This window comes from Ruegeria sp. E1, from assembly GCF_056534225.1.
Window position 1 is genome coordinate 56,381 of record NZ_JBQFPE010000007.1, and the last position, 110,182, is coordinate 166,562.

At 59.0% G+C, this 110,182-nt stretch carries 114 protein-coding genes, 1 tRNA gene and 1 other RNA gene (2 of these 116 cut by a window edge); 54 read left to right on the forward strand and 62 right to left on the reverse strand.

Annotation, left to right across the window (positions count from 1 at the left end):
- Positions 1–84, reverse strand: the start of a protein-coding gene (locus ACR0FG_RS10385; protein ID WP_480892713.1) for a TraB/GumN family protein. 897 nt of this gene lie to the left of the window's left edge; the window shows 84 of its 981 coding nt (coding positions 1–84); the start codon lies at positions 82–84; the stop codon falls past the left edge of the window.
- Positions 85–212: 128 nt separating this feature from the next.
- On the opposite strand from ACR0FG_RS10385, the gene ACR0FG_RS10390 reads away from it, so the two are divergent.
- The gene (locus ACR0FG_RS10390) at positions 213–887 is read left to right on the forward strand and encodes a DUF2161 domain-containing phosphodiesterase (protein WP_480892716.1); all 675 of its coding nucleotides are present in this window, start codon (positions 213–215) and stop codon (positions 885–887) included.
- 21 nt (positions 888–908) lie between these two features.
- Here the strand turns inward: ACR0FG_RS10390 and bla are convergent, their stop codons facing one another.
- A complete protein-coding gene (bla, locus tag ACR0FG_RS10395) occupies positions 909–1,772 on the reverse strand; it encodes a class A beta-lactamase (RefSeq protein WP_480892719.1) in 864 nt (287 codons plus the stop codon).
- Positions 1,773–2,020: 248 nt separating this feature from the next.
- Between bla and groES the strand changes: the two genes are divergently transcribed.
- The 6 genes from groES (at position 2,021) to ACR0FG_RS10425 (ending at position 7,517) form a co-directional block, all read left to right on the forward strand.
- Entirely contained in the window at positions 2,021–2,308 is a 288-nt protein-coding gene (gene groES / locus ACR0FG_RS10400) for a co-chaperone GroES (protein ID WP_170423103.1), read from the forward strand.
- A 54-nt stretch (positions 2,309–2,362) separates the two neighbouring features.
- Positions 2,363–4,006: a chaperonin GroEL gene (groL, locus tag ACR0FG_RS10405; protein WP_170710532.1), complete on the forward strand. Its 1,644-nt coding sequence runs from the start codon at positions 2,363–2,365 to the stop codon at positions 4,004–4,006.
- 123 nt (positions 4,007–4,129) lie between these two features.
- Entirely contained in the window at positions 4,130–4,678 is a 549-nt protein-coding gene (locus ACR0FG_RS10410) for a GNAT family N-acetyltransferase (protein ID WP_480892723.1), read from the forward strand.
- A gap of 36 nt (positions 4,679–4,714) precedes the next feature.
- Complete coding sequence (locus tag ACR0FG_RS10415; RefSeq protein WP_480892726.1) at positions 4,715–5,575, forward strand: DMT family transporter; 861 nt, start codon at positions 4,715–4,717, stop codon at positions 5,573–5,575.
- A gap of 20 nt (positions 5,576–5,595) precedes the next feature.
- Positions 5,596–6,369, forward strand: coding sequence for an alpha/beta fold hydrolase (locus tag ACR0FG_RS10420; protein ID WP_480892729.1), 774 nt, complete (start codon positions 5,596–5,598; stop codon positions 6,367–6,369).
- A complete protein-coding gene (locus tag ACR0FG_RS10425) occupies positions 6,366–7,517 on the forward strand; it encodes an alpha-D-ribose 1-methylphosphonate 5-triphosphate diphosphatase (RefSeq protein ID WP_480892731.1) in 1,152 nt (383 codons plus the stop codon). The genes ACR0FG_RS10420 and ACR0FG_RS10425 overlap by 4 nt, the downstream gene beginning before the upstream one ends.
- A gap of 63 nt (positions 7,518–7,580) precedes the next feature.
- Here the strand turns inward: ACR0FG_RS10425 and ACR0FG_RS10430 are convergent, their stop codons facing one another.
- From ACR0FG_RS10430 to ACR0FG_RS10445, 4 genes are all read right to left on the reverse strand, one after another.
- Positions 7,581–8,648 (reverse strand): 5-(carboxyamino)imidazole ribonucleotide synthase, encoded by a 1,068-nt coding sequence (locus ACR0FG_RS10430; protein ID WP_480892734.1) that lies wholly within the window; start codon positions 8,646–8,648, stop codon positions 7,581–7,583.
- 2 nt (positions 8,649–8,650) lie between these two features.
- Positions 8,651–9,406 (reverse strand): NAD(P)-binding domain-containing protein, encoded by a 756-nt coding sequence (locus ACR0FG_RS10435; protein ID WP_480892737.1) that lies wholly within the window; start codon positions 9,404–9,406, stop codon positions 8,651–8,653.
- Positions 9,403–9,888, reverse strand: coding sequence for a 5-(carboxyamino)imidazole ribonucleotide mutase (gene purE / locus ACR0FG_RS10440; RefSeq protein WP_480892740.1), 486 nt, complete (start codon positions 9,886–9,888; stop codon positions 9,403–9,405). The genes ACR0FG_RS10435 and purE overlap by 4 nt, the downstream gene beginning before the upstream one ends.
- A gap of 64 nt (positions 9,889–9,952) precedes the next feature.
- A complete protein-coding gene (locus ACR0FG_RS10445) occupies positions 9,953–10,177 on the reverse strand; it encodes a YdcH family protein (RefSeq protein WP_058275529.1) in 225 nt (74 codons plus the stop codon).
- A 165-nt stretch (positions 10,178–10,342) separates the two neighbouring features.
- On the opposite strand from ACR0FG_RS10445, the gene ACR0FG_RS10450 reads away from it, so the two are divergent.
- The 3 genes from ACR0FG_RS10450 to ACR0FG_RS10460 all read left to right on the forward strand — a co-directional run bounded on the left by ACR0FG_RS10450 (position 10,343) and on the right by ACR0FG_RS10460 (position 11,948).
- Positions 10,343–10,756 (forward strand): Hsp20 family protein, encoded by a 414-nt coding sequence (locus tag ACR0FG_RS10450; protein WP_058275530.1) that lies wholly within the window; start codon positions 10,343–10,345, stop codon positions 10,754–10,756.
- A gap of 5 nt (positions 10,757–10,761) precedes the next feature.
- Complete coding sequence (locus tag ACR0FG_RS10455) at positions 10,762–10,986, forward strand: DUF1150 family protein (RefSeq protein ID WP_170710524.1); 225 nt, start codon at positions 10,762–10,764, stop codon at positions 10,984–10,986.
- An 83-nt stretch (positions 10,987–11,069) separates the two neighbouring features.
- The gene (locus ACR0FG_RS10460; RefSeq protein WP_480892743.1) at positions 11,070–11,948 is read left to right on the forward strand and encodes a PhzF family phenazine biosynthesis protein; all 879 of its coding nucleotides are present in this window, start codon (positions 11,070–11,072) and stop codon (positions 11,946–11,948) included.
- 5 nt (positions 11,949–11,953) lie between these two features.
- Here ACR0FG_RS10460 and ACR0FG_RS10465 read toward each other — a convergent pair whose 3' ends face one another.
- From ACR0FG_RS10465 to trxB, 4 genes are all read right to left on the reverse strand, one after another.
- Positions 11,954–12,802 (reverse strand): hypothetical protein, encoded by an 849-nt coding sequence (locus ACR0FG_RS10465; protein ID WP_480892746.1) that lies wholly within the window; start codon positions 12,800–12,802, stop codon positions 11,954–11,956.
- 89 nt (positions 12,803–12,891) lie between these two features.
- A complete protein-coding gene (locus ACR0FG_RS10470; protein WP_480892748.1) occupies positions 12,892–14,607 on the reverse strand; it encodes a bifunctional sulfate adenylyltransferase/adenylylsulfate kinase in 1,716 nt (571 codons plus the stop codon).
- A 199-nt stretch (positions 14,608–14,806) separates the two neighbouring features.
- Entirely contained in the window at positions 14,807–16,492 is a 1,686-nt protein-coding gene (locus ACR0FG_RS10475; protein ID WP_480892751.1) for an adenylate/guanylate cyclase domain-containing protein, read from the reverse strand.
- A 106-nt stretch (positions 16,493–16,598) separates the two neighbouring features.
- Entirely contained in the window at positions 16,599–17,540 is a 942-nt protein-coding gene (trxB, locus tag ACR0FG_RS10480; protein WP_480892754.1) for a thioredoxin-disulfide reductase, read from the reverse strand.
- Between the two features lie 256 nt (positions 17,541–17,796).
- Here trxB and ACR0FG_RS10485 point away from each other — a divergent pair, with 256 nt between their 5' ends.
- Positions 17,797–18,297 carry an Lrp/AsnC family transcriptional regulator gene (locus ACR0FG_RS10485; protein ID WP_170710514.1) on the forward strand — a complete coding sequence of 167 codons (501 nt, stop codon included), beginning with the start codon at positions 17,797–17,799 and terminating at the stop codon, positions 18,295–18,297.
- A 118-nt stretch (positions 18,298–18,415) separates the two neighbouring features.
- On the opposite strand, the gene ACR0FG_RS10490 is transcribed toward ACR0FG_RS10485, so the two are convergent.
- The 5 genes from ACR0FG_RS10490 to lgt all read right to left on the reverse strand — a co-directional run bounded on the left by ACR0FG_RS10490 (position 18,416) and on the right by lgt (position 22,631).
- The gene (locus ACR0FG_RS10490) at positions 18,416–19,198 is read right to left on the reverse strand and encodes a Hint domain-containing protein (protein ID WP_170710512.1); all 783 of its coding nucleotides are present in this window, start codon (positions 19,196–19,198) and stop codon (positions 18,416–18,418) included.
- Between the two features lie 328 nt (positions 19,199–19,526).
- Positions 19,527–19,655: a hypothetical protein gene (locus ACR0FG_RS10495; protein ID WP_480892758.1), complete on the reverse strand. Its 129-nt coding sequence runs from the start codon at positions 19,653–19,655 to the stop codon at positions 19,527–19,529.
- Between the two features lie 269 nt (positions 19,656–19,924).
- Entirely contained in the window at positions 19,925–20,683 is a 759-nt protein-coding gene (pgeF, locus tag ACR0FG_RS10500) for a peptidoglycan editing factor PgeF (RefSeq protein WP_480892762.1), read from the reverse strand.
- Positions 20,680–21,747 carry a class I SAM-dependent methyltransferase gene (locus ACR0FG_RS10505; protein WP_480892764.1) on the reverse strand — a complete coding sequence of 356 codons (1,068 nt, stop codon included), beginning with the start codon at positions 21,745–21,747 and terminating at the stop codon, positions 20,680–20,682. The genes pgeF and ACR0FG_RS10505 overlap by 4 nt, the downstream gene beginning before the upstream one ends.
- Positions 21,744–22,631 carry a prolipoprotein diacylglyceryl transferase gene (lgt, locus tag ACR0FG_RS10510; protein WP_480892767.1) on the reverse strand — a complete coding sequence of 296 codons (888 nt, stop codon included), beginning with the start codon at positions 22,629–22,631 and terminating at the stop codon, positions 21,744–21,746. The genes ACR0FG_RS10505 and lgt overlap by 4 nt, the downstream gene beginning before the upstream one ends.
- Positions 22,632–22,729: 98 nt before the next feature.
- Between lgt and ACR0FG_RS10515 the strand changes: the two genes are divergently transcribed.
- Complete coding sequence (locus ACR0FG_RS10515) at positions 22,730–22,978, forward strand: accessory factor UbiK family protein (RefSeq protein WP_480893053.1); 249 nt, start codon at positions 22,730–22,732, stop codon at positions 22,976–22,978.
- Between the two features lie 163 nt (positions 22,979–23,141).
- Here the strand turns inward: ACR0FG_RS10515 and ACR0FG_RS10520 are convergent, their stop codons facing one another.
- Positions 23,142–23,699, reverse strand: coding sequence for a P-loop NTPase family protein (locus ACR0FG_RS10520; RefSeq protein ID WP_480892769.1), 558 nt, complete (start codon positions 23,697–23,699; stop codon positions 23,142–23,144).
- A gap of 505 nt (positions 23,700–24,204) precedes the next feature.
- On the opposite strand from ACR0FG_RS10520, the gene ACR0FG_RS10525 reads away from it, so the two are divergent.
- Genes ACR0FG_RS10525 through ACR0FG_RS10540 form a run of 4 tightly spaced genes read left to right on the forward strand, consistent with a single transcriptional unit; the run spans position 24,205 to position 26,837 of the window.
- Entirely contained in the window at positions 24,205–24,705 is a 501-nt protein-coding gene (locus ACR0FG_RS10525; protein WP_170710498.1) for a YbjN domain-containing protein, read from the forward strand.
- A 35-nt stretch (positions 24,706–24,740) separates the two neighbouring features.
- A complete protein-coding gene (gene proC, locus ACR0FG_RS10530) occupies positions 24,741–25,556 on the forward strand; it encodes a pyrroline-5-carboxylate reductase (protein ID WP_480892772.1) in 816 nt (271 codons plus the stop codon).
- The gene (locus ACR0FG_RS10535) at positions 25,549–25,887 is read left to right on the forward strand and encodes a tRNA-binding protein (RefSeq protein ID WP_480892775.1); all 339 of its coding nucleotides are present in this window, start codon (positions 25,549–25,551) and stop codon (positions 25,885–25,887) included. Before proC ends, ACR0FG_RS10535 begins: the two co-directional genes overlap by 8 nt.
- Positions 25,887–26,837: a 2-hydroxyacid dehydrogenase gene (locus ACR0FG_RS10540; RefSeq protein WP_480892777.1), complete on the forward strand. Its 951-nt coding sequence runs from the start codon at positions 25,887–25,889 to the stop codon at positions 26,835–26,837. Before ACR0FG_RS10535 ends, ACR0FG_RS10540 begins: the two co-directional genes overlap by 1 nt.
- Here ACR0FG_RS10540 and ACR0FG_RS10545 read toward each other — a convergent pair.
- The gene (locus tag ACR0FG_RS10545) at positions 26,834–27,412 is read right to left on the reverse strand and encodes a thymidine kinase (protein WP_480892780.1); all 579 of its coding nucleotides are present in this window, start codon (positions 27,410–27,412) and stop codon (positions 26,834–26,836) included. The genes ACR0FG_RS10540 and ACR0FG_RS10545 overlap by 4 nt on opposite strands.
- Before the next feature lie 355 nt (positions 27,413–27,767).
- Between ACR0FG_RS10545 and ACR0FG_RS10550 the strand changes: the two genes are divergently transcribed.
- Positions 27,768–28,229, forward strand: a complete 462-nt coding sequence (locus ACR0FG_RS10550) for a hypothetical protein (RefSeq protein WP_480892782.1) — start codon at positions 27,768–27,770, stop codon at positions 28,227–28,229.
- A 37-nt stretch (positions 28,230–28,266) separates the two neighbouring features.
- Here ACR0FG_RS10550 and ACR0FG_RS10555 read toward each other — a convergent pair whose 3' ends face one another.
- On the reverse strand, positions 28,267–29,391 hold the full coding sequence (locus ACR0FG_RS10555) for a beta-ketoacyl-ACP synthase III (RefSeq protein ID WP_480892784.1): 1,125 nt from the start codon (positions 29,389–29,391) through the stop codon (positions 28,267–28,269).
- 154 nt (positions 29,392–29,545) lie between these two features.
- On the opposite strand from ACR0FG_RS10555, the gene ACR0FG_RS10560 reads away from it, so the two are divergent.
- The 4 genes from ACR0FG_RS10560 to ACR0FG_RS10575 all read left to right on the forward strand — a co-directional run bounded on the left by ACR0FG_RS10560 (position 29,546) and on the right by ACR0FG_RS10575 (position 34,982).
- On the forward strand, positions 29,546–30,013 hold the full coding sequence (locus tag ACR0FG_RS10560) for a MarR family transcriptional regulator (protein WP_170710485.1): 468 nt from the start codon (positions 29,546–29,548) through the stop codon (positions 30,011–30,013).
- Positions 30,010–31,047 carry an efflux RND transporter periplasmic adaptor subunit gene (locus ACR0FG_RS10565; RefSeq protein ID WP_170710483.1) on the forward strand — a complete coding sequence of 346 codons (1,038 nt, stop codon included), beginning with the start codon at positions 30,010–30,012 and terminating at the stop codon, positions 31,045–31,047. The genes ACR0FG_RS10560 and ACR0FG_RS10565 overlap by 4 nt, the downstream gene beginning before the upstream one ends.
- A gap of 11 nt (positions 31,048–31,058) precedes the next feature.
- Positions 31,059–34,106, forward strand: coding sequence for an efflux RND transporter permease subunit (locus tag ACR0FG_RS10570; protein WP_480892788.1), 3,048 nt, complete (start codon positions 31,059–31,061; stop codon positions 34,104–34,106).
- A 258-nt stretch (positions 34,107–34,364) separates the two neighbouring features.
- Positions 34,365–34,982 carry a hypothetical protein gene (locus ACR0FG_RS10575; protein ID WP_480892790.1) on the forward strand — a complete coding sequence of 206 codons (618 nt, stop codon included), beginning with the start codon at positions 34,365–34,367 and terminating at the stop codon, positions 34,980–34,982.
- Positions 34,983–35,036: 54 nt separating this feature from the next.
- On the opposite strand, the gene carB is transcribed toward ACR0FG_RS10575, so the two are convergent.
- Entirely contained in the window at positions 35,037–38,381 is a 3,345-nt protein-coding gene (carB, locus tag ACR0FG_RS10580) for a carbamoyl-phosphate synthase large subunit (RefSeq protein WP_480892793.1), read from the reverse strand.
- 183 nt (positions 38,382–38,564) lie between these two features.
- On the opposite strand from carB, the gene ACR0FG_RS10585 reads away from it, so the two are divergent.
- The 3 genes from ACR0FG_RS10585 (at position 38,565) to aspS (ending at position 42,149) form a co-directional block, all read left to right on the forward strand.
- Positions 38,565–39,686: an aminodeoxychorismate synthase component I gene (locus ACR0FG_RS10585; RefSeq protein ID WP_480892796.1), complete on the forward strand. Its 1,122-nt coding sequence runs from the start codon at positions 38,565–38,567 to the stop codon at positions 39,684–39,686.
- The gene (locus ACR0FG_RS10590; protein ID WP_480892798.1) at positions 39,641–40,282 is read left to right on the forward strand and encodes an aminotransferase class IV family protein; all 642 of its coding nucleotides are present in this window, start codon (positions 39,641–39,643) and stop codon (positions 40,280–40,282) included. The genes ACR0FG_RS10585 and ACR0FG_RS10590 overlap by 46 nt, the downstream gene beginning before the upstream one ends.
- 91 nt (positions 40,283–40,373) lie before the next feature.
- Positions 40,374–42,149 (forward strand): aspartate--tRNA ligase, encoded by a 1,776-nt coding sequence (gene aspS, locus ACR0FG_RS10595; RefSeq protein ID WP_480892802.1) that lies wholly within the window; start codon positions 40,374–40,376, stop codon positions 42,147–42,149.
- Between the two features lie 197 nt (positions 42,150–42,346).
- Here aspS and ACR0FG_RS10600 read toward each other — a convergent pair whose 3' ends face one another.
- Entirely contained in the window at positions 42,347–43,063 is a 717-nt protein-coding gene (locus ACR0FG_RS10600; protein ID WP_480892804.1) for a response regulator, read from the reverse strand.
- 134 nt (positions 43,064–43,197) lie between these two features.
- Here ACR0FG_RS10600 and mce point away from each other — a divergent pair, with 134 nt between their 5' ends.
- Positions 43,198–43,602 carry a methylmalonyl-CoA epimerase gene (gene mce / locus ACR0FG_RS10605; protein WP_170710467.1) on the forward strand — a complete coding sequence of 135 codons (405 nt, stop codon included), beginning with the start codon at positions 43,198–43,200 and terminating at the stop codon, positions 43,600–43,602.
- Positions 43,603–43,606: 4 nt separating this feature from the next.
- On the forward strand, positions 43,607–43,882 hold the full coding sequence (locus ACR0FG_RS10610; protein ID WP_170710465.1) for a DUF1467 family protein: 276 nt from the start codon (positions 43,607–43,609) through the stop codon (positions 43,880–43,882).
- A 3-nt stretch (positions 43,883–43,885) separates the two neighbouring features.
- Here the strand turns inward: ACR0FG_RS10610 and ACR0FG_RS10615 are convergent, their stop codons facing one another.
- The 3 genes from ACR0FG_RS10615 to ACR0FG_RS10625 all read right to left on the reverse strand — a co-directional run bounded on the left by ACR0FG_RS10615 (position 43,886) and on the right by ACR0FG_RS10625 (position 45,534).
- Positions 43,886–44,584: an EI24 domain-containing protein gene (locus tag ACR0FG_RS10615; protein WP_480892808.1), complete on the reverse strand. Its 699-nt coding sequence runs from the start codon at positions 44,582–44,584 to the stop codon at positions 43,886–43,888.
- Positions 44,581–45,159 (reverse strand): nitroreductase family protein, encoded by a 579-nt coding sequence (locus ACR0FG_RS10620; protein WP_480892811.1) that lies wholly within the window; start codon positions 45,157–45,159, stop codon positions 44,581–44,583. The genes ACR0FG_RS10615 and ACR0FG_RS10620 overlap by 4 nt, the downstream gene beginning before the upstream one ends.
- 126 nt (positions 45,160–45,285) lie before the next feature.
- Positions 45,286–45,534 carry a hypothetical protein gene (locus ACR0FG_RS10625; protein WP_480892813.1) on the reverse strand — a complete coding sequence of 83 codons (249 nt, stop codon included), beginning with the start codon at positions 45,532–45,534 and terminating at the stop codon, positions 45,286–45,288.
- A gap of 121 nt (positions 45,535–45,655) precedes the next feature.
- Here ACR0FG_RS10625 and ACR0FG_RS10630 point away from each other — a divergent pair, with 121 nt between their 5' ends.
- The 3 genes from ACR0FG_RS10630 (at position 45,656) to ACR0FG_RS10640 (ending at position 47,046) form a co-directional block, all read left to right on the forward strand.
- Positions 45,656–46,360 carry a M48 family metallopeptidase gene (locus tag ACR0FG_RS10630; RefSeq protein WP_480892816.1) on the forward strand — a complete coding sequence of 235 codons (705 nt, stop codon included), beginning with the start codon at positions 45,656–45,658 and terminating at the stop codon, positions 46,358–46,360.
- A complete protein-coding gene (locus ACR0FG_RS10635) occupies positions 46,357–46,725 on the forward strand; it encodes a YigZ family protein (RefSeq protein WP_480892819.1) in 369 nt (122 codons plus the stop codon). The genes ACR0FG_RS10630 and ACR0FG_RS10635 overlap by 4 nt, the downstream gene beginning before the upstream one ends.
- Before the next feature lie 69 nt (positions 46,726–46,794).
- A complete protein-coding gene (locus ACR0FG_RS10640) occupies positions 46,795–47,046 on the forward strand; it encodes a DUF6455 family protein (RefSeq protein ID WP_480892822.1) in 252 nt (83 codons plus the stop codon).
- Positions 47,047–47,122: 76 nt separating this feature from the next.
- Here ACR0FG_RS10640 and ACR0FG_RS10645 read toward each other — a convergent pair whose 3' ends face one another.
- A complete protein-coding gene (locus tag ACR0FG_RS10645) occupies positions 47,123–47,365 on the reverse strand; it encodes a CDGSH iron-sulfur domain-containing protein (protein ID WP_170710451.1) in 243 nt (80 codons plus the stop codon).
- Positions 47,366–47,593: 228 nt separating this feature from the next.
- Between ACR0FG_RS10645 and ACR0FG_RS10650 the strand changes: the two genes are divergently transcribed.
- Positions 47,594–47,782, forward strand: a complete 189-nt coding sequence (locus ACR0FG_RS10650; protein ID WP_170710449.1) for a hypothetical protein — start codon at positions 47,594–47,596, stop codon at positions 47,780–47,782.
- Positions 47,783–47,907: 125 nt separating this feature from the next.
- Positions 47,908–48,264: a diacylglycerol kinase gene (locus ACR0FG_RS10655; RefSeq protein ID WP_480892824.1), complete on the forward strand. Its 357-nt coding sequence runs from the start codon at positions 47,908–47,910 to the stop codon at positions 48,262–48,264.
- Between the two features lie 9 nt (positions 48,265–48,273).
- Here ACR0FG_RS10655 and rimO read toward each other — a convergent pair whose 3' ends face one another.
- Positions 48,274–49,668 carry a 30S ribosomal protein S12 methylthiotransferase RimO gene (rimO, locus tag ACR0FG_RS10660; RefSeq protein WP_480892826.1) on the reverse strand — a complete coding sequence of 465 codons (1,395 nt, stop codon included), beginning with the start codon at positions 49,666–49,668 and terminating at the stop codon, positions 48,274–48,276.
- A gap of 98 nt (positions 49,669–49,766) precedes the next feature.
- Here rimO and ACR0FG_RS10665 point away from each other — a divergent pair, with 98 nt between their 5' ends.
- Positions 49,767–51,725 carry an AsmA family protein gene (locus ACR0FG_RS10665; RefSeq protein ID WP_480892829.1) on the forward strand — a complete coding sequence of 653 codons (1,959 nt, stop codon included), beginning with the start codon at positions 49,767–49,769 and terminating at the stop codon, positions 51,723–51,725.
- Positions 51,726–51,758: 33 nt separating this feature from the next.
- On the opposite strand, the gene ACR0FG_RS10670 is transcribed toward ACR0FG_RS10665, so the two are convergent.
- The 4 genes from ACR0FG_RS10670 to ACR0FG_RS10685 are packed head-to-tail and all read right to left on the reverse strand — an operon-like array spanning position 51,759 to position 56,315.
- Positions 51,759–53,255, reverse strand: a complete 1,497-nt coding sequence (locus ACR0FG_RS10670) for a phosphomannomutase/phosphoglucomutase (RefSeq protein WP_480892832.1) — start codon at positions 53,253–53,255, stop codon at positions 51,759–51,761.
- Between the two features lie 15 nt (positions 53,256–53,270).
- Complete coding sequence (kdsA, locus tag ACR0FG_RS10675; protein WP_480892835.1) at positions 53,271–54,104, reverse strand: 3-deoxy-8-phosphooctulonate synthase; 834 nt, start codon at positions 54,102–54,104, stop codon at positions 53,271–53,273.
- Between the two features lie 5 nt (positions 54,105–54,109).
- The gene (locus ACR0FG_RS10680) at positions 54,110–55,678 is read right to left on the reverse strand and encodes a KpsE/RkpR family capsule polysaccharide export protein (protein WP_480892838.1); all 1,569 of its coding nucleotides are present in this window, start codon (positions 55,676–55,678) and stop codon (positions 54,110–54,112) included.
- A complete protein-coding gene (locus ACR0FG_RS10685; RefSeq protein ID WP_170710436.1) occupies positions 55,656–56,315 on the reverse strand; it encodes an ATP-binding cassette domain-containing protein in 660 nt (219 codons plus the stop codon). The genes ACR0FG_RS10680 and ACR0FG_RS10685 overlap by 23 nt, the downstream gene beginning before the upstream one ends.
- Before the next feature lie 215 nt (positions 56,316–56,530).
- Here ACR0FG_RS10685 and ACR0FG_RS10690 point away from each other — a divergent pair, with 215 nt between their 5' ends.
- Together ACR0FG_RS10690 and ACR0FG_RS10695 are read left to right on the forward strand one after the other, a co-directional pair.
- Positions 56,531–57,118 carry a uracil-DNA glycosylase family protein gene (locus ACR0FG_RS10690; RefSeq protein ID WP_480892842.1) on the forward strand — a complete coding sequence of 196 codons (588 nt, stop codon included), beginning with the start codon at positions 56,531–56,533 and terminating at the stop codon, positions 57,116–57,118.
- On the forward strand, positions 57,111–57,899 hold the full coding sequence (locus ACR0FG_RS10695) for an SseB family protein (protein ID WP_480892843.1): 789 nt from the start codon (positions 57,111–57,113) through the stop codon (positions 57,897–57,899). The genes ACR0FG_RS10690 and ACR0FG_RS10695 overlap by 8 nt, the downstream gene beginning before the upstream one ends.
- 6 nt (positions 57,900–57,905) lie before the next feature.
- Here ACR0FG_RS10695 and yghU read toward each other — a convergent pair whose 3' ends face one another.
- Positions 57,906–58,781, reverse strand: a complete 876-nt coding sequence (gene yghU / locus ACR0FG_RS10700) for a glutathione-dependent disulfide-bond oxidoreductase (RefSeq protein WP_480892846.1) — start codon at positions 58,779–58,781, stop codon at positions 57,906–57,908.
- Between the two features lie 229 nt (positions 58,782–59,010).
- Here yghU and ACR0FG_RS10705 point away from each other — a divergent pair, with 229 nt between their 5' ends.
- Entirely contained in the window at positions 59,011–59,529 is a 519-nt protein-coding gene (locus ACR0FG_RS10705) for a YHS domain-containing (seleno)protein (RefSeq protein ID WP_480892848.1), read from the forward strand.
- A gap of 54 nt (positions 59,530–59,583) precedes the next feature.
- Here ACR0FG_RS10705 and ACR0FG_RS10710 read toward each other — a convergent pair whose 3' ends face one another.
- Complete coding sequence (locus ACR0FG_RS10710; RefSeq protein WP_480892850.1) at positions 59,584–60,240, reverse strand: J domain-containing protein; 657 nt, start codon at positions 60,238–60,240, stop codon at positions 59,584–59,586.
- Positions 60,241–60,433: 193 nt separating this feature from the next.
- Positions 60,434–61,300, reverse strand: coding sequence for a methylenetetrahydrofolate reductase [NAD(P)H] (metF, locus tag ACR0FG_RS10715; protein ID WP_480892853.1), 867 nt, complete (start codon positions 61,298–61,300; stop codon positions 60,434–60,436).
- Positions 61,301–61,395: 95 nt separating this feature from the next.
- Between metF and ACR0FG_RS10720 the strand changes: the two genes are divergently transcribed.
- Entirely contained in the window at positions 61,396–62,301 is a 906-nt protein-coding gene (locus ACR0FG_RS10720) for a LysR family transcriptional regulator (protein ID WP_480892856.1), read from the forward strand.
- A gap of 96 nt (positions 62,302–62,397) precedes the next feature.
- Positions 62,398–63,183, forward strand: coding sequence for an inositol monophosphatase family protein (locus ACR0FG_RS10725; protein WP_480892858.1), 786 nt, complete (start codon positions 62,398–62,400; stop codon positions 63,181–63,183).
- A 58-nt stretch (positions 63,184–63,241) separates the two neighbouring features.
- Here the strand turns inward: ACR0FG_RS10725 and bhcD are convergent, their stop codons facing one another.
- The 4 genes from bhcD to bhcA all read right to left on the reverse strand — a co-directional run bounded on the left by bhcD (position 63,242) and on the right by bhcA (position 67,642).
- On the reverse strand, positions 63,242–64,207 hold the full coding sequence (bhcD, locus tag ACR0FG_RS10730; protein ID WP_480892861.1) for an iminosuccinate reductase BhcD: 966 nt from the start codon (positions 64,205–64,207) through the stop codon (positions 63,242–63,244).
- Positions 64,208–64,293: 86 nt separating this feature from the next.
- Positions 64,294–65,457, reverse strand: a complete 1,164-nt coding sequence (bhcC, locus tag ACR0FG_RS10735) for a 3-hydroxy-D-aspartate aldolase BhcC (protein ID WP_480892864.1) — start codon at positions 65,455–65,457, stop codon at positions 64,294–64,296.
- 11 nt (positions 65,458–65,468) lie between these two features.
- Positions 65,469–66,440 carry a beta-hydroxyaspartate dehydratase BhcB gene (bhcB, locus tag ACR0FG_RS10740; RefSeq protein ID WP_480892867.1) on the reverse strand — a complete coding sequence of 324 codons (972 nt, stop codon included), beginning with the start codon at positions 66,438–66,440 and terminating at the stop codon, positions 65,469–65,471.
- An 11-nt stretch (positions 66,441–66,451) separates the two neighbouring features.
- Positions 66,452–67,642 (reverse strand): L-aspartate--glyoxylate aminotransferase BhcA, encoded by a 1,191-nt coding sequence (bhcA, locus tag ACR0FG_RS10745; protein ID WP_480892870.1) that lies wholly within the window; start codon positions 67,640–67,642, stop codon positions 66,452–66,454.
- Positions 67,643–67,844: 202 nt separating this feature from the next.
- On the opposite strand from bhcA, the gene ACR0FG_RS10750 reads away from it, so the two are divergent.
- Entirely contained in the window at positions 67,845–68,663 is an 819-nt protein-coding gene (locus ACR0FG_RS10750) for an IclR family transcriptional regulator (RefSeq protein WP_480892873.1), read from the forward strand.
- 14 nt (positions 68,664–68,677) lie between these two features.
- Here the strand turns inward: ACR0FG_RS10750 and ACR0FG_RS10755 are convergent, their stop codons facing one another.
- Positions 68,678–69,421, reverse strand: a complete 744-nt coding sequence (locus ACR0FG_RS10755) for a rhomboid family intramembrane serine protease (RefSeq protein WP_480892876.1) — start codon at positions 69,419–69,421, stop codon at positions 68,678–68,680.
- A 42-nt stretch (positions 69,422–69,463) separates the two neighbouring features.
- Positions 69,464–72,865: a bifunctional proline dehydrogenase/L-glutamate gamma-semialdehyde dehydrogenase PutA gene (putA, locus tag ACR0FG_RS10760; RefSeq protein ID WP_480892879.1), complete on the reverse strand. Its 3,402-nt coding sequence runs from the start codon at positions 72,863–72,865 to the stop codon at positions 69,464–69,466.
- Between the two features lie 102 nt (positions 72,866–72,967).
- On the opposite strand from putA, the gene ACR0FG_RS10765 reads away from it, so the two are divergent.
- On the forward strand, positions 72,968–73,456 hold the full coding sequence (locus ACR0FG_RS10765; RefSeq protein ID WP_170710399.1) for an Lrp/AsnC family transcriptional regulator: 489 nt from the start codon (positions 72,968–72,970) through the stop codon (positions 73,454–73,456).
- A 103-nt stretch (positions 73,457–73,559) separates the two neighbouring features.
- Positions 73,560–74,054 carry a tetratricopeptide repeat protein gene (locus tag ACR0FG_RS10770; protein WP_480893055.1) on the forward strand — a complete coding sequence of 165 codons (495 nt, stop codon included), beginning with the start codon at positions 73,560–73,562 and terminating at the stop codon, positions 74,052–74,054.
- 57 nt (positions 74,055–74,111) lie between these two features.
- On the opposite strand, the gene ACR0FG_RS10775 is transcribed toward ACR0FG_RS10770, so the two are convergent.
- Positions 74,112–76,001 carry a PhoX family protein gene (locus ACR0FG_RS10775; protein WP_480892883.1) on the reverse strand — a complete coding sequence of 630 codons (1,890 nt, stop codon included), beginning with the start codon at positions 75,999–76,001 and terminating at the stop codon, positions 74,112–74,114.
- A gap of 157 nt (positions 76,002–76,158) precedes the next feature.
- Between ACR0FG_RS10775 and ACR0FG_RS10780 the strand changes: the two genes are divergently transcribed.
- From ACR0FG_RS10780 to ACR0FG_RS10795, 4 genes are all read left to right on the forward strand, one after another.
- Positions 76,159–76,232: transfer RNA gene (locus ACR0FG_RS10780), tRNA-Gly, on the forward strand.
- A 161-nt stretch (positions 76,233–76,393) separates the two neighbouring features.
- Positions 76,394–78,214 carry an ABC transporter transmembrane domain-containing protein gene (locus ACR0FG_RS10785; RefSeq protein WP_480892886.1) on the forward strand — a complete coding sequence of 607 codons (1,821 nt, stop codon included), beginning with the start codon at positions 76,394–76,396 and terminating at the stop codon, positions 78,212–78,214.
- A gap of 156 nt (positions 78,215–78,370) precedes the next feature.
- Entirely contained in the window at positions 78,371–80,260 is a 1,890-nt protein-coding gene (locus tag ACR0FG_RS10790; protein ID WP_480892888.1) for an acyl-CoA synthetase, read from the forward strand.
- Between the two features lie 12 nt (positions 80,261–80,272).
- Positions 80,273–81,196, forward strand: a complete 924-nt coding sequence (locus ACR0FG_RS10795; protein ID WP_480892890.1) for an alpha/beta hydrolase — start codon at positions 80,273–80,275, stop codon at positions 81,194–81,196.
- A 96-nt stretch (positions 81,197–81,292) separates the two neighbouring features.
- Here ACR0FG_RS10795 and pyrE read toward each other — a convergent pair whose 3' ends face one another.
- The 15 genes from pyrE to ACR0FG_RS10870 form a co-directional block, all read right to left on the reverse strand.
- Entirely contained in the window at positions 81,293–81,841 is a 549-nt protein-coding gene (pyrE, locus tag ACR0FG_RS10800) for an orotate phosphoribosyltransferase (protein ID WP_480892892.1), read from the reverse strand.
- A 176-nt stretch (positions 81,842–82,017) separates the two neighbouring features.
- Positions 82,018–82,854 carry an alkaline phosphatase family protein gene (locus ACR0FG_RS10805; RefSeq protein ID WP_480892894.1) on the reverse strand — a complete coding sequence of 279 codons (837 nt, stop codon included), beginning with the start codon at positions 82,852–82,854 and terminating at the stop codon, positions 82,018–82,020.
- A 141-nt stretch (positions 82,855–82,995) separates the two neighbouring features.
- On the reverse strand, positions 82,996–84,633 hold the full coding sequence (locus ACR0FG_RS10810) for an ABC transporter ATP-binding protein (protein ID WP_480892896.1): 1,638 nt from the start codon (positions 84,631–84,633) through the stop codon (positions 82,996–82,998).
- A complete protein-coding gene (locus ACR0FG_RS10815; RefSeq protein ID WP_170710384.1) occupies positions 84,630–85,487 on the reverse strand; it encodes an ABC transporter permease in 858 nt (285 codons plus the stop codon). Before ACR0FG_RS10815 ends, ACR0FG_RS10810 begins: the two co-directional genes overlap by 4 nt.
- On the reverse strand, positions 85,484–86,440 hold the full coding sequence (locus ACR0FG_RS10820; protein ID WP_170710382.1) for an ABC transporter permease: 957 nt from the start codon (positions 86,438–86,440) through the stop codon (positions 85,484–85,486). The genes ACR0FG_RS10815 and ACR0FG_RS10820 overlap by 4 nt, the downstream gene beginning before the upstream one ends.
- 1 nt (position 86,441) lies before the next feature.
- Complete coding sequence (locus ACR0FG_RS10825; protein ID WP_480892899.1) at positions 86,442–88,028, reverse strand: ABC transporter substrate-binding protein; 1,587 nt, start codon at positions 88,026–88,028, stop codon at positions 86,442–86,444.
- Positions 88,029–88,147: 119 nt separating this feature from the next.
- The gene (locus tag ACR0FG_RS10830; protein ID WP_480892901.1) at positions 88,148–90,142 is read right to left on the reverse strand and encodes a CocE/NonD family hydrolase; all 1,995 of its coding nucleotides are present in this window, start codon (positions 90,140–90,142) and stop codon (positions 88,148–88,150) included.
- Positions 90,143–90,146: 4 nt separating this feature from the next.
- Positions 90,147–90,584: a D-aminoacyl-tRNA deacylase gene (gene dtd, locus ACR0FG_RS10835; protein WP_480892903.1), complete on the reverse strand. Its 438-nt coding sequence runs from the start codon at positions 90,582–90,584 to the stop codon at positions 90,147–90,149.
- A 25-nt stretch (positions 90,585–90,609) separates the two neighbouring features.
- Positions 90,610–91,278: a nitroreductase gene (locus tag ACR0FG_RS10840; protein WP_480892905.1), complete on the reverse strand. Its 669-nt coding sequence runs from the start codon at positions 91,276–91,278 to the stop codon at positions 90,610–90,612.
- A 63-nt stretch (positions 91,279–91,341) separates the two neighbouring features.
- Entirely contained in the window at positions 91,342–92,433 is a 1,092-nt protein-coding gene (locus tag ACR0FG_RS10845; protein WP_480892907.1) for a TFIIB-type zinc finger domain-containing protein, read from the reverse strand.
- 39 nt (positions 92,434–92,472) lie between these two features.
- On the reverse strand, positions 92,473–93,621 hold the full coding sequence (locus ACR0FG_RS10850; RefSeq protein WP_480892909.1) for an SPFH domain-containing protein: 1,149 nt from the start codon (positions 93,619–93,621) through the stop codon (positions 92,473–92,475).
- A 22-nt stretch (positions 93,622–93,643) separates the two neighbouring features.
- On the reverse strand, positions 93,644–94,600 hold the full coding sequence (locus ACR0FG_RS10855; RefSeq protein WP_480892911.1) for a DUF2927 domain-containing protein: 957 nt from the start codon (positions 94,598–94,600) through the stop codon (positions 93,644–93,646).
- 10 nt (positions 94,601–94,610) lie between these two features.
- The gene (locus ACR0FG_RS10860; RefSeq protein ID WP_480892913.1) at positions 94,611–95,801 is read right to left on the reverse strand and encodes a toxic anion resistance protein; all 1,191 of its coding nucleotides are present in this window, start codon (positions 95,799–95,801) and stop codon (positions 94,611–94,613) included.
- Positions 95,802–95,830: 29 nt separating this feature from the next.
- Positions 95,831–96,742 carry a 5-bromo-4-chloroindolyl phosphate hydrolysis family protein gene (locus ACR0FG_RS10865; RefSeq protein ID WP_480892915.1) on the reverse strand — a complete coding sequence of 304 codons (912 nt, stop codon included), beginning with the start codon at positions 96,740–96,742 and terminating at the stop codon, positions 95,831–95,833.
- A gap of 176 nt (positions 96,743–96,918) precedes the next feature.
- Positions 96,919–97,797 carry a pseudouridine synthase gene (locus tag ACR0FG_RS10870; RefSeq protein WP_480892917.1) on the reverse strand — a complete coding sequence of 293 codons (879 nt, stop codon included), beginning with the start codon at positions 97,795–97,797 and terminating at the stop codon, positions 96,919–96,921.
- Here ACR0FG_RS10870 and ACR0FG_RS10875 point away from each other — a divergent pair.
- Complete coding sequence (locus ACR0FG_RS10875; RefSeq protein ID WP_480892919.1) at positions 97,796–98,242, forward strand: nucleoside deaminase; 447 nt, start codon at positions 97,796–97,798, stop codon at positions 98,240–98,242. The genes ACR0FG_RS10870 and ACR0FG_RS10875 overlap by 2 nt on opposite strands.
- Positions 98,243–98,246: 4 nt before the next feature.
- Here the strand turns inward: ACR0FG_RS10875 and ACR0FG_RS10880 are convergent, their stop codons facing one another.
- From ACR0FG_RS10880 to ACR0FG_RS10890, 3 genes are read right to left on the reverse strand one after another with little or no spacing between them, the layout of a single operon-like run.
- Entirely contained in the window at positions 98,247–99,215 is a 969-nt protein-coding gene (locus tag ACR0FG_RS10880; protein ID WP_480892921.1) for a nuclear transport factor 2 family protein, read from the reverse strand.
- Positions 99,212–100,387 carry a M24 family metallopeptidase gene (locus ACR0FG_RS10885; protein ID WP_480892923.1) on the reverse strand — a complete coding sequence of 392 codons (1,176 nt, stop codon included), beginning with the start codon at positions 100,385–100,387 and terminating at the stop codon, positions 99,212–99,214. The genes ACR0FG_RS10880 and ACR0FG_RS10885 overlap by 4 nt, the downstream gene beginning before the upstream one ends.
- On the reverse strand, positions 100,387–101,079 hold the full coding sequence (locus ACR0FG_RS10890) for a metal-dependent hydrolase (RefSeq protein ID WP_480892925.1): 693 nt from the start codon (positions 101,077–101,079) through the stop codon (positions 100,387–100,389). Before ACR0FG_RS10890 ends, ACR0FG_RS10885 begins: the two co-directional genes overlap by 1 nt.
- A 57-nt stretch (positions 101,080–101,136) precedes the next feature.
- Here ACR0FG_RS10890 and ACR0FG_RS10895 point away from each other — a divergent pair, with 57 nt between their 5' ends.
- Positions 101,137–101,796 (forward strand): ceramidase domain-containing protein, encoded by a 660-nt coding sequence (locus ACR0FG_RS10895; protein WP_480892927.1) that lies wholly within the window; start codon positions 101,137–101,139, stop codon positions 101,794–101,796.
- A gap of 72 nt (positions 101,797–101,868) precedes the next feature.
- On the opposite strand, the gene ACR0FG_RS10900 is transcribed toward ACR0FG_RS10895, so the two are convergent.
- Together ACR0FG_RS10900 and ACR0FG_RS10905 are read right to left on the reverse strand one after the other, a co-directional pair.
- Positions 101,869–102,432 carry a DUF4202 domain-containing protein gene (locus ACR0FG_RS10900; protein WP_480892929.1) on the reverse strand — a complete coding sequence of 188 codons (564 nt, stop codon included), beginning with the start codon at positions 102,430–102,432 and terminating at the stop codon, positions 101,869–101,871.
- Between the two features lie 147 nt (positions 102,433–102,579).
- A complete protein-coding gene (locus ACR0FG_RS10905; protein WP_170710353.1) occupies positions 102,580–102,744 on the reverse strand; it encodes a hypothetical protein in 165 nt (54 codons plus the stop codon).
- 244 nt (positions 102,745–102,988) lie between these two features.
- Here ACR0FG_RS10905 and gatC point away from each other — a divergent pair, with 244 nt between their 5' ends.
- From gatC to rnpB, 5 genes are all read left to right on the forward strand, one after another.
- Positions 102,989–103,276, forward strand: coding sequence for an Asp-tRNA(Asn)/Glu-tRNA(Gln) amidotransferase subunit GatC (gatC, locus tag ACR0FG_RS10910; RefSeq protein ID WP_170710351.1), 288 nt, complete (start codon positions 102,989–102,991; stop codon positions 103,274–103,276).
- A 3-nt stretch (positions 103,277–103,279) separates the two neighbouring features.
- On the forward strand, positions 103,280–104,767 hold the full coding sequence (gene gatA, locus ACR0FG_RS10915; RefSeq protein WP_480892931.1) for an Asp-tRNA(Asn)/Glu-tRNA(Gln) amidotransferase subunit GatA: 1,488 nt from the start codon (positions 103,280–103,282) through the stop codon (positions 104,765–104,767).
- Positions 104,768–104,808: 41 nt separating this feature from the next.
- Positions 104,809–105,489: a hypothetical protein gene (locus tag ACR0FG_RS10920; protein ID WP_480892933.1), complete on the forward strand. Its 681-nt coding sequence runs from the start codon at positions 104,809–104,811 to the stop codon at positions 105,487–105,489.
- Entirely contained in the window at positions 105,473–106,126 is a 654-nt protein-coding gene (locus ACR0FG_RS10925; protein WP_480892934.1) for an N-acetylmuramoyl-L-alanine amidase, read from the forward strand. The genes ACR0FG_RS10920 and ACR0FG_RS10925 overlap by 17 nt, the downstream gene beginning before the upstream one ends.
- A gap of 125 nt (positions 106,127–106,251) precedes the next feature.
- Positions 106,252–106,651: RNase P RNA component class A (gene rnpB / locus ACR0FG_RS10930), an RNA gene on the forward strand.
- Between the two features lie 8 nt (positions 106,652–106,659).
- Here the strand turns inward: rnpB and ACR0FG_RS10935 are convergent.
- Complete coding sequence (locus tag ACR0FG_RS10935) at positions 106,660–106,992, reverse strand: GYD domain-containing protein (RefSeq protein WP_480892936.1); 333 nt, start codon at positions 106,990–106,992, stop codon at positions 106,660–106,662.
- Between the two features lie 305 nt (positions 106,993–107,297).
- On the opposite strand from ACR0FG_RS10935, the gene ACR0FG_RS10940 reads away from it, so the two are divergent.
- The 3 genes from ACR0FG_RS10940 (at position 107,298) to ACR0FG_RS10950 (ending at position 109,023) form a co-directional block, all read left to right on the forward strand.
- Positions 107,298–108,002 carry a DUF533 domain-containing protein gene (locus tag ACR0FG_RS10940; protein WP_480892938.1) on the forward strand — a complete coding sequence of 235 codons (705 nt, stop codon included), beginning with the start codon at positions 107,298–107,300 and terminating at the stop codon, positions 108,000–108,002.
- A 127-nt stretch (positions 108,003–108,129) separates the two neighbouring features.
- Entirely contained in the window at positions 108,130–108,297 is a 168-nt protein-coding gene (rpmG, locus tag ACR0FG_RS10945; RefSeq protein ID WP_010441901.1) for a 50S ribosomal protein L33, read from the forward strand.
- 219 nt (positions 108,298–108,516) lie between these two features.
- Complete coding sequence (locus ACR0FG_RS10950; RefSeq protein WP_170710338.1) at positions 108,517–109,023, forward strand: membrane lipoprotein lipid attachment site-containing protein; 507 nt, start codon at positions 108,517–108,519, stop codon at positions 109,021–109,023.
- 79 nt (positions 109,024–109,102) lie between these two features.
- Here ACR0FG_RS10950 and ACR0FG_RS10955 read toward each other — a convergent pair whose 3' ends face one another.
- Positions 109,103–109,582, reverse strand: coding sequence for an N-acetyltransferase family protein (locus ACR0FG_RS10955; protein WP_480892940.1), 480 nt, complete (start codon positions 109,580–109,582; stop codon positions 109,103–109,105).
- A gap of 69 nt (positions 109,583–109,651) precedes the next feature.
- A protein-coding gene (locus ACR0FG_RS10960; RefSeq protein WP_480892941.1) for a Bax inhibitor-1/YccA family protein crosses the window boundary here: on the reverse strand, positions 109,652–110,182 show its 3' portion. The gene runs 207 nt beyond the window's last position; 531 of the gene's 738 nt are visible here — the last part of the coding sequence; its start codon lies beyond the right edge, outside the window; its stop codon occupies positions 109,652–109,654.

A 110,182-nucleotide genomic window follows, 5' to 3' on the forward strand; every position in this document is an offset into this window, starting at 1 on the left:
ATCCAGTCGCAGATCACGGCCCTCGCAGGCCGCATGGGCCGAGATTGGCAAAAGCAGGAAAACGAGCAGGCTCAGCAGGCGCATGGGTCAGGTCTCGGCTGGGTTGGTTGCGATCATGTTGCAAGACATAGCGTTGCCTGTTTGACGCGCGCAAGGCGATAACTTTGCGCGCCGCATCTGGCAATCCGCCGCAATCTGCCTAGCATGGGCGCATGGACCGCGAACAGGATCTCTATCCCCCCGTCAAAGCCTTGTTGGAACGTCAGGGGTATACCGTCAAGGGCGAGGTCGGGGCTGCCGATATCGTCGCGGTGCGGGGTGACGAACCACCGGTGATTGTCGAGTTGAAGCTGAGGTTTTCGCTGGCGCTGTTTCATCAGGCCATTGCGCGACTGAAGGTGACTGATCAGGTTTATGTGGCCGTCTGCAAGCCAAAGGGGCGGACCGCGCGACGCGCGTTGCGTGACAATCTGGCCTTGTGTCGCCGGTTGGGGTTGGGGCTGATCACGATAAAACCTGATGGACGGGTCGAGGTACAATGCGACCCCGGGCCTTATGCACCGCGCAAGAACAAGGTCAGAGCTGCGCGTTTGTTGCGCGAATTTGACCGGCTGCAGGGCGATCCGAATGCGGGTGGGGCAACGCGGCATGGGATCGTAACCGCCTATCGGCAGGACGCGTTGAAATGCGCGTCTCATCTGGCCGAACACGGTGCGGCCAAAGGGGCAGAGGTCGCCAAAGCGACCGGCGTGACCGAGGCCACGCGGCTGATGCGCATCAACCACTATGGCTGGTTCGACAAGGTCGAAAAGGGCGTCTATTCCCTGAATGAGGCGGGTTTTGAAGGTCTCAAGCACTGGGCCTATAGCTGGGAAGACGCCGACTAGCCGCGCCGCACCCCTCTTTGCTCATCCGTCCGGGCGGGCCAGGATTTCCGAGATCATGGCACGGCCAATGTCCGACAGGACTGCGTTGCGCTCGGGGAAGGGCGCAGTGCTTTCGGTCAGGTAAATCGCGGCCAGATAAGTGCGGGACTCAGCCGTTTGCAAAAAGGCGATAATGGCGCGGCTGCCATACCCTCCGGCCCCGGTTTTATCTCCGATCTGCCATCCATCAGGCAGATGCGCGCGGATAAGCTCGTCTGCCACTTGATCCTCGATCATCCACTGCCTGAGCCGAGCTGCTGATGCGGCAGACAAGACGTCGCCAAACAGCAATCTGTCCAGCGTTGTCAGAATTGCCCGGGGCGTTGTCGTGTCGCGTGGGTCGCCCGGCGTGGCTTCGTTCAGGGCTGTTTCCCAGCGATCCAGTCGGGTTATGTCGTCGCCGGATGCGCGAATGAACTCAGTCAACCCAGCGGGCCCGCCCAAGCGGCGCAGCAGTAGATTGGCCGCCGCGTTGTCGCTGATTGTCATGGTTGCTTCACACAGCGCACCTACGGTCATCCCTGTCTCGACCTGTGCGCTGGTGACCGGAGCGTAATCGACCAGATCAGCCGACTGATAGGTAACATGATCCGACAGGTCTTGGGTGCCCGCATCAACCCCTGCCAGAATTGCGCCGCACAACAGCGGCTTGAAGGTGCTGGACATCGGAAACAGCTCATCTGCGCGATGCGAAACCTCCCATTCACCACTGGTTTCGTACAAAAGCACCCCGATGCGCGCATCAAGGCGACGCTCCCAGGCCTCGACGGTTTGGGAAAGGGTCTGGGCCTGCGCTGACCCAGAAGGTCCAGACAATATCGCAATTAAAAACAAAGCTCTAAACATGACGAGCCAACGCATTCGCATCGCATTTACCTTTGTCAGAATTGATACAGCCACGTTAATTTCCCGCTGCTAATTGTAAACCGGACAATTCGCTGGTTTATGCAGCGAAAAATATTCCAACACCTTGTTGACTCGACCTGTACAACTCCCTAGCTATGCGTCGTTATCACTCACACACCACGAGTGCTAACGCCCCGCCTTTCGGCGAGGGGAGGATTAACAAACTTTGAGCCCAAGGAGCTGCAAAGATGGCATTGAAACCGCTTCATGACCGTGTGCTGGTTCGTCGCGTAGAAAGCGAAGAGAAAACCGCAGGCGGCCTGATCATTCCCGACAGCGCAAAAGAAAAGCCCAGCGAAGGCGAAGTCGTCGCAACCGGCGAAGGCGCACGCAAGGACAGCGGCGAACTGATCGCAATGGCTGTTAAAGCTGGCGACAAGATCCTGTTCGGCAAATGGTCGGGCACCGAGGTTCAGGTCGACGGCGAAGAGCTGCTGATGATGAAAGAAAGCGACATCATGGGGATCATCGAGTAAGCCACGCGCTTTCTCTGATCTTCATTCCAATACATTTTCTCAAGGAGAGACAATATGGCTGCTAAGGACGTCAAGTTCGACACCGATGCCCGTAATCGTATGCTGTCAGGTGTGAACATCCTGGCCGACGCTGTCAAAGTGACCCTGGGCCCCAAAGGCCGCAACGTGGTTCTGGACAAATCCTTCGGCGCGCCGCGCATCACCAAAGACGGTGTTTCGGTTGCCAAGGAAATCGAACTGGAAGACAAGTTCGAAAACATGGGCGCGCAGATGGTGAAAGAAGTCGCCAGCCGCACCAATGACGAAGCCGGCGACGGCACCACCACCGCAACCGTTCTGGCGCAAGCCATCGTTCGCGAAGGTCTCAAGCAGGTTGCAGCTGGCCTGAACCCGATGGATCTGAAGCGCGGCATCGACCTGGCAACTGCCAAGGTTGTCGAAGGCATCAAGTCGGCTTCGCGCGAAGTGAAAGACTCGGCAGAAGTTGCTCAGGTTGGCACCATCTCGGCCAACGGCGAAGCCGAAATCGGTCAGCAGATCGCAGACGCGATGCAGAAGGTTGGCAACGAAGGCGTTATCACCGTCGAAGAAAACAAAGGTCTGGAAACCGAGACCGACGTTGTCGAAGGTATGCAGTTCGACCGTGGCTACCTGTCGCCTTACTTCGTCACCAATGCAGACAAGATGATCGCAGAGCTCGACGACTGCATGATCCTGCTGCACGAAAAGAAACTGTCCTCGCTGCAGCCGATGGTTCCGCTGCTCGAGCAGGTGATCCAGTCGCAAAAGCCGCTGCTGATCATCGCAGAAGACGTTGAAGGCGAAGCGCTGGCGACTTTGGTTGTGAACAAACTGCGCGGCGGCCTGAAAATTGCTGCTGTCAAAGCACCGGGCTTCGGCGATCGCCGCAAAGCCATGCTGCAGGACATCGCAATTCTGACCGGCGGTCAGGTCATCAGCGAAGATCTGGGCATGAAGCTCGAGTCCGTGACCATGGACATGCTGGGCACCGCCAAGAAGATCGAAATCACCAAAGACGAGACCACCATCGTCGACGGTGCTGGCGAGAAAGCCGAGATCGAAGCACGTGTTGCCCAGATCCGCACTCAGATCGAGGAAACCTCGTCGGATTACGACCGTGAGAAGCTGCAAGAGCGCGTTGCCAAACTGGCAGGTGGTGTTGCTGTTATCCGCGTCGGCGGCATGACCGAAGTGGAAGTGAAAGAGCGTAAGGACCGTGTGGACGATGCTCTGAACGCGACCCGCGCTGCTGTGCAGGAAGGCGTTGTTGTAGGCGGTGGTGTTGCGCTGGTTCAGGCCGGTAAAGCACTGGACGCTCTGGAAGGTGCAAACCCCGACCAGAACGCAGGTATCAACATCGTTCGCAAGGCAATCGAAGCGCCGCTGCGCCAGATCGCTGAAAACGCAGGTGTTGACGGTGCGGTTGTTGCGGGCAAAGTCCGTGAATCGTCCGACGCAGCATTCGGTTTCAACGCGCAGACCGAAGAATATGGCGACATGTTCTCGTTCGGCGTGATCGACCCGGCCAAAGTTGTCCGTACCGCTCTGGAAGATGCGGCATCGGTTGCTGGCCTGCTGGTCACCACCGAAGCCATGGTTGCCGACAAGCCCGCCAAAGAAGGCGCGGCACCTGCCGGCGGTATGCCCGACATGGGCGGCATGGGCGGCATGATGTAATCTGCCCAAGTCATGTGATACTGGAACGGGGTCGCCTTCGGGCGGCCCCGTTTCGTTTGAAATGCCCGCTGCGCGGTCATGCCTCCGGCGGGAGTATTCTTGAAAAGATGAAGCGGAGGGCGCATGGTCTCGGGGCCAGAATCCAGTCAGGAAATGAAGCTGTGGCAGGCAGCCGAGGTTGACGCGTTGCTGAAGGCGTCCTTTGAAGGTGATGAAGAAGTGCAGCTAGTGCACAGGTTGCGGCAAGATGGCGACATGGCGCTGGAGATGGTTCTGCCAGTGGAAGGCCGCATCGCCGGATATGCGGCCCTGTCGCGGATGCGTCAGCCAGAGGGCTGGTTATGTCTTGCACCCGTCGCCGTTTGGCCAGAGTTTCAGCGGGGCGCGGCGGCACCTGCGGGACAGGGCAAGAAGGACTGGCAGATCGGGCGGCGTCTTGTCAGCGACCTCGTGGCGGCAACAAAACATCCAGAATTCGGAGGAAATCCGGCGATCGTTGTTCTGGGCCAGCCTGAGTTCTATGAAAAATGCGGGTTTTCCCGCGCGCGGGCGGCGCGGCTTAAAACACCCTATCCGGTGGAATACACCCTGCTTGCAGCACCCGGCAGCGACGTGCCCGCAGAAACTCTGGTTTACCCCGCTGCCTTTGATGCCGACCCTGCAGATAAGTGAGTGTCCAAGCGCGCCAATCTTGGCTATGCAACTGGCATGAGACTGTCGCTGCTTACCTTTCTGACCATGTGCGCCTTTGCGGCCAATTCGATCCTGAATCGCCTTGCCATCGACAGCGGTTCCAGTGATCCCGCAGGCTTTGCTGTCATTCGCGTGTTGTCGGGGGCGTTGGTTCTGGCGGCTTTGGTTTTGGGCAAGGGCAGCGCGTTGCCATTGCTCAACCGGCGGCGTGTGATCGGGGCGGGATCCTTGTCGCTTTATATGATCGGGTTCTCGCTGGCCTATTTGACGCTGGATGCAGGGCTGGGTGCGCTGATCCTGTTTGGCGTGGTGCAGATCACCATGTTTGCAATCACCGCCCTGTCCGGTGCGGCACCCACGGCCCGGCAATTGGCAGGGGCGGGCATCGCGCTGGCGGGCCTGGCCTACGTGCTCTGGCCATCCGGCGCGGTCGAGGTTGACCCAAAGGGTGCAGCCCTGATGACTGCGGCGGGGGTAGGCTGGGCGGCGTATTCCCTTGCTGGCCGGTCCGAGCCGGATGCATTGTCCGGCACGGCTGCAAACTTCATCATGGCTTTGCCCGTGACCGCCATCGCCCTGCTGGCCCTGGGATCTGACTGGCAGATGAGCGGTTCGGGCTATCTGCTGGCCGCCCTGTCCGGAGGCGTCACATCGGGGCTGGGATATGCACTGTGGTACCGCGTTCTGCCGCAGCTCGCGCCCACTGCCGCCGCCGTCGTTCAACTCAGCGTTCCGGTCATCGCCATTGCGGCTGGGGTTCTGCTTCTGGGCGAACAAGCATCTCTGGGCCTGATTCTGGGGGCGGCCTTGGTGCTGGGCGGTATCGCGCTGGCTGTGATGCGCTTGCCGGGGCGGCAGGGCTTCCATCGGCGCTGAATAGCCCTTAACTAGCGGACATGAAGTTCTTTCTTGTCCTGCTTCTCAGCCTTGCTCCGCTTGCTGTCAGCGCGAAATGCGTTGTGCTGTTGCATGGGCTGGCCCGGACCGAGGCCTCGTTTTCCGTGATGGAGCAGTTGTTCAAGGCGCACGGCTATACCGTTGTGCGACCGGGCTATCCCTCGACTGACCTTCCGATCGAGGAACTGGCGAACCAGACGCTGCCTGCCGCCTTGGCGGGGTGTGGCGAGGATACGGCAAATGTCGTCGCCCATTCGATGGGTGGTATTCTGCTGCGCTATTGGTTGCAGGACAACGATCCAGCGAACCTTGGCCGCGTCGTCATGTTGGGGCCGCCGAACCAAGGCAGCCAACTGGTCGATGAACTAAGCGCTTACGAGGTGTTCGGGTATCTGAACGGCCCCGCCGGGCTTGCGCTGGGCACCGGCCCCGACGGCATACCGCGCCGACTGCCGCCGGTTAATTTCGAATTGGGCGTCATCGCAGGGGAAAACTCGCTGAACCCGTTGTTTTCATCGCTGATCGACGGGGTGGACGATGGCAAAGTGTCGGTTGAAAGCACCAAAGTGGACGGCATGGCGGATCATATCGTCCTGCCCGTGACCCATACGTTCATGATGAACAATCCCCGCGTGATGGCCCAGGCATTGCATTTTATCGAGTTCGGCCAATTCGATCCGCAGATTACATGGCTGGACGGCGTGATGGATATCATCGACGAAATCTGCATCGGACAGGATTGCGCCGAACCGGCATCGGAGCCCACCAGATGACATCCCTTTGCCTGACGTTTTCCGGCGCAGACGTTTTGCTGCCGGGGCGCGGTGTCACACGTGCCGATCTGAGCATCGCCGAAGGGGTCGTGCAGAAAAACCCGGAAGGACGCCGGATCGACCTGTCCGGATATATCATCCTGCCGGGTATCATCGATCTGCATGGCGATGGCTTTGAACGCCACATCGCCCCGCGCCGTGGTGCAATGAAGCAGATGGCCGAAGGCATCCTCTCGGTCGAAGCCGAGCTGGCCGCAAACGGAATTACCACGGCCGTTCTGGCCCAGTTCTACAGTTGGGAAGGCGGCGTGCGTGGCCCGGACTTCGCGGCGCAGGTCTTTGAGGCGATTGCCTCGGTCCGCGACAGTGCGGTCACGGATTTGATCCCGCAGCTGCGGTTCGAAACCCACATGCTGGATGACTACGCCGATCTGCCAAAGCGCATTGCTGAATGGCAGGTGCCCTATGTTGTGTTCAACGATCACCTGCCACATGACCGTCTGGCCGAAGGGCGCAAACCGCCGCGCCTGACAGGTCAGGCGCTCAAGGCCGGGCGCAATCCGGACACCCATTTCGAACTGCTGCTGAACATGCATGCCCGCAAAGCCGAGGTTCCGGCCGTACTGGATGCGCTTTGCACGACGCTGACCGAACAGGGGGTTCGTCTGGGCAGCCATGATGACGCAACGGCTTCCACCCGAGCGGAATGGCGCCAGCGCGGCGCGCGGATCGCCGAGTTTCCCGAAACGCTTATTGCAGCCGAGGCAGCACGGGCCGCAGATGACCACATTATTCTGGGTTCACCCAATGTGGTGCGCGGCGGATCGCATAAGGGCAACGCCAGTGCAGTGGACCTGATCGCTATGGGCCTGTGTGACGCGCTGGCCTCGGACTATCATTATCCCAGCCCGCGACGCGCAGCGCTGATGCTGGCCAAATCCGGCCTGCTGGATCTGGCAGGGGCGTGGGATCTGGTCTCATCCGGTCCGGCGCGCGTGCTGGGGCTGAAAGATCGCGGCCAGTTATCCCCTGAAAAGCGCGCCGATCTGGTCATTCTCGACGCCACTACGCACCGCGTCGCGCTGACCATGTCCGCAGGTCGCATCAGCTATCTCAGCGGCGCTATCGCCAACCGTCTTTTTCGCTGATCCGCGCTTCATCTTTTCAAAAATACTCCCGCCGGAGGCATCGTGCCGCAGGTGCGATTTCCCTCAGCGCACGATCCGGTTGAAATGCGCCATCTTCCGACCGGGCTTGACCTCGGCCTTGCCATAAAGATGCAGCGCCACGTCCCGTTCGCGTGCCAGATCGGGCACCCGCTCCATATCGGCGCCGATCAGGTTCTCCATCACCACATCCGAATGCCGCTGTCCATCGCCCAAAGGCCACCCGGCCACGGCACGGATGTGTTGTTCGAACTGGTCTACTGCGCATCCGTTCTGGGTCCAGTGACCCGAATTATGCACACGCGGCGCGATTTCATTGACGATCAGGCCCTCGGGAGTGACAAACAACTCAACCCCAATGACGCCCACATAATCCAGCGCGTTCAAGATATTGGCTGCCAGCAACAATGCGTCTGTCCGTTGCGCAGGGGCCAGTCGCGCAGGAACGGTCGTTGTGTGCAAGATCCCGTCGCGATGCACGTTCTCACCCGGATCAAAACAGGCGACCTGCCCGTCCAGGCCCCGGGCCGCGATGACCGATACCTCGTGCGAGAAATCGATGAAACCTTCCAGAATGGCAGGGGCGCCCGCCATATCGGCCAGCGCCGCCTCTGCGTTCTCCGGTGCTTTCAATCGTGCCTGCCCTTTGCCGTCATAGCCAAAGCGGCGGGTTTTCAGGATGGCGGGCGTTCCGATCTGATCCACCGCTGCGCGCAGGCTGTCCAGATCGGTGACATCCGCAAATGGCGCGGTTTTCAGGCCAAGTCTCTGCAGAAATTCCTTCTCGGTCAGGCGATCCTGACTGACCCGCAGCGCCTCGCGCCCGGGGCGGATCGGGCGGTGGGATTCCAGCAGGTCCAGCGCCTCGGTCGGGATATTCTCGAACTCATAGGTGATTACATCGACCGACCCGGCAAACGCCGCCAGTGCTTCGGCATCGTCATAAGCCGCCGTCGTGACCCGATCCGCAACCTGCCCGGCCGGAGGGTTCGCCCCCGGCTCGTAGATATGGGTCACAAACCCCAGCCGCGCAGCGGCAACCGACAGCATCCGGCCCAACTGGCCGCCGCCCAAAATTCCAATCGTTGCGCCGGGGGGCAGCATCTGCGCCATATTCAACTCTCCAAACGTTTGCCAATTGCCTTCAGGGCGGTGCGCAGCGCGTCATGCGCGCCATGTTCGCGAAGGGTCTGTGTCATCTGCTGGCTCAGCGTGCCGTCGGTCGCCAATGCGTCCCGCTCGGACGCCAATCGCCCCGCGGCACCCTTTTCCATGGTTGACAGAAACCCTGACACCAGCTGCGTTGTATAAAACTCGGCCCCAGCCGCGTCCCCGGTTTGCGTTGCCAGCCAATCTGCCCCCGATGTCATCAGATCCAGCAGGCCCGGCACCATCGCGCAAATCGCAAAATGCGCGTTCAGGGCGGCTTCGTCGGCGATTTTCACAACCGGATTTTCTGGTTCAAAAAGCCCGGCCAGCAAACGGTCATTTCCCAGCGCCGCCAACGGGCAGCCGCCGGATTGCAGAAACCCCAGCGGGATGGTCTGAACGAAATCTGTCACCGGCGCGCACAGCATCCGAAGCTGATCGGTTGAGACAGCCGCCATGACTGAGACAATCTGCTGTTCTGCGCGAAAGTTCAGAGGGGTCAGAACGCCGGCCGCAACCTGCGGGCGCAGGCACAGAAACACGATATCCGCGGCATCAATCACCGCCTGCGGGGATGCAACGGCAACGCCCAGCTCAGCCTTCAATTCCGCCGACACCTGCGCATTGCGTTCTGAAACGGTGATTTCATGCCCTTTCGCGGCCATCAACCGAACCATCGGGGCCGCGATGTGCCCGGTTCCGATAAAGCCGATGCGGCTCATCCCTGCGGCTCTTCCGGGATCGAGGCGGACAGCGCGTCGCGCCACGCATCCAGCCGGTCCGCAAGTGCCGTGTCCTGCAAGGCAAGGATCCCCGCCGCCATCAACCCCGCATTGGCCGCACCCGCCGACCCGATGGCCATGGTTGCAACGGGGAACCCTTTGGGCATCTGAACGATGGAATAAAGCGAATCAACGCCGGACAGAGCCCGCGTCTGAACCGGAACGCCGATCACCGGCACCCGTGTTTTCGACGCCATCATACCCGGCAGATGCGCCGCGCCGCCCGCGCCTGCAATGATCACCTGCAATCCGCGCCCAACAGCAGTCTTGCCATAGTCCCACAACCGGTCCGGGGTCCGATGCGCAGAGACGATGCGCGCCTCGTAGGCCACGCCCAACTCGTTCAGAATGTCAGCGGCTTCTTTCATGGTTGGCCAATCCGATTGGCTGCCCATGATGATGCCCACTTTGATCTCGCTCATCCGCCTTGTCCCTGCCGCCTGAAAGAGCGCGCACTATAGCTAAATCCGCCTTTCTGGCAATGTGTCAGGCGATGATATCGGGGGTCAGGCGATCCTCGATCAGCCGGATAATGTCTTTAAGGCGCAGTTTCTGCTTTTTCAGACGCTTGATCGTCAACTGATCCGACGTACCGGTGGCTTGCAACGCCTCAATCGCTTCGTCCAGATCGCGGTGCTGACGGCGAAACACCTCAAGCTCGACTCGCAGGACTTCGTCGGTTTTCATCGAAATGTCGGTGGGCGCATTCATGGGCGACTCAGTGTTTCAAGTGGTGCTTTTGACACAAGATAGTGTGTCAGGGTTTATCCGGCCAGACCTTGTGGACTTCCCCGTATCTTCCCATATTCTATAGCACGCGGTTGCCGATAACGGGGCCGCCCAATGCGTCGCTTTAACACTGAAGGACGAAACTACGTGTCGAAACTTACCTTGGGCTCATACCCGCATCTTTTGGGGTTCGAGCAATTGGAACGCCTTCTGGAACGGTCTGCAAAGGCCGGAAATGAAGGATACCCGCCCTATAATATCGAACAGACCTCGGATTTTTCCTATCGGATTACCCTGGCTGTGGCCGGCTTCGCGGAAGAGGATCTGTCGATCACAATCGAGGATCGCCAACTGGTGATCCGGGGCCGTCAACGCGACGACAGCGAGGGGCGCATATTCCTGCACCGTGGCATCGCTGCGCGTCAGTTCCAGCGCATGTTCGTGCTGGCTGATGGTGTCGAGGTGGGCGAGGCGATCATGGAAAACGGTCTGCTGCATGTGGATCTGACCCGCGCCGTGCCCGAAACCGTGGTGCAAACGATCAATATCAGAAAGGGGTAAGAGCAATGAATACACCGATTGAACTTAACGCCGAAGGGGATCGCATCGTTTACGTCAAAGCCGTCGATGTGGCCGACCTGCCTTCTGATGTGCGTGAACAGGCGGGTGATCTGGATCAGCTTTATGCCGTCCACGACTCGGATGGCCAGCAACTGGCGCTTGTTGCCGACCGCAAACTGGCCTTTGTGCTGGCACGCGAACATGACCTGTCCCCGGTGGCCGTACACTAGGCCACCCCAAACCCAGCTAAAATAACGTGACATTTCCTGCCTCTGCGGTGATCGTGCCGCAGAGTTGCAAGCAGGAGTGCGCGATGAGCTGGTATGACTTCGATTGGGTGGACGCATTTAGTGACAGGGCCTTTGGCGGCAATGGCTGCGCCGTGGTGCATGGCGGGGCCGGGTTGCCGGATGACGTCTGCATGGCCTATGTGCGCGAGACCTCATTGGTCGAATGCACATTTACCGGTCCCTCCGACATAGCCGATTTCCGGGTTCGCTATTTCCTTGCCAGCCGCGAAATTCCATTTGCCGGACATCCGACCATTGCCACGGTTGCGGCGATGCGTTCTCGCGGGCTGTTTCAGGGCGATGCCCTGACACTCGAAACCGGGGCGGGGATCGTGACGATCCAACTGAACGGCGACGAGATCGAAATGACGCAGGTCGCCCCGCAGTTTGACGATTATGTGCCAGCCGATCTGGTCGCCAGGGCCATCGGATTGTCGCCGGACGCGATAATCTCGCCCCCGCAATTCGTATCAACCGGCCTGCCTTTTTGCATCACCGTCCTGCGCGATCACGCAGCGCTGCGCGCGGCAAAACTGGACACCTCGGTGCTGGGCAAGATCTCTGAAAAGGCAGGTTTTTCGGGCAATGACATGGCAGAACCGTTTCTGGTTACGCTTCAGGGCGCAACGGTAACAGGCGACACGTTCTCACGCTTGCTGCTGGCCCCACCCAGCCCGCCCGAGGATCCATTCACCGGGTCGGCCACGGGTGCGATGGCGGCTTACCTTTGGAAACACGGCCTGATGGACAAACAGACCTTCATCGCAGAACAAGGCCATGACATGGGTCGGCCCGGACAAGCGCGGGTCACACGCGTCGGACCGGCAGATGCGATGACCGGGATCAAGGTCGCAGGGCAGGGCCATGTCCTGATGCGCGGGCAGGTGGATTTGCCGGACTGACCCGTTCAGGTCTTCGGCCTCATCCATTCAAGCCGCTGAATGGGGTTTAAGGCCGGATCAACCGCGTGACGCTGGCAAAGCCGCTCCAGATACGAGCCGGGCAGCGGCAGCCCGGCCCGCTGCGTGGCCAGCCACTTTTTCTGATGCCCGTAGATATGGACCGAATAGACGCCCGCCTGTTCGATCTCGTCCATGCGGATTCTCGTATCGTGTAACTTCCCCAAATCCTCGACCGCAAGCGGATACAGCGCGTGGGACGGCAGGGCGTGCCGGTCCTCTCGAGTCTTTCGCAGAAAATGGCTCAGCGCCTTGGGGCCTGAACAGGCCCAGGGCAGGGCTTCGATCCCCCAGGTTTCCCCGTTGCGAACGCGCTTGCGATTGATCCGATGCAGCCGTGACCCGCGCCACGGCTGGGTTGGGTTTTCCGAGGTGATGAACGCCAGCATCTGCGTCAGCGTTGCCGAGTCAGACGGCAACCTCAGCACGCCGTTTGGATACGACCCGTCGCCCGTTGGGGCGAAAACATAGGGGCTGTCGAAATCAAACGGTCGGACGCAATAGGCATCCAGATCGACCCAGATGAAATCTGTCTGCTGGCACAGTTTCAGCCGGAAAATGTCCGAAAACACCGCAACGCGCTGCCTGTCATTGTCCGCAAGATCAAAGGGCGGCGGCCAGTAAACCCCGGACGCCGGGCGAATATCCGTGCCCTCAGGCACGCCATCCACCGGATGCGCAACATACAGAACAAAGCGGTGCCCGTTGTCCAGAAAGGACCGGATGCACAATGCCTCAAGCCAGGACAGGTCCGAGCCGTACCAAAACCCGGCGATCGTTGGCAGAGTGTTCGTCATCCCTCGAACCTAGCCGAACCCACGCGCAGAACCATAGGGCGAAACGCAAAGGCCCCCGCATTTTGCAGGGGCATAAGGAAACAAGCGCCTTATCCGGCAATCAGCCCCATGCTTTCAAGCTTCAGCAGGACCTGATGCGCGCAATTGTCGACCTCGACATTCTCGGTCTCGACGCGCAGTTCCGGGTCTGAAGGCACGTCATAAGGGTCGGAAATCCCGGTAAATTCCTTGATCTTGCCCTCGCGCGCCAGCTTATACAGGCCCTTGCGGTCGCGCCGTTCGCATTCTTCGATGCTGGTCGAAACATGCACCTCGCAGAAGGCGCCAAACTGCTCAATCTCTTCGCGGACGGCGCGGCGAGTCGTTTCATAGGGCGCAATCGGGGCGCAGATGGCGATACCACCATTCTTGGTGATCTCGCTGGCGACATAGCCGATCCGGCGAATGTTCAGGTCGCGGTGCTCTTTCGAAAAGCCCAGCTCGGAGGACAGGTTTTTGCGCACGATGTCCCCATCCAGCAGTGTCACCGGACGGTCCCCGGTCTCCATCAGCTTGACCATCAACGCATTCGCAATGGTCGACTTGCCCGAACCCGAAAAACCGGTGAAGAACACCGTAAAACCCTGTTGCGAGCGCGGCGGAAAGCGATTGCGCAATTCCTGTACCACTTCAGGGAACGAGAACCATTCCGGGATCTCCAGCCCTTCGCGCAGACGGCGGCGCAGTTCGGTGCCGCTGATGTTCAGGATCGTGACGTTGTCTTTGTCCAGAATCTCGTCATTCGGCTCATATTGGGCGCGTTCCTGCACATAGACCATGTGTTTGAAATCGACCATCTCGACACCGATCTCGTCCTGAAATTTGCGGAACAGATCCTGCGCATCGTAAGGCCCATAGAAATCCTCACCGGCCGAGTTCTTGCCCGGTCCGGCATGGTCACGACCAACGATGAAATGGGTACAGCCATGGTTGGCGCGGATCAGCCCGTGCCAGACCGCCTCGCGCGGGCCTGCCATGCGCATGGCAAGGTTCAGCAACGACATCGAGGTGGTGGAGGCGGGATATTTGTCCAGCACCGCCTCGTAACAACGTACGCGGGTGAAATGATCGACGTCGCCCGGCTTGGTCATGCCGACAACCGGGTGGATCAGCAGGTTCGCCTCGGCCTCGCGGGCGGCGCGGAACGTCAGTTCCTGATGGGCGCGGTGCAGCGGGTTGCGGGTCTGGAAGGCCACGATGCGGCGCCAGCCCAGCTTGCGGAAATAGGCGCGCAGTTCATTGGGCGTGTCGCGCCGCGCCTTAAAGTCGTAATGCACAGGTTGCTGAATGCCGGTCACGGGGCCACCCAGATACACCTTGCCCGCCACATTATGCAGGTAGTTCACCGCCGGGTGCGCCTGATCATCGGCCCCAAAGACCCTTTCAGCCTCTCGCACTTTGTCCGGCGTCCAGCGGTCGGTGACAGTCATCGTGCCCAGGATCACACCTTCGAGGTCGCGCAGCGCGATATCCTGACCCAGTTCGATTCCTTCAGCGAACTCTTCGCTGACGTCCAGCGTGATTGGCATCGGCCACAGCGTGCCATCGGCAAGGCGCATGTTTTCTACGACATTGTCGTAGTCGGCTTCGCTCAGAAAGCCCTTCAGCGGGCTAAAACCACCATTCATCAGCAGTTCCAGATCACAGATCTGACGCGCGGACAGATCCCAGCTGGTCAGGTCCGCAGCTTCGGCTTTCAGTTTCTGGGCCGAGTCATACGAAACATACAGTTCAGGGATCGGAGCCAGGTTGCTTAACATGGTCATGGGAATACTCTTGTCGGCGATTAATTGACGTGGGTTCAGAGGTTTCGGCGCAGGATGTGCCCCGGTCATTCGGCAAAGTCCAGAGAGGCCCGGCAACTAAGGATGAAATGCACGCTTTTTGCCAGTATTGGAAGATTTTTCCAAAGCCAAAAGGTCAGCGCGATCAATATTCCTGTGATTCCCGCGCCAAGCGCTGAATTCAGGCGATCTGTTCTTTCAGGCCAAGGCGCTGATCCAGCTCTGCGGCCTGCGTCACAGGCAGCGCCGAAACGGGTTCGGATACGCCGCGCAGTTCGAAATCCTGCAATTCCTCGGGTCGAATATCGACGCCAGCCGCCACCAGAACCGATTGCGAGGCCAAAAGCTCAACCCCCAGCGCCTTGGTTTCCCCTTCGAGACGGCTGGCCACATTGACCGCGTCACCGATGATAGTACGGGGGGCGTGTTTCGCTGCGCCGATCTCTCCCAGAACCAGATCGCCCAGATGCAGCCCCATGCCGATACGGATTGCGGTGCTGCCCTCGGCCTTAAGTTGCTGGTTAAACTGCTCCAACGCGCGCCCGACGCCTGCCGCGGCGGCCAGACCGGCGCGGGCCGAGCTTTGGGCATCGCGGGTTTCGAACATCGCCAGCAGACCGTCGCCCATATATTTGTCGACCTGCCCGCCCTGTGCGGTGATGGCCGGAACAATTGCGTCGAAAAACCGGTTCAGAAGAAACACGATGTCATAGGGCAATTGCCCGGTCGTCCGCGCCGTAAAGCCGCGCATGTCCAGAAACAGCACGGCCAGTTGCCGTTCCTGCCCCTGACTGGCATGGGCCCGGTCGCGTCCGCCATCGGGGCGGAACACGCGGAAAACGGTCAGTGGACCCGAAGGGCGCATCTGGCAGGCCAGCCGTGTGCCCGCAGGTGCGCCCACCGCTCCCAGGCTGCGCGCCTCGGCCTCGCTGGGCGGGGCAAGCTGCTCGGCCCCTTTCTCGACGATCACGCGGCAGGTTGTACAGCGCCCCTTGCCACCGCACAGCGCGGTGTGCGGAATACCATTGGCCTGAGACATTTCAAGCAAGGTCATCCCCTTTTCCGACGTCACCTCGGGACCGTTGACATATCGCACGCGGACGGAATGTCGCCTGCGCCACAGTTTGCGTCCCAGATAGATCAGCCCGGTCAGGACCAGCGCCGTCCAGAACCCGGTCAGCGTCGTGTTGGTGACACCAAACAGCGCCTCGAACGCGTCGGGCGAGGGCCAGTTGTAATGTTCGATATATTGCTCGCGCAGGAACGGATCAGCGAAATCCGCCCACAAACGCCGCCCCTCGGTCAGCACTCCGGCCAGTGCAAAGCCGGGAACGAACACGGCGACGCCGATCAGATAAGGCACCGTCGCGCGCCACCACGCGGTCAACCGCAGCCACATGTGCAGACCGATGCAGCCATGCACCCAGACCAGCAGGACCAGCAGGCTTTGCATCCAGATCGCCGAACCGGGCCACATCAGCAGGATGATGTATCCCATCTCATCATTGACGCCATAAATCTCGTGGGCATATCGGGTCTGCACGATGTGCGAGATCAGCTGAATCGGGATCAGCAGCCCCAGCACGGCTTGCAAAGCGATGCTGAATGGCATCCGCAGTGTCCGGCGTTTGGCCAGCGACCACAATGCCAGTCCCGCATGAATGATCAGCGCGACGTAAAGAACCGCACTGATCGCATCGTGCCGGGTGACGAATTTGCGACCGTCCTGCATCCCATGCAGCAGATCGGTGTGAAACAACCCAAGCCCGATATTGATGAAATGAAAAAACGCAAAGACAAACAGGACCAGACCGCTTGCGATTCTGAGCCGCGTCTCCCATCCGCCGCGCCAAAGTGCGTTATCCAAGGACATCATCCATATCGTGCCTGACTGCGCCTGAGTCTGATACGACGACGGGCAGGGGTCAATAGACCCCGCCCGGTTCCGAAAGCTTGGTTCTTGGGATTGGACCCTATTCGTGCTCGGCCAGGAAACGCTCGGCATCCAGCGCGGCCATGCAGCCCATTCCGGCGCTGGTGACGGCCTGACGATAAATGTGGTCGGTCAGATCGCCCGCTGCAAACACGCCGGGAACCGATGTCTCGGTCGAACCCGGTTTGGTCACGACATAGCCGCCCATATGGGTTTCCAGCGTATCCTTGACCAGTTCATTTGCAGGCGCATGACCGATGGCCACAAACACGCCTTTGCATGGAATTTCACTGATCTCGCCCGTCTTGACGTTTTTCACACGCACGCCTTCGACGCCCAACGGGGCATCGGTGCCAACAACCTCTTCCAGTTCGTGGAACCAAAGCGGCTCGATCTTTTCATGCTTCAGCAGCCGGTCCTGCAGGATCTTCTCGGCCCGTAGTTCGTCACGGCGGTGGATCAGTGTCACTTTGCTGGCGAAATTCGTCAGGAACAGCGCCTCTTCCACGGCGGTGTTGCCGCCGCCGATGACGACGATTTCCTGCCCGCGGTAAAAGAAACCGTCGCAGGTGGCGCAGGCGGAAACGCCAAAGCCCTTGAATTTCTCTTCCGACGGCAGGCCGAGCCATTTGGCGCGCGCGCCGGTCGCCAGAATCACGGCGTCCGCCGTATAGATCGTGCCGCTGTCGCCCTTGGCGGTGAACGGACGCTTGGAAAGGTCCAGATCGCTGATGATGTCACCAATGACCTCACACCCCATCGCCTTGGCATGGTCCTGCATCCGAACCATCAGGTCGGGGCCCTGCACCTCGGTGTCACCGGGCCAGTTTTCAACCTCGGTGGTGGTGGTCAGCTGGCCGCCGGGTTCGATGCCCTGTACCAGAATGGGTTCCAGCATCGCACGGCTGGCGTAAACGCCCGCTGTATATCCGGCCGGTCCCGACCCGATGATCAGAACCTTGGTGTGACGTGTCTCGGCCATGGTACCCCCAACTCGATATGCCTGCGTCGGGCCATAGGCCCGCCTCGATGACGTGGGCTCCGGCCCCGCTGAGGTTGCATATAGCGATGGGGGCAGGGGGCTTAAACCCCTTTTGACAGCGATCGCCGTCATACTTTGCCGTGATGGCACGGCACTGGAATTTCGGCCTGAATGCCAAATGTTGCGCAGATGCGAAAGATTATTGCGCATTCCGGGGGCGCTGATATAAGAACTGGAAAATTTTCAGGAGTCATCAATGGTCACGACCCGGCTGGATGAGATCGACCGCAAAATTCTGGCGGAATTGCAGGCCGATGGCCGCATGACAAATGTCGAACTTGCAAAACGTGTGGGAATCTCGGCCCCTCCATGCCTCAGGCGGGTCAGAACACTTGAGGATGCGGGCTATATCCGGGGCTACCATGCCGATGTGAACGCGCGCGAACTTGGGTTCGAAGTTCAGGTCTTTGCTATGGTCGGGTTGGAAAGCCAGGCCGAGGCCGAGCTCAGCGCGTTCGAAGAACGCTGCCGCGAATGGCCTTTGGTGCGTGAATGTCACATGCTGAACGGCGAGGTGGACTTTATCCTGAAATGCGTCGCACCCGATCTCAGCAGCTTTCAGCAGTTTCTGACGGGCGAATTGCTGACCACGCCGAACGTGGCCAGCGTCAAGACATCGCTTGTCATCCGAGGCGCAAAAGACGAGCCAGGCGTACCATTTGACGTTCTGGAAGACCGGATGAACCGGACGGCCTGACGGCGATCCGGGTATCGTTTGCATTGATAGGCGGAAGCATAGCGACCACCGCTAGGTAAACTACCCAACCAAATAAAATCTGCATCATGCCCCCACACTAGCAGTACTGTTTAACATCTTACGCGGTTATCGCGTCGATCTCGCCATCTCCGGCGCGCGGCATCAGCAACGGGCCGAAATCACTCAGCGATTCTATGTGATAAAATAGGTTGAGATAGACAGAACGCAAGGAATGACTGATCATCCGCACCGCATTGGTGCCTGGATGATAGGTTTCGAACTGCAACCCGTCGACGCGGATCACGGAATGCTTGCGCAGGCAGATGTGAAACAGCTCGACCGGCGTTGGCGGCAGCGTTTCAACCACGCTCATTCCGTCCTGAAATTCGGATACCGGGGTCAGCATCGTCTGACCACCGTAGAGGTGCCGCAGATGCGACGGCGTGCCCAGCAGACGGGCAGCGGGGCCGGTAATGACACCTGACATCGGTTTTTGCATTCCGAATGTATCGGCCATGATCCGCGTCAGCGGCCGCATCCGGCCACGGCTGTCCTCGCGCCCCGGTATCAGCGTGACCGAGCCTTTCCACAATACGGTCTCGGATGCGCCGTCCTGCGTCAGGACCGCGTCGCCCGGCAGCAGGTCCTCGATGGCCATGGGCCCCTGCGGCGTTTCCACCAGCGACCCGCGTGTAAAGGCGCAAAAGGCGTCCTCGAACATCGGCAGGGCCGGTGCAATATGGCGCGTTTGCGAAACATCCCCGTTCTTCAGCAACGTGCTGACCTCATAGCGCCGCAGCTGCGCCTTTGGTTTTGTTGTCGGTCGCGACGCCTCGCGTAGCAGAGCTGATGTCTCGACCGCGTTTCTGGCCGCGCGGGCCAGTGAATTTGGAATAGTCATATATTCCGTCCCCTCTCAATTTCCGAGCCGGCGGGGCGAACCCCCGTGCATTCCCGCCAGACGGTCTTGTTCTTTGCCTTTGGATAACAGGGCAGACGCAGGGCGGTTCTTGCGAAGAAACCGCGCCGCGAAGGAAATCGCAGTGTTTTGGCCAATAGTATGACCCCCCAGACAAACTCTTACAAAGCAGGCAGAAATTGCCTGCCGACACACGCCCCGGAAACATGCGCCGCAAACCCATCTGCGACGCCATACCCCGGACCGGAGCCCATCCAGGGTATGTCTTGCCCATCGGAACCGGCAGCTTGGTTCCCTGGGAGTTCTGATGTCAGGACCGTTCGGCCAGACGGCGAACGACTCTGACGGAATGACTGGAAACCCGCTTCCATGGCATTTCCGGTTCGTGGGCTTTGACGGCCGCGACGATGGCGTTCAGAAAGCGTGATTTCGGCTTCATTTTTTTGTCCTGCTCTGTTTGGGGCAAACGCCCGGTTTCCGTGATGCAGTCGAATCTGACGCTGGTTTGCGGCAGGGATAAGGCCCATCCGGGATGAATTGAGGACAAATTGAAGGTTTCGGGCACCTCTTTGTTAACTTAATCAGAACAATCGGCGGTAAAACCGGGGTAACGTCCTGATCACTCGTGAAAAATTGAACGATTCTGAATCTGATAAACAAAATAAATGTGGCGGAAACTTGGCGGGTTTGCCTTAATTCAGCCCAAAATCACAGCGTGATGGCCGAAATCAGACGCCCGTAATCGGCCTCATTCGCGTGGGTCGCGCGGCGGTAAGAGAAAAACCGGTCCGGGTCGGAATAGGTGCAATGGCGTGTCCATTCGGATTGCCCGACACCGGCCTGCCGCAGCCTGTGCAATCCATAGGCGGGCAGGTCGAATTGCAGCCGATCGCCCTGTCCATTTGCAAAGAAACGCGCGTTGTCTGGTGACTCCGCGATGAAATCATCCATGAACTCGGGACCAACCTCATAAGCACGCTGCGAGATCGACGGGCCAATCACAGCAACCGTGTTGGCACGGCGCGCGCCCAAAGCCTCCATGGCATCCAGAGTCGCCTCCAGAACGCCGTCCAGCGCCCCGCGCCAGCCCGCATGGGCCGCGCCGATTACATGTGCGTCAGGATCAGCAAACAGAACCGGCTGGCAGTCTGCGGTCAACACCGTCAGGGCCAGCCCCGGCGTTGCCGTGACCACCGCATCAGCCTTGGGTTTGTCCCCTTCAATCGGGGAGTCGACGGTCAGAACGGTGGGCGAATGCACCTGATGCACGCCAATCAGCGCTTCGGGGGCGACCTGCATCGCCTCGGCGACACGGCGCCGGTTCAGGGCCACCGCGTCAGATAGGTCAGACGAGCCATAGCCGCAATTCAACCCCGCAAAGATGCCCGAGGACGCCCCGCCGCGTCGGCTGAAGAATCCGTGCCTTACCGGAGAAAGCAAATCCGAGGTCAGAATTTCCAGTGTCATGGCAGCAATCCCGGTGGCGGAGTGACATGGGCCGGATAAATCCCCAGCACCTTGAACAGGTTTCCCATTTCCTCGGGATGCGTCAACCGTCGATGCGCCGCAATCAGCGAATCCAGCGCCTTGCCGCTTTGTGACGTCGCCAGAGTTTGCGCCCGCGCCGTAATGCCCAGCCGTTCCAGAAACACGCCTTGGGTCGTCAGGCGGCTATGGGCGCCGCCCGCCGCCTGCGCCGCTTTCGCCAGCGGCTCAAAGTCAACATGCGCCGTCAAATCGGCCTGCCCCGGCGCGGCAAGGGGATCGGCGCGCTCATGCGCTTGCAGCGCCTGCAACGTGTCGCCCAGCGAATGCCAGTCGCCATAATCGAGGATCAACGCCGCACCACCATGGCCGGCAATCCGCGCGGAAACCTCAGACACAATCGGCAGCGCCGCAGGGCAAAGCTCGACCAGATCGCCTTCGGCGGTGTCGGCCAGCCGGTCCTGCAGGGAAGGTTGCGGCGCTTGCGGGCCCAGACCAAAGCGCAACGTCTCACCATCGACGCCGATCAACCGCTCACGCCAGCCATCGACATCCCGCAGGAACTGCCGAATCGGCAGGGCATCGAAAAACTCGTTGGCAATGAGGAACAGGGGCTGTTCCGGCAGGTCGGCAATCGTATCGATCCATTCCGGTGCATAGCCCTGCAACCTCTCACACTGAGCAGCGCGCAAGGTCGGTGACGCCTCAAGCAGCACAACCTGTGCGGCGTCGTGGAACCCCGGAACCTGCCGCGTCGCGCGCAGCATATCCGCCATCAACGTCCCGCGCCCCGGCCCCAGTTCAGCCAGCGTAAACGGTGACGGGTGGCCCTGATCCATCCAGCTTTGCGCCAGACACAGGCCAATCAACTCTCCGAACATCTGGCTGATCTCCGGCGCTGTGATGAAATCGCCCTCTGTCCCCAGCGGATCGCGCGTGGTGTAATACCCAAGCTCGGGGTGCAGCAGGCATTCGGTCATGTACTCTGCAACGCTCATCGGGCCGTTCGCCTGCACCCGGGCGATCAGCAGATCCAGCAGCGTCATGCCACCCGCCGGGCGCGCAAGACAAACCAAAAGCCAAGCGCGATCATCGGCAGCGACAGCAACTGCCCCATGGTCAGCCCATACCCGCCCAAATGCCACGCCAGCCCCAACGGGTTGCCCGCAGACACGAACTGCGCATCCGGCTGGCGGAAAAACTCGACCACAAACCGCGACGCGCCGTAACCGGCCAGAAACACGCCCATGACAAACCCCGGCGCACGAAACGCCCCGCGCCGGTAGACCAGCCACAGCAGCAGCGCACCCAGCAACACGCCCTCCAAGGCGGCCTCATACAACTGAGACGGATGCCGGGCGCACATCCCGGCGATCACGCCGGGGCAATCCTGCGCGGCTGCTCCCGGAAAGACTACGGCCCAAGGCAACTCGCTTGGCCGCCCCCAAAGCTCGGCATTGGTGAAATTCGCCAGCCGCCCCAGCAGCAGGCCGGGCGGCACCGTATGGGCCACCAGATCGGCCAGCGACAGAACCGGCACATTGTTCCGTCGCGCATAGAGATAAGTCGCGATCACAACCCCCAGCAACCCGCCGTGAAAGGCCATGCCGCCCTGCCAGACCTTCACGATCTCCAGCGGGTGCGACAGATAATACCCGGGCTGGTAAAACAGAACGAACCCCAGCCGCCCGCCAAGGATCACGCCCAGAATGATCCAGGTCATCAGATCCTCAAGCTGCTCTGGCTTCATCGGCGCGGCCTGATCGGGCCACAGCGCGGGTCGGCGCAACGCGACCGACGCCATGCGCCACGCGATCAGAATGCCCGCGATATAGGCCAGCGCGTACCACCGCAGCGCCAGTTCCATCCCAAAGATCGAGATCGAAAACAGTTCGGGGGACAGATCGGGGAAATTCAGTACAGCCTGCATATGCGTCTCATTGCCCGGGGTTTGTGGCGCAAGTCAACCTTGAGCCCGGCGCATTCTTTACCCATATAGAAGGCAACCGCCATACCGGAGTGAACAACATGCAGACCCGCAACAAAATTCTGGACGATATGTCCCAGTTGATGACCAATGCGATGGGCGTGGCCCAAGGCGCGCGGGAAGAGGCCGAGACCGCGATGAAGTCGATGATCGACCGCTGGCTGGCCGACCGCGATTTCGTCACGCGCGAGGAATTCGACGCCGTCCGCGCCATGGCGCAAAAGGCACGCGAAGAAAACGCGGCGCTCGAGGCGCGGATCGCAGCGCTTGAGGCGAAGCTGGACAAGTAGCGTCTGCTTTTCGGGCAAATGCGCTTTGAGTGGATCGTTTCAGAGTCCCGGCTTCTGGGCGTGAAGATTTGTGAATCAATTTAGCGTTCCGCTTTCCGTGTTGTTTGCTCAAACGCCAAGTTTTTCGGATTCAATGACAATTGCCGGGAACTTTGCTTGTCATTTATGAAAGTGCCATCACTCGATCAATCACGGTCTGAACTAATGCTTCTGGTTCACATTCTGAATTGACCTTGAGAATGGGTTTGTTCTGTTTCGCAAGCCACCGTTCATGCATTCCGATGTTGCGACCACTGAAATTCGGATCGTCATAACGCTTTGCCCATTCCATAAAGTCCAAGTGAATTTGGAACATGTCTCCACCTTCTTCGATCCGATTGCCGAACCGCGCCTTTTCGCGTGATCGAAGGCGTTCCATCCGAAGGTGAGCCGCAAGACTTGTGAACACGATTAAATTAGCTTGTTCAACGAGTTCTCCTCCCCACTCGTTGCAGGCACCTGACAAAACCCAGCCATCGTTTCGGAGCGCATCTTTCATCGAATGAACTCGCTCTTGCGGAGTATTCTTGACAGAAAAAGGAGGGTCGATAGCGGCCCAATAATGGTCATCGGTGTCGACATGCACCAATCCCAGTGCTTCAGAAAGGCTTCGCCCAAGTGTCGTTGAAACGGTCCCAGATGCACCAAAGACGTAGATTTTCGGTTGACCTGCTATTGTCATGAGTAGTTACCAAATCGTTTCTAAAGAAACTTATTTCGCGCTTGCGGTATCGGTCAGATTGGGTTCATTGCTGAAACTTTCTGCTTCACGTCGCCATCAAACCCGCAATTATATAATCATCTTCTTGCAAAAGGAAATTTGCGGCTCGGTACGCCATCTGATGTTAAGCGCTCAAACCATCCTGATCGCCCCATAACGGCCGAGCCAGCTTCGCGTGACACTCAACTCTCCGCGCGATCCCGTAGTCAATTACGCGGTGCCGCGCATCCTGACGCGCCTTGGCGAATAATCAAGGCAAAGCTGCCAAAGGCGCCAATATTTTGACAGGCGTTGCCAACTGTCCACAACTTATTGTCGTTATCCCCAATAAATAGGGTTGCCAGATCACCGCTCGCGGCGCACCATATTTGGTACAAGCCCATGGGGGAAGCCCGGTTTGTAGAGCAGGCAACTAGCGCTGGGGCGCTGCCAGCCCCAAAATGCTAGAGAAGAGTGAGGTGGCATTATGGCCCTTTCCGAGCAGTTTCTCGAAGAAGACCTTCATCCAATTGATATTGTTGAACATCTGGCCGAACATCACGACTGGGATTTTGACCGGATCGGGGATGATCAGATCGCCATGGCTGTCGAGGGCCAGTGGCGCACATATTCGATCACTTTGGCCTGGTCGAACTATGACGAAACTCTGCGCATGGTGTGTTCCTTCGAAATGGAACCGCCGTCCGAGCGTGAGACCGAGCTTTACGAGCTGCTCAACAAGATGAATGATCAATGCTGGGCCGGGGCGTTTACCTACTGGGCCAATCAAAAGCTGATGGTTTATCGCTATGGTCTTGTGCTGGCGGGTGGTCAGACGGCCAGCCCCGAACAGATCGACACGATGATCAACGCCGCCGTGCTGAGCGCCGAGCGGTACTACCCCGCGATCCAATTGGTCACATGGGGCAACCGCACCCCCGAAGATGCGATGCAAGTCGCCATTGCCGAGGCCTACGGACGCGCGTAAAGCTTTGCCCCGAACCAAAGCGGAGAGGGGCAATCATGAACATGTCACAGGTCGCGGAACGGGGGCTGGTTCTTCTGGGATGCGGCAAAATGGGATCGGCCATGCTCGCCGGGTGGTTGGAGCATGGCCTTTCGCCGTCTTCGGTCTGGGTGATTGACCCGTACCCCTCGGACTGGCTGAAGGCGCAAGGGGTCCATATCAACACCGATTTGCCCAACGCGCCCGCCGTCGTGCTGGTGGCCGTCAAGCCGCAGATGATGGGCGAGGCCCTGCCCGCCATTCAGGCGCTGGGCGGTGGGGGCAGCCTGTTTGTTTCTGTCGCTGCTGGCACCTCGCTGGCGACATTCGAGCAAGTCCTGGGCGCAGGTACCCCCATCGTGCGCGCCATGCCCAACACGCCCGCCGCGATCCGTCAGGGAATCACGGCGCTGATCGGCAACGCCAACGCCTCGGATGCTGACGTGGCGCTGGCCGAAAGCCTGCTGTCGGCCATTGGCGAAACCGTCCGGCTAGAGGATGAGGGTCAGATGGATGCCGTCACCGGCCTCAGTGGATCGGGGCCAGCCTATGTGTTCCACCTGATCGAAACGCTGGCCGCCGCCGGTCAGGCGCAGGGGTTGCCGCATGAACTGGCGATGAAGCTGGCGAAATCCACTGTCGCAGGGGCCGGGGCGTTGGCGATGGCTGCCGACGAAGACCCTGCGCAGTTGCGCATCAACGTGACCTCGCCCAACGGCACCACCCAGGCCGCTTTGGAGGTACTTATGCACGAAGAGCAGGGCTTCCCCGACCTGCTGCACCGGGCCGTCAAGGCCGCAACCGACCGATCGAAGGAGCTGTCGCGTGAGTGAAATTACGTTCGACGATTTTCTCAAGGTGGATATCCGCGTCGGCCAAGTGACCCGCGCCGAGCCATACCCCGAAGCCCGCAAACCCGCGATCAAGATGTGGATCGATTTCGGCGATGAGATTGGCGAGCGCAAGACATCGGCCCAGGTGACAGCGCATTACGACCCGGCAGCACTGGTGGGCAAACAGGTGATGGCTGTCGTCAATTTCCCCCCGCGTCAGATCGGCCGTTTCATGTCCGAGGTTCTGGTACTGGGCTTGCCCGATAAAAACGGAGAGATCGTCCTGATCGGCCCGGATGACACCGTGCCCGTCGGCGGGAGGATGCATTGATGAAGCTCTTGATCACACGCCCGATGACCGACGCGGTGATGGCACGTGCGCGGGCCGAATTCGACGTCGAAATCCGCCAACAGACCTCTCCGCTTACACAGGATGAAATGTGCCACGCTCTGACCGAGTTTGATGTGGTGATGCCCACACTGGGCGATCTCTTCTCGGCACAGGTCTTTGCCGATGTACCTGATCCGCGCTGCAGGCTGCTGGCCAATTTCGGCGTTGGCTACAACCATATCGACGTTCACGCGGCCCAAGCGGCTGGCGTCGCCGTGACCAACACGCCCGGCGCGGTCACGGATGCCACCGCCGACATCGCCATGACGCTGCTGCTGTCCACGGCCCGCCGCGTAGGCGAAGGCGAGCGTGTCGTTCGTGCGGGCGACTGGCATGGCTGGCACCCTGCGCAGATGCTGGGTCACCATGTCACTGGCAAACGGGTGGGGATCGTCGGAATGGGCCGCATTGGGCAGGCGATTGCCAAACGCTGCCATTACGGGTTTTCGATGCAAGTGGCCTATCAGTCGCGCAGTGCGAAAACGCTGGATTTCCCCGCTGAATTCATCCCCGACCTGCCTGCATTGGCGTCATCGGTCGATTTTCTGGTGCTGGCCGTCCCCGGAGGAGCCGAAACCCGTCACCTGATCAACGCGCGGGTGCTTGAGGCGATGAACCCCAACGCCCTGCTGATCAACATCGCGCGTGGCGAGGTCGTGGACGAGGCCGCGCTGATCACGGCGCTGCAAACGGGGCAGATCGCCGGGGCAGGGCTGGATGTCTATGAATTCGAACCCAAGGTGCCGCAGGCGCTGATCGATATGGAAAACGTGACCCTCTGCCCGCATCTGGGCACCGCGACCGAAGAGGTGCGCACCGATATGGGATATATGGCACTGGACAATGTTGCGGCGTTCGTGGCGGGTCGGCCTCTGCCCAACCCGGTTTAAGCCCCCACAGCCTCGCGCCAGTGTTTACGGCAGAGCGAGACATAGGTCTCGTTTCCGCCGATCTGCACCTGTGCGCCTTCGGTGATGGTCTGGCCGGTCTCGTCCTGCCGGATCACCATCGTCGCTTTGCGTCCGCATTCGCAGATCGTGCGCACCTCGCGCATCTCATCGGCCAGCGCCAGCAGGGCAGCTGATCCGGGAAACAGCTTGCCCTGAAAATCGACCCGCAGACCATAAGCCAGCACTGGTACGTTCAGATCGTCCACCGCGCGGGCCAGTTGCCAGACCTGATCCTCGGTCAGAAACTGCGCCTCATCCACGAATACGCAGGCCACAGGGCCGGTGTTCAGGCGCGTTTCGATCATCGCGAACACGTCGTCATCGGTGCGAAACGTATCGGCTTGTTCCGAAATGCCGATCCGCGACGCGATCCGGCCATTCCCGGCGCGCCCATCAATCGCGGCGGTCAGCAAATAGGTCTGCATCCCCCGTTCGCGATAGTTATGGGATGCCTGCAGCAACACGGTCGATTTGCCCGCGTTCATCGTCGAATAGTTAAAGTAAAGCTTGGCCATGGGCCGGGTCTAATCCGCCCGGTCAAGTTCGACAAGATGGCAGTTTAAGGGAAAAGTGCGACGCCGCAATTTCAGTTGCAGGGCCGAGCCGAGGCTCTTGGGGATGGAAAACCCTGCTTCTGCCAAAGCAGCGTCGCTGGCCAACATCAGGCCTCAACGGAGCAGGGCGAAAATCGTGCCCTGCAATTACTCATTACCGGCACGAACGGCCGCCACTCACTCACAAAATCCCTGCATATCTGAGGGATAGTTAATTTATGCCATTTCAATTGTGAGACAAATATGGGAAATTTACACACCCTTTCCCCGACACGGACAGGTCTGGGGCAGGTGGCAGGTAGCAAAAGGATCCTAAATGGCAGATATCGGGGCCTATCTCAAAAAACATACAGAAGCGTTGGTAAAGGATGTTGGAATCGAGGCCGCGTGCGAAATCACCGGCAAATCCAAGGCCACGCTGGGGCGGTACTATTCCGACAACGCTGAACATGCAGACCGATTTATGCCGGTCGATGCGGTTGCCCGGCTTGAGTCAGTGGCAACCTATCCGCATGTCACGTCGGCGCTTGCGGATCTGCAGAACATCACCTTGTCATACAGCGGGCGCAACTCGGACAACCCGCGCACTGGCGGGGTCAACGCGGATGTTATCGCGCTGAGCCAGCGGTTTGCGATGCTGATGACGGAATATCAGTCAGCGATCGAGGACGGTATCATCACCGTGAACGAGGCCAAGCGACTTTTGAAGGAAACCAGCCTGTTACAGCAGGTTCTGATCGAGATGAAGCTACATCTTGAGGAAGAAAGCGTCAGCTGATCTGCACCCGGGTGCAGGGTACTTGCAAGTGGCTGGCTCAGTCTCGTCGCTTCACGATCACTGACCCAACCGAATACCCCGCGCCGAATGAACAGATCAGGCCGATATCGCCGTCCTGCAAATCATCAGAGTATTTGGAAAATGCGATGATTGATCCGGCGGATGAGGTGTTGGCATAATCCTGCAGGATGTTTGGCTGCTCGCCATTTTCCGGTTCGCGCCCCAGAACCTTTTTACCGATGAAATCGTTCATCGTCTTGTTGGCCTGATGCAGCCACAGGCGTTTCAGATCACCATTGTCGACCCCTTCGGCATCCATATGATCGGCGATGTGGCGGCTGACCATTGGCAGCACTTCCTTGAACACCTTGCGGCCGTTTTGCATGAACTGCATATCGCGCCGGTCGACCACGCCATCCGGGCGCGAGCGGCGCAGGAAGCCATTATTGTTGCGAATATTATTGGAAAACTGCGTGGCGCAGCGGGTCGACAGGATCTCGAAATGCGGGCCTGTGGCGTCCTCGATCCTTTCGACCAGAGTCGCGGTTGCCACATCACCAAAGATGAAATGACAATCCCGGTCCCGCCACTCCAGATGGCCCGAGCAAATCTCGGGGTTCACAACCAAAGCCGCCCGGACCGAGCCTGACCGCACCATATCCGCCGCCGCCTGAATGCCGAAGGTAGCGGACGAGCAGGCGACGTTCATGTCAAAACCAAAGCCACCCGTTCCCAGCGCCTGTTGGATTTCGATGGCAATCGCGGGATAGGCGCGTTCGTGGTTCGATGCGGCACAGATCACCAGATCCACGTCCTCGGGCGTGCGACCGGCTTGCGCCAGCGCCTTTTTACACGCATCCACCGCCATTTCGGTCATGATACCCGGTTCATCATCTGCCCGCTGGCGCAGGGACGGGTGCATGATTTCCGGGTCCAGAACGCCGGTCTTGTCCATCACATAGCGGTTGTTGATGCCTGATGCCTTGACGATGAATTCCTCTGACGAATGCTGCATCGGCTCGACCTCACCGGCGGCGATGGCCTCGGCGTTCCGGGCGTTCTGCTTGTCGGCATAGGCGTTGAACGCTGCCACAAGCTCGGCATTGGTTATGACGTTCTGAGGTGTGAAAACACCGGTACCGGTGATGGCGGGCGTATACATGGCGCGTCCTGAAGGTTTCGGATCAGCACAAAATGCAGTCGCCGAGGGGTTTGATCAAGGGCAAGTGACCCAAGGGAATGCACCTTGATCTGCAATTTCATATCTTGAATAGTTCAGAAATTGAAATATATAGCCCCACAACACGGAGCGCCCCATGTCAGATGATATCAGTAACCGTCTCAGCCGCCTCAGCCCTGAAATTCAGGCGATGATGGGGGTCTATGCGCTATACTGGAAGCTGGAAGAGAGCTTTGACTGCATCGAAACCGACCTGAGTCATCAGGAATGTCACATGCTGATCAAGCTGGATCAGCCCAAGCGCATGGGGGTGCTGGCCACCGATATGCTCAGCGTTCCGTCCACCATCACGGCCACCGCTGATGCGCTGGAAACCGCAGGCTACCTGACCCGCAAGCGTGACCCGCAGGACCGGCGCGCCTGGCTGCTGGTTCTGACCGATCAGGGCGAAGAGGCCCGCAACATGCTGGTCACAACCGCCGGAGAGCTGTTTCACCGCGCCTCTGGTCTGAATGACGAAGAAACCGCTCAATTCGCGCGTCTGGCGTGCAAAATTCGCGACAACATCCTGAAAACAGGTATTCCCGAGGGATTGACGAAATGAAACTCCTGACATCTTTGGGCCTCGCCCTGACCCTCCTGGCAACGCCGCTTGCTGCACAGGACACTGCCAAACCGGTCAAACTGTTGCAGGTGCGCGAAACCGCCCCCGGTTTCTCGCGCCAATTCTTCGGACGGGTTGCGGCGCGGCAGACCGTTGATCTGGCGTTTCAGGTGGCTGGGCAGATTGTGGAAATGCCCGTGACCGAAGGGTTTGTCATCTCCAAGGACGGGCTGATCGCCCGTCTGGATCAGGAACCGTTCGAACTGCAACTCGACCGCGCGCGCTTGCAAAAGGAACAGGCCGACCGGACTGTTGCCCGCCTGTCGCGCCTGCGCGGCACAACCGCCAGTCAGGTGGCTGTGGACGACGCCGAAACCGCGGCACAACTGGCTGCAATTGCCCTGCGCGACGCGGAATATGAGCTTGAGCACGCAACCCTGACCGCCCCCTTCGACGCGCTGGTCTCAAGCCGCGCGGTCGAGGCGTTCACCACCGTTTCCGCCGGAACTCCCATCGTGCGCATCCACGATATGTCCGAACTGCGAATCGAGGTCGACGTGCCCGAAATCCTGTTCCAGCGCTCGGGCCAGCAGGACGACATCACCATCACCGCCAAATTCCCGGTTAGTGACGAAATATTCCCGCTGGAGATTCGTGAGTTCGACGCCGAAACCTCCAGCGTTGGCCAGACCTTCCGCATCCAGTTCGGCCTGACTCCGCCTGAGGGTCTGCAAATCCTGCCTGGCTCGTCCGTGACGGTGAATGTGCAGGTGCAAGACCAGCAAACCGGCATCGTGGTGCCGCCCACAGCCATCGTGGCCGACGCGCAGGGCGATCTGGGCGTGATGGTGTTCTCTCCGACCGGCGCAGACGAAGGCACGGTGCAGCGCGTGGCGGTTCAGATCGAGCCAACGCAAACCGGCGGCATTCGCGTGCTCGAAGGACTGTCCGACGGGGATGAGATCGTCGTGGCCGGGGGCGCGGCCCTTGCCGATGGCCAAGCCGTGCGCCGCTTTGCCGGCTTCTCGAACTGAGGGGCGGGCAGATGAATATCGCACGCGCCTCAATCGACCGTCCGCTTTACACATGGCTGATCATCCTGATCGCCCTCTTTGGCGGCATCTGGGGATTTACGTCGCTGGGGCGGCTTGAGGATCCCGCCTTTACCATCAAAAACGCGGTCATCATCACGCAATATCCCGGCGCCACGGCGGAACAGGTCGCTTTAGAAGTCTCGGAACCGCTGGAATCGGCCATTCAGCAAATGGCCGAGGTCGACACGATCACCTCGGTCAATCAGCCGGGCCAGTCGATCATCGAGGTTGAGGTAAAATCCACCTATGACGGTACCGAACTGCCCGATATCTGGACCCGCCTGCGTGCCAAGGTGGGCGACGCGGCGCGCGGATTGCCGTCAGGTGTCGGGCAGCCTTATGTGAATGACGGGTTCGGCGATGTGTTCGGACTGTTCTACGCCGTTACGGCGGACGGGTTCTCGGACGCGGAACAGCACGAACTGGCCACCTTTTTGCGCCGCGAATTGCTGACCGTCGAAGGCGTCGCGGATGTTGAGGTTCAGGGCCTGCCGCAAGAAGCAATCTTTATCGAACCCGATCTCGCGATTTCGGTAAACCAGAACGTGCCTTTGCAAGCGCTCAACGACGCGATTGCCAACGCGGATTCGGTCAATGCCTCGGGCTCTGTGCGCACGGGCGATGATCGCACCACCATTCTGACGGCGGAAGGGTCCGACAGCGTTTCGGCCATCGCGGGGCTCTCGGTCGGCTCGCAGGGGCAGGTCATCAACCTGTTTGACATGTCCGACGTCTATCGCGCCCGTCAGACCGACCCGGACATCATGATCCGCTTTAATGGGGTCGAGGCGTTCACGCTCGGCATCGCCGGTCTGGCTACCGAAAACATTGTCGAGGTCGGCAAACGCGCCGATGCCAAATTCGCCGAACTCGACGCCGATATCCCGTTCGGGGTCGAGATTCTGCCTATCTACCAACAGCACGTCGTGGTCGAGCAGGCGTCGAACGATTTCCTTGTGAACCTTGCCATGTCGGTCACAATCGTGGTTGCGGTCCTTGGCATCTTCATGGGCTGGCGCGCCGCAGTTGTCGTGGGCACAACCCTGTTGCTGACCGTTGTTGGCACGCTTTTGTTCATGGCGCTGTTTTCCATCGAGATGGAGCGCATCTCGCTGGGCGCGCTGATCATCGCGATGGGGATGCTGGTGGACAACGCCATCGTGGTGGCCGAGGGGATGCAGATCGCCATGCTGCGCGGCAAATCCTCGCGCGACGCGGCCGAGGATGTCGCCTCGAAAACCCAGATCCCGCTTTTGGGCGCGACCGTCATCGGCATCATGGCCTTTGCCGGGATCGGCCTCAGCCCAGATGCGACCGGAGAGTTCCTGTTCTCGCTGTTTGCGGTCATCGGTATCTCACTGCTGCTGAGCTGGGTGCTGGCCATCACCGTCACCCCGATGCTGGGGCACTATTTCTTCAAGCAAGGCAAAGAGGGCGAGGTCGATGCCTATAGCGGCATCCTCTTCCGTGTCTACGGCGCGATCCTGCACGGGGCGCTGCGATTCCGCTGGCTGGTGGTTGCCGGTCTCGTCGGGGTCACAGTGGTCTGCTACGCAGGTTTCGGGTTGATGAAGCAGCAATTCTTCCCCGACTCGAACACGCCACTATTCTTTGTTCACTACAAACTGCCGCAAGGCACCCCAATTGCGCGCACTGCCGAAGACATGGCCATCTTCGAAGACTGGCTAGAGGCCCGCGACGACGTGGTGTCCGTCACCACCTTTGTCGGGCAGGGGGCAACGCGGTTCATGCTGACCTATTCGGCGGAAAAGCCGAACCCCAGCTACGGGCATATGATCATCCGCACCGAAACCCTCGACGATATTCCGGCCCTGCAAGCGGATTTCGAAGCGTTTGGTTCCGCCCAATTCCCCGAAGGCGAATTCCGCACCAAACGTCTGGTCTTTGGCCCCGGCGGCGGCGATCCGATTCAGGCGCGGTTCTCGGGCAGCGATCCGGTGGTGTTGCGGCAACTGGCGGATCAGGCGGCCCAAGTCATGGCAGCGGCATCGCCGAACGCGCTGCATGTTCATCACGACTGGCGCGAAAGGGAGCTGGCGGTGCAACCGATCTATGCCACTGAACGCGCCCAGACCGCAGGCGTCACCCGCGAAGATATTGCCGCCACCCTGCAATTCTCGACCGACGGCATCACCGGAGGCGTCCTGCGTGAACGCGACCGTCTGATCCCGATCATCTTGCGCCGCCCGGCGGACGGCGACTACTCGATTGTCGATCAGGTGGTCTATTCAGACCAGTCCCAGCGTTTTGTACCAATCGAACAAATGGTAGATGGATTTGAGTACAAATCGGTCAATACGCTGGTTCATCGCCGCGATCGGGTACTGACCATCACCGTTGGCGCGGATATCCCGCCCAGCCTGACCGCGGCGCAAGTCCACTCGGAAGTCCGCGCCGCCATCGAGGCGATCGACCTGCCGCCGGGCTACAAGATGGAATGGGGTGGTGAGTTCGAAAACTCACGCGATGCGCAGGAAAGCCTGGGCAGGCAATTGCCGCTCAGCCTGCTGATCATGGTGCTGATCTCGGTCCTGTTGTTCAATGCTATCCGGCAACCGATCATCATCTGGTTGCTGGTGCCGATGTCCGTCAACGGCGTGGTGATTGGCCTGCTGGGAACCGGATTACCCTTTACTTTCACAGCCTTACTGGGTCTGCTCAGCCTGTCGGGGATGCTGATCAAGAACGGCATTGTTCTGGTCGAGGAGATTGATCTGGTCCGCGCCACCGGCAAACCGCTGCGCGAGGCCATCATCGAAGCCTCAGTCTCGCGCCTGCGCCCGGTCATGCTGGCCGCGATCACCACAATCCTGGGCATGGCACCTTTGCTGACCGACGCGTTCTTCGTTTCGATGGCGGTCACGATCATGGGCGGCCTGGCCTTCGCCACCATCCTCACCATGGTCGCCGCACCGGTGTTTTACATGCTGTTCTTTTCGCGGCAGGAGGAACGACATGTTCAGCCTGTCGAGGCTTGAATGCTGCTTTATATCAATGGGATAAGTGGGACGTCGCAACCTGCGAGGCTTAGGATTATGGTGACTGCAAGAATGATGCGCATGGTGTTTTCCATTATGCTCGATCACCCGATAATGCGTACACTGCCACATTGGGTCAACGCCTCAATGCACGTCGGGTCAGTCATGCGCGGGTCTTGGCCAGGGCGTGTGCCTTGAAGAAATAGCTGGTGGATTCTAAGCTTTCCCTAATTTTGAAAAAGATAATTGGGGATAGAAATGAAGCGATTTGTCTTATGTGTTGCGGCCATTGGAGTTCTTTCAGGCTGTGTTAGCCGCAGCCAAATCACGCAGAGAGAAAGTGAAGTCGTTAACGCCTATTATAATGCTGATACAGTTAAGGATTTGTTGAAAGCCGGTCAGGTGATGGCCAACGAATATCTTGTATTGTCTGATCAAGTTGCAACGACGCAAGACGGTGTTGCGGTATTCAATATTCTGCTGGCCTCTGGCGCAGCGTTTGGCGTCGTCAACGGTATCAGCGCCGAAAGTCTGGCCCGCATCGGGATCGTGGGTCTGGGTGTCGGGCAAACTGCTCGGTATTTTGATCCTGAAGATGCATATAAGTCACTTGTCACCGCTGCTGAACGGCAAACTTGTATTGTAAATGCTGGATATTCTTACAAATTAGATGATGAAAGCAAGAATATGCTGGTTTTGCGCAACGCCTTTACCCAAGTCAGAATACTGCTGCGAAAAGACCTAGAACGGGATCTTGTGTACTACAAAGACCTTTTCAAGGAACAGAATGATGCGTTGATCAAATTAGCATCAGGAGATCGCTCGAACGAACGGAAACTCGAAGTTGCAATCAACAAATGTCTAGGTGAAGGCTAAAAAATCGTTCCGAGATATGTAACCTCATCTCGGAACGATCTATCTTGCACCTGCTCACCCCTGCAGCGACTTCACCTCAACATCCTCTTCGGCCTGCGCCTTGATGGCCAGTGCTGCCGCGTGGCTGGCGGCGGCGGTGGTGTAGTAGGGGATCTTGTCATAGAGCGCGATGGATCGGATGGCCTTGCTGTCCTCGACCGCTTGCGCGCCTTCGGTGGTGTTCATCAGCAGCTGAACCTGACCGTCTTTGAGCATATCGACAACGTCGGGGCGGCCCTCGTAGACCTTGTTGACGACTTCACATGCGACGCCTTGCTCTTCAAGCCAGCTTTGCGTGCCCCGTGTCGCAACAAGCGAAAAGCCCTGCTGTGTCAGAACCTGTGCGGTTACGAGCATCGCCGACCCCTTGTCGGCATCCTTGATCGAGATAAATGCACGGCCCGAGGACGGCAGAACCATACCGGCCCCCATCTGCGCCTTGAGGAAGGCGCGCGGAAAGTCGCGGTCCCAGCCCATAACCTCACCTGTCGAACGCATTTCCGGGCCCAGAATGGTATCAACGCCGGGGAAACGGGCGAAGGGCAGCACCGCCTCTTTCACCGAGAACCAAGGCATGTCCGGGTCGGCCAGTGTCATCTGGTCAGCGATCTTGGTGTCCTGACCCGCTTGATAAGCCGGGCGTTGTGGGAAATTCGACAGCTTCTCGCCCGCCATTAGGCGCGCGGCAATCGATGCGATGGCACTGTCGGTTGCCTTGGCAACAAAGGGAACTGTGCGCGAGGCGCGGGGGTTCACCTCGATCAGATAGATCTCATCATCCTTGATTGCGAACTGGACGTTCATCAGGCCGACGACGTTCAGCGCTTTGGCCAGTTTGAATGCCTGATCCTTGATCTGTTCAATGATCTCTTTCGACAGTGAATACGGCGGCAGCGAACAGGCCGAGTCGCCCGAATGCACGCCCGCCTCTTCGATATGCTGCATGATGCCCGCGACATGCACGTCGGTCCCATCGCACAGCGCATCCACATCCAGTTCAACGGCACCAGCCAGATAGCTGTCCAGCAGAACCGGGCTGTCGCCGGAAACCACCACGGCCTCGTTGATGTAACGCCGCAGCTGATCCATATCGCGAACGATTTCCATCGCGCGACCACCCAGAACGTAAGAGGGGCGGATGACCAGCGGGAAGCCGATGTCGTCGGCAATCTCAAGTGCCTGCTCGTCGGTCGAGGCGATGCCGTTCTTGGGCTGTTTCAGGCCCAGATCGTTAACCAGCGCCTGGAAACGTTCGCGGTCTTCGGCAAGGTCGATGGCGTCGGGCGTGGTGCCGAGGATCGGAATACCCTCGGCCTCAAGGGCGTTGGCCAGTTTCAGCGGAGTCTGGCCGCCAAACTGAACGATGACGCCATGCAGCGTACCGTTTTCCTGCTCTTTCGTCAGGATTTCCATGACGTGTTCGAAGGTCAGCGGTTCGAAATACAGACGATCCGAGGTGTCATAGTCGGTGCTGACAGTCTCGGGGTTGCAGTTGACCATGATGGTCTCGTACCCGGCTTCGGTCAGTGCGAAACAGGCGTGGCAGCAGCAATAGTCGAACTCGATGCCCTGACCGATCCGGTTCGGGCCACCGCCGAGGATGACGACCTTTTTGCGGTCGCTCGGGCGGGCCTCGCATTCGACCTCGCCCATCATGGGCGCTTCATAGGTCGAGTACATATAGGGCGTCTGCGCTTCGAATTCAGCCGCGCAGGTGTCGATGCGTTTGAAGACGGCATTCACACCCAGATTGCGGCGGGCACGGCGGACGTTGTCCTCGTCGCGACCAGTCAGGTTGCCCAGGCGCGCGTCGGTGAAGCCCAGCATTTTCAGCTTGCGGATGCCTTCCTCGGTCACTGGCAGGCCATCTTTGCGGACCTGATGCTCGGCCTCGATGATCTCGCGGATGCGGGCCAGGAACCAGGGGTCGAACTTGGTGACGCCGAATATCTCATCGTCGGTCAGACCGTGCCGCATGGCCTGAGCAATTGTGCGCAGACGGTCGGGCGTCTGCTGGCTGATCGCCTTGATCACGGCGGCTTTGTCGTCGGCCTCATCCCAAACGCCTACGTTCAGGCCCGGAATTTCGATCTCATCAAAGCCAGTCAAGCCCGACTCCATCGAAGCCAGCGCCTTCTGCATCGATTCGTGGATGGTACGGCCGATGGACATCGCCTCACCCACCGATTTCATCGCTGTGGTCAGATAGGGTTCCGAGCCGGGGAATTTCTCGAAGGCGAATTTCGGAATTTTTGTCACGACATAGTCAATGGTCGGCTCGAAGCTGGCGGGCGTGACCTTGGTGATGTCGTTGTCCAACTCGTCCAGCGTATAGCCCACGGCCAGTTTCGCGGCGATCTTGGCAATCGGAAAGCCGGTCGCCTTGGACGCCAGCGCGGACGAGCGCGACACGCGCGGGTTCATCTCGATCACAACCATGCGGCCATCGACCGGGTTGATCGCCCATTGAACGTTCGATCCACCAGTCTCAACCCCGATCTCGCGCAGCACGGCAATCGAGTGATTGCGCATGATCTGGTATTCTTTGTCGGTCAGCGTCAGGGCGGGGGCCACGGTGATCGAGTCGCCCGTGTGCACGCCCATTGGATCTACGTTCTCGATAGAACAGACGATGATGGCATTGTCGGCGGTGTCGCGCACCACCTCCATCTCATATTCTTTCCAGCCCAGCAGGCTTTCGTCGATCAGGATCTGACCAACGGGTGAGGCATCCATGCCCGAGCGGCAGATATGGATATAATCCTCGCGGTTATAGGCCACACCGCCGCCAGTACCGCCCAACGTAAAGGCAGGGCGGATGATGGCTGGCAGGCCCACGGTTTCAAGCGTGTCCAGTGCGAGCGCCACACCGGCGTCCAGGTCTTTCTTACCGGTGTCGTCCTTGGGCGCGGTCACGATCTCGGCCTTTGGGTTTTCGATACCCAGCCGGTCCATCGCCTCACGGAACAGGGCGCGGTCTTCGGCCATTTCGATGGCGTCGCGCTTTGCACCGATCATCTCGACCCCAAACTTGTCCAGCACGCCCATTTCTTCCAGCGCCAGTGAGGTGTTCAGGCCAGTCTGACCACCCATCGTGGGCAGCAGGGCGTCGGGGCGTTCCTTCTCGATGATCTTGGCGACGACCTCGGGCGTGATCGGCTCGATATAGGTGGCATCGGCCAGACCGGGATCGGTCATGATCGTGGCGGGGTTCGAGTTCACCAGAATGACCCGATATCCTTCCTCGCGTAGCGCCTTGCAGGCCTGAGCACCGGAATAGTCGAATTCGCAGGCCTGTCCGATGACAATGGGGCCTGCCCCGATGATCATGATCGACTGTATGTCGGTTCTTCTCGGCATGGCCTTGTTCCTTCGATTGTCCGCGAGTCAGGGCACCGCCCCAGCGCCCAAATTGTCCTGCGTTATAGGCACCGCGCGAAAAGGTGCAAGAGGTATCGGAAACAAGGGTGAAATTGCCGCTTTCCCCCCTTTTCCCTGCTGGCGTATCCTCTATACCGCGCAACACGGCAAATGAGGGTGCACTTGCGTATTCGTTTCGATCAGGGACCAGCCGGGCGTGGAACCCGGTTTGACCGTCCAACCTGGATCATCCGCGCGGATAACGCGCGGGAGGTGCCCCAGGCTTTGGCGGCGCTTGATCAGGCGCGCGCGGATGGGGCGTGGCTGGCCGGATATGCAAGCTATGAGTTGGGTTATGTGCTGGAACCGCGTCTTGCGGATCGCCTGCCCGAGGGGCGGCGCTTGCCGCTGTTATGCTTCGGGGTGTTCGACGCACCCGATCGCGTTGGGTTGTCAACCGACCCGGGCGGTGTGACCGCGTTTCAGCCCCGCTGGGATGAAACGCGTTATACGCGCGCGTTCCACATGGTGCATGAGGCCATTGGCGCAGGCGATATCTATCAGGCGAATCTGACCTTCCCCATCGACCTAGAGGTTAATGGGGACAGCGCCGCGCTTTATGCCGCGCTGGCTGCGGGCCAGCCCGTGGGCCACGGTGCACTGGTTGAACAAGACGGGTTGCCCGACCTGCTGAGCCGCTCGCCCGAGCTGTTCTTTCGCACAGACGCCGAAGGCCGGATCGAAACCCGCCCTATGAAGGGCACCCAGCCGCGCAGTGAAGATCCGGTCGAGGATGAACGCCGCCGCGCGTTTCTGACCACGGATGAAAAGAACCGGGCCGAGAACCTGATGATCGTGGACCTGCTGCGCAATGATATCAGCCGAGTTGCACTGGCCGGGTCGGTCAAGGTGCCTGAACTGTTCAAGGTCGAAACCTATGCCACCGTTCATCAAATGGTCTCGTTGGTGCAGGCGCAATTGCATCTTGGGGTTGGCCTGTCGGATATCCTGACGGCGCTGTTCCCATGCGGCTCGATCACCGGTGCGCCCAAGATCCGTGCGATGGAGATTCTGTCGGAACTGGAACCCTGGCCGCGCGATGTCTATTGCGGCACCATCGGCTGGGCTGCACCGGACGGGCGTTCCGAGTTCAACGTGGCCATCCGCACGCTGATGGTCGAAGACGGCAGGGCGACCCTGAATGTCGGCGGCGGGCTGGTTTGGGACAGTACCGCCCCATCAGAATATGAGGAGGCGCTATGGAAAGCCCGCTTCGCCCGTCAACCGAGCCTGATTTCCGCCTGATCGAAACGCTTGGTTTCCGGCCGGGGCAGGGTTTCGTTCGATTGGATCGCCATTTGGCCCGCATGGCGCGGTCAGCAATGGCGTTTGGCATCCCATTTGACGCTGATCTGGCCAAGAAGGTTTTGGATGCGGCGGCGGGTGATGCCGACTTGCGCTGTCGCCTTACCCTGGATGCGGCGGGCGGGTTTGAGTTGACCACCGGTTCTCTGACTCCGACTGCCGATCGCTGGCGGATTGCAATCGCTGATGCGCGGCTGACCGCGTCGGATATCTGGTTGCGCCACAAAACCTCCCGACGGGCGGTTTACGATAGGGCCCGGGCTTCGTTGCCTGAAGGAATAGACGAGTTTGTGTTCCTGAATGAACGGGATGAACTGTGCGAGGGCACGATCACAAATCTGTTTCTGGACATGCCGGATGGTCGCCGCCTGACACCTGCTTTGTCCAGCGGCGTATTGCCGGGCATCCTGCGCGAAGATATGTTGGAAAACGGTCAGATCGCCGAGGCCGTGCTGACCTTGGACGACTTGCGCGCTGCGTCGGCGATCCATGTTGGCAACTCTCTGCGCGGGCTGATCCGGGCAGAGATGGCTTAAACCCGGTTTTGACGGCGCGACCTGCCTTGACTTTCCAAGCCTGACGGGGTGTATCGGCGCGACGAATTCTGCGCCCGAAGGGATATGATCCATGCACGCCTATCGCAGCCACACCTGCGCCGCTCTGACCGCCACCAATGTTGGTGAAACCGTCCGCCTGTCCGGTTGGGTGCATCGGGTCCGAGATCACGGCGGCGTGCTGTTCATCGACCTGCGCGATCATTTCGGTGTCACTCAGGTTCTGTGCGACGGCGACAGTGCGGCTTTTGCCGAGTTGGAGAAGGTCCGGTCCGAGTGGTGTATCCGCATCGACGGTACCGTCAAGGCGCGCGACCCGGAGCTGGTGAACCCGAAACTGCCGACCGGCGAGATCGAGGTCTATGTGCGCGAGCTTGAGGTTCTGGGCGCGGCCGACGAACTGCCGCTGATGGTGTTCGGCGATCAGGAATACCCCGAGGAAACCCGCCTGCGCTATCGTTACCTTGACCTGCGCCGCGAGGCGATGCAGCGCAACATGACCCTGCGCTCGGATGTTGTGGCTTCCATGCGCAAGCGTATGTGGGATCAGGGCTTTCGCGAGTATCAGACGCCGATCATCACGGCCTCGTCCCCCGAAGGCGCGCGCGACTTTCTGGTGCCCTCGCGCCTGCATCCGGGCAAGTTCTACGCGCTGCCACAGGCACCGCAGCAGTTCAAACAGCTGATCATGGTGTCGGGCTTTGACAAGTATTTCCAGATCGCGCCCTGCTTCCGCGACGAAGACCCGCGCGCCGACCGCTCGCCCACCGATTTTTACCAGCTTGACCTTGAGATGTCCTTTGTCGAGCAACAGGACGTGTTTGACACGATCCAGCCCGTTTTGACCGGCGTGTTTGAAGAGTTCGGCGGCGGCCGGAAGGTCGATCAGGACTGGCCGCAGATTTCCTATAAGGACTCGGCGCTTTGGTACGGCACCGACAAGCCCGACCTGCGCAATCCTATCAAAATGCAAGTGGTCTCCGACCACTTCCGTGGGTCTGGCTTTGCGATTTTCGCAAAGCTGCTAGAGCAGGAAGGCACCGAAATCCGCGCCATCCCGGCACCAACAGGTGGCAGCCGCAAGTTCTGTGACCGGATGAATGCCTTTGCGCAAAAAGAGGGTCTGCCCGGAATGGGCTATATCTTCTGGCGCGATCAGGGCGAGGGGATGGAGGCCGCAGGTCCGCTGGCCAAGAATATCGGCCCTGAACGCACCGAGGCGATCCGGCAGCAACTGGGTCTGGGCGTGGGCGACGCGGCGTTCTTCCTGGGTGGCAAGCCGAAAGCCTTTGAAAAGGTCGCGGGCAAAGCGCGCGACGTGATCGGCGACGAGCTTGGCTTGACCGAGAAAGACCGTTTTGCCTTTGCCTGGATCGTCGATTTCCCGATCTATGAGCAAGACGAAGAAACCGGCGCGATCGATTTCGAACACAACCCGTTCTCGATGCCGCAGGGCGGTATGGAGGCCTTGCAGGGCAATCCGCTGGATGTGCGCGGCTATCAGTATGATCTGGCTTGCAACGGCTATGAACTGGTGTCCGGCGCGATCCGGAACCACAAGCCCGAGATCATGCTGAAAGCCTTTGAACTGGCGGGCTATGGCGAGGATGAGGTGAAATCCCGCTTTGGTGCGCTGTTCAATGCCTTCCATTATGGCGCGCCGCCGCACGGCGGCTGTGCTGCAGGGATCGACCGGATCGTAATGCTGCTGGCGGATGAGGCCAACATCCGCGAGGTCATGATGTTCCCGATGAACCAGCGCGCCGAAGATCTGATGATGGACGCGCCATCCGATCCGACCTCGGATCAGTTGATGGAACTGGGGCTCAGGATCATCCCACAGGAATAACCTTCAAGCCGCCTGCCATTCGCGGGCGGTTTTTCGTTTGACGGTCTATGCTGACCTGTTCTTCTGTCGGCAAAGGTCATTCGAACGTGTTCGCATGACTGCGGCGGCTTCGACGGATATTTTTGGCGCTACGCCGGGTTTGCCGGTATACCCAGAGGCACAGGATGGACGCTGTGAAGAAATAGGCAATCTCCATCTCAGATCGCCTCCTGCCGATCCAGCCTGCTTTGCACCAGGCCAGCCACCCGGGCCGCCTGAGCTGTGAGCGGAGTTCCTTTTGCCTGAGACGTCGCCAATTGCCGGGCGGCTTCCGCCAGAACCGTGTCGTCGGCATCACGGGCAACGCCGCACAGGAATTGGGCAGCGTAGTTCAGGGTCCGGTGATCTGTCGGGCCGGTGAGTACATCTGCGATATGGGCCATATCATCCTGATAGGCTATCGGGTCCGGGTGGATGACCTCGTCACGCACTGAATCCAACCCGTTGGGGCGACGATCTTCTGGCAGTAGCTTCAGGATCGAAGTCTGGAAATAGCCCAGAGAGGTCAAAGGTTTGGCAAGAAACCCATCAGCCCCGGCCTGCAGCGCCGCAGCTTTAGCCCCGTCGTCGCCTGATAAACCAAGGATAACAGAAATCCGCGGAACATCCGTCGTCAACTCGGCGATCAGATCGGCACCGCAGCCGTCTGGCAGCCCCATATCGACGATGATCACCGACGGGCGGTAAATCCGCAGATGACGCCGCGCAGATTTCAGGCAATCGGCTCGGCGGATGCGTGCCCCGCTGTGCAGACACATCAACCGGATCGCGTCGCAGGCATAGCGGCTGTCTTCGACAACAAGGATGGTCTGGCCCAGCAATGGCCGCAGTCTGGTGGGCAAAGGATGAGAGGCGAATGATCCCGAATCGTCCATGGCAGAACTCCTATTCAACAGATGCCCTAGGCTAGGAACTCCTGGCTAACACAGGGTTAACGGCAATTTGGCGCACTTGCCCTTTGACCGGACTGCCCCCATAACCGCTGCAGTGCAGAACGAAGGAGTTTCTCATGATCGGTCGTCTGAACCATGTTGCCATTGCCGTCCCTGACCTGGAGGCCGCATCGGCGCAATATCGCACTGCGCTGGGTGCCCAAGTTGGCGCACCGCAGGACGAGCCCGACCATGGTGTGACGGTTGTGTTCATCGAACTGCCCAACACCAAGATCGAATTGCTGTACCCGCTGGGGGACGATAGCCCGATCAACGGCTTTCTGGAAAAGAACCCCGCTGGTGGCATTCATCACGTCTGCTACGAAGTCGATGACATCATTGCAGCGCGGGATCATCTGCAGGAAACAGGCGCGCGCGTGCTGGGGTCAGGCGAGCCCAAGATCGGAGCGCACGGCAAGCCGGTTCTGTTCCTGCACCCCAAGGATTTCAACGGCTGTCTGGTCGAATTGGAGCAGGTCTGAGCCTATGACTATCACCGCCGCGCTGGTTCTGTTCGCCGTTATCTGGTTTCTGACGCTGCTGGTTGTGCTGCCCGTACGTATCAAAACGCAAGGCGATCTGGGTGATATCGTTCCCGGCACCCATGCAGGCGCACCCGAAGTGCATCACATGAAGAAAAAGATGTGGATCACAACCGGGATCGCCGTTGTTCTATGGGCGATCATAGCCGGTATCATCATCTCTGGCGTGATCTCGGTGCGTGATTTCGACTGGCTCAACCAGCTTGAGCCGCGCGAATAGGGGTCAGAGTCTGGCCTCGGACACGCCGTGATAGATATGGGTGAAGGTCGCGGCCCCGATGATGGGGATCACCAGATTCACCAGCGGAATAGACAACGGGATTGCCATCAGCGTCCCTGCAGCCCAGATCGTGGCTGAGTGTTTCGCGCGCAGCTTTCGTGCGCCCTCGCGTCCAATTCGGCGCATGGCGGCAAGGGTGAAATATTCACGCCCCAACAGAAACCCGTTCATGGCCCAGAAGATGAACGGGGCCAGCGGCGTAAACAGCACGTAAAGAACAAGCGCCAGCAGATTGGCGACGATCAAAACGCCCAGAAAGCTGATCGTGTCCCAGAGGGCGTCTCCGAAGGGAATACGCGGCACTTGTGGCAATGTCGGATAATGCTTGTCCTCAACCGCTTGCGCGACCTCGTCCAGAAACATCGATGTTATGGCCGAAGCGACCGGGACCATCAGAAACACCGGCAAGATCAGGACGAGAACGATGCCTGAATAGTTCAGAACGTCATTCAGCCATGGGACTGCACCGACGAAGGGCACGGAAATCTCATCTCCGGACCATTGATTGATCAGCCAGATCGCGCCTGCGCAGGCTGCGATCAGCAACAGAATGGTCAGGCCGACGCCGCGCCACAGCACGGATCGAAATTTCGGATCACCAATCTGCCCCAGCGCCGAGAAGAACGCGTTCAGGATGATCATTCACTTACCCATTGCGTGAGGGCCGCAACGTCAGGGCGTGGGCGTTCGGGGGGCGAGGTACTCTCGGTCGCGATGTGAATGAACCCGGCAACGCGTTCGTTTTCTGCAAGGCCGAACGCTTTTTTGCAGAATTCCTTGTCATGAGACTGCCAGCCCGATAGCCAGTTTGCCCCCCAACCCGCTGCAAGTGCTGCATTCAGAAGGGCCAGACAGACGGCGCCTGCGGAATATGTCTGTTCTATCGCCGGTATCTTTTCCGATGGTTTCTGCACCTCGATCACGGCGACCGCCAGATGCCCCATGTCGAACTGGCTACGGGCTTTGGCGGTGTCTTCGGGGCTTTTGCCCAGTGCCTTGGCGCGTGCCTCAGTCAGATCGGCCAACCGCGGCATTGCGCCTTTCTCAATCACCACGAACCGCCAGGGTTCCAGCTTGCCATGATCGGGGCTGCGCGCTGCGGCGGTCAACAGGGGCAACAGCTCATCCCGCGTTGGTGCAGGTCCAACCAGCGTTTTGGCGGGGCGCGACCGTCGGGCCAACAGAAATTCCAGCGCGGCAGGGTTCTTGAGAGACATATGTTAACTTTCTTTACATAAGCCGTGTTTATCTCGGCGCTTCGGCGCCGGGATTCAAGGGCCAATCGAATGGAAAGCTACCCTAAATTCACCATCAAACCCCACACCGGGGCTGACAAGAGCACCCTATGGGTCTGGCGGGTCTGTTTCCCGGATCTGATAGACACCTTCGGGCAAATCCAGCGCGGCGGCGAGGTCGCGCACCTGTTCGGGTGACAGGGTGATCTTTTGCATCGTATCCGTGCGCGGATCCAGCTGTTCCAGCGTGACGCATTCGGCGAAGCTGTTGATGACGATGTCCTCTTGCAAAGGCTTGGGGCCTTCGTCCACCAGAGTGATCACTGTCGAGTCGAATTCATGCTCAATCGAAAACATGCGTTCAGAGTGACCGGCACTGCCCGGGTTTGCAACCCGTAGATCACCATTTCGGCGGTGGCCCAGTTGCGCTTGCCGCGCTATGGTTGCCTGCCGGCAGGACTGATGGAAAGGAATCGGAATGCGCCGTTTCGCCTTGTTGCTGGTTCTTGTGCTGGCGGCGTGTGACACAGGCTCGGTCGTGGCCATCCCGGTCGAGGAATGGAACCCAAGCGCGCCCGATTTGCGGGCCGTCGCACCCGGTTTCAAACAGGTCAGCAAATCTGTGGGCGAGGCGTCACGTCGCGAATGTCGACGACGCACCCGAGAAGTAAACTGCGATTTTGTAATCCTTGTCGATCTGGACCGGCGTGCACCTGCGAACGCCTTTCAGACGTTGGACGAAAACGGGCGACCGTTGATCATTTTTACCCAAGCCATGATCCTGTCGACCCGGAATGCCGATGAGATGGCGTTTGTGATGGGGCACGAGGCGGCACATCATGTTCTGGACCATATTGCCAGACAGGCGGAAAACGCGAAGGAAAGCGCCCGTATCTTCGGTGATTTGGCCAGAAGCCAGGGCGAGGATGATGCGGGTGTTGAGAGGGCGCAGCAATTGGGGGCCGAGGTCGGTGCGCAGTATTTTTCTCGCGCGTTCGAGCTGGAGGCGGATAAGCTGGGTACGGTCATCACGCATTCGGCAGGCTATAATCCCTTGATCGGGGCCGCGTTCTTTCAGCGTATACCGGACCCCGGTGACCGTTTTCTGGCGTCGCATCCACCGAATGCAGAGCGGGTCCGTGCCGTTCTGGAAACGTCGGCGGGTCTGGGGCTGACTCAATGACTGCAATGACGCAACTGGGGGTGATCCTGACGGATCGTGGATCGAAATACGCCGTCTCGGGGGGCAGGGCCAGCAGCCGCGATGACATTGATGCCATGTTGGCAGCCCTTAAATCCGACAAGGCGTATGCAAAGGCGACGCATAATACCTGGGCCGCCGTATTGCCGACCGGTGCGCTCAAGGCCGATGACGGAGAGGCCGGCGCAGGCATGGTGATCCTGCGCATGATGGAACGCGCGGGCCTGAGCGACCATCTGATCGTCGTGACCCGTTGGTACGGTGGCAAAAAGCTGGGCGGAGATCGCTTTCGCCGTGTACAGGATGCCACGCGCGCCTATCTGGATTATCTGCAGATCCCGCTTTGACCTGAATCAAAGGCGCAGGCCGGAATGCGCGATACCGTTCTGTAATGCGCGGAACGGAAAGGAAATCGCATGTCTGATCGCAAAAAGCTGAAACGTCACGCTGGTCTTGTCGATCGGATGGCCACAAATCTGGGTGTGGATCTGCAGGAGGCCGCGATTGGCGGGGCCTTGCAGATCGATGAAATCTCGGATGCCGTACTGCGCTGCACCGATTGCCCGAACCCGGGGCACTGCGAAAACCTGCTATCGCAGGGTGACACGCTTGGACATGCACCGGAATATTGCCGCAATCAGGATTTGCTGAACCGGCTTCAGCCGTAACCTGATGGCTGGCCCAGCTGATTCTTCGCGCATCCGCTATCTTTGCTGAATCACAGGAAAATCCGGGCTTGGCGGGTCAGATTTTGGAATGAGACCCATCGCACAGCGGTGATTTTGAGCTGTGCTTGCATCCGCAAAAGAACACCTTTTTGCTGGCCTCAGCAGTGTATTTGACCGGCTCGAAATCGGTCCCTTTGTGCGATCCATCACAGAATGGCTGACGTGCCGACTTGCCACATGCGCACCAGAAATAGGTCTTACCTTCGACGACCTCGACAGGATATGGGGTTTTCTGCGCGATGATTGGGGGCTGTGACATGTGGCTCTCCGTCTTTTGCTGATGTCCTGATCTGAACCTAAATCATCGCCGAAAAAAGGACAGCCCATGAGAGAAAGATTGCACCCGGATCCAGCCCATGCAGCGTGGTTTCGCCTTAAATCACGACCTTGTGATCAACGCTGTTGCCAGACCGTCAACTTGCCCCTATCCTGATTGCGGCCCCGAAAAATTGGGCAATATCAGAAAAGTAATAGAGGACTGACGGACATGAAACTCAAACTCGCTGCCATTTGTGCCACGGCTTTTGTACTGACTGCGTGCTCGCAGCAGGAAGAACCGACCCCGGTGTATATCACGCCCGAGTATGACAAGTACGGCACTCCGAGCTGCCCGGCTGGTTACGACATCGCGACCACCGAAGCAGGCCAGACCGTGTGTAACCCGGCTGCGCAATAAAGTTCCAGCAGGCGGTCCAATTTCGGACCGCCTGCATCCCACCGACCATCAGGCCGCCCTTGGGGCGGTTTTTTGTTTGCAGATGCCAGGGCGCGATCCTATCCACCATCAGGCAGGAGGTGCGAATGCGGAATTTCTTTACCCGGCTGAATGACCGGACACGTTGGAGCTGGCAGGGGCTGGTGGCAACGTTCAATGAAGAATATTCATTTCGGGTGTGGGTCTGGGCAAACGTTTTCTCGGCGGTGTTGGCAATCTGGCTGCCAATCGAAGAAAGCGCGCGATTGTTGATCCTTGTTCTGGGCCTGCTGGTTCTGGTGGCCGAGCTGTTCAACACCGCTATTGAACGCGCCGTCGATCACACATCGACCGAGCACAACAAACTGGCAGGTCAGGCCAAAGACGCGGCCAGCGCAGCGGTTGCGTTGACCGCGGTTGCTGCGGGCGTGGCGTGGGTATTCGCGCTGATCGGGTTGTTCTGAACCGGGGCGTTACGCCCCGCTGATACGCCCCCACAGGTCGTATTCACCTGCTTCATCCACCTCGACCGTGACGATATCGCCGGGTTTCAGATCTTCGAACCCTTTATCAATGAACAGGTTGCCATCGATTTCGGGCGCGTCTGACTTGGTCCGGCAGGTCGCGGCCTCGTCATCGACCTCGTCCACGATCGCTTCAAGCCTCTGACCAACTTTGGCTGCCAGTTTGGCCTCAGAAATGACTTGCGCCTTTTCCATGAATCGTTCCCAACGCTCTTGCTTGACCTCGGGCGCGACATGATCAGGCAGATCGTTCGACCTTGCACCGTCCACGTTTTCGTATTGAAAACATCCGACGCGATCCAGTTGCGCCTCGTCCATCCAGTCGAGCAGGGTCTGGAATTCTGCCTCGGTCTCGCCGGGATAGCCGACGATAAAGGTCGAGCGCAGGGTGATATCCGGGCAAATGTCGCGCCACGCGGCAATTTCGTCCAGCGTTCTTGCCGCTGCCGCCGGGCGCGCCATTCGCTTTAATACATCAGGGTGGGCGTGTTGGAACGGAATATCCAGGTAGGGCAGCACGTTGCACCCCGCGTCGGCCATCAGCGGGATCAACTCTCGCACATGCGGATAGGGATAGACGTAGTGCAGCCGGACCCAGGCATCGAATTGCCCAAGCTCGCGCGCCAGATCGGTGATATGGCTGCGCACCTCGCGATCCTTCCACGGATTGACGTCGTATTTGCGATCCAACCCATAGGCCGAGGTGTCCTGCGAGATCACCAACAGCTCTCGCACGCCATTATCAACCAGCTTTTCCGCTTCGCGCAGCACAGCATGGGCCGGGCGGCTGGCCAGTTTGCCGCGCATGTCGGGGATGATGCAGAACTTGCATTTGTGGTTACAGCCCTCGGAAATCTTGAGATAGCTGTAATGGCGCGGTGTCAGCTTCACGCCCGAGGCTGGCAGCAGGTCAATAAAAGGATCGGGGTCGGGTGGCACGGCGGTATGCACCGCATCCAAAACCTGCTCGTATTGGTGCGGGCCGGTCACTGCCAGAATGCGCGGGTGATGTTCGCGGATGTAATCCGGTTCCGCCCCCAGACATCCCGTCACAATGACCTTGCCGTTTTCCACCAATGCCTCGCCAATGGCGTCCAGCGACTCGGCCTTGGCGCTGTCTAGAAAGCCGCAGGTGTTCACGATCACGGCATCCGCCCCTGCGTAATCGGGCGAAATGCCGTATCCTTCGGCACGTAAGCGAGTCAGGATGCGTTCACTGTCGACCAGCGCCTTTGGACAGCCCAATGAGACCATCCCAAGGGTTGGCTGGCCGCGGCGCGGGGTATCAGTGATCTGGGCGGCAGGTGCCAGATCGGGGCGGAGGTTCGGTGGGTTCGTACTCATGGCGCGGCATATAGTGGGGAAAGCTTCCCCTTGCAAATGTCGCGCGCGCAAGGCTGACTTGTTTCCGAGCAGACAAGCCGAAAAGGCAGGTGGCATAGATGAAGTGGCTGATACGACTCGTATTCATTCTAGTTGCGGTAATTGGGCTGGTCATGGGCGCGCTGTTGCTGATGCCCGGTGACAAGCTGGGTGCGATTCTTGCAGAGCAGGTCAAGGCCCAGACCGGGCGCGATCTGACCCTGAGCGGGAAGGTGCGCCTGTCCTTCTGGCCTGTTCTGGGGATGGAAACTGGCCCTGTAACCTTTGGCAACGCATCCTGGGCTGGGCCCGAACCGATGCTGAGCGCACAAAGCCTATCGGTCGGCGTAGACGCCTCGGCCTTGTTGGCCGGTGAGATGCGCATCAAACGGGTCATTGCAGAGAACCCCGTTCTGCGGCTTGAGGTCTCGGACGGGCGCGGGAATTGGGTTCTGGGCAATCCAGGTGCGGGTGCTGCATCCGGTTCGGGCGGTACGTCCGCACCGGCGGCGGAAAGCAAGCCGGTCACACTCGATCGGCTGGAACTGTCTGACGCCAGATTGATCTATATCGAAAATGGCGCAACCAGCATGGACTTTGCCGAGGTTGATCTGTTCGCAAGCTGGCCTGACGTTTCCTCGCCGATGGAGATGCAGGCGCAGATGCCGGTGCCTGGCGGGACCGTGCAGGTGGATTTGACCATCCCGGATTTACCGGCGTTTTCTTCGGGCGTGGTGACGCCTTTGCAGGTGTCGTTGCTAGCGCCGGGTGGCAGTATCAAGTTTTCGGGCCGCGTTAATCTTGCGGGTGAGATGGACGGCAGAATGACCGTCACATCAAAGGATACGCACAAGATGCTGGCGGCCTTCGGACAGGGCGGCGTGAGCGTGCCCAAAGGCTTGGGGCGAGTCGCGAACGTGGACGGTCAGATGACCTATACGCGTGAAGGGCGCGTTTCGTTTCGCGAAATGACAGCGCAACTGGACGATAACCGGCTGACAGGTGAGGCGGACATCGTCATCGCAGACCCACCGCAGGTTACGGCGCGCCTGAACGCCGGTGATCTTGACTTGTCGCGGGTCACCGATAGCGAAAGCGTCGGCAGCGGTTCAGGTGGTGGTGGGTCTTCCAGTGCGTCGGATGGGTGGTCCGTCGATCCCATCGACGCTTCGGCACTGGGATTGGCGAATGCCTCGATCCGGATGCAGGCCAATTCCATTGCTGTTCCGGGCATGACTTTCGGCAAAAGCGATCTGACGCTGAACCTCGACCGTGCGCGCGCGGTGTTGAAAATGCAACCGGCGACGCTTTTCTCGGGTCAGTTGAACGGGCAGGTCGTGGCGAATAATCGCAACGGATTGTCGGTTGGCGGCGATCTGGCCGCCAAGGACATCGATCTGAAGCAGGCACTGGAAACGTTGGGCGATATCAAGCGCCTTTCGGGGAAGGCCTCGGGTTCCTTACAGTTTCTGGGCGCCGGGCAAACCGAGGATCAGATCATGCGATCGCTGAGCGGCAAAGGCGATATCGAGGTCGGTAAGGGCGTCATTTCCGGGCTGGACCTTGATCGCCTGATGGGGCGCGGAGGTGGCTCGGGCGGGACCACGGTGTTCAACAGCCTGACGGCGAGTTTCACCATGAAAGATGGTGATTTGACCAATAATGACCTGCTGATGAAGCTGGATAATTTCCGCGCCGATGGCAAAGGGCGCGTTGGGCTGGGCGCACGCGACATCGACTATCTGTTCACACCGGTCGCCTTGCGGGCCAACTCGGGCGAGGGTATTTCCGTGCCGGTCCGGATCAAAGGGCCGTGGAGCAACCCATCTGTCAAACCGGACCTGACAAAAGTCATCGAGGCCGCGGCTGAGGGCAAGGTCAAAGAGCTTGAGGATGATGCAAAGCAGAAAGTGCTGAAAAAGGTTGGCAAAGAACTGGACACAACCATCACCGATAGCGATCAGATTGAAGATGCCCTGAAGAACAAGCTGGAAGATGAGGCGAAAAAGGGCCTGTTGAAACTGTTCGGTGGCGACTGAAGGGGGCGCCGTATCAGCGCCCCGAAGGTCGGTTCAGATGGTCTGGTCGTACTCACCGACATCCGGTTCGGTGCGGATAACTGCATCGATATCGGCAAAGATCGATCGCATCTCATCCTCGCTTTCGCTGCTTTCGCAGACCACCACCAAGTTTGGCGTATTGGATGATGCGCGCACCAGCCCCCAGCTGCCATTGTCCAGAATGACCCTTGCGCCGTTGACGGTGACAACCTCTTTGATCGCACGTCCGGCAAAGCTTTCACCCGCGTCGGCCTTGGCAACCAGCTTGTCGACCAGACGGTTCAGGATGTCGTATTTTTCGGTATCGGCGGCATAAGGTGACATTGTCGGGGTCGACCATGTTTTCGGCAGGGCCTTGCGCAGATCCGACATGCTCTGATCCGGGTTACGGTCCATCAGTTTGCAGATTTCGACGGCCACGCGCATCCCACAGTCATATCCACGCCCAATCGGTTCAGCCAGGAAATAGTGGCCGGATTTTTCGAACCCGGCCAGCGCGCTGATTTCCTTGACCCGTCGTTTCATGTGGCTGTGGCCGGTTTTCCAGTAGTCGGCCTTGACGCCAAGGGCCTGCAATTCGGGATCACTGGCGAACAGACCTGTAGACTTAACATCAGCCACAAAGGTCGCGCCCGGATGCAGCTTGGCCAGATCGCGTGCCATGATGACGCCGACCTTGTCGGCAAAAATCTCTTCGCCTTCGTCGTCCACGACGCCGCAGCGGTCGCCATCGCCATCAAAACCAAGCGCCAGATCAGCGCCGCTGGCCTTGACCGTATCGGCCATGTCGTGCAGCATCTCCATCGCTTCCGGGTTGGGGTTGTAGTGTGGGAAGTTGTAATCCAGCCGGTTGTGGCTGGGTACAATTTCGACCCCCATACGTTCGAAAATCTCGGGCGCAAAGGCCGAGGCGGTGCCGTTCCCGGTCGCACAAACAACCTTGAGCGGGCGCGACATTTTGAAATCACCCACCAGATCGTCGATATAGGCTTCTTTCACGCCATCAACAAACTCATAAGATCCACCTTCGCGCGCGACGCCTTCACCGTTCAGAACAATGTCCCGCAGTTCCGACATCTCGTCCGGGCCATGGGTCAGGGGGCGATCAAAGCCCATTTTGACCCCTGTCCAGCCGTTGGGGTTGTGGCTGGCAGTGACCATGGCGACGGCGGGCACATCCAGATGGAATTGCGCGAAATAGGCCATAGGGCTTAGCGCCGGGCCGATATCCTTGACCTGTATCCCGGCCTGCATCAGCCCCAGAATCAGCGCGTTTTTCACCGACAGAGAATAGTCGCGATAGTCATTGGCCACCGCGATCACGGGCGCAATCCCGCGTTTGTGCATCTGCGTGCCAAGCCCCAAACCAAGTGCGGTCATGCCCGGCAGGTTGATCTCATCCGGGTATTTCCAGCGCGCATCATACTCGCGAAAGCCGGTCGCCTTGATCATGGGGTCGCGGAGAAAGCTCCAGGTGTTTGGTGTCACCTCGGGTGCAGGTTTGGTCATAACTATTCTCAATCGTTAAATCTGAATCGGGTTTTCTTTAGCCAGCGCATCAAAGCGCATCAATGTGTCAATTAGTTGACCCATCTGATCCAGAGGGATCATGTTCGGGCCGTCAGACGGGGCATTGCCGGGGTCCTGATGCGTTTCAATAAACACCGCTCCGACACCCAGCGACACGGCGGCCCGGGCCATGACAGGGGCGAACTCTCGCTGACCGCCGGATGAGCCGCCCTGACCGCCCGGTTGTTGCACCGAGTGGGTTGCATCCATCACCACCGGATACCCGGTTTTCGCCATCTGCGGCAACGACCGCATATCCGCGACCAGAGTGTTGTATCCGAACGAGGTTCCGCGTTCGGTCAGCAGAATGTTCTGATTTCCGGTGCTTTCGATTTTGGTGACGATGTTGGGCATCTCCCACGGGGCGAGGAACTGACCTTTTTTCACGTTTACAGCTTTGCCGGTTTCTCCCGCTGCCAACAGCATATCGGTCTGACGGCAGAGGAAGGCAGGGATTTGCAGGATGTCCACAGCCTGTGCCGCAATGGCGCATTGCGCTTCGGTATGCACATCGGTCAGGACCGGGATGCTCATACCAGTTCGGATATCGTCCAGCACCTTGAGGCCCGCATCAATCCCCATCCCGCGCTTGCCGGACAGAGATGTGCGATTGGCCTTGTCATAGGAGGCCTTGAAAACATACTGCGCGCCCGCGGCGTCGCAGGCCTCTTTCATGGTGCCAGCAATCATCTGGGCATGATCGGCGGTTTCAAGCTGGCAGGGGCCGGCAATTATGGTCAGCGGAAGGTTGTTGCCGACGGTCAGGTCGGCGATTTTTACATGTTTCATGTGTCTTACGAGGATACCTGTTCACGAAGGACCGACGCGGTAAGCGAGATCATCAGGTAGATACCAGCAAACAACAGGAAAGCCAAAATCGTATTTTCGAACTTGCGTGGATAGGTCGGTTCCTGACTTGCCACCGGGTTCACCGATACGGTCAGGTAACGTACCTTTCGGTTGGCCTCGGTCCGCGTGGTTTCCACTTGCTGCATTGCGGATTGCAGCATCATGTCCCGTGCGGCCAAATCGGCCTGCGCCATCTGAATCCGCACGTTCAGCCGGGCCAGCGAATTTTCGCCAGCCGACATATCCAGCATCTCGGCATTGAGTTCGGCCAGCACCGCCTCAAGCCGTTCTATATCGGCGCGAACACCTTCCACCTTGGCCTGATTTGGCCGCAGGTTGTCCAGTAACGCAGCAAGTTGCAGTTCCTTGTCCTGAAGTTGAACTTCGAATTGATCGATGCGCCCACGCAGGCTGGCAATCACGCTTTGGGGGTCCAGGATAGCGCCCTGCAATTGCAGCTCGATCAGATCCTCTTGCGCCCGTCGGCGCGCCTCCTGCGCACCTTCAAAGCTTTTGAGTGCTTCGCGCATCTGGTCTTCGCGTTTCAGTTCGGACAGGTTGTTGATCGTCTCTTCGGCATAGTGGATAAGCCGCCGCGACACTTCGACCGAGTAATCAGGGTCCGGCGTTGCCACCTCCATCCTGACAATGCCGTCTGACGGGTCATAGCCTATTGTGACCATCTTTTTGTAGAGCTTGTGTTCCTCTTCCAACGTCGCATCAGGTGACAGGCGTTGGATTGGGTCAATCCACTCTTGTTTGAAAACTTCACCAAACCCGGTGTCACGGTTCAGCCGTTCCAAAGCGTCCTTGGATTCCAGAAACTCCTGACTGGCAACAGAATCCTGCGCCGTCGCGTATTGCGTGCCCGAGAGGAACCCACCAATCGCACCCGCCGCGCCATCTGCCTGTAAGATCGAAAACGCCGAAGAACTGGCGTACATCGGCGTCGCCACACGATAGAAGTAATACCCGACCAACAGGGTAGGCAGGAACACAAACACCGCAAGGCGGGCAAACATCGCAAACAGTTTGCGCTTGCGGCGTCGGGCGATGTCTTTCTGGATCTGGCCGATCTCATAGTTTCTGCGTTGGGTCGGCGTCAGTTCGGGGCCCGGCAGGTTCTTTGACCCGTCAGCCGCGGTTTGCGGCAGTTGAACCTTGATTGAGTCCGCATCCGCACGAGGTTGGTCATTGGCTGCCAGGTCCAGAAGGTTGGCGCGCTGAAATGGATCAATTCCCTTTTGCCGCAACAGGCGCACAGCGTCGTAATCGGACGTGGCGGGAAGTCCGTTACGTTGCGCAAGCCGTCGCGCGACGCGCAACTGACGCCCGGTCAGGCCCTCGCGCTTGATGCCGTCGATATCGGTCGCGGGTTGGGTGGGAGTGGCTGCATCTTGCCCTTGCGTGGCGTTGCGGATGCGCGCAATTGCGTCCGAACGCGCCTCGGCCGTTCCTTCGCCGCTGGGCGCGCGGTTGGGATTGTATTTTCTAGCCTTGGGTTTGGTAGTCATAGAGCTGCTTCGCCTCTTCCAAGGAGTCAAACATATACAATTGCCCGTCCAGCAAAACCGCTGCCTGTCGGGCGAACTTTTCCAGAACCGATGGGTTGTGGGACACGATTACAAGGGTCGTGGTCCGCAACCGCTCGCGCAGTATGTCACCCGCTTTCTTGTTGAATTCAACATCGGTGGTCGATGGCATTCCTTCGTCGATCAGGTACATATCGAAATCCAGTGCCAGCATCAGGGCAAAGGTGAACCGCGCCTTCATGCCCGAAGAATAGGTGCCTAACGGTTGATCGAAATATTCGCCCAGGTTGCACAGCCACTTGCAGTAGGCTTCGACATAATCAGGGTCCATCCCGTAGATGTTAGCGATGTAACGTGCGTTTTCCAAAGCCGACAAGCGCTTGGCAACCCCGCCGGTAAACCCCATGGGAAAAGACACGCGGCAATCGCGTCGAATGACGCCTTCGTCAGGTTTTTCCAACCCGGCCATCATGTTGATCAGCGTGCTTTTCCCGGTTCCGTTGGGGGCCAGCACCCCCAATGACGTGCCCAATTCGACACGGAATGATACCCTGTCCAGAATCACCTTACGGCGGGTTCCGGTCCAGAAGGATTTGCTGACATTCTCAAATTCCAGCATTCGCAGCCTGTATTTGTGCCTTCTGCGTCGACTAGAGCGCGCAATTGTTAATGTTCCTTGTTGGCTACATTATGTCGAAATATGAAACAAATGATCAATGCGCATCCGTCGGCCTTGCCACAGGTGTGACGTATTGGTGATCGACTTGCTGGCTTGGACGCGGCAGGTGCGGGCTATATGTTTGGCCGAAAACCCAGATTGCGACCAGAACGCGGATGACCAGCCTGATCAAACAGATTGAGACCTGTCAGCTTTGTGCCGACCGTTTTGCCAACACGGCGACAGCGCACAAGCCGCGCCCCGTTGTCTGGTTCCGGCCCGGTGCGCGGATCCTGATCGCGGGTCAGGCTCCGGGTGCGCGGGTCCATGCCTCGGGCAGGCCATTTACCGATCCGTCCGGAGATCGCCTGCGCGAATGGTTAGGGCTGGACGAGTCACGGTTCTATGACCGCTCGGTCGTGTCCATTGTTCCGATGGCATTCTGCTTTCCCGGATATGATGCCCGCAATGCCGATCTGCCGCCGCCGCCGATTTGCCGCCGCACATGGCATGACAAGGTGATGGCGGCGCTGGGGGATGTGTCATTGACCATCCTGGTCGGAGGTTACGCGCATAAATACCACCTCGGAGTCACGACGCCCGTGACTGACACCGTGCGCAATTGGCGAGATCATGCGCCACGCGTCTTTGCCTTGCCTCATCCGTCGTGGCGCAATACGGCTTGGTTGAAGAAAAACCCGTGGTTCGAGACCGAATTGCTACCGGTTCTGCGCGCGCGGGTGCAAGAGGTGTTGAATGACTGAGACAACCGCATTGGATGCCGCCCATGCCGCGATGGAGGCTGCACCACAAGACGACGCGGCCAGGTTGCGATTTTTTGAGCGTCTGGCTGATGGTGAGTTGTTTCTGATGCTGACCGAAGAGGCGCAGGAAGAAAACATCTCGCCCGAGCTGTTCGAAGTGGCAGACGGGCGGTTTGTTCTGGCCTTCGACCGTGAAGAACGGCTGGCTCGTTTCGCAGGTCGTCCGGTGCCCTATGTTGCATTATCCGGCCGCGTCTTGTCTTCGATGCTGTCGGGGCAGGGGATCGGGTTGGGTCTGAATCTGGACATAGCGCCTTCGTCGATGCTGATCCCGTCCGAGGCGCTGGGTTGGTTGTCCTCAACCCTGCAACACGGGCCAGAAGAGGTGCAGCAGAGCTTTGCCGAGTTCTTGCCCCCCGCAGGCTTACCGGAGCCCCTGTTGCAAGCGTTGGACGCCAAGCTTGCGACGGCAGCGGGGCTGGCTGCGGCTGCCTTTCTGGTTGGCACGAAATCTGATGCGGGGGGGCAGGGTCATCTTTTGGGCTTTGTCGCCGCCGTCGAAGGCGCGCAACCCGCTTTGGCCCGCGCGGTGTCCGAGGCGCTGACATTTTCAGGGATCGAGGCGGGTGCGCTGGATGTTGGGTTCTTCGCGGCCGATGACCCGGCGGCCAATGCGCTGGCGCGCGTCGGGCTGAGGTTCGACCTGCCGCAACCGCAAGCGCCTGTCATGGAAAGGGCCGTGCCGGGAAGTGATCCCGCACGGCCCCCAATCTTGAAGTAACGCAGCCTAGTCTGCCGGTTCCAGTTTGTCCTGCGTTTTGGTGTCAAAATCACCTGCGTCGTGACGTTCGTGCAATTGGGTATGCGGTTCGCCAAAGGCGCGGTTGACCATGCGCCCGCGCTGAACGGCGGGGCGGGCGTCGATCGCCTTGGCCCAACGCATGACGTTTTTGTAGGACTCTACATCCAGAAACTCTGCCGCATCATACAGACGGCCAAGAACCAATTGCCCATACCACGGCCAGATTGCCATATCCGCAATCGAGTAATCCTCGCCAGCGATATAGGTTTTATCGGCCAGCTCCCTGTCCAGCACGTCCAACTGGCGTTTGGCTTCCATCGAAAAGCGGTCAATTGGATACTGCCATTTCTCAGGTGCATAAGCATAGAAATGGCCAAAGCCGCCGCCCAGATAGGGGGCGCTGCCCATCTGCCAGAAGACCCAGTTCATCACCTCGGTTCGTTCGGGGCCGGATGCAGGCAGGAACGCGCCGAATTTCTCGGCCAGATGAAACAGGATCGATGCGCTTTCAAAGACGCGAACCGGCTCGTCCCCCGACCGATCCCAAAGCGCGGGGATTTTCGAGTTCGGGTTGGCCTCGACAAATCCCGATCCGAACTGGTCGCCCTCACCGATATTGATCAGCCAGGCGTTATACTCGGCCTCGGTATGACCCAGCGCCAACAATTCTTCCAGCATGACGGTCACTTTCACCCCGTTTGGGGTCGCCAGCGAATACAGTTGGATCGGGTGCTTGCCGACCGGCAGATCCTTGTCATGCGTCGATCCGGCGATCGGTCGGTTGATATTCGCAAAGCGCCCGCCGCTTTCGCTGTCCCAGGTCCAGACCTTCGGAGGGGTATAGGTGGGGTGTTCGCTCATCTCGCGTTTTCCTTGTCAAAGCCCATCAAGCGGGCGGTCGCCTAGACAGCTAATATTGCAAAACGCAAAGTCCAACCCCGGATGTTGCAGCCGTTCTGTAACAAACCCCGGCTTATACCCTCACATTTCCTCGTCCCTGGTCACAGGGGCGCGAGCGAGCCTTCGCGGGCGCGCAGAATCACCTATTCTTTGCACAGACCCGAAACCGTAAGGAAATGAGGATTACCACATGAAACGCTTTGCACTGACCGTCGCGGCCGCGCTGACCTTTGCTGCGCCTGCCTTCGCAGGTGAACAATATGTCGATGGCACCGGCTTTGCTGTCTCGGGATATGATGTCGTGTCCTACCGCAATCTGGATCAGGCCCCGGTTGGCCAGTCCCAACCGTCACCCGAGCGCGGTCGCGCCGACATCACCGCGGAATATAACGGTGCGACTTGGGCGTTTGCGAGCGAAGAAAACCGCGACAAGTTCCTTGAAAACCCTGCCTTCTATGCCCCTCTATATGATGGTCATTGCGCCTATGGTGTGTCGCGCGGTGGCAAGGTTCCGGCCAACCCGAACCTGTGGCGGATTGTCGATGACAAGCTTTATCTGAACATCACCGACGTTGTCGTCGGGTTTTGGGAAGAAGATGTTCCTGGCAACATCAATCTGGCCGAGGGCAATTGGCCCGGAATCGAAGGCGACGCGGCATCGACCAGCGTGATTCCCAAGTTTACCTCGGAAGGTCCTGTTTCGAACTGATCGGAACTTAAGGATCAACGATGCCCGGCCTGAAAGGGCCGGGCTTTTTTGTTCTCAAGAGGCGAGGCAGAATTCGTCGCGCACGCTTTGATCGGCGTCAAACCGAATCTTGACGCTTTTGGCCCCGGGGAATTTCCGCTCGCGGATCGTGTCGGGGACGATGACTTCGCCCGGACCCGCGCTTTTTGACTGAAACGACAGGATTTCCGGTTCGGCATTTCGACAACTGGCCAAAACGGATGTGGGCAGGGCCACGCGGTTTGACCCTTCGCAAACAGGTGTTTTTACGAAATAGGTCAACTCGCGCCCAAAGCATCCGATTGCCTCGGGAACATGGTCCGAGGCCGCATCTTCATCATCCGACAGAACCGCCGGATTGTCTGCCAGATGGCACAGCGCCTGATCCGGGCGCAGCATGTTACGGCACAGATCGACCTCTGACGTGCCCAGATCGATCAGGCGCTTTTTCAACCGGGGGCGGCGGGGCAGGGCGGGACCATCAGGTTCCTTGGTCAACCCTTCCTTGCGCAGAAAATCATAGGCCGTCTTGGCCTTGGCAAAGCCGGAGTAGTCGCCGCCCGTATGATCGGGATGCGCGTGAAAGGCAATGTCGCGCCAGGCGTTACGAATATCGCGTGCTTTTGCATCCTGAGACAGCCCAAGCACTTGCAGGGCCTCAGCCCGTGCACTCTGTTTGTTCACTGGTTCCATAACTCGGAAAACTCTTCAAAAAACTTAACTGATTGCAGTGTGCCATCGGTCACATTTTTGTCAAACTTTTCCGCGTATTGGGGGTCCTTGGGGCGACAGTTCAAGGCCGCTGATGGGGATTGTTGCGAAATCCGCCATGCGGAGCGACGCGGCGGATTTTCAATTCATTTACCCACTGCCGGAATAACGGGTTTCATGCCACGTTTTGCAGGTCGAGGCGCGGGGCCACACCCAGTGCAAAGCACACATCCCGGGTCAGTTCCGGGCGGTTGAGCGTGTAGAAATGCAGCTTGTCGACACCGCCCTCAATCAGGTCGGAACACAGCTCGGTGCAGAGCGCGGTGGCCAGCAGCTCTTCGCGGTCGTCGCGAATCGCCTTGTCGAACGCATTCTCGACCCAATCCGGGATGCGGGTTCCGCAACGGCGTGCGAAACTGCGCGCCCCTTTCCAGTTTTCGATGGGCAGAATGCCCGGAACGATCGGCTTGTCGATTCCTGCCTTTTCACAGGCATCGCGGAAGCGGAAAAAAGTTTCGGCCTCGAAGAAGAACTGGGTCAGCGCCTCGTCGGCCCCGGCATCCAGTTTGGCCTTGAGCCAATCCACATCAGTACGCGCGCATTGGGCCTCGGGGTGGATATCGGGATAGGCCCCTACACGAATACTGAACATTTCGGTTTCGGCCAGTGCCGAGATCAGTTCGACCGAATTGGCGAAGCCATCGGGATGCGGCACGAACCGATCTTGACCCTTTGGGGGATCGCCACGCAGGGCCACGATGTTCTCGACACCCGCGCGGGCGAAGCTGTCGGCGATCTCCAGCGTTTCCTGACGGGTTGCGTCGACACAGGTCAGATGGGCCGCAACCGGCAGGCCCGACGACTTGTGCAACGTGGCAACCGCGTCACGGGTCAGTTCCCGCGTGGTTCCCCCGGCACCATAGGTCACCGAGACGAATCGTGGATCCAGCGGTGCGAGCGTTTGAACTGTGTCCCAAAGGCGGAACGAAGCCTCCAGCGATTGCGGAGGGAAAAACTCGAATGAAATCTCTGGCGTGTTCATCGTGGCCTCATCGTTTTGTGTTGCAGCCCTTGTGCCACTTCCCGCAATGTGAGACAAATTCATATTATTCAAGAACAACATGAATCATGTGAGAAATGCATATCGAATTCCGTCATCTGCGAACCATCAAGGCCATCCATGAATGTGGGGGATTGGCCCGTGCAGCCGACCAGCTAAATATCACGCAATCTGCGCTGAGCCATCAGATCAAGGGCTTGGAGGATCAGGCCGGGGTTGAGCTGTTCCTACGCCGGTCCAAACCGATGAAGCTGTCGGCGGCCGGAGTAAGGCTGTTGCGGCTGGCCGAACAGATTCTGCCGCAAGTCGAAGCGATGCAGCACGAATTCACTTCGTTGCGGGACGGGCGAACCGGCCGGATGCATATCGCTATCGAATGCCATGCCTGCTTTGAGTGGTTGTTTCCGGTGCTGGAAGCGTTTCGCAAGTCTTGGCCCGATGTGGATGTCGATATTCGTCCGGGATTGGCCTTTGACGCGCTGCCTGCATTGCAAAAAGAAGAGGTTGATCTGGTCGTATCCTCGGACCCTGAAGACCTGCCCGGCGTCGAGTTCGTGGAACTGTTCCATTACAATGCCGTCTTCGTCGCGGCTTCAACGCATCCCTTGGCCGATAAACCTTTTATCGAGGCCGAAGACTTTCGCGGTCAGACCCTGATCACCTATCCGGTCGAACGCACGCGTCTGGATGTGTTCAGCCAGTTGCTGATCCCGGCCCGCGTGGAACCGGCGACAATCCGGCAGGTGGAATTGACCGCTGTGATCCTGCTGCTGGTGGCATCGAACCGAGGCATCTCGGTCCTGCCGGATTGGGTCGTGCGCGAGGTCAAATACAATTCGGACTATGTCACGCGCCCGCTGACGGAACAGGGGATCATCCGCAGGCTCTATGCTGCGGTGCGCACCGAAGATCTGGAAAAGCCTTTTGTGCGGGAACTTGTCGATCTCGCCCGGACCGAAGCGCGAAAGCTGCAGGCGCAATAGGCGTCAGACGCGGGTCTGCTATGCGTATCATTCCTCTTGGCAAGGGCGCATCGCCCCAGTATACGCGCGGTTTGACCGGACAGGAGCCTTTGGACAATGGTTGGCAGTGCAAATCTCAACATCATGATCAAAGCCGCGCGTAAAGCGGGGCGTTCTTTGGTCAAGGATTTTCGCGAGGTCGAGAACCTGCAGGTGTCGATGAAAGGCGCCGGAGACTTTGTGTCCAAGGCCGATATCGCCGCCGAAGCCATTCTGAAAGAGGAACTACTGGGCGCGCGTCCGACCTATGGCTGGCTGGCCGAAGAAGGCGGCGCGATTGACGGTGAAGACCCGACCCGCCGCTGGATCGTGGACCCGCTGGACGGCACCACGAACTTTCTGCACGGATTACCGCATTGGGCGGTTTCGATTGCGCTGGAGCACAAAGGCAAGATCGTTGCCGGTGTGATCTATGATGCCGCCAAGGACGAGATGTTCTTTGCCGAAAAAGGCGAGGGCGCTTGGATGAATGATATGCGCATCCGCGTCTCGGGTCGTCATCGCATGATCGAATCCATCTTCTCGACCGGTCTGCCGTTCGGGGGCCGCTCGGACCTGCCCGCGACATTGCAGGATTTGGCCCGCCTGATGCCCACCTGTGCCGGTGTGCGGCGCTGGGGCGCCGCGGCGCTCGACATGGCTTATGTCGCCGCTGGCCGTTACGAAGGATTTTGGGAGCGTCGCCTGAACGCATGGGACGTTGCAGCCGGGATCATCATCGTGAAAGAGGCGGGCGGCTTTGTTCAGGCGCTGAACCCTGAAGGCAGTGTTCTTGAGGACGGCGAAGTGATCTGCGCCAACGAGCCAATCTTTGACACCTTCGCAAAGGTGATCCGGGGCTGACTCTTAACTCCGGTCTGTTGATCGCAGCGCGCGTCCGAACCGGGCGCGCTTTTTTTGTTTAGAAGTCGACTTCGATCGCGATCCCTTGCTGAACCGCCAGATCGACAACTGCGCTTGCCACCGCAAGATCCTGCAACCCGACACCGGTGCCATCAAAAACCGTCACCTCATCATCAGAAGTGCGCCCAGGATGGGTGCCGTTGATCACCTCTCCGATCTGCCGGATATCGGCCTCGGCCTTTGTACCGGCGGCGATCGCGTGCTGACATTCGCCCAATGTCACTGCCTGTGCCACCTCGTCTGTAAAGACACTGGCGCGGGTGATCAGATCGGCGGCGACCTCTTGCTTGCCGACCGTATCGGTGCCCATGCAAGCGATATGCGTTCCATCGGATACATGTTCTGACATCAGGGTCGGAGCGAAGGAAGAGGTGATAGTGATAATCACATCCGCCTCGGTCAGTCCCGGCAGGTCGACGGCCTCGAACGGCAATCCGGATTCGCCTGCAACTTCAGCGATGTTTGGCAACATCTCAGGATGCAGGTTCCATCCGATGACCTTTTCGAATGGGCGCTGTTCCAGCGCGGATCTTAGCTGAAAGGTCGCCTGATGCCCTGCACCCACCATCCCGATGACTTTGGCATCTTTGCGCGCCAGATGGTTGATCGACACGGACGAAGCCGCTGCAGTTCTGAGCGCGGTCAGAAGATTGCCGCCAACAATCGCCTTGACCCGCCCTGTGTCGGGATCAAACAAAAATACCGTGGACTGGTGGTTGATCAGCCCATGTGTTTCCAGATTGTTGGGCCAATACCCACCGGCCTTGAGGCCCAGCGTCATGCCCGCCCGGTCAAAACCACCTTTGAACCCGTAAAGCGCATCAGCGTGACCGATGGCTTCGCGCACCACCGGAAAGTTATACGCATCGCCCGAGGCCATCGCGGCAAAGACCTGCTCGACCGCCTCATAGCTTTCTTTCCGTCCCAGCAGCGCGCTGATTTCCTTTTCAGGTACGATGATCATTATTTGTGCCTTTCTCGTGCCTTGATGGCTGCAATACGGGACGGGGCGGATGAAATCGCCGCCCCGTTGATCAAGCAGTGCCCTATTCAGTACGCTTTGCCGCGCGCTGAAACCGGCCACAGGGTTTCGACCTTGCCGTTCCGGACGCCAACATACCAATCATGGACATTGCATGTCGGGTCGCAGTGACCGGGCACCAGACGCAGCTTGTCGTTGACTTTCAGCACACCGTCCGGGTCGCCGATCACGCCGTGCTCGTCCGAGCATTTGAGGTATTCGACGTCGTCGCGGCCATAGATGAACGGCAGCCCACTATCGACCGATTGCGCCTTGAGGCCCGCATCGCAGATGGCCTTGTCTGCTTTGGCATGGCTCATCACGCTGGTCAGAATGAACAGAGCGTTCTCCCATTCACCCTGATCGATGCGCTTGCCGTCCTTGTCCAGAATGCGACCGTAATCCGCGTCCATAAAGGCGTAGGATCCACACTGAAGCTCGTTGTAAACGCCTGAATTGCTTTCGAAGTAGTACGAACCGGTGCCGCCGCCCGAGACCAGATCGCATTCGAGATCTTCGGCTTTCAGCCCTTCAACCGCGTCCTTGACCATCGCGATTGCGGTGTCCAGCTTTTCCTTGCGACCTTCGTAACTGTCGATGTGTTGCATCGCCCCTTGATAGGCCTGAATGCCGGAGAATTTCAGATTGGGCGCAATTTCGACGGCTTTGGCGATTTCGACAACTGCCGGGGTCGTTGTCACCCCGCAACGTCCCGCGCCGCAGTCGATTTCGACAAAAACCTCAAGCTCGGTTCCATGTTCCTGCGCAGCAGCGGATAAGTCGGCCACATTGGCTACGTCATCGACACAGACAATCGTGCGAGCACCCAGCTTGGGCAGGCGCGCCAGGCGGTCGATCTTAGCGGGATCGCGTACCTGGTTTGACACCAGAATGTCCGTTATACCACCGCGGGCAAAAACCTCAGCTTCAGATACTTTCTGGCAGCACACCCCAACTGCACCGCCCAGTTTTTCCTGCAGCTTTGCGACATCAACCGATTTGTGCATCTTGCCATGCACGCGATGCCGCATCCCGTGCGTCTTGGCATAGTCGCCCATCTTCTTGATGTTCCGCTCGAGCGCGTCCAGATCAAGGATCAGGCAGGGCGTCTGGATTTCGGATTCGTCCATGCCGATGGCGGCAGGGATGTCATAGCCAACTTCGAGTTCATCGATATTCATGGGTTTATTCATCCTGTTTCTCCTTACCCTTTCAGCCAGGGCAGCTTGTCCAAGTCCACGTTGCCACCGGTGATGATCACCCCGACGCGTTTGCCCCGGAACACGTCCGGGTTTTTCAGAATTGTCGCCAATGGCACCGACGAAGATGGCTCCATCACCACACGCAAATATTTCCAGGTTAGCTTCATCGCCGCGATAATCTCATCATCGGAGGCGGTGAAAATGTCGGTCACGTTGTTCGAGACAAAGTGCCATGTGTTTTCTTTGAGCGGGACCAGTAGCCCGTCGGCCACGGTTTTGGGCGCGTCATCCGCGATAATGTGTCCGGCCTTGAATGAGCGATAAGCATCATCAGCCTGTTCCGGTTCTGCGGCATAGATCGCGGTTTCCGGGGCAAGGTTCGACACGGTAAGGCATGTGCCCGAAACCATTCCTCCACCGCCGATTGGAGCAATGACTGCATCCACACCATCAGTTTGTTCCAGCAGTTCCGCCGAGCAGGTGGCCTGACCTGCGATGACCCGCAGATCGTTGTAGGGATGCACAAATTCGCCGCCCGTCCTTGCCTGAACCTCGGCAAAGGTTGCCTCGCGCGAAGACGTGGAAGGCTCGCATTCGGTGATCGTACCTCCAAACCGACGAACGGCGTCTTTCTTGGCCTGCGGTGCGGTGCGTGGCATGACGACGTTGCACGGAATTCCTCGACGGCCTGCCGCATATGACAGGGAAAGCGCGTGATTGCCGCTGGAATGCGTGCAGACGCCTTTGGTGGCCATCTCATCGCTTAGGCCGAACACGGCGTTGCTGGCTCCGCGCACTTTGAAGGCACCGGCCTCCTGAAAGTTCTCGCATTTGAAAAACAACTGCGCGCCGGTCAGGTCGTTCAGGTAATCCGACGTCATCACAGGTGTCTGTCGGATATGTGGCCTGATGCGATCATGCGCGGCGCGCATGTCCTCAATCGTCAGGTCCGAGGCAGAGATTTGATCCAACATGCGTGTCCTCCTCACGCTGCCGCCTTGGCGGGATTGGCACCAGAGCTGCGGTAATACTCCTGCGCTGCGGCAACACCGCTGCCCAGCTTGATCGGATAGTTCAGATCGGCCATCGCCATTTCAATTGTCGCCAGACCGGACAGAACCATCACATCTGTTAGGCTGCCCAAATGGCCAATACGGAAGGCCTTTCCGTTTAACTGACCCAGTCCAATGCCGAAGGACACGCCATAAGCGTTAAAGGCGTGATCCGTCAGGGCATTGCTGTCGAACCCATCAGGAACATAGATCGCACTGACCGTGTCGGAATACAGATCGGGAGATTGCGCAACCAGTTTCAACCCCCAGGCTTCGACGGCGCGTCGAACACCTTCGGCCAGTCGGAAGTGGCGGGCATAGACATTGTCGAGACCTTCCTCGAACAACATCTTCAGGCTCTCTCGCATACCGTAGATCAGTTGCAGCGGCGGCGTGTACGGAAAACCACCCGAGGCGTTGGCGGCCATCATGTCGCTGAAATCAAAGAACGTGCGCGGAAGCTTGGCGCTGTCCATCGCAGCGATTGCTTTGGGGCTCACACAAAGGATCGCCATGCCTGTTGCCAGCATGAACCCTTTTTGCGAGCCAGAGACGGCGATATCCACACCCCAGCGATCAAACTCGAACGGCATCGACGCCAGAGAGCTGACACAATCGACAAACAGCATGGCCGGGTGCCCTGCATCATCCATGCCCCTGCGCACGGCGGCGATGTCCGAGCGGACCCCGGTCGCCGTCTCATTATGCGTAACCAGCACAGCCTTGATTTGATGCGCGTCATCCGCAGTCAGGATTGCCTGAAATCGGTCGGCGGGCGCGCCTTCTCCCCATGGGCATTCGACGATCTGAACCTCCAGCCCATGCCGTTCGCACAGATCGATCCAGCGGTCGCTGAACACGCCATACCGCGCGACCAGCACCTTGTCGCCGGGGCTGAGCGTATTGGTGATCGCAGCCTCCCAACCACCGGTCCCGCTTGCCGGGAAGGTGACGATTTGGCCCTTGTCGGTGCCAAACACCTTTTTGGTGTCTTCCAGCACCGGGGCAAATGTCTCGACAAAGTCAGGCGCGCGGTGGTCTTGAGTCTGCACCTGCATGGCAAGGCGCAGACGATCGGGGATATTTGTCGGGCCGGGGATGAAGACCGGGTTCTGGTTTGACATGATGATGTCCTCCACTTTGGACGTAAGTGTCGTTGGATTCATCGCCCTGTGCAATTTTCTTGAAAAATATTTTCATTTTATTGGAAATTCCGCTAATGTACTGCGAAGAAACAGCTTTCCGTTTTTCAATTTTGAATCGCCCAAACGGGCGGACAATTTTGATTTCGTTGGTCAATGACATTGCGTACAGAAGGTAAGCAAAATGGAGTCACAGAAAAGACCACGTGGCAGGCCCAAATCGCTGTTCAAGGAAAGCTCGGCCGGAACCATGCAGTCGCTGGATCGGGCGCTGGGTGTTCTGACCGCCGTTGCGCAAATGGAGCGCGCTGCACTGAGCGATATTGCGCGGGAAACCGATGTACCGACGGCGACCACGCATCGCATCCTGTCGACGCTGCAAAAACATGGATTTGTGGCGTTCGATGAAGAACGGCAGGAATGGATGGTCGGGATCGAAGCCTATCGGACGGGGGCTTCCTTTCTGCGTCGCAATAGCGTGCTTGAGGTCGGGCGCCCGATCTTGCGCCGCCTGATGCAGCAAAGCGGCGAGACGGCCAATCTGGCAGTGCCCGATGGGGCAGAGGTTGTATTTGTCGGTCAGGTTGAGACGCTGAACCCAATCCGCGCTTTCTTTCCTCCGGGCGCGCGAACACCCATGTATGCATCCGGGACTGGCAAGGCCATATTGTCAGAGATGGACGAAGCCGCTGTTTACAAGTTGCTGGCGCAGACCGATCCGGTTGCCTTTACCGAACACACGCGCTTGCCGGGGGATGCGCTGTCAGTGGATCTGCACGAAACGCGCGCGCGAGGTTGGTCGCATGACCGCGAAGAGCGTTACCATGGCATGTCTTGTATCGGAGCGGCCATTTTCGACAGCAAGGCCGAGCCCTGCGCCGGGGTTTCGGTGTCTGGCCCAACGGTCCGGTTCAACGCTGAGCGGGCTCAGGAACTGGCTGATTTGGTGATGGAAGCCGCGTTCGAGATTACCGAACTCAGCGGCGGGCAGCGGCCTGCCTGATCACCGCCAAACCGTCATCTGCGTGGCACCCGCGGTATTCGCGACTGAGACAGCTTGTACTTATGTTCGGGGTGCGGCGGATGTCCGTGTGTCCGCGTCCAGAATTCGGTTCCGCCGCGTTTCAGCCACAGAGGGATGCACATGACCAGACCCACCGCAAATCCGCCGGTATGGGCCCAATAGGCAACACCTCCGTGATCGGGGTCGCTGGTTAGACTGCCAAAGAACTGCATCCCCAGCCAAACGCCCAGCATCACATAGGCCGGTATGGTAAAGACCCGGAAATAGACGATCAGGATCAGCAGGATATCAACGCGCGCCTTGGGGAACAGCAACAGGTAGCCACCCATCACGGCTGCGATTGCTCCTGACGCGCCGATGGTCGGCACGATGGAATCAGGACCGGTGATAACGTGAACCAACCCGGCACCGATACCGGCGACGAGGTAGAACACCAAAAAGGGCAGGTGGCCCATTTCATCTTCGAGATTGTCGCCAAAGATCCATAAAAACAGCATGTTTCCGGCCAGATGCATCCAGCCGCCATGCAGAAACATCGACGTCACCAATGTCTCAAGCGCGATACCGTCGGCAATCCGTGCGGGGATGACGGCATAGTCGAAATAGAACCGGCTCAGCAGCCGGGCGTCCTCCATGATGCCAACATAGCTGACAAAAATCAGAATATTTGCTGCCATCAGCATGTAGACGACGTAGGGCGTGCGCCCCGAGGGGTTATGATCGCGGATCGGAAACATGGCGCGACGCTGGGCCTTTCGCGGCCCAGCGTCAAGACACGCCTACGCCGCACCCCCCAAAAGCGCGGCATTGCCTCCCGCCGCTGTGGTGTCGACGCAAACATGCCGCTCGGCCAGAACGCGCGCCCGGTCTGGTAGGCCCGGTATCAAAGGCAGGATCGGGCCGGAGCGCTGCGCCAGATGCTGCTCGATCTTGCGCGCCGTGGCATCGTCGCCCCACCACAGGACGCCCGATATGTCGGTCAGGTTTTCCAACAGATGCAGGTCAAGTGACCCGGTTGCGGCAATCGCGGTGCCACCCAATGCTTCGATCACCTCGACCTGTGCCCTTACCGTCTCAGCGCCGGGACCCATGCACAACAGCGGAGGCCGCGGAAACTCGGTCAGCCGGTTGCTTTCTCCGGTCGGACCGGGCAGGGACCGGGTTCTGGCACTGGCAGGTGTACCGGTCGGGGCCGGAAGATCTGTCATGGTGTCAGCCCAGCTTTCCGACACTTCTTGCCTGTCAGGCGCACAGAATCGCGCCAGATAGTTCGGCCCACCTGCCTTGGGACCGGTGCCCGACAACCCCTCACCCCCAAAGGGCTGAGAGCCAACAATTGCCCCAATCTGGTTGCGGTTGACATAGATATTGCCCGCGTGAATGGCCTCGGTCACATGTTGCACGCGATCATCGATCCTTGTGTGCAGGCCAAAGGTCAGACCGTAGCCCGTGTTGTTGATCTCGGCGATGACCTTGTCGATGTCCTGCGCCTTGAAGCGGGCGACATGCAGAACGGGGCCAAATATCTCACGCTCCAGCGCTGCTATGCCGGGGATTTCGATCAAAGTCGGCGCGACGAACGTGCCCTCTGACGGTGCAGCAACCTGTTTCAGAACCCGGCCGTCCGCGAGGGCGTTGGCGATGTGATCCGTGATGGTCTGCAAGGCCAGCCTATCAATAACGGGACCGCAATCGGTGGACAACTGCCATGGGTCGCCGACCTGCAGCGCGTCCATTGCACCCTGCAGCATCTTCAATACATCGTCTGCAATATCCTCCTGCAGATACAGGCACCGCAGGGCCGAGCATCGCTGCCCTGCCGATTGAAACGCGCTTTCGACAATGGATTGCACGGCCTGTTCCGGCAGGGCGGTGCTGTCGACGATCATGGCGTTCAACCCGCCGGTCTCGGCAATCAGAGGCGTTCCCGGTCGCAGATTGTCGGCCATGGCTGCGCGGATTTTCTGTGCCGTCGCCGTTGAACCGGTAAAGGCCACGCCGGACACACGCGCATCCGATGTCAGCGCGGCACCGACCGCTGGACCACCCGGAAGCAATTGCAACGCGTCACGCGGCACCCCGGCCTCAAACAACAGTTCGACAGCGCGATGTGCGATCAGTGGCGTCTGCGGCGCAGGCTTTGCCAAAACCGCGTTGCCGGTCGCCAGCGCCGCTGAAATCTGCCCGGTGAAGATCGCAAGCGGGAAGTTCCACGGGCTGATGCAGGTAAAGACACCCGCTGGTTCGGCTTGTGGAATATTCGCCGCGTAATAGCGCAGAAAATCCACGGCTTCGCGCAGTTCGGCTACAGCATCTGGCACGGATTTTCCGGCTTCCCGCGCCAGCAGTGCGAACAACTCGCCATAATGCGCCTCGTAGAGGTCTGCCGCTGCGTTCAGGATTAGCGCGCGGTCAGCCGAGGGGGCTTGCCATGGTCGTGCATTTGCCAATGCGGCTTCGACATCCTTTGCGCTCGCCGGGGCAACGGATCCGACATTGTCCTGCGGACGGGCCGGATTGACGACAGGCTCGTCTGCCTCGGGCTGCGCGTCGTTGGACAATAACGGACGGGCGTACCAGTGATGTGCCCGGTATGCGTCGCGTGCGGTATCGATCTTGTCCAGCGTGGGTGTGTGGTGCAGATCGAACCCCTTAGAGTTGGGACGCTCCGGTTCAAACAATTCCGGCCCGGTTGGCAGGGATCGCGCGGGTGAAAGTACGGTCTGGAACGGATCGGCGGCAACCTCTTCGGGTGGCACATCCTCATCCACGATCTGGTTCACGAAGGATGAGTTGGCACCGTTTTCCAGCAGGCGACGCACCAGATAGGCCAGCAAATCGCGGTGTGCCCCGACCGGGGCATAGATACGGCAGCGCGTGTTGTGTTGGCTTTTGACGATCTGGTGCAGGGTTTCGCCCATTCCGTGCAGGCGCTGAAATTCGAACGGCTGATCTTCGGCCATGTGGAGAATTGCGCTGACCGTGTGTGCGTTATGCGTCGCGAATTGCGGATAAATCCGGTCGGTCATGCTCAGCAGTTTGCGCGCATTCGCAATGTAAGACACATCGGTTGCCGCCTTTTGCGTAAATACCGGAAACCCATCGACACCTTCGACCTGCGCGCGCTTGATCTCGGTATCCCAATAGGCTCCTTTGACCAGCCGGACCATGATCTTGCGATCATGCCGTTCCGCCATCTCGTAAAGCGTATCCAGAACCAACCCGGCGCGGGGACCATATGCCTGAACGACGATCCCAAACCCGTCCCAACCGGCCAGCGCCGGTTCGGCCATCACCATCTCGATGACTTGCAAAGACAGGGAAAGCCGGTCCGCCTCTTCCGCGTCCACATTCAGCCCCATGCCAGCAGATTTGGCCAGCAAGGCCAGGGACCGCAGACGCGGGGCCAGTTGGTCCATGACTTGCTGCTCTTGCGCTAACTCGTATCGCGGGTGCAGGGCAGACAGCTTGACCGAGATACCCGGATTGGCGCGAATATCACTGTGTGTGCACGCCTCGGCGATGGCTGAAATTGCACGCGAATAAGACAGGTGATATCGCGCTGCGTCGGCTTCGGTCCGTGCAGCTTCACCCAGCATGTCGTAAGAATAGGTGTAGCCCTTTTCTTCCATTCCACTGGCCCGGGACATGGCCGACTTGATGGTTTCACCCAGCACGAATTGCCGCCCCATCTCTTTCATCGCGCGGCCCACTGCGGTGCGGATGACGGGCTCTCCCAATCGTTTGATCGCGCCGCGAATGGCGCTGACCGGCGATGTCTTGTCCTCATCCAGTACCTTGCCCGTCAGCATCAGCGCCCAAGTCGATGCGTTGACCAGCGAAGAAGAAGACCTTCCCAAATGCTTGCCCCAGTCCGATGGCGCGATCTTGTCTTCGATCAGCGCGTCGATGGTGTCAGCGTCAGGCACACGCAAAAGGGCTTCGGCCAGACACATCAGGGCCACACCTTCGTCTGTCGACAGGCCGTATTCGGCCAGGAAAACCTCCATCATGCCGGGCGAGGTGCTGGACCGGATGTCGCGCACCAATTGCGCCGCTGCATCGCAGATGGCAGCGCGGTCGCCCGCATCAAGAGCCGCGACCGAGATCAGATCATCCAGTACAGCGGATTGATCGGCGTAGGTCTGGGTATCAATTCGGGTGCGCAGGGTGTGAGACATGTTTCCTCCGGTCTTTTGTGTAGTATAGCTGCGAATTAACGGGACAATCGGTCAAATATGGCTAAACTGCAGGCGAACAGACCGATTTTTTGGGGTATTGCGATGCAAAAAGACTTTCCAGGGCTGGATCGCTTTGATCGGGCGTTGCTGGCGATTCTGGCGGAAGACGGGCGGATGTCCGTGGCCGATCTGGCGCGTCACATCGGATTGTCGAAATCGCCGACGCAGGCGCGGCTCAAGCGGCTTGAGGCTGAAGGCATAATCACAGGTTACCGGGCGATGCTGGACCCGATCCGACTGGGTCTGGATCACGTAGCCTTTGTCGAAGTGCGCCTGACCGATACGCGGGAAAAGGCGCTGGGAGAATTCAACGCGGCTGTGCGCAGCATTGCCGAGATCGAACAAGCCCACATGATCGCGTCGAATTTCGACTACCTGCTCAAGGTTCGGACCGGATCAATGTCTGAATACCGCGCGGTTCTGGCCGAGAAGATTTCGTCTCTGCCACATGTCGCGAACACATCGACCTTTGTGGCGATGGAGGCGGTCAAGGAAACCGGGGTCTCGGGCGGGTTCGAGCAGCAGGGTTGACGTGCCCGTTTATTGCCTCACCATCAATGGGATGAAACAGTTCGCCTTTGCTCTTATCGTGTTTGCCGCATCGGGCTCGGCTGCTTTGGCCAGTGAATGTCCGATGGCCCCTGATCATACCGCAGGTGTTGATGCGATCATCGGACAAATCCAAGATGCCGAAAATGAGATGGCCGCGCGGGAATTGTCCAATCAATTGTGGGAGTTCTGGACCGATGCGCCCGACGAAAGCGCGCAGGCGGTGTTGGATCGGGGCATGTCGCGCCGGAATGCATGGGATCTGCTGGGCGCTATTTCAGACTTCGACAAGCTGATCGAATATTGTCCAGGTTATGCCGAAGGCTACAATCAACGGGCCTTTGCCCATTTTCTGAGACAGGATTTTCAGGCGGCGTTGCCGGATTTGGACAAGGCGATCGAGTTGTCGCCCAATCACGTTGCCGCGATCAGCGGGCGGGCACTGACGCTTTTGGGCCTGCAGAGAATTGATGAGGCCCGTGATGCGCTGGCAGAGGCGCTGGAGTTGAACCCCTGGCTGTCCGAACGTCATCTTATGGCCCCCGGTGGCCCATTGGCCCCGCCGGGCGAAGATATCTGATGTAGAAACAAAAACGCCCCCGGATTGAAACCGGGGGCGTCTTGGTGAGCAGGGTGGTTAGCCGACCAACCCATTATCTGTCCGCTTGATCGCAATGACCGACGACCGAGGCGTGCCCCCATCAGGCCAGTTACTGCCCGGATGCTGGATGCCGACGAACATGGTGCGCAGGTCGGTCGACCACGCCAAGCCAGTGACCTCGCAACCGTTCGGACCGGTCATGAAGCGCACGATCTCGCCGGTCACAGGGTCGCCAACCAGCATCTGGTTGTTGCCGTTGCCTGCGAAATCTTCTTCGTTGTCGTCATTGCCATCTGTCTGGATCCAGACCAGACCGGTCGAATCGATGGCCATGCCGTCGGGTGAGTTGAACAGGTTGCCCTCGTTAACGTTGGCCGATCCGGCTTTGTCATCCGAATGCACGGTCGGGTTGCCTGCCATCACGTAAAGATCCCAGTCGAAACCGGTGGCGGCATGATCTTCATTCGCCGGACGCCAGCGCACGATCTGACCGTACTTGTTGGCGTCGCGTGGGTTCGGGCCATTGGCCGAGGTGTCATCCCCTCCGGCATTTGGTTTCACGCCGCGGTTCTTGTTGTTGGTCAGGCAGCAATAGGCCTCGACCGCGACTGGGCTGGAGGCCACCCATTCCGGGCGATCCATGGTGGTGCCACCCGCCGCCGATGCAGCCATGCGGGTAAAGATCAGGATCTCAGCCGCATCCATGCCGGTGGTTTCAGGAGTCAGCGCCAGCCATTCACCGGTCATGTCATCATTGAACTTCGCGACATAAAGCGTACCGTCGTTCAGCAAGGTCTGGGTGTCAGCACCGGGCGCATAAGCCGCGTTCGAGACGAACTTGTAGAGGTATTCCCCGCGCTCATCGTCGCCCATGTAGACCACGACACGACCATCCGCCGCCAAGGCGACTTCGGCATTTTCGTGCTTGAAGCGTCCCAGACCCGTATGTTTGACCGGAGTGCTTTCGGGATTGGTCGGATCGATTTCCACAATCCAGCCAGCGCGATGCGGCTCGTTCGGGTTTTTCGAGGTATCAAAGCGCGGATCGAACAGTTCGTAGTGGTTCCAGCTTTCGGCTTTGATGCCATAGCGCTTCATGCCGTCCGCGACCTTGGGGTCATAGCTGGCGTTTTCGTCCGACGAGCCAAAGTAGCCGTTGAAGTTCTCTTCACACGTCAGATAGGTGCCCCAGGGAGTCTTGCCCGAGCCACAGTTGTTCATGGTTCCGAGCGACGCGGTGCCGGTCGGGTCCGCCTCGGTCTTCAGAAAGTCGTGACCGGCGGCGGGCCCTACGATTTTCATTGGAGTGTTGTGATGGATGCGACGGTTGAAGGGACTGTCCTTGACGACGGACCAGCCCTCGGGGCCTTCGGATATCTCCATCACGGTCACGCCCTGAATGTTTTGGAATTTCAGAACGTCATCGGCGCTGGCGGGTACGCCCTCTTGCGACGCGGGCAAGTTGATCTTGCGGTTGGGATATTCATGGTTGATGGCGATCAACTCGTGACCCTGAAACGAGAATGTCTCCATGCCGTCGGTGTTTTCACCAAAGATCTTATCCGAGTTCTCGACCGCACCACCATCGGTCAGGTCATATCCATCGGCCTCGGAAAACAGCGGATCACCCCAGCGCATCAACATTTTCCACTCGTAACCTTCGGGCACGTGAACCGTCCCATCGGTCTGCGCCGGGATCGGGGTGAAGGCGAACCGCGACGCTTCGACGGCCTGCGCCGAGGTCGAGCCCAGAAGACCCGCGCCCATGGCAGCGGCACCCGAGCCGAAGGCTACGACACCCGCCAGAAAACCGCGCCGCGAAATGGCGCTTTCGACGACGCGGTCAAAGTCGTTTTCCTCCGAGCGGGGGAAATGCAGCTCGTCCCAGTCATCGGCGGACAGATTGGTAAGATCGGCGTCTTTCATGGATAGCTCCTGGCTGTCTGAAATGAATCAACGAGCCGGATGTATCTGGGGATTGTGACAGGAAAATTAAACGCGCATAGAGCCGGAATGCATCGACAGAAATTCAACTTCCTGCTTGACGATGCCCAGCACATAAAATAATCAGCCAAAACGCTGAGCGGGTATAGCTTAATGGTAAAGCCCCTGCCTTCCAAGCAGGCTATGTCGGTTCGATTCCGTCTACCCGCTCCAGTTCAGCCTAGCATGTAATTGTCCGGTTCGGCGCTTGCGTCAAATGGCCCTTTTCGCACCCGATTGCAGTGCATGACTTGACCCCAACAGTGCGGAACGCCAAGAACTCGGGGCACCGGGTTTGCCCGGCGCAACCCGTAATCAGGAAGCAAAGACCAGGCATGGCACGTTCACAGACCACGACCCAGGCGCAAACCCAGGCCCCCGGTGCCGAGCAAGAGCGCGCAAGTTCCAAAAAGCTGGGTGTTCTTGCGTCATTGTGGCCCTTCATGCTGCCATATCGTCTGCTGATGATCGGGGCGACGCTTGCGCTGGTTCTGACGGCCAGCATGACGCTGGCTCTGCCATTGGCCGTTCGGCGTGTGGTCGATAATTTCCGCATCAAGGACGGAGAGCTGCTGGATTGGTACTTTCTGGCCGCGCTCGGGATTGCAGCGGTGCTGGCGGTTGGAACTGGTATTCGTTACGCGCTGGTGACACGTCTAGGGGAACGGGTTGTCGCCGATATCCGCAAGGCCGTTTTCGACCGCGTCATCGGAATGAGCCCCGAGTTTTACGAACGGATCATGACCGGTGAAGTGCTGAGTCGGATCACCACCGATACAACGCTTATTCAGTCGGTCATTGGCTCGTCCGTTTCGATTGCGCTGCGGAACATGCTGATGTTTGCGGGCGGGCTGGTGCTGATGTTGCTGACTTCGGCCAAGCTGACCGGACTGGTGCTGTTGCTGATCCCGGCCGTGATTGTCCCGATTTTGGTGCTTGGACGCAGGTTGCGCGCGATCAGTCGTGAAAATCAGGATTGGATCGCCGCCTCGTCGGGCAATGCCGGTGAGGCATTGGGTGCCGTACAGACCGTTCAGGCTTTTACTCACGAACAGGCCAGCCGCCAACGGTTCGGCGAGGTGACAGAAACTTCATACGAAGTTTCTCTGCGCCGCATCCAAACGCGCGCGGTTCTGACGGTCATCGTGATCTTTCTGGTCTTCTCGGGCATTGTCGGCGTGCTTTGGATGGGCGCAAATGACGTGCGTAACGGAGTGATGACCGAAGGCGTCCTGATCCAGTTCGTGATCTATTCTGTCATCATGGCAGGCTCGGTCGCTGCCCTGTCTGAAATCTGGAGCGAACTGCAGCGTGCCGCCGGCGCTACCGAGCGTCTGGTTGAACTGCTGAACGCGCAGGATACGGTTAATGATCCCACCAGCACGACTCCGCTGCCTGCCCCGGTACGGGGCGAAATCCGCTTTGACGATGTGACCTTCCGCTATCCCGCCCGGCCCGAGCACGTCGCTCTGGATCAGTTTTCGATTGCGGTCAGTCCCGGCGAGACGGTGGCGTTTGTCGGACCATCGGGGGCGGGAAAAACCACCGTCATCCAACTGATACAGCGATTTTATGACCCCGAAGCCGGACAGGTCAGTCTGGACGGGGTCAATCTGCGCACCCTTGATCGCGCAGATTTCCGCAAACACATGGCACTGGTGCCGCAAGACCCAGTGATCTTTGCCGCCTCGGCCCGCGAAAACATTCGGTTCGGCCGTCTGGACGCCACCGACGCTCAGGTCGAAGCCGCCGCCCGTGCTGCTGCAGCGCATGATTTCATCTCGGCCTTGCCAGATGGCTACGACAGTTTTGTCGGCGAGCGCGGCGTGATGCTTTCGGGTGGCCAGAAACAGCGGATCGCCATCGCGCGCGCCATATTGCGCGACGCACCGGTTCTGTTGCTGGACGAGGCTACGTCGGCGTTGGACGCCGAAAGTGAACGCGCGGTGCAGGGGGCGGTTGATCAGATGCGGGCCGGTCGGACGACTCTGATCGTGGCGCACCGGTTGGCCACTGTGAAGAAAGCGGACAGGATCGTTGTGCTGGAAGACGGGCGGATCGTCGCGCAGGGCACCCATGACGATCTGGTGGCACAGGACGGCCTTTATGCCCGTCTGGCCCGGCTGCAATTCACCGATGGTGTGGCTGCAGAATAAAGTGACGCACCGGCATTCCAGGAACCGCCGTAGCGTCATTCTACTTTTTATCGCTTTCCACAGCTAAGCCCTCGCTTGCGCGGGCCCTCATTTGCTTCCATCTTGGAACGATCAGAAGCCCGTGCACGACACGGGAGAAAAATGGGGAGGAGCCACATGGCCTTTGTGGGACTGGAAGACAAAGCGCGCATCGAACAGGAAATGAAGTGGGATGAACGGGATGTGCCCGTGACGTTTCACCAGCTTTTGTCGCGCACAGCGGGCAAGTTCCCGAACCACAAGGCAATCAGTTTCCAATTGTTGTCCGGCCCGACCGACAAAGCCGAAACGCTGACCTGGTCCCAGTTGCTGGGCAAGGTCAATCAGGCGGCCAACCTGTTCCGTTCGCTGGGCGTTGGAGAAAAGGACGTGGTGGCCTACGTGCTGCCCAATTGTAATGAGACGCTGATCACCATGATGGGTGGCGCGGTTGCGGGGATCGTGAACCCGATCAACCCGCTACTGGAGCCCGAACAGATCGCAGCCATTCTGCGCGAAACCGGGGCCAAGGTTGTCGTTACACTCAAGTCGTTCCCAAAGACGGATGTGGCCCAGAAGGTCGAAGAGGCCGTGCGTCATGCACCGGGCGTCAAGACCATTCTGGAAATTGATCTGAACCGCTATCTCACTCCGCCAAAATCGTGGCTGGTTCCGTTTCTGCGACCCAAAATGGGTGACAAGGAAAAGCTGGCCCATGCGGACTACAAGAACTTCAACAATGAACTGGCCAAGCAACCCACAACCCTGACCTTTGAAGACAGCAAAGAGGATAGGGTTGCGTGCTATTTCCATACCGGTGGAACAACCGGGATGCCAAAAGTGGCGCAGCACAAGTATTCTGGCCTGATCTACAATGGATGGCTGGGTCAAACGCTGCTGTTCGACGAAAACGACGTGATCATGTGCCCGCTGCCGATGTTCCACGTCTTTGCGGTGCATGTGATCGTCATGGCCGCGGTTTCTTCAGGCGCGCATGTTATCTTCCCAACGCCCGCCGGATATCGCGGCGATGGGGTATTCGACAATTTCTGGAAACTGATCGAGCGTTGGAAGGTTTCGTTCATCATCACTGTACCGACGGCGATCTCAGCCAAGATGCAGCGCCCGGTCGATGCTGATATCTCAAGCGTCAAAACTGCGTTCTCGGGCTCGGCGCCTTTGCCGGTCGAATTGTTCCGTCGTTTCGAAGAAGCAACCGGCGTAACCATCGTCGAAGGTTATGGCCTGACCGAGGCAACCTGCCTGGTCTCGTGCAACCCGGTGGATGGAGAGAAAAAGATCGGCTCGATCGGTATCCCGTTCCCCTACACAGACGTCAAAATCCTCCAGGACGGGCCGGACGGTCCAACCGAGTGTGCGGCGGATCAAATCGGTGAGATCTGTATTTCGAACCCCGGTGTCTATGCGGGCAACACCTATACCGAGGCGGACAAGAACACGAACCTCTACCATTTCGACAAATACCTGCGTACCGGCGATCTGGGCCGCTTTGACGAAGACGGGTATTTGTGGATCACCGGGCGCGCCAAAGACCTGATCATTCGCGGTGGTCACAACATTGACCCTGCTGAGATCGAAGAGGCGCTGCTGGGGCACGAGGCCGTTGCCTTTGCGGGCGCCATCGGCCAGCCCGACGCCCATTCGGGCGAAGTACCCTGCGCTTTCGTCGAACTGGTAGACGGCGCCACCGCCACCGAAGAAGAACTGATGGAATACTGCAAGGTCCACGTGCATGAACGCGCCGCGCAGCCCAAGCACATGACCATTTTGGATGAACTGCCCAAAACGGCTGTTGGCAAGGTGTTCAAACCCGACCTGCGCAAACAAGCGATCACTCGCATCTACAACGGCGCGCTGGAAGAGGCGGGCGTCGCTGCGCGTGTCATCTCGGTCATTGATGACAAGAAACGCGGTCTTGTCGCGCAGCTTGACGCCAAGGGCTCCTCCGAGGACGATGTTGCCAAAGTGCTGGGGTCGTTTACCCGGCCATGGGAGTGGTCTGAATAAGCCGGAGGGATAATGGATTATGAACGCCTGATCGACGAAGAAACCTGGGCGTTCATACGCCGCACGGCTGAATTCTATCCCGATGATGCGGTTGATCTGTCGATAGAAGATCAGCGCCGTGTCTATGATGCGATGTGTGCCGCGTTTCACCAGCCCAGACCCAAAGGTGTGCAGGTCGAGGATACATCAGCGGATGGCGCGCCCGTCCGCGTCTATACCGCGGGCAATCCGACGCGGTCGGTTGTCTACTTTCACGGCGGTGGCTTTGTAGTCGGTGGGCTTGACAGTCACGACGATGTTTGCGCCGAGATTTGCGCGCAGACAGGATACCGTGTGGTCGCCGTCGATTATCGGCTATGCCCCGAACATATCCATCCCGCCCAGTTTGAGGACGCATGGGCCGCCCTGAACTGGGTTGCGCAGAGATTTTCGGACCCGATCGTGCTGGCCGGTGACAGCGCGGGCGGAAATCTGGCCGCCGCGATGGCACATCATGCGCGGGGGCGGTTGCAGACCATAATCGGGCAGGTACTGATCTATCCGGGACTTGGCGGAGACACATCACAAGGCTCGTATCTTGAGCACGCGCAGGCACCGATGCTCAGCCGCGATGACGTGCTGTTTTATGAACAGATACGCTGCGGCGGACACGTCCCGGACAGCGATCCCGCCTATGCGCCGCTGCAGGACACCGATTTTGCCGGGCTGCCGCCAACTGTTGTTGTCACCGCCGATTGCGATCCGCTGCGTGACGATGGACCTGTCTATTGCCAGAAGATCACTGCAGAAGGTGGTCGCGCGCATTGGATCAACGAGTCCGGCCTGCCTCATGGCTATCTGCGCGCTCGCATCACCGTGAAACGCGCCGCGTCCAGTTTCGAGCGGATTTCGGTCGCTATCGAGGCGTTGGGGCAGGGGATTTGGCCGTATGACTGATCAAAAAAGGGCGAATTGACGAACAGGTGTTCGGCCCAAAAGCCCGATCAGCCAGATATCTGCCTGGATCCAGAAATTGCAGCTGATCGCTTTTGGTCACTTTGCAATCGAACGTTCCAGATCAACCCGGTTAAACACCGGGTGGACCGACAACGCATCAACATCATTTATCTTGGGCTCGCCGTCGCCGCGCCAGATCGCGCACACAACCGCCAATACGTCCGCCCCTTCGGCCCTCGCGAGGTGATACGCGTCAGCGACCGCTCCACCGGTGGTAATGACGTCTTCGATGAATGTGATCTTCTTGCCGACAATATCCTGACCTTCTATTGCGCGACAGGTTCCATAAGACTTGGCCTCTTTTCGGATAAATGCCGCGGGCAGTCCGGTCTCAAGTGAAATTGCTGTGGCCAGGGGGACGCCGCCCAGTTCCAACCCGGCAACGATCTCGGTTTCCAGAGGGAGCAGCGCACTCATCAGAGTGGCCAAAGGCTTTAAGAGCGACGGATCGCCCTCAAAGCGGTACTTGTCGAAGTAGCGATTGGCTTTCTGCCCGGACCGTAGCAGAAATTCGCCTTCCAGTGTCGCAACATTGGCGATGCGCTGCGCAAGATCGGACAGCGGGCCTGAATCTGAATTTGTCATCTGCATTCTCCGGAATTCCAAATCGGGTCGAGTGATAGAGGACTGAAGTTTTGTTGTCATCAATCGAACCAGAGAAGCCAGCGCCAGCTAAACAACGTGCCAAAACCTTGCGATTGGCTAAATGCTGAAGATACAGATCAACAGACGTTTGAATGCTTGCGTGGGAAAAAGAGTTTTCACCCCAAAAACACCTTAGCCTTCATCGTCTCGGCCACTGGTGCGCCCATGCGGTTCAGAACTGTCGGGGCAAGTTGTAGTTGATCGATGACCGTGTCCGCATCTGGGCCTTCGGCTTCGCCAAAATAGTAAAGCGCCGTTTCCTGCTGCAGCGGGCTGCGACCACCATGGTGCCCGCGCTCGTCCTGTCCGTGATCGGCTGTTACGATGACCTCGTAACCCAGCTGCCGCCAGCGCGGAATAAAGGGCGCCAGCATCTCGTCTGCGACGAAACAGGCGTGGTCCATCTCTTCGCAATCGTGGTGAAAGCGGTGCCCCATACTGTCCAGTGTGCAGGTGTGCAGGATGCCATAATCCAGGCCGAACCGCAGGCACAAGTTGGTGAGTGAGCCGTACAGATCAACATCCGATGGTGTCATCTGATTGGCCTTGCCATAGCCGGTCATTGTGTAGAACCGGCCGTGATTGATCGTTGCGCTGTCGGGCTCGTCATATTCGATGTCGCGGACATAGTCGAAGGGATGGCGGTTGAAGAATTGCGACCAATAGCTGTGGGTGACGGCCCCGGTCACGCCCCCGGCCGCGCGCACCTGGCTGAAGATATCTTTGTGATTCAGCCGAAATACGTTGCCGTTGCCGGTACACCCGTGTTCCTGCGGCGAAACGCCAGTGTGGATCGAGGCATAGCAACTGGCCGAGGTCGAGGGCAGCACCGCGCGCAACTTCCAGACCCGCGCCTCACCACTGTCGACCCAACCTTCGAGATTGCCGAACAGACGACGGAAATTGCGCCATGGGACGCCGTCGAGAATGATAAGCAGAAGCTTGCGATCCATGTGCCAGGCCCTCTGAATGTGTCCTGCCGCTGACCCTATGGGATTCGCAGCCCTTTGGATGCCTGTTCCCGTCCCGAATTGCAAAATCCCGACACCAATGTGCCGGGATTTTGAAACTTCATGAAACTGTCACGCAGGGTATCAGTTGCCGGCGCTTTCCATTTTGCGGTGGGCAACAACCTCTTCCAGCCAGCCCAGATGCATTTCCGGAACGGAACTCAGCAGCAGGTCGGTATAGTCGTCAAACGGCGGGCTTAGCACCTCGCTTTTAGAGCCATACCGCACGACACGCCCCTGATACATCACCGCGATGCTGTCGCTGATCGCGCGGACCGTCGCCAGATCGTGGGTGATGAACAGGTATGCCACATCCTCGATCTTTTGCAGGTCCAGCAACAGTTTCAGGATGCCGTCCGCCACCAGCGGATCCAGCGCCGAGGTGACCTCATCACAAATGATCATCTTGGGCTTGGCTGCCAGCGACCGCGCGATGCAGACACGCTGTTTCTGCCCGCCGGACAGTTCTGCCGGATAGCGGTCGATGAACTTTTCGCCCAGTTCAATCTCATCCAGAAGTTCGATGATCCGCTTGCGTTTTTCCGCGCCACGCATGTTGAAATAGAACTCCAGCGGGCGACCGATGATCGTGCCGACCGTCTGGCGCGGGTTCATCGCGACATCGGCCATCTGGTAGATCATCTGCAGCTCGCGAAGGTCTTCGCGCGAACGTCCGTCAAGATCAGGGCTAAGCTTGCGCCCCGCAAAGGTGATCTCACCATCGCGCGGGGGTAGAAGGCCCGTGACCACGCGCGCCAGCGTCGACTTGCCCGATCCCGATTCACCAACGACGGCAAGCGTCTGTCCGGGATGAAGCTCGACATTGACGTTGTGCAGCACGTCGAAATTCAAACCCTTGTAGCGCGCAGTGATGCCATCCACCTGCAACACCGGTTCCGGTGTGGGCTTCTTTTCTTCATGGTCGATGGACCGGACTGAAACCAGCGCCTGAGTGTATTCCTCTTGCGGGTTGTTGATGATCTGATCTGTGCTGCCGTACTCGACGGTATCACCCATTTTCAGAACCATGATGTCGTCACTGACCTGCGCCACAACCGCCAGATCGTGCGTGATGTAGAGCGCGGCAACGCCGGTATCCGCGATGGCTTCCTTGATCGCCATCAGAACATCGATCTGCGTGGTCACGTCCAGCGCCGTGGTGGGTTCGTCGAACACCACCAGATCGGGTTCAGGACATAGCGCCAGAGCCGTCATGCAGCGCTGCAACTGACCGCCCGAGACCTGGTGCGGGTAACGATTGCCGATATTGTCCGGGTCGGGCAGACCCAGCTTGGCAAACAGCTCGCGTGCGCGGGCCTCGGCCTCTTTGCGGCTGAACTTCTTCTGTTCGACCGCAGCCTCGACCACCTGATCCATGATCTTCTTGGCCGGATTGAAAGACGCGGCAGCGGATTGCGAGACATAGGTGACCTCACCCCCGCGCAGCTTGCGGATATCCTTTAGAGATGTCTTCAGGATGTCGCGCCCGTTCACCCAGACTTCGCCGCCGGTGATCTTCACACCACCCCGGCCATAGGCCATCGAGGCCAGACCAATGGTGGATTTTCCGGCGCCGGATTCACCGATCAGACCCAGCACCTTGCCGCGTTCAAGGTCAAAGCTGACCCCATGCACAATCTCGATGTCATGGGGTTTCTCACCCGGTGGATAAACGGTCGCGCCGATCTTGAGGTCGCGGACCTTGAGAAGGGTATCACTCATCCCCGGCCTCCTTTCAGCGATGTGGTACGGTTCAGGACCCAGTCAGCCACAAGGTTGACCGAGATCGCCAGCGTCGCGATTGCAACGGCAGGCAACAGTGCGGCGGGAATGCCGTAGACGATGCCCTCCTTGTTTTCCTTCACGATGCCACCCCAGTCAGCCTCGGGCGGTTGTACGCCAAGACCCAGGAAAGACAGGGTCGAGACGAACAGAACGGCAAAGATGAACCGCAAGCCCATTTCGGCCACCAGTGGTGACAAGGCATTGGGCAGGATTTCGCGGAAGATGATCCAGCCGATTTTCTCGCCCCGCAGACGCGCAGCCTCGACATAGTCCATGACGGTGATATCGACAGCTACAGCGCGCGCCAGACGATAGACACGTGTCGAATCGAGCAGACCCATGACGACGATCAGGATCGGTACGGTCACCGGCATCACCGATAGGACCACAAGTGCGAAGATCAGCGTCGGGATCGACATGATCAGATCGACAAAGCGCGACAGCACCTGATCGACCCAGCCGCCCATCACGGCGGCAAAGAAGCCAAGGACCGAGCCGGTCACGAAGGACAGGATCGTCGCGGCCGTCGCGATGAAGATGGTGGTGCGCCCGCCATAGATCATCCGGCTGAGCAGATCGCGCCCGATATTGTCGGTGCCCAGCCAGAAATTCGACTCGGTGAAACCTTCGGGTGCGATCCCCAGCATGATCTCGATCTTCGAGGGTTCCCAGACATCGCCAACCACTTCGGCCATGCCATAAGGCGCGATGAGCGGAGCGAGCAGCGCCATGAGGAAGTAGAGGGCCGTCAGGAACAACCCGATCAGAGCAGAAATAGGAATGTTCTTCATTTCGGATGCCTCAGACGCGGGTTGGCCAGGATCGAAACGATGTCGGCGATCATGTTGAGGCCGATATAAACGGCGGCGAAAACCAGCCCGCAGGCCTGTACCACCGGAACGTCACGTTTTGACACGTGGTCCACCAGATACTGCCCCATGCCGGGATAGACAAAGACCACTTCAATCACGACGACGCCAACCACCAGATAGGCGAGGTTCAACATAACGACGTTAACAATCGGCGCGATGGCGTTCGGAAAGGCGTGGCGGGCGATGACCTGAAACCCGCTCAAACCTTTGAGTTCAGCCGTCTCGATATAGGCCGATTGCATCACGTTCAGGATCGCCGCACGGGTCATGCGCATCATATGCGCCAGTACAACCAGCGTCAGCACCATGACGGGCAGGGCGATGGCCTGAAGCTTTTGCAGCAAACTCATGTGATCGCCGATCATCGCAACGGATGGGAACCATCCCAGCTTTACGGCAATGAAGTACATCAGCAGATAGCCGATCAGGAATTCCGGGATCGAGATCGACGCCAGCGTCACGGCCGAGATCAGTTTATCCGGCCAGCGGTCCTTATACCGGACAGCAATCAAGCCCAGCAGAATTGCAAGCGGCACAGAAATGATGGCGGCCCAAAAGGCAAGAAACAGAGTGTTTGACATGCGTTGACCGATGCTCTCGGCGATGTCACGACCATTGGTCAGCGCAGTACCCAGATCCCCCTGCAACGCGGCAAACAGCCAGTCGAAATAGCGGGTAATGGCGGGTTCGTTCAGGCCCAGTTCTTCACGCAGGTTAGCAAGGGCTTCGGGGGTTGCGGACTGGCCGAGGATCGACTGGGCTACGTCGCCGGGCAGGATAAGCGTACCCGCAAAGATCAGCACGGATACGGCTAATAACAGCAAAAGGCCCAGCGCAATGCGCTGGACCACAAGTTTCATCGCGATTCCCATATCAGGCAGCAATCCACATGGTCATCGGAGCGTAGAAGTTGTTGAGGTCAAAGCCGTTCTTGGCCTCGATCCAACCGTCCACGTCCGAGGTCGTGGCGTCAATGAACTGGTTGAACATCGGACAGATCAGGCCGCCCTCGTCGCGCAGGATGGTGGACATATCGGCATACATCTGTTTGCGGCTGCCTTCGTCCAGTTCGCCCCGAGCGGCAAACAGCAACTGGTCGAACTGCTCGTTGTTGAAACGGGTATCGTTCCAGTCCGCCGACGACAGGTACGCGGTCGAGAACATCGAGTCCTGCGTCGGGCGCCCACCCCAATAGCTGGTGCAGAAGGGCTGTTTGTTCCAGACCTCGGACCAATAGCCGTCATTGGGTTCACGCTTGATTTCGATGTTGATGCCAGCGGCACCGCAGGATTGCTGGAACAGAGCCGCCGCATCCGGCGCGCCCGGGAACGAGTTATCCGACGTCCGCAGCAGAATAGATCCGTCAAAACCCGATTCCTTGAGGTGGAATGCCGCTTTGTCCGGGTCGTATTCACGCTGTTCCAACTCGGTGAACAGCGGATAAGAGCTGTTGATCGGCGTGTCATTCCCGACTGAGCCGAAGCCGAACAAGATCTTGTCGACCATCTCCTGACGGTTCATGCCGTATTTCAGCGCCAACCGCAGATCCTTGTTGTCAAACGGCGCAGTGTTGGTGTGTGCGATAAACACATAGTGTCCCGGACCCGAAGTGGTGCGCAGGTTGATGTTTGGCGCACGACCGACCAGTTTTGCGGTGCGCGGCGGCACGCGGTTGATCATGTGAACCTGACCCGATTGCAGCGCCGCAACGCGCGCGGTGTCATCGTTGATGACGATCAGTTCGATCGTATCCGCATGGCCGACATTTTCGTCCCAATAGTTGGGGTTCTTTTCACCTACAAAGCGCACGCCGGGTTCGACCGATTTCAGGACGTAAGGCCCTGTGCCAATCGCTGCGGTCGGATCGTCATTGCCGCCATTGGGCTGGATCACCAAATGATAATCGGTCAGCAGATAGGGCAGGTCGGCGTTGGGCTTTTCCAGCTCAACGATGAACAGATCACCGTCGACGCTCATGTTCTGGATACCGCGCATGATGCCCAGGGCACCCGATTTCGTGTCTTCACCGGAATGACGTTCCATCGTTGCCAGCACATCGTCGGCGGTCATGGTTTTCCCGTTCGAGAAGCTCACACCGGAACGAATTTTGAACGTCCAGATGCGCGCATCCGACGACGCTTCAAAGCTTTCGGCAAGACGTGGCCACAGGCCGCCATCGGGGTCCAGTTCCAGCAGCGGTTCGCCCCACAGGCGGATAACCTGTGTCGCGGTGGCGTTTGCTGCAACTGCCGGGTCCAGACTGTCGGACGAGCCGCCGCCCTGAATGCCCACGCGGATGGTGCCGCCCTTGACTGGCCCGGCCGCTCGCGCGGCGGTTGCAAACACGCTGCTTGCCATCGCGACGGACACACCCAAGGCGGCTGCCCGGCCCATGAACTCGCGGCGCGACATTCTACCCGTCGCCACAAGTTTAGACATGTGAGTGAGTTGATCGTTCATCCAAATTCTCCCAGTTGATTGGATTGAGCCCTTTGCGGGCTTTTATTGACGCATGAGTCAACGTTGGCGTATTTCCCGTTCCCGAGCAAGAATAAATCTGCCTCTCAGCCTTCTGGCCTCTAGACTTGATCGCGCGGGATCGTATCTTCTAACTGGCGCGAGTAGATAAGTGTTTCGCCCTCATAGGCGTTGATGCTGGCGGTCAGATAAAATCTGTCCCGGTCGCTCCACATTTCGCAGGCTGTTTGTGTTCGCAGTTTCACGTCGTCTCGAATCATTTCTTGCGTCCAGACACACGCCCCGCGCGCCGATAGCGGATCATCCGGGTGGATCGACCATTTCTCGGAGGCGCAGCTGCCGCTGGTCAGGCCGTGATCATTATCCCTGACCAACCCGAAGTCGTCATCGATCAGCATGTGAATCTCGCCCGTATTCATATCCGTTTCGACTCGTCTGGTATTGGCTGCGGGGCGCAGGGTCGTAACGGATCGTTCCGCTTCGCTGTCGGCTGGCGCAAAGACACACTCGTCCGCGTGGGCCGCAGGGCGAACCGGGAGGGTGATGTCGCCCTGGGTCAGGTGTAGTTCTGCCGTCTCGGGCGCGGGCCAGATCAACGGCCAGCAAGCGCTTGAGATTGCAACCCGAAGCCTGTGGCCCTTTGGGACGCGATAGGCGATGTGATCCAGATCCAGCGTGATGTCATAGCTTTGACCGGGCTCGAGAGATTGTGGATTCGCGTGGCTGTCGCGATGGGTCAGGTTCAGTACGCCATAGGTGATCCGGGTCGATGCACCGTCGGGATGGATGTGGTTTAACCGCACGGCGATCTGTGCTTGCGGTTTGTCGGCGCTCAGACGCAGGCGGATACGCGGGGCGCCGACAATGTCCATGTCTTCCGAGAGGGCTGCGCCATTGAAGCAGGCCGACAGCGCATCGTCCGCACGTTGATCGCCGGGCATGTCAGGGCCCAGCCAGATGGCGCAGAACTCACCGCTGTCCATGCCACAATGCTGGGGGGATCGAATGCGCCGATCCAATGGCCCGCTGTGATCCAGCCCGCCATCGCTAAGCGTCATTGTCATGCCGGGGATGTGAGATGTGGCGCCAGTATTTTCGGCGACCCAGCGCCCGGGGCGTTCAGCGTACCAGCGCGCCGGGCGTACCCCATCCATCAGATAGACGCGGTAATCGGGGTCGTTCTCTACCCCGGTATCAATGCCCTTGAGCCACCGATCCCACCACCGCAATGCCTCTTGCAGGAAACCGATCCGAGGTTCAGGAACCGCGAAATGCGGGTATTTGTGCACCCAGGGTCCAACGATCCCTTTGACGGGAGCTTTCAGATTTTCAACCAGCAGCGGAACCGTGTTTTTATATGCGTCGCTCCAACCGCCAACGGCCAGCGTAGCAGCCTGAATTGCCCCGAAATCCTCGCAAACGGATCCGTGCTGCCAATAGGTATCGCGTGTTTGATGGCGCAACCAGACCGAAGGGAGAAAGGGCTCAGCCTCTAGCCGCTTTATCCAGAGATCGCGCCAGTCCGGTCGCAGCGCCGGGTCGGGCGCGCGCGAGGAATACGACCACATCGTAGCCCCCCAGCCCAGATTTTCGTTCAGCAAGCAGCCACCCTTGTAGTGGATGTCATCCGCATAGCGGTCCGCCGTCGAACACAAGGTGACAATGGCCTTCAGCGCCTCGGGTTGCATTGCCGCGACCTGCAGCGCGTTGAACCCGCCCCAGCTGATGCCCATCATGCCAACGGTACCGCTGCACCATGGCTGTTCGGCCAGCCAGTTGATCACCTCGACCGCGTCGTCCAGTTCCTGTTGGGTGTATTCATCCTCCATCAGGCCTTCACTGTCACCATTGCCGCGCATGTCGACGCGGATGCAGGCATAGCCGCGTTTGGCGAACCAAGGATGGGTCAGGGCATCCCGGGTCGCGGTGCTGTCGCGTTTGCGGTAGGGTAGGTATTCAAGGATGGCAGGCACCGGGTGGTCATCTGCATCAACGGGCCACCAGACGCGGGCCGACAGGCGGCATCCATCGGACATGGTGATGCCAAGGTCTGGGATATCCTCGATTTCGCGCAGAGTGTTGGGGGGTGGCGTCATTTTCTTAGCTTTCCATCCAGATTGTGACCGGGCCGTCATTGGTCAGATTCACCGACATATCTGCGCCAAAGACACCGGTTTCGACGGGGATACCTTGGCCCGACAATTGCCTGACGAACTCCTGATACAAGCGCTCTCCTTCAGCGGCGGGGGCTGCCTGAGAAAACCCGGGCCGGTTGCCCCGCGATGTGTCGGCGGCCAGCGTGAACTGGCTGATCACAAGGGCAGAACCCCCAACATCCAGCACCGAGCGGTTCATCTTGCCCGCGTCGTCCTTGAATATCCGGAGTTTGATGATCTTTTGCGCCAGCAACGCGGCCTGTTCCGTGTCGTCCCCCTGCATGGCACAAACCAGGATCATCAGGCCCGGACCACATTGGCCAACCAATGCGCCATCAACAGAAACCGAGGCGTTTGAGACTCTTTGCAGCAATGCACGCATGGATGGGCCTGTCCTTTCTTGTCGCTTACCCGCGCCAGTCGACGATCTGCTCCAGCGGTGCGCGGTCAGTTCTGAACCCGTTGGCCGGGTGGTCAGTGTCGGGATAGCCGAATGAGATCGCGCACAGGATCAGGCGGTCATCCGGGATATCGAAATGGCGGTGCAGAAACGGGCCATAAGTGGCAATGGCGGCCTGCGGGATGCTGGCGATACCCATCGCTTGCGCAGCAAGGGCAAAGGCAGTGACAAACCCACCGCAATCCATCGCCCCATAAGGCCCCAGTTCGGCAGGGCTGGAAATAATGGCACAATGCGGTGCGCCAAACAGGGCAAAGTTCTGCATCATCTGGTGGGCAGAGGCTGCACGGTCCCCTTTTTCAACCCCGACCGCCTCATACAACGCCCAGCCGCACGCACGGCGGCGATCCTGATAGGCGCCGGAATAGCCTGTGGGAAAGGGCAGGTCCGGGGCAGCGGCGGCGCTCGTAACCTCTTTTTGCAACGCCTCGCGAAACCCGTCTGTCTCTGCTCCGCTGGTCACGGTGACATGCCAGGGCTGGGCGTTGCACCAGCTTGGCACACGTCCGGCGCTGGCGATGATCTGTTCGATCTGATCTTTGGGAACGGGGTCCGGGTGGAAGGCTCTGCAGGAATGGCGCCCATGCAGCAATTCGTTCAGTACTGAGAGTGTCACGCGGTCCCCCTGTTTCGCCCCAGGAAGATGCCTGCGCTTTTCGCGTCAGGCAAGCGCGATCATTTATTGCTGTCCGGTTGCGATCAGATATCCGACCCCGGCAGCCACCAGCAGGCCAAGAACCACCGCAATCGTGATCTTGATCGCCGACCAGGGCCGTTCGCCCTGAACCCTGCCTGTACGGCCGTTGACGACAAAGCGATAGGTCTGCCCACGATATTTGTAGGCCGCCATCCAGACCGGCAGCAGGATGTGCTTGAACGTGACATCGCGAACTTCGGTCTCAAGCGCATGGATGCGTTGCCGATCCCCGCCAATATCAAACCGAACATCACGTTCAATCACACGCGCCATGTGACCGCGCGCCTCCTGATAGCCTTCGTTCAGTTCGACGGTGTAGGCTTCGGCCCGGAAACCAGCCAGATATTCCGGCTGATAGGGCTCTAGCGCTGGCAGATCCCACGGCTCCAGAGCATCGGTGTAAGATTTTGGCAGAGATCGCGAGGCCAGCACCAGTACGTCGTCAAAAAACCGCGCCACGCGCCCGGATTTCGGGGACCAGCGGATCTTTGGAACCTTCTGTTGAACGCGTTTTCCATCCCGCATGACCGTGCGGGTTTCGTAGTAAACAGTGCCCCGTTCGCCGCGATAGCTGGATTTCGTGTCCGCATCAAAGGTCCAGTAGGGCACATAGATCCCCTGCATTTTGCGACCTTTCCGGGCGTATTCCTTCAGACCATTGGGTGCAAACCAAAGCCGCCCCAGCCAATCACCCATCGCCTTGTGAGCTGAGCGTTCGTCGAATGCAAACGGCAGAACACCGCGAGGTTTGATGTGGCGGCTAACACCCGTATCGGTCACAACAGGGGTCGCGCAAAACGGACATTCTGCGGCGTGGGTGTTGGGATCGAATTCAACCTGGGCTGCGCAGTTCGGACAGGTCAGAACCCGCGTTTCTTCAATCTCGGTATCAGGCAAGCGATCCGCGACAGCGGCATCGAAATCCAGTTCTTTCAGGCTGGCCCCGCCCCACGGTCCCGCGCCGATGGCTTCGGAATGCCCACAATGATCACAGGTCATGGTGCCGTTGGCGGGGTCAAATCTGTAATCCGCACCACATTGCTCGCAAGGGAAACGGTGTTCGTCGGTGCTCATTTCGCGACTCGCCCTATCTTTTGTTCAGCAATCCTGCGATCAGGCCCCCGGAGGAGGTGGCGGCAGGATGGTGAACAGCTGCGCCAGTTCCTGCACGTCGCCCGCCTTTTTCCAGCCGTCCTGACCAGCAGTCCAAACATGGGTGTCACGCGTGATTTCACCGTCAGTGGCCATGCGCCCCATCTTGGCCTTGGAAAACGGCCCGCTGGTCTGGCCATCCACGGCGATATGCCAGACATGCTCAACCGGAGGTGGGGGGGGCGGTGTCGTATGTGCCGACTGTTGCGGGGCAGCGGGGGTGGAGCCGCCCCACGGGCCGCCCGATTGACCCGCTGCCATGTTCGACATCTGCTGTGCCATCGCCATGCCCATCCCCATGCCAAGACCCGCGCCCATGCCGCCGCCCTGACCGGGATTGTTGGCCGCTGCCGTCATTGCCTCGGCCGCCGAGTACTGGGTGAACTTTCCCAGATCACCAGCCAGCCCCATCGAGGTGCGCTTGTCCAGCGCCGCCTCGACTGCAGGCGGCAGTGAGATATTCTCGATATAGAATTCCGGCATCTCCAGCCCGTAACCTTCCAGAACGGGCGAGACCTCGGCTGCAATCAACTTGCCCAGATCGGCGGTGTTGGCAGCCATGTCCAGAACCGGGATGCCAGATCCGGCGATGACGCGGGAAAATTCCTGAACGATGATGTTGCGAACTTGGAAACTGATCTCATCCATTGTGAATTCACCATCAGTACCCACGATCTCGACCAGGAACTTCGCCGCATCCTTCACACGCACGGTGTACGTGCCAAAGGCCCGGATGCGCGTCGGTCCGAATTCGGGATCGCGCAGCATGATCGGGTTCTTGGTGCCCCATTTCAGATCGTTGAACCGGGTCGTGTTGACGAAATAGATCTCGGACTTGAACGGCGACTGAAACCCGTGATCCCAATGCTGCAATGTCGTCAGGATCGGCATGTTGTTGGTTTCAAGCATGTAAAGGCCCGGGGTGAACACGTCAGCCAATTGACCTTCGTGCACAAACACGGCGGCCTGACCTTCGCGAACCGTCAGTTTGGCGCCGTATTTGATCTCGTGGCCCTCACGCTCGAACCGCCAAACCATCGTATCGCGGGTGTCATCGACCCAGTGAATGACGTCGATAAACTCTCCGGTCAGAAAATCAAAAATACCCATAAGCGTTCTCCTGTTTCCGGGGTCAGAGCGACAGCCCCATTAATTCTCGGGTTATGATCCGCACCACCGGGCGCGCCTCGTCAACGGTGATGCCCGGTTTCAGGCGCGGATCGTATAATAATGTCAGCAGCTTTTCGTCATGGCTGGTTAGTAAGGCGAATTCATCGTCATCGTTAAAGATCGAAGGCCGCGCCGCCGGGCTGTCATTGGGTAGCCCCAGACCTTGTGCGATTTCCTCGTGAATGCAGCTAAGACGTACCAGATCCGGCAGTTCGGCCCGGATCAGGGCCACCGCGCGCACATAGACATTCGGCGCAGAATTGGTTGCCGAGGCGAATACGAAGCAATCAAACGAGGGGCGCGGATTGGCGATAAGATCAAGCGGACCTTGCCCGATATTGGGGATCAATTGCTTGATCCGTCCGACGACATAGCTGCTGTCATCCTTGCCGGCAAAAAAGACGTGGAAATTACCGTTCCGGCTGACGGTCGAAATCGGATGCCCCGTCAATCGAGCCAGCCGTTTCGAGAAATTGGTTATGTCCGCGGTGTTCCGGGTGCGCATCTCGGGCGCGACCGAGGGGCCGTATTCGGGCTGTATGCGCACCGGAGAGGTCCATCGGCTCAGCTGCCCATCGGTCCGGCGCGCCCCGACCGAGGCGGCATCGTCCGGATACTCGCTGTAAAATGCGATGGTTTCGAAATTGCGGGCCAGATCGTCGGCCTCATATGGTGTGTCTGGTCCGCCGCCATCAACTCGCAGCAACCCCCGCGTTTTCAGGTCTCGTTCGATACGCTGATAAAACCGGGCCAGATCCTGACTGGCCGCTGATGGCGGGACGTAGGCATTGGCCGCGATCTGAGGTTGCGCAGGTTGCGGTTGTAGGACACTGGAGGTCTGCAACGCCTCATCACACCCAGCCAGCGCGATCACCGACAGGGCCAGAATTGCCTTTCCAAGCTGTCCCACCGGGACCACGCCGCCGCCCTCAGCCGGGGACTGCTGTGCTGGCGGTGTCGCCCAACCCGTCCTTGCGCGCCTTGGCCGAGGCCAGCGTGTCGCGCAATTCGACCTCCATCTTTTGCAACTCCGCCTCGGCGGCGGCACGTTTGGCTTTGCCTTCATCCGCGATGGCAAGGCTTTCATTGATGGTGCCGATGAGGTCTTCGTTCGCTTTCTTGACGGCTTCGATGTCAAAGACGCCACGCTCCATTTCTTCGCGGATCATCTTGTTGCTTTCGCGCAGATTGGCTGCGTTCGAGGTGAGCAATTCGTTGGTCAGGTCGTTGGCATCACGCACGGCTGCGGCCGCCTCGGCGCTGCGTTGAATGGTGACTGCCTGCGCCAGTTGCGTTTCCCAAAGCGGAACAGTGTTCACCAGAGTCGAGTTGATCTTGGTGACCAGCGACTTGTCGTTTTCCTGCACCAGCCGGATCGACGGCAGCGATTGCATCGTCACCTGACGCGTCAGCTTCAGGTCGTGCACACGGCGTTCCAGATCATCCCGCGCGGCGCGCAGATCGCGCAGCTCCTGCGCCTTCATGACCTGTTGGTCCTCTGGCGCGGCCTGTACCTCGGATTCTTTTTCCGGAATTTCCTGGCTGTCCAACTCGGTCAGTTTTTCCTCGCCCGCCGCGATGTAAAGGGCCAGTTCGTCATAAAACCCCAGCGTCTTTTCGTAGAGCAAGTCCAGAGACTTGATGTCTTTCAGCAATGTGTGCTCATGGCCCAGCAGATCATCGGTGATCTTGTCGATCTGGCCCTGCACATCTTCGAACTTAGCTGTGAACTGGGCAAACGGGGCCGCCTTGCCCAGCAGTTTCTCCCACCAGCTGCGTTCTCTCCGCACGTCCAGTTCACTGACAGAAAAACCCCGGATCGTAGTTACGATATTGCGCAGACTATCACCTGCGGGGCCGACATCCTTGTTGCGTACATCAGCCAGCATGGCCTGGCTGATCTCTTGCAACTCGGCCTGCGCGGATGAGCCGAACGAAACGATCGAGTTGGTGTTGCCCATGTCGATCTCTTCCATCCGCTTGCGAATCTCGGCGCTGACAGGTTCATCGGCGTCTTCCAGCGAGACGATCTCGGCCTTGGGTTCAGGCAGCGCTACGGCAGTAACCTCCTGCACGATGGATTCAGATTCAATCGCCTTGTTTTTGATTTCATCGGACATGGGGCAATCCTCGCTCAAACTATGGCCGGTCAGTCCAGCCGGACACCTTCGCGTTGCAATCTTTCGCGCAACACATCAATTTCAACCGTCAAATCACTGCGGTCATCCAACAGCATTTTCTTTGTACGTGCAGCAAAGTTCTGTTCCAGATCATCCAGAAGGGCTGTGTAGTCTGCCTTCGCCTGCGCATCGCGGGTACGCGCGTAGACGTCGGCGAACTTCACCGTCGCGTCCCGGGCACCTTGCAGATAGACCGTCATGTACTTGCGCGCACCCGCCAGATCCCGAGGGTCCTCTTCGACCGTTCGAAACAAGTCCCGCGCAGTATCCTGAAACCGTTCAACGCGGGCTTCGATCTTGCGATCACCAGCGCGCTTTATGGCGTCGGTCATCTCGGACAAATGGGCCTGCCCCTCTTCGACAACGCGGGCAACGCGGTCCTGTTGAAACGTATCAATGCCTTCCATGCCTTTGTCTTTCATCGGATCAAGCCCGAAAGACACCGAGTGCAGCACAGTTGCTGCCAAGCCAAACAAGACCGGGGCTACAATACTTGCCTGAGCCGCGGCCTCGGGGTCAAAATCAGCACGGTAGGCGGCCAAGGCCGTTCCTAAACCGGTAAGAACAGAGGCAAATATCTTGCGCGGTATTGCAGGCCGACGCGCGGTGCGCCGGGCGTTGTACGCGGCTTCGGCGCGCAAACCTTCGCGCAACAGAAAGGCAGCACCGATCAACAAGCCGGCGGCGACAAGCCCGATGGTCATGCCGATCGCGCCGTCATTCAGCGATAGAAAAACCAATGGAATTGCAGGCAGGAACAATAGGTTTACGCGCGCGCCCGCAGGTTCGACGCGCGCTCGATCAAACTGTCCGCGCTGCGGCTGTTCGTCCTGAGCAGCACTGCCATCAGGGCTGAATTTTCCGCCATACCGTTTGGCCATGAGTTTACAAGCCCCCCAGCAGGCCAGTACAGACGCCGAACAGCAACACCAGCAATGTGGCATATGCGAATTTTTGCACGCCAGACCCGGACATGACGTTCCCCCAAAGGCAGCCTTCAGAGAAAATTTAGTAGATGCGAGGGCTTGGCGCTAGGGGGAAGGTTGGAAAACCCGCGTCACTTGCGAGGTTTCTTGCCGATTGGTGAGCGCTTTCTTTGTGGCCGTGAAGGGCGTTTTGCCCCGTCGGCGTGAATATCCCCGCCCTCAAGCCCCAATTGGTCACGCAGAACCCGGCGACGGATCTCTTCGACCTCACCGGGTTTCAAAGCGCCCAATTGGAACGGACCATAAGATACGCGCAATAGCCGGTTCACGGTAAAGCCGATATCCTCGATCGCGCGCCGGATTTCGCGGTTCTTGCCCTCTCGCAGGCCGATGGTCAGCCAGGCGTTTGCGCCCTGTTGCCGGTCCAGCGTCACTGTCATCGGCTGAAACCGCTCGCCTTCAATCACAAGCCCCTGTCGCAATGGTGCAAAATCTTCGTCCTTGGGACGTCCGTTCACACGCACCCGGTATTTGCGAAGCCAACCGGTCGAGGGCAGTTCCAGCTTGCGCTTGATCCCGCCGTCATTGGTCAGCAACAATAACCCTTCCGAGTTCAGGTCCAACCGCCCGACGCTCATGACCCGGGGCATGTCCTCGGGCAGGTTGTCAAAAATCGTGGCGCGGCCCTTTTCGTCCCGCGCGGTGGTCACCAGACCCGAGGGCTTGTGGTACAGCCACAGGCGCGAGGGCTCGGGTTCGGACACCGGTTTGCCGTCGACAGTTATCCTGTCTTTGGCGGTCACGTTCAGCGCGGGGCTGTCGATTGCCTTGCCGTTGACGGTTACACGACCGGCTTCGATCATGCGTTCCGCTTCGCGGCGCGAGGCTACGCCAGCGCGCGCAAGGACTTTGGCGATCCGGTCGCCGGGGGGAGGGGTGTTGCTCATGCCCCGGCCATACCCCATCCCGCCGCCTTGCGAAAGGCAGCTTTCTGAGGCAGTCAAAGGCATGACGTTTAGATCGTATATGGAATTGGCCCTGAAACAGGCGCGCGCCGCGGCTGATCGCGGTGAGGTGCCTGTAGGCGCAGTGATCGTTTCCCAAGGGCGGGTTGTGGCCGAAGCGGGCAATCGCACACGGGAACTGAACGATCCCACGGCCCATGCCGAGGTTCTGGCCTTGCGCGCAGCCTGCGCTGCCGCCGAGTCCGAGCGGCTACCGGATCACGACCTGTACGTCACGCTGGAGCCCTGCGCGATGTGCGCCGCCGCGCTGGCTGCTGCGCGTATCCGGCGGATTTGCTATGGCGCGTCCGATCCGAAGTCCGGTGGCGTTGCCCATGGCGCGCGGGTGTTTTCGCACCCGCAATCGCATCACACACCCGAGGTTTATGACGGGATCGGGGCGGAAGAGGCCGAGCGTTTGCTTAGGGCATTTTTCGCAGAGCGTCGTTAGAACGTTACCATTTCAGGCTGTAAATCCTGTGATCTCCGGGCAGGCCTTTAAGCGAAACGGACCGGGCCGCGCCAAAGGCCATGTCATCCTGTCCATCGACCAGAAGCCTGGTTGCATCCGAAACGCAGACCTCACCCGGAGCGGCAATGGCTGCGACGCGCGCAGCCTTGTTCACCACCGAGCCAAAGAAATCGTCATCGGTCTGGATGACGTCGCCTGTATGTATTCCGACGCGCACCCGCAGGGACGGTTCACCGGGTTCTGCCGCGTTACGTTGCTGCAATTCGGTCGCGGCCATCAATGCTGCGCGGGCCGACGCAAAGCTGGATATCGTACCGTCGCCCAGCGATTTCACCAGCGTGCCGCCTTGCGCCTCGATCGTGTCGCGGGCCAGTTCCAAGTGCCTGTGGACCGTATCAGCCCAGATCCGATCCCCCAGCTTTTCAGCGATGGACGAGGAATTGACGATGTCGGTGAACATGACCGAGGCCATGCCTTCGCGCTGATCCTGACGAAACCCGTCGCGCGCGGCGGCAACCAGCGCGTCCAGTGCTTTGTGCTCGACGCCCATTTTCTCAAGATTGGGGGTCGGGTTCGAGACATGAGCGTGCACAATCTTCCACAACCCGTCTTCAAGATGCAGGACAAAGGTAAACCTGTGCACCATGGCCGTTGCGGTGTTGGGAAAACGCAGTGTGGCAACGCAATTGGCCCAGCCTACAGAACCGCATTCAAAGGCCTCCAGACTGTGCTCGTCCCATTCGAAATCGGGGATTTCCGCAACGTGATCCGGGAAGCCCTGTCGGAACAGCGCGCCGGACCAGAACTCGCCTTCAGCCGAACCCTGATAGCGCACATATTCCGAGGCCGACAGCATATTGGATAGCGCGGGGCTATCCTTTTCCCGAACCGCATCGTTCCAGCGCCGCACTACGGCGACCAACTCGGGCGAGGGGCGGATGGGCTGGGTCATGCGCGTTTCACGACAAGCTCGCGCGGGATGTCGGCCAGCGGTTTGCCACCCTCGGCGGTGACCACAAAGCTTTCGGTGATCGCCAAACCCCAATCCGGGGTCCAAAGCCCTGGCATAAGGTGGAACGTCATGTTTTCCTTTAGCTCGGTCGTATCACCGGGGCGCAGGCTCATGGTCCGCTCGCCCCAGTCGGGCGGGTAGCTGAGGCCAATTGGATACCCGGTGCGGTTGCCTTTGACGTATCCGGCCTTGGCGAAACTGTCATAGACGCAGGCGGCGACCTCTTCACAGGTGGTGCCGGGGCGGGCTGCGCGCAGCGCGTCGTCAATCGCCCTCAGCACTGCTGCTTCTGCGCGGCGGATATCTTCGGGCGGAGTGCCCAGAAACAAGCTGCGGCTGGCCGGGCAGTGATAACGTCGGTAACAGCCCGAGATTTCGAAATAAGTGGCCTCGCCCGCCACCAGCGGGCGGTCGTTCCATGTGATATGCGAGGCCGAGGCTTCGGCGCCTGAAGGCGCAATCGGGACAATCGCCGGATAATCGCCCGCCAGATCAGGCAGGCCCGCGATTCCGGCGGCTTGGACCTCGGCCACCAATTGGTTCTTGGGCAGCCCCTCGCAATAAGCGTCGCGCAGGACCCCGTGCATATGTGCCGTCAAGCGTCCGGCTTTCCGCATCATGGCAATCTCGGCGTCGCTTTTGACGGCGCGCTGCCAATTGACCAGACCCGTCGCATCGCTCAGCGCGTTGGCCCCAAAGGCGCTTTCCAGGATCCGGTTGCTGGCGGCAGAGTAATAGTAATTGTCCATCTCAACGCCCAACCGGGTGGTCCAGCCCTGGTATTTCAGCAGATCGACCAGAGAGTCCACCGGATGATGATCCGGGTGTTGAACGTGTTCCTCTGGCCAGTCGAACAGGGCGTCCGGCTCCAACCATGTGGTCTGCTGAGCGCCTGCTTTGTCCTGCGTACGCCCCCACCACAGCGGCGATCCTTCCCGAGGCAGGATCACCATCTGAGGCACATAAAAGCTCCATCCGTCGTAGCCGGTCAGCCAGGCCATGTTCGACGGATCGGTAATCAGAAGAGTATCGATGCCCCTGCGGTCCATCGCCGCCCGCGTCGCGGCGAGGCGCTGGGCGTATTCCTGCGCCGAGATATCCGAAGCGGGCATCAGAGGGTAATCGCTTTCATGATCTGAGGTTCGATGACATCAACACCGGGCAGTGCGTCCGCCAGTACCTGCGCCGATTGCTCAAGGATCGGGAAGGTCTGGTAGTGGCACGGGATCACGGTTTTGAAGTTGAAGTACCGTTTTGCGGCATAAGCAGCCCCGCGCATATCCATGGTAAAGTGCCCACCTGCCGACAGGATGCCGATATCCGGTTTGTAATAGTCCCCCATCCAGTCCATGTCGGCCATGATGTCCGTGTCGCCCGAGACATAAAGCATGTGACCCTCAGCCGCGATCATATAGCCGACCTCGGTGCCGCCCGTCCGCAACCCATCGGGCGTCGAAAAGGTTGAACTGTGCGAGGCGGGCACCATTGTCACCTTGACGCCGTTCAGATCAACCGTTCCGCCCTTGTTGTACCCAACCGTCTCGATATTCTCAGCCTCGGCCCAATATCCCATCAGATCGTATTGACCGACCACCGGAACGCCCAGATGTCTGGCCAATGGAAGAACATCCACCACATGATCGAAATGCGTATGCGTCAGCAGGATATGCGTCGCGCCAGCAACCGCGTCGTCATGTTGATCTTCGGGCAGGGCAGGGTTTCCGGTCAGCCACGGATCGATCAACAGAACCTGCCCCCCGGTTTCGATACGAAAGCTGCCATGCCCCAGCCAGATGATATTCATGAAGAAACCTCCCACAATTTTCTTGGACCCAGCCTAGCATCGGTTAAGTAAAAATCCATGGAATGGACGCAGCAAATTGACGGATATTGTGAGAGGTTATCGACCGCCTATTGGGCCGAGCCCATAAATGCGGTGACAAATGCCGCTTTTCTGATTTCCGCTTTTGTGATGTGGCGCCGAATGCGCGGGCAGTACGCACCGCTGGCGCATTTGTTGATCGCGGTTTTGGCAATGATCGGGATCGGCAGCTATCTGTTTCACACACACGCGCAGGTTTGGGCTGCAATGGCGGATGTTGCGCCGATATTGCTGTTCATCCTGATCTATATTTTCGCCATCAATCGCGATGTCTGGAAATTGCGCACATGGCCCGCTTTGGGTCTGACCTTGTTGTTCTTTCCGTTTGTGGCTGTGACACTCCCAATCTTTCGGCTGATACCTGGTCTAGGCGGGTCTGCGGCTTATGCTCCGATCCCGTTGCTTATCCTGATATACGCCGCATTGTTGCGCCATCGCGCACCAGTCGTTGCGCGTGGCCTGACCATTGGGGCCGCAATCCTGATAGCTTCGATCACTTTCAGGGCCATGGATTTGCCGATGTGTGAGCAGACTCCGATGGGGACGCATTTCATGTGGCACATTCTGAACGCAACCATGCTGGGCTGGATGATCGAAGTCTATCGCCGTGCACTTCGAAGCCGCAGCGCCAAGCCCTGACGCTGCATATATCGAAAGTCCCGAAACAATATTGTCGAAGGGCTCGGATATCCGATGGGCGGCCTCGCCGCATCAGGCCTGAAAAGCGGCGGCCAGAGGTGCCGCCAAGTCGAACTCGCGCAGAACGCGCGCCCGCCCATCGTCCGACATTTTCCGTGCGGTTTTTTCCACGATGCTCTGAACTTTTTCGGGCGAATGCTTGGCCGCAAAAGGTGCGAAGTACCATTTCAAAAAGACAAAACAAATCACATCTTCAAGCGCCTGCACCTCGGCATCGCGCTTGATACCTTGCTTGCGCAACATGCGTCCTGCCGTTTCAATCTGCTCGGCACTGTAGCCTGCGTCTTGCATCATGCTCATGACGACGTCGGCGTGATAGACGCCCTGCGCTTTGCGCCAGGCCAAATACCCGGCGCGACCTTCGGGATATTCGGCGCGCTTCAGCTTCCAGCGTTCCACATGCTGTCCGCGCGCGGCAATCTGCAATTCTTCCGAAGCTTCGGGAAACAGTCGGCTCAACTCTTCGCTCATCCGTTGGCCATATAGCAACGCCTCCGGCGTCCCGTCATCAAGGTTGGGATCTTGCGAGTTGGCCGCATCAATAGCGTCCAGAACTGATTGTTTTTGCGCGCTCATCTTCCGCTCCGCCGGGGTGACTGTTCGAACCGCCCGTCATGACAGGCAGACAGTCCCACATTAGCGGTTCGGGGCGCAGGGTGCATCATCCAAATGCGTAAATCCCGGACAAGACGCGGGGCGACCTGTCCGGGGTCAGTGGGCAAATCAATTGCCCGAGGGGGTTCTGTCTTTGGTGACTGGCTGAGCGATCGGGGCAGGGAACGCCAGATCGCGGGTCAGAGTGTCCATCGTGGGGCCGAAGGATCCGGCATGTGCCGGTGCTGCCAAAACTGCAAGGGACAATACAACTGCGGTTGTCAGGGATTTCATTGTCTTTCTCCGATTTGACGAGTGTCGTGTATATGAAATGAACTGTTTAGTTCAGAATTCAAGAGGCAAAATGAACTAATCGGTTCATTTTCTCGATTTGATGATTTTGGCAGGCTTGCCAGGTAGTCTAAGCTACAGGCGTGCTCAACAATTAGGCGTCTGGTCGAACGGGGGCCTTCGGTGCTCTTGCGACTGGCGCAGCAGACGGGTAAACGCCCTCATTAAACGTATATGAGGGTTTCCCATGTCGATTGACCAAAGCACCGCCGCAAAGGTGGCCAAACTGGCCCGGATCAAGGTCGAGGATGACGCGCTGCCTGCGCTGGCATCCGAATTCAACAACATTCTTGGGTTCATCGAACAACTGAACGAAGTGGATGTGGAAGGCGTCGAGCCGATGGTATCGGTCGAGCCGATGCGCCTGAAACGTCGTCAGGATGAGGTCACGGACGGAAACCAGCAGGACAAGGTTCTGTCCAACGCCCCCGATGCGCGCGAAGGCTTCTTCGCTGTTCCCAAGGTTGTGGAGTAAGTCATGAGCGATCTGAACAAACTGGGCCTGGCCGAGGCCCGCGACGCGCTGCGCAAGGGTGATGTGACCTCGGTTGAACTGACCGAATCCTGCCTGAAGGCCATCGATGAGGCGGACGCTTTGAACGCGTTTGTCCACAAAACGCCCGAGATCGCTTTGGAACGCGCAAAGGCCGCTGATGCGCGGATCAAGGCGGGTGATGCGCCGTCCATGTGTGGTCTGCCGATCGGTATCAAGGATCTGTTCTGCACCAAAGGCGTGCCCTCGCAGGCGGCATCGAAGATCCTGGAAGGCTTCAAGCCCGAATACGAATCCACCGTCTCGCAGCAACTGGCTGATGCCGGTGCGGTGATGCTGGGCAAGCTGAACATGGACGAATTCGCGATGGGGTCGTCCAACGAAACCTCGACCTATGGCAATGCAGTCAGCCCGTGGCGTCGCGGCAATGACGATGCGCAACTGACACCGGGTGGCTCGTCTGGTGGTTCGGCGTCGGCTGTTGCCGCCGACTTGTGTCTGGCGGCAACCGGCACCGACACTGGCGGTTCGATCCGCCAACCTGCGGCCTTTGTGGGTATCACCGGGATCAAACCCACCTATGGCCGTTGCTCGCGTTGGGGCATCATCGCGTTTGCGTCCTCGCTGGATCAGGCCGGTCCGATGACCAAGAACGTGCGCGACGCCGCGATCATGTTGGAAACCATGTGCGGTCATGATGCCAAGGATTCGACCAGCGCCGATCTGGCCGTCCCGAATTTCGAGGCGATGCTGACCGGCGACATCAAGGGCAAGAAGATCGGTATCCCCAAGGAATACCGCATGGACGGTATGCCCGCCGAGATTGAAAAGCTGTGGGCCGATGGGGCCACAATGCTGAAAGACGCAGGGGCCGAGATCGTCGATATCTCGCTGCCGCACACCAAATACGCGCTGCCTGCGTATTACGTGATTGCGCCTGCCGAGGCGTCCTCGAACCTGGCTCGTTATGATGGCGTCCGCTATGGGCGTCGTGCGACGCTGGCGCAGGGCGATGGCATCACCGAGATGTACGAAAAGACCCGCGCCGAAGGCTTTGGCCAAGAAGTACAGCGCCGCGTGATGATCGGCACCTATGTGCTGTCCGCAGGTTTCTACGACGCCTACTACAACCGCGCACGCCGCGTTCGGACGCTGATCAAGAAAGACTTCGAAGACGTCTTCGCTGCAGGCATCGACGCGATCCTGACCCCGGCAACCCCATCTGCCTCGTTCGGGCTGGGTGAGATGACCGAGGCTGACCCTGTTCAAATGTATTTGAACGACGTCTTTACCGTCACGGTCAACCTTGCCGGTCTGCCGGGTATCTCGGTGCCTGCGGGTCTTGATAAACAAGGGCTGCCACTGGGTCTGCAACTGATTGGGCGTCCATGGGACGAGGGCGATCTGCTCAACACCGCCTACGCGTTGGAAAGCGCGGCCGGGTTTGTGGCAAAGCCCGGAAAATGGTGGTAAGCCTGCGGACGTAAAGCAACGCAAGACGACGGAGCAGCCAAATGCGCAAGATGCTTCTGATCCCTTCCTTCGGGCTCATCACCGCGTGCCAAACGGTGGCTCCGGTGAATGATCCCGGCTTCAACACGCCCGCCTATCAGGCGCAGCGCGAGGCGCAATTGGCCGGGCAGGGCTATGGTGGCAATCCGTTGCTGCCACCCGAAGACGTCTCGCAACAGCCGCTCTCGGCCGCCGGTGACAGCGCGGCCGACATCGCTGATCAAACGGCAGCAGTTTTGGCCAGCACCTCCGGCCAGCCTGCGCCCGTCCCCGCGCCGGTGCCGAATAACACGGGCATTTCGGATGAACAGGACTTCGATGCCGTCTCGAACCGGCGCAGTATCGACGCAGATGCAGCTTTGATCGAACAAAACCGCCAGACCTATGAGGTCGTCGCCCCGACAGCGGTGCCTGAACGCGGTCAGGGCGGCCAACCCAATATCGTACAATATGCCCTGAACACCTCGAACCCGGTGGGCACCAAGCTCTATAGTCGTGCCGGTTTCAATCTTGAGGCCAAGGCCCAGCGAAACTGTGCCCGGTTCCCGTCCCCGGATCAGGCCCAGATCGAGTTCCTGTCCAGCGGCGGCCCAGAGCGTGATCGCAACGGGCTTGACCCGGACGGCGACGGTTTTGCATGTGGTTGGGATCCAAGCCCGTTCCGCAGTGCCGTCAACAACTGATCCCTTATCGCCAATCTGGCATCCGTCGCCAAATTTCGGCCCGCGTCGCGGTGGTCTGACGCCGTCACTGATCGTTTTGCACTACACCGCCATGGACGGTGCGCAGGCCGCGTTAGAACGCCTGTGCGATCCGGTGCACGAGGTCTCGGCCCACTATCTGATCGGCGCAGATGGCGCGGTCTGGCAAATGGTGCGCGAACACGACCGTGCATGGCACGCCGGGGCAGGAGAGTGGCATGGGTACAGCGACATAAACTCCCGTTCGATTGGTATCGAACTTGATAACGCCGGAACCCATCCCTTTGCTGAACCTCAGATGGCCATGCTCGAACTACTGCTCAACAATGTCATGGCACGATGGGACATTGCACCCGAAAGCGTGATCGGCCATTCCGATATGGCGCCGGGTCGCAAGGCTGACCCGGGCCCCTGCTTCGACTGGCAAAGGCTGGAACGCCAGGCCCTCGCCGCTCCACGCGGCGTTTCGCACCCGTACGGAGATCTCCGCGCTCTGGCCCATGCCCGGGGCTACACCGCCCCGATTGACGATGCGACGCTGCTTGCCGCAATCCGTCTGCGCTATCGCCCCTGGGCCAAAGGGCCACTGCAAGCCGCTGACCTCACAGCCCTTGCGTGATCCACCCTTCATCTGTCCAAAAATATCCCGGGGTTGAATTGGCCGCAGGCCAAGAAGGGGCTGGCCCCTTCAACGACACATCCACCCTTGACGCCGCTTGGCCCAACGCATACGCACCACCCCGCGCGGAGGGCCGGATGGCCGCTGGTATCGCAAGACACCAGAGGAAAGTCCGGACTCCACAAGACAACGGTGCCGGGTAACGCCCGGGCGGGGCGACCCGACGGAAAGCGCCACAGAAATCAGACCGCCTGCGACCTCGGTCAAGGGTAAGGGTGAAACGGTGGGGTAAGAGCCCACCGCGCCGCTGGCAACAGCGGCGGCACGGCAAGCCCCACCGGGAGCAATGCCAAATAGGGTCCCCGCGCGGGCCGGTCGGCGTCAGCCGATACCGCCGCTAGGTTTGTCCTGACCAAGAGGGACCGGGTTGGCAGCTTGAGCCGCGCAGCAATGCACGGCCCAGATGAATGGTCATCGAAGGGGGCGACCCCGGAACAAGATCCGGCTTACAGGCCCTCCGCGCATAAATCCGATCAGCCACCGGGTGGGGTATAAGCCTCGGTTAATTTGGCCGCCTTTTCGGTGATCGCGACGAAGTCCTCCGCGGTCCAGGCGCGGACGGTTTCGATTTTGTCAACGGCACCTGACGCAGCAACTGCCATTCCAACGGCGACTGCATCTGTTCCATCTGGCGCATCGCTGATAACCACAACATCGTTTGACCCGGTCGTCATGTAAAACGCCAGCAGCTTGCCTCCAACTTTCTCAAGCAGGGCTTTGACTGGTCCTGTCCGATCGGACGGGTTTTGCAACATTCCCTGAACGCCAGTTTGCGAGTATGAAGCATAGGTGATGAAAACAGGCATGATTATCCTCCCTGGAACGATGTTTGGAACCTCGAGCTTGGCCGGTTCCCTGGCCCGAAAAGCACTGCAATTGCTGCCGGGGATCGTGCCCCGCGCAAGCCAGAAATTGGCTTCTTTGGAATAAAGCGCACACATATCATGAAATTGTAATTTGTTCAAATCAGCAGGCGGAATTGCAAGCTCAGGCTGATCCGGATTCCCGTTGCGGTGCGCAAAGATTGCAGTACTCGGGCCGCTGGTTTCTCGAAACCGGATCTGATGTTACCCTTCCGGTCCATAGACATCAGTTCATTGGGAGGTTCAGAATGAGTTTCATGAAAGCGCTTGCGTCGGTTGCGGTCGGATTTGCCGCTGCAAAAGGGTTGGAGAAATACAAGCAGATGGGCGGCATGGCCGGCTTACAGGACATGATGCAGGGCGCAGGCGGCGGGTTCGGTATGGACCAGCTTGGCAAAATGGCCGAGCAGTTCGGAATGCCGGGTGGTGCCGGTGGATTGCAGGAAATGATGGGCAAGCTGGGTATGGCGAACCCTGCCGGAGCTGCCGGCCTTGGCGGGTTGATGAACGCCATGCAAGGGGCGGCCAAGACGGGCAGCCAGCAAACCGTGAACATGATGGAGACGGTGTTCAAGGGAACGCCAGGTGGCGCGGCGATGGAAGCGCAGGCAAAGCTGATGCTACGCGCCATGATTCAGGCAGCCAAGGCGGATGGCGAACTGGATGAACATGAAAAGGAAACCATCCTTGGCGAGTTGGGGGACGACATCAGCGATGAAGAGCGCGCCTTTGTTCAGGACCAACTTGAGGCTCCGATCGATGTGATGGGGCTGGCTGCCGATTCTGGTGCTGCGCTCAAGACCCAGATCTACGCAACGTCGCTGGCGGCGATTCGCCTGGATAACACGCGCGAGGCGTCCTATCTGCGCCAACTGGCAACCGCTTTGGGCCTGTCAGATGCCGAACGCGACCAGATCCATACCTATATGGGGGCGCCGACGCTGCAATCCTGACCCCTGTTGGGACTGATGGTGCGTGTTGACCCGATTACCCTTGACACGCGCCATGCAAGGCGTAAAAGCGCACGCTCAAGAGGATTCAACCGAAAGGCCCCTGCCTTTCCGGACGCAGGAGATAACCATGGCGAAGCCGACGACAATCAAGATCCGTCTGAACTCGACCGCGGGCACGGGCCACTTCTACGTGACCAAGAAAAACGCGCGCACCATGACCGAGAAAATGACCATTCGTAAATACGATCCGGTCGCTCGGAAGCATGTCGAGTACAAGGAAGGCAAGATCAAGTAATCTGCCTTTAGCTTGGAATGCTAAAAGGGACTCTGCCCGTGGGGCCGGGTCCTTTTTTGTTTGATCTACACCGGTTTGCGTTGCCTCAACCTGCCAGAGCGGCGATCAGGGCCGTTGCAGTGGCGCATCAGGGCTGCGGGTATTCTGATCGAGGGCGGCTTGCATTTTTACACAGCCTGCCGCTACGCTTGAGCTAACCGTTCCAAAATGTTGACCGCCATGAAAAAAATCATATTGCCAGCACTTGCCGTCCTGACCCTCTCGGCCTGCGAAGATCCTTTCAATCGCCAGGGCGTCGGCTTCACCGGAATCGACGGCGAACCTCGTACCATTGCGGATGTGCAAGGGGCTGCGGCCTTTGTGCCTGCGGCGACCAATGTTCCGGCAGAGCTTGCCGAACTGCCAACCGTCCAAGTTGCGTCCGATCAGACCGAGCAAGAGAAACTGGCCGGTGTGGCGATCAATAATGGTGGTCGCAGCGATACCTCGGCTGTCCATTTGTCAGGCAGTGCAACGGACCTGTTCCTGAGCACGGTTTCGGTGAACGGCCAGTTGTACGGCGTCTTGCGTACAGCAAACGATTCCACCCGCGTCGACAACTCGGTGGGCACCGTCTTTGGGTCCGAGACCGAGCGTTTTACGGGATGCTTGCCCGCTGGTCAGGTCTATCGCAAGGGATCATCCGAAAAAAGCTCGGGCTTCGCGGTGCCGCTGAACTGTAGCTAAAGGCCCCTTATCTCTCAGTCCAGAACCCCTGCCGTTAGGCGGGGGTTTTCTATATGGTTCGTCACGGCAGCCCTGTGTTTCACGGATCACCGAACCGCCATTCGGCCATCGACATGACGGGTTGCAATCCGCAACGGGCCATCAGGGCCGCCGAGGCACAATTGAACTCCGCAAAGGACGCCGCAACCACAGTCCCGCCTGCTGTAAGCAGCCGTGCTCTGACCTCGGCCATTAGTGCGGTTCCGACACCCTGACGTCGGAACGCTGCATCCACGCTGATCTGGTGAACTACGGCGCGGGTTTCCGGGTGTCGGAACGGCGAGGATGACTGCTCTTCGATCTCGTAAATCGCGTAACCCGCCAGCGCGCCGTCCACTTCAAAGCCCAATGCTTGCACGGAATGTCGCGACAGCCAGTCCTGCAGGTAAGCACACATGTCGCGGTCTGTTGGTAGAGGCGCATAACGGACCGGCTGATGCTGCAGATGAAGGTCATGAACCTGATGCAGCAATGGCAAAATGCGGCTGCATTGGTCGGGTTGGATTTCGCAAATGGGCATCGGTCTCTCCAAACAAAAAAAGGGCGGGTCTTTGCGGACCCACCCTTTCAATCTGATATGTGCGTCGCGTTATTCGCGATTGCCGAACAGTTGCAGCAGGAACATGAACATGTTGATAAAGTCCAGATACAGGTTCAGCGCGCCCATAATGGCAGCTTTTCCCAGCCATTCCTGATCACCCGCATGGGCCATTTGCAGGTAAGTGGTTTTGATCTTTTGCGTGTCATATGCGGTCAGACCGGCAAAGATCAGGACGCCCAGGATCGACACCGCGAACATAATCGCAGGCGATTGCAGGAAGATGTTGATCACCATCGCAACGATCAGGCCAATCACACCCATCATCAGGAAGGTGCCCATGCCGGATAGGTCCTTCTTAGTGACGTAACCATAAAGCGACAGGCCGGCGAAGGCGATCGATGTCACCAGAAACACCTGAGCGATCGAGATGCCGGTGAAGGCGACGAAAATCCAGCTCATCGACAGGCCCATGACGGCTGCGAAGGCGTAGAAAAACAGCTGAGCACCGGCAGCAGACAGGCGGTTGATCGCCGCACCAAAGCCAAACACCATGGCCAGAGGTGCGAACATCACGATCCA

Coding starts and splice junctions, on each gene's coding strand:
- ACR0FG_RS10390 (WP_480892716.1), top strand. CDS start 213: ATGGACCGCGAACAGGATCTCTATCCCCCCGTCAAAGCCTTGTTGGAA.
- bla (WP_480892719.1), bottom strand. CDS start 1,772: ATGTTTAGAGCTTTGTTTTTAATTGCGATATTGTCTGGACCTTCTGGG.
- groES (WP_170423103.1), top strand. CDS start 2,021: ATGGCATTGAAACCGCTTCATGACCGTGTGCTGGTTCGTCGCGTAGAA.
- groL (WP_170710532.1), top strand. CDS start 2,363: ATGGCTGCTAAGGACGTCAAGTTCGACACCGATGCCCGTAATCGTATG.
- ACR0FG_RS10410 (WP_480892723.1), top strand. CDS start 4,130: ATGGTCTCGGGGCCAGAATCCAGTCAGGAAATGAAGCTGTGGCAGGCA.
- ACR0FG_RS10415 (WP_480892726.1), top strand. CDS start 4,715: ATGAGACTGTCGCTGCTTACCTTTCTGACCATGTGCGCCTTTGCGGCC.
- ACR0FG_RS10420 (WP_480892729.1), top strand. CDS start 5,596: ATGAAGTTCTTTCTTGTCCTGCTTCTCAGCCTTGCTCCGCTTGCTGTC.
- ACR0FG_RS10425 (WP_480892731.1), top strand. CDS start 6,366: ATGACATCCCTTTGCCTGACGTTTTCCGGCGCAGACGTTTTGCTGCCG.
- ACR0FG_RS10430 (WP_480892734.1), bottom strand. CDS start 8,648: ATGGCGCAGATGCTGCCCCCCGGCGCAACGATTGGAATTTTGGGCGGC.
- ACR0FG_RS10435 (WP_480892737.1), bottom strand. CDS start 9,406: ATGAGCCGCATCGGCTTTATCGGAACCGGGCACATCGCGGCCCCGATG.
- purE (WP_480892740.1), bottom strand. CDS start 9,888: ATGAGCGAGATCAAAGTGGGCATCATCATGGGCAGCCAATCGGATTGG.
- ACR0FG_RS10445 (WP_058275529.1), bottom strand. CDS start 10,177: ATGAATGCGCCCACCGACATTTCGATGAAAACCGACGAAGTCCTGCGA.
- ACR0FG_RS10455 (WP_170710524.1), top strand. CDS start 10,762: ATGAATACACCGATTGAACTTAACGCCGAAGGGGATCGCATCGTTTAC.
- ACR0FG_RS10460 (WP_480892743.1), top strand. CDS start 11,070: ATGAGCTGGTATGACTTCGATTGGGTGGACGCATTTAGTGACAGGGCC.
- ACR0FG_RS10465 (WP_480892746.1), bottom strand. CDS start 12,802: ATGACGAACACTCTGCCAACGATCGCCGGGTTTTGGTACGGCTCGGAC.
- ACR0FG_RS10470 (WP_480892748.1), bottom strand. CDS start 14,607: ATGACCATGTTAAGCAACCTGGCTCCGATCCCTGAACTGTATGTTTCG.
- trxB (WP_480892754.1), bottom strand. CDS start 17,540: ATGGCCGAGACACGTCACACCAAGGTTCTGATCATCGGGTCGGGACCG.
- ACR0FG_RS10485 (WP_170710514.1), top strand. CDS start 17,797: ATGGTCACGACCCGGCTGGATGAGATCGACCGCAAAATTCTGGCGGAA.
- ACR0FG_RS10490 (WP_170710512.1), bottom strand. CDS start 19,198: ATGACTATTCCAAATTCACTGGCCCGCGCGGCCAGAAACGCGGTCGAG.
- ACR0FG_RS10495 (WP_480892758.1), bottom strand. CDS start 19,655: ATGAAGCCGAAATCACGCTTTCTGAACGCCATCGTCGCGGCCGTCAAA.
- pgeF (WP_480892762.1), bottom strand. CDS start 20,683: ATGACACTGGAAATTCTGACCTCGGATTTGCTTTCTCCGGTAAGGCAC.
- ACR0FG_RS10505 (WP_480892764.1), bottom strand. CDS start 21,747: ATGACGCTGCTGGATCTGCTGATCGCCCGGGTGCAGGCGAACGGCCCG.
- lgt (WP_480892767.1), bottom strand. CDS start 22,631: ATGCAGGCTGTACTGAATTTCCCCGATCTGTCCCCCGAACTGTTTTCG.
- ACR0FG_RS10515 (WP_480893053.1), top strand. CDS start 22,730: ATGCAGACCCGCAACAAAATTCTGGACGATATGTCCCAGTTGATGACC.
- ACR0FG_RS10520 (WP_480892769.1), bottom strand. CDS start 23,699: ATGACAATAGCAGGTCAACCGAAAATCTACGTCTTTGGTGCATCTGGG.
- ACR0FG_RS10525 (WP_170710498.1), top strand. CDS start 24,205: ATGGCCCTTTCCGAGCAGTTTCTCGAAGAAGACCTTCATCCAATTGAT.
- proC (WP_480892772.1), top strand. CDS start 24,741: ATGAACATGTCACAGGTCGCGGAACGGGGGCTGGTTCTTCTGGGATGC.
- ACR0FG_RS10540 (WP_480892777.1), top strand. CDS start 25,887: ATGAAGCTCTTGATCACACGCCCGATGACCGACGCGGTGATGGCACGT.
- ACR0FG_RS10545 (WP_480892780.1), bottom strand. CDS start 27,412: ATGGCCAAGCTTTACTTTAACTATTCGACGATGAACGCGGGCAAATCG.
- ACR0FG_RS10550 (WP_480892782.1), top strand. CDS start 27,768: ATGGCAGATATCGGGGCCTATCTCAAAAAACATACAGAAGCGTTGGTA.
- ACR0FG_RS10555 (WP_480892784.1), bottom strand. CDS start 29,391: ATGTATACGCCCGCCATCACCGGTACCGGTGTTTTCACACCTCAGAAC.
- ACR0FG_RS10560 (WP_170710485.1), top strand. CDS start 29,546: ATGTCAGATGATATCAGTAACCGTCTCAGCCGCCTCAGCCCTGAAATT.
- ACR0FG_RS10565 (WP_170710483.1), top strand. CDS start 30,010: ATGAAACTCCTGACATCTTTGGGCCTCGCCCTGACCCTCCTGGCAACG.
- ACR0FG_RS10570 (WP_480892788.1), top strand. CDS start 31,059: ATGAATATCGCACGCGCCTCAATCGACCGTCCGCTTTACACATGGCTG.
- ACR0FG_RS10575 (WP_480892790.1), top strand. CDS start 34,365: ATGAAGCGATTTGTCTTATGTGTTGCGGCCATTGGAGTTCTTTCAGGC.
- carB (WP_480892793.1), bottom strand. CDS start 38,381: ATGCCGAGAAGAACCGACATACAGTCGATCATGATCATCGGGGCAGGC.
- ACR0FG_RS10590 (WP_480892798.1), top strand. CDS start 39,641: ATGGAAAGCCCGCTTCGCCCGTCAACCGAGCCTGATTTCCGCCTGATC.
- aspS (WP_480892802.1), top strand. CDS start 40,374: ATGCACGCCTATCGCAGCCACACCTGCGCCGCTCTGACCGCCACCAAT.
- ACR0FG_RS10600 (WP_480892804.1), bottom strand. CDS start 43,063: ATGGACGATTCGGGATCATTCGCCTCTCATCCTTTGCCCACCAGACTG.
- mce (WP_170710467.1), top strand. CDS start 43,198: ATGATCGGTCGTCTGAACCATGTTGCCATTGCCGTCCCTGACCTGGAG.
- ACR0FG_RS10610 (WP_170710465.1), top strand. CDS start 43,607: ATGACTATCACCGCCGCGCTGGTTCTGTTCGCCGTTATCTGGTTTCTG.
- ACR0FG_RS10615 (WP_480892808.1), bottom strand. CDS start 44,584: ATGATCATCCTGAACGCGTTCTTCTCGGCGCTGGGGCAGATTGGTGAT.
- ACR0FG_RS10620 (WP_480892811.1), bottom strand. CDS start 45,159: ATGTCTCTCAAGAACCCTGCCGCGCTGGAATTTCTGTTGGCCCGACGG.
- ACR0FG_RS10625 (WP_480892813.1), bottom strand. CDS start 45,534: ATGTTTTCGATTGAGCATGAATTCGACTCGACAGTGATCACTCTGGTG.
- ACR0FG_RS10630 (WP_480892816.1), top strand. CDS start 45,656: ATGCGCCGTTTCGCCTTGTTGCTGGTTCTTGTGCTGGCGGCGTGTGAC.
- ACR0FG_RS10635 (WP_480892819.1), top strand. CDS start 46,357: ATGACTGCAATGACGCAACTGGGGGTGATCCTGACGGATCGTGGATCG.
- ACR0FG_RS10640 (WP_480892822.1), top strand. CDS start 46,795: ATGTCTGATCGCAAAAAGCTGAAACGTCACGCTGGTCTTGTCGATCGG.
- ACR0FG_RS10645 (WP_170710451.1), bottom strand. CDS start 47,365: ATGTCACAGCCCCCAATCATCGCGCAGAAAACCCCATATCCTGTCGAG.
- ACR0FG_RS10650 (WP_170710449.1), top strand. CDS start 47,594: ATGAAACTCAAACTCGCTGCCATTTGTGCCACGGCTTTTGTACTGACT.
- ACR0FG_RS10655 (WP_480892824.1), top strand. CDS start 47,908: ATGCGGAATTTCTTTACCCGGCTGAATGACCGGACACGTTGGAGCTGG.
- rimO (WP_480892826.1), bottom strand. CDS start 49,668: ATGAGTACGAACCCACCGAACCTCCGCCCCGATCTGGCACCTGCCGCC.
- ACR0FG_RS10665 (WP_480892829.1), top strand. CDS start 49,767: ATGAAGTGGCTGATACGACTCGTATTCATTCTAGTTGCGGTAATTGGG.
- ACR0FG_RS10670 (WP_480892832.1), bottom strand. CDS start 53,255: ATGACCAAACCTGCACCCGAGGTGACACCAAACACCTGGAGCTTTCTC.
- kdsA (WP_480892835.1), bottom strand. CDS start 54,104: ATGAAACATGTAAAAATCGCCGACCTGACCGTCGGCAACAACCTTCCG.
- ACR0FG_RS10680 (WP_480892838.1), bottom strand. CDS start 55,678: ATGACTACCAAACCCAAGGCTAGAAAATACAATCCCAACCGCGCGCCC.
- ACR0FG_RS10685 (WP_170710436.1), bottom strand. CDS start 56,315: ATGCTGGAATTTGAGAATGTCAGCAAATCCTTCTGGACCGGAACCCGC.
- ACR0FG_RS10690 (WP_480892842.1), top strand. CDS start 56,531: ATGACCAGCCTGATCAAACAGATTGAGACCTGTCAGCTTTGTGCCGAC.
- ACR0FG_RS10695 (WP_480892843.1), top strand. CDS start 57,111: ATGACTGAGACAACCGCATTGGATGCCGCCCATGCCGCGATGGAGGCT.
- yghU (WP_480892846.1), bottom strand. CDS start 58,781: ATGAGCGAACACCCCACCTATACCCCTCCGAAGGTCTGGACCTGGGAC.
- ACR0FG_RS10705 (WP_480892848.1), top strand. CDS start 59,011: ATGAAACGCTTTGCACTGACCGTCGCGGCCGCGCTGACCTTTGCTGCG.
- ACR0FG_RS10710 (WP_480892850.1), bottom strand. CDS start 60,240: ATGGAACCAGTGAACAAACAGAGTGCACGGGCTGAGGCCCTGCAAGTG.
- metF (WP_480892853.1), bottom strand. CDS start 61,300: ATGAACACGCCAGAGATTTCATTCGAGTTTTTCCCTCCGCAATCGCTG.
- ACR0FG_RS10720 (WP_480892856.1), top strand. CDS start 61,396: ATGCATATCGAATTCCGTCATCTGCGAACCATCAAGGCCATCCATGAA.
- ACR0FG_RS10725 (WP_480892858.1), top strand. CDS start 62,398: ATGGTTGGCAGTGCAAATCTCAACATCATGATCAAAGCCGCGCGTAAA.
- bhcD (WP_480892861.1), bottom strand. CDS start 64,207: ATGATCATCGTACCTGAAAAGGAAATCAGCGCGCTGCTGGGACGGAAA.
- bhcC (WP_480892864.1), bottom strand. CDS start 65,457: ATGAATAAACCCATGAATATCGATGAACTCGAAGTTGGCTATGACATC.
- bhcB (WP_480892867.1), bottom strand. CDS start 66,440: ATGTTGGATCAAATCTCTGCCTCGGACCTGACGATTGAGGACATGCGC.
- bhcA (WP_480892870.1), bottom strand. CDS start 67,642: ATGTCAAACCAGAACCCGGTCTTCATCCCCGGCCCGACAAATATCCCC.
- ACR0FG_RS10750 (WP_480892873.1), top strand. CDS start 67,845: ATGGAGTCACAGAAAAGACCACGTGGCAGGCCCAAATCGCTGTTCAAG.
- ACR0FG_RS10755 (WP_480892876.1), bottom strand. CDS start 69,421: ATGTTTCCGATCCGCGATCATAACCCCTCGGGGCGCACGCCCTACGTC.
- putA (WP_480892879.1), bottom strand. CDS start 72,865: ATGTCTCACACCCTGCGCACCCGAATTGATACCCAGACCTACGCCGAT.
- ACR0FG_RS10765 (WP_170710399.1), top strand. CDS start 72,968: ATGCAAAAAGACTTTCCAGGGCTGGATCGCTTTGATCGGGCGTTGCTG.
- ACR0FG_RS10770 (WP_480893055.1), top strand. CDS start 73,560: ATGGCCCCTGATCATACCGCAGGTGTTGATGCGATCATCGGACAAATC.
- ACR0FG_RS10775 (WP_480892883.1), bottom strand. CDS start 76,001: ATGAAAGACGCCGATCTTACCAATCTGTCCGCCGATGACTGGGACGAG.
- ACR0FG_RS10785 (WP_480892886.1), top strand. CDS start 76,394: ATGGCACGTTCACAGACCACGACCCAGGCGCAAACCCAGGCCCCCGGT.
- ACR0FG_RS10790 (WP_480892888.1), top strand. CDS start 78,371: ATGGCCTTTGTGGGACTGGAAGACAAAGCGCGCATCGAACAGGAAATG.
- ACR0FG_RS10795 (WP_480892890.1), top strand. CDS start 80,273: ATGGATTATGAACGCCTGATCGACGAAGAAACCTGGGCGTTCATACGC.
- pyrE (WP_480892892.1), bottom strand. CDS start 81,841: ATGACAAATTCAGATTCAGGCCCGCTGTCCGATCTTGCGCAGCGCATC.
- ACR0FG_RS10805 (WP_480892894.1), bottom strand. CDS start 82,854: ATGGATCGCAAGCTTCTGCTTATCATTCTCGACGGCGTCCCATGGCGC.
- ACR0FG_RS10810 (WP_480892896.1), bottom strand. CDS start 84,633: ATGAGTGATACCCTTCTCAAGGTCCGCGACCTCAAGATCGGCGCGACC.
- ACR0FG_RS10815 (WP_170710384.1), bottom strand. CDS start 85,487: ATGAAGAACATTCCTATTTCTGCTCTGATCGGGTTGTTCCTGACGGCC.
- ACR0FG_RS10820 (WP_170710382.1), bottom strand. CDS start 86,440: ATGGGAATCGCGATGAAACTTGTGGTCCAGCGCATTGCGCTGGGCCTT.
- ACR0FG_RS10825 (WP_480892899.1), bottom strand. CDS start 88,028: ATGAACGATCAACTCACTCACATGTCTAAACTTGTGGCGACGGGTAGA.
- ACR0FG_RS10830 (WP_480892901.1), bottom strand. CDS start 90,142: ATGACGCCACCCCCCAACACTCTGCGCGAAATCGAGGATATCCCAGAC.
- dtd (WP_480892903.1), bottom strand. CDS start 90,584: ATGCGTGCATTGCTGCAAAGAGTCTCAAACGCCTCGGTTTCTGTTGAT.
- ACR0FG_RS10845 (WP_480892907.1), bottom strand. CDS start 92,433: ATGAGCACCGACGAACACCGTTTCCCTTGCGAGCAATGTGGTGCGGAT.
- ACR0FG_RS10850 (WP_480892909.1), bottom strand. CDS start 93,621: ATGGGTATTTTTGATTTTCTGACCGGAGAGTTTATCGACGTCATTCAC.
- ACR0FG_RS10860 (WP_480892913.1), bottom strand. CDS start 95,801: ATGTCCGATGAAATCAAAAACAAGGCGATTGAATCTGAATCCATCGTG.
- ACR0FG_RS10865 (WP_480892915.1), bottom strand. CDS start 96,742: ATGGCCAAACGGTATGGCGGAAAATTCAGCCCTGATGGCAGTGCTGCT.
- ACR0FG_RS10875 (WP_480892919.1), top strand. CDS start 97,796: ATGACGTTTAGATCGTATATGGAATTGGCCCTGAAACAGGCGCGCGCC.
- ACR0FG_RS10870 (WP_480892917.1), bottom strand. CDS start 97,797: ATGCCTTTGACTGCCTCAGAAAGCTGCCTTTCGCAAGGCGGCGGGATG.
- ACR0FG_RS10880 (WP_480892921.1), bottom strand. CDS start 99,215: ATGACCCAGCCCATCCGCCCCTCGCCCGAGTTGGTCGCCGTAGTGCGG.
- ACR0FG_RS10885 (WP_480892923.1), bottom strand. CDS start 100,387: ATGCCCGCTTCGGATATCTCGGCGCAGGAATACGCCCAGCGCCTCGCC.
- ACR0FG_RS10890 (WP_480892925.1), bottom strand. CDS start 101,079: ATGAATATCATCTGGCTGGGGCATGGCAGCTTTCGTATCGAAACCGGG.
- ACR0FG_RS10895 (WP_480892927.1), top strand. CDS start 101,137: ATGGAATGGACGCAGCAAATTGACGGATATTGTGAGAGGTTATCGACC.
- ACR0FG_RS10900 (WP_480892929.1), bottom strand. CDS start 102,432: ATGAGCGCGCAAAAACAATCAGTTCTGGACGCTATTGATGCGGCCAAC.
- ACR0FG_RS10905 (WP_170710353.1), bottom strand. CDS start 102,744: ATGAAATCCCTGACAACCGCAGTTGTATTGTCCCTTGCAGTTTTGGCA.
- gatC (WP_170710351.1), top strand. CDS start 102,989: ATGTCGATTGACCAAAGCACCGCCGCAAAGGTGGCCAAACTGGCCCGG.
- gatA (WP_480892931.1), top strand. CDS start 103,280: ATGAGCGATCTGAACAAACTGGGCCTGGCCGAGGCCCGCGACGCGCTG.
- ACR0FG_RS10920 (WP_480892933.1), top strand. CDS start 104,809: ATGCGCAAGATGCTTCTGATCCCTTCCTTCGGGCTCATCACCGCGTGC.
- ACR0FG_RS10935 (WP_480892936.1), bottom strand. CDS start 106,992: ATGCCTGTTTTCATCACCTATGCTTCATACTCGCAAACTGGCGTTCAG.
- ACR0FG_RS10940 (WP_480892938.1), top strand. CDS start 107,298: ATGAGTTTCATGAAAGCGCTTGCGTCGGTTGCGGTCGGATTTGCCGCT.
- rpmG (WP_010441901.1), top strand. CDS start 108,130: ATGGCGAAGCCGACGACAATCAAGATCCGTCTGAACTCGACCGCGGGC.
- ACR0FG_RS10950 (WP_170710338.1), top strand. CDS start 108,517: ATGAAAAAAATCATATTGCCAGCACTTGCCGTCCTGACCCTCTCGGCC.
- ACR0FG_RS10955 (WP_480892940.1), bottom strand. CDS start 109,582: ATGCCCATTTGCGAAATCCAACCCGACCAATGCAGCCGCATTTTGCCA.